The sequence below is a fragment of the Sorangium sp. So ce185 genome, assembly GCF_051526825.1.
Taxonomy (GTDB): domain Bacteria; phylum Myxococcota_A; class Polyangia; order Polyangiales; family Polyangiaceae; genus Sorangium; species Sorangium cellulosum_D.
In genome coordinates this window covers 2,305,264-2,420,606 of record NZ_CP150316.1, presented here as the reverse complement: position 1 = coordinate 2,420,606, position 115,343 = coordinate 2,305,264, and the positions used below count along the sequence as shown (strand labels likewise).

The following is a 115,343-nucleotide window of genomic DNA, read 5'->3' as shown; positions in this document are numbered from 1 at the left end:
GAGCAGGGCGTTGAGGTCCTCGGGGCCCCCGGCGTCGCAGGTGAAGGCGCCCTCGGCGTCGCGGGCGACGAAGCCGAGCGGGGCGAGCGCGGCCGGGTCGCAGCCGGGCGCGAAGCGGACGCGGAAGCGCGTGGCGCTGCCGCAGAGGGCCTCGAGGGCGCCTTCGCGGACGAGACGGCCGCCGGCGAGGATGCCGATGCGGTCGCAGACGCGCTCGGTCTCGGAGAGCAGGTGCGAGTTGAGGAAGAGGGTGGCGCCGCGGGCGCGCTCCTCGGTCAGGATGCGGCGGATCTCGGCGCGGCCGAGGGGGTCGATGCCGTCGGTGGGCTCGTCGAGGACGAGCAGGTCGGGCGCGCCGAGCAGGGCCGCGGCGAGGCCGAGGCGCTGCTTCATCCCCTTGGAGAAGCCGCCGATGCGGCGCTCTGCGCTGTCGCGGAGGCCGACGCGGGCGAGGTCGCGGAGCAGCGCGGCCTCGGTCATCGAGAGGCGCTTGAGCCGGGCGACGCTGGCGAGGAAGGCGACGGGCGTGAAGGCGTGCGGGAGGTGGAGGCGCTCGGGGAGGTAGCCGATGCGGGCGCGGACGGCGCGGTCCTCGGGGGCGCCGCCGAGGACGCGGACGACGCCGGAGGTGGGGCGGACGACGCCGAGGAGGGTCTTGATGAAGGTGGTCTTGCCGGCGCCGTTCGGGCCGAGGAGGCCGAACGCGGCGCCGCGGGGGATGGCGAGATCGAGGCCGGCCAGGGCCTGGTGGCCCTCCCGCCGGAAGAGGCCCGCGTAGGTCTTGCGGAGCGCGGCGGCTTCGATGGCGAGCACGGCGGGAGCATAGCCGACGCGGGCGAGAGCAGCAGGGGTCGGGCGCTCGCCGGCGCCGCCCGGGCCGCCGAGAGCGCGGCCGCGCCGATTGGCGCGGGAGAATCGCGCTGTCTGGCCGCGCCGCACGGCCTGCGGGGGTCGCTCGCTGCGATCGAGGAAGTCCATCCGCGGGTCATGGCCGCACGGCGCCTCCCTCGTACCGGCGACCGTGGCGCGTGGAGCTGGTGCCCTCGATACGACCCCGGAAGTCGATGCCTTGGGCAGCGCTGCGACGGGAGAGGGCCTCGACTCCGAGGGCGACCCGATGTCGCGCCGCACAGCCATCGAGAAGAAATGGTCCGTTTCATGGCATGGACGCGCGCATCGTGTGATTGCGGCTGGTGACGCCTCGGCCGAGAGAGCCGAGGGCAGCAGCGATTGCACCCTACTGGCAATCTTCCAACCAGCGTCCTCGATTCTCGCCTGTGTGGGACATGATCGACCCGGATAGACACGATTGTCGGACGCGGCCGCCCGGGATCGTGTAGGATGCGAATGTGGCGAATCTCGACGAGATCTCGGACCGGACTTACGTGGCTGCGGGCGCGGACTTCGCCTTCGTGATCACCCGGCGGGGGAGGCTCGTCACCCGGCGAGCGCCGCGCGACATGTCCGAGGAGGGCCGCGGCCGGATCGTGGAGGCGGCGCTGAGCCTCGGGAGCCAGGGCCGGCTCGGTCATGTGGAGCTGCCGCGCGAGGACCTGGTCCCGTACGGGGGCGCGGCGCCGATCGACGTGTACTTCGGCGTGGCCGGCGAGGTGATCCTCTGCGTGGTCATGCCCACGTGGGCGGACCGCCAGGGCGTGTGGCCCGCGCTCGAGCACGGCCTGCGCGCCATCGACGAGGCGGCCGCGGCGGCGTCGCGGCCGGTGGTCCACAAGGGGCACCGGCGCACCCGGTCGCGCCCGCGCGGGGAGGCGCCGCCCGCCTCCGCGCGCCGCCCGGTCGTCGAGGTCCGCGAGCCGCCGCCGTCCACCCGCGCGGTCGCGGCCGTCCGCGAGCCGTCGCCCGCGAAGCGCGCCGCGCCGCCGTCGCCGCCGGCCAGGCGCAGCGCCGTCGCGGGACTGGTCCTCCTGGCCAACGGCGGGCCGCCCCGCTCGCTGGCGCGCCCGGTGGTGCTCCGCGACGCGCCCCCGCCGCGCGCCTCATGTCCGCCCGCGCCCGCAGCGTCGTTGCCGGAGCTCCGCATCGGCGAGGCGGCGCTCGGCCGCGAGGGCCACGCCGCCGTCGCGCGGGCGCTCGGCGGGGCGCTGTCGTCGGCGCCCGAGATCCGGGTGGGCATGGCGTCGGTGGGCCACGAGACCCTGGCGGCGATCGAGGCCGAGCTGCAGCAGCCGCCGCGCCCCGGCTCGATGCCCGAGGCGTTGCGCGTCGAACTGGTGAGCATCAGCCGCGAGAGCCTGCTGGAGATCGCGGCCGAGGAGGCGCGCCAGGCGGCCGCGGGCCCGCGGCCGTCCGTGCCGCAGGTGCGCCCCCAGCGCCTCACCCACCCCTGGGTGGAGCCGCCCGACGACGCGGACGTCGAGCCGGAGGCCGAGATCGCCGGCGCGGCGCGCGCGAGGCGCGCTCGCTCGGGCTGAGCCTCGTTCTATCGATTCGTGGGGATCGTGGGAAGAGGACCGCAAGGGCGCAAGCGGCGCAGGGGGAGGAGAAGAAGGTGATTCGCTCTCTGTCCCCCTTGCGCCTCTTGCGCCGTTGCGGTTTCTCCTCTTGACCATGACGCACCTCGTGCTCGCGCCGGAGCAGCAGACCGCCCCGGGTTGCTGCTGAGGCAGCAGCGCACCAGCAGCGCTCCGGGCTCCTCTCAGTGCGGCACCGCCCGCCAGCGGGCGCGCGCGGGCCGGCGGTCACCGCCGCGCGGCGAGCGGACCTGCGGCACGGCGGTTGCCCGCGGTCGCCGGTCGCCGCCCGCCGCTCCTCAGGCATCGTCGGCCGCGGCCCCCCGCTCGACACCCGCGCTCCCCGAGCCTGACAAGGAGTCTCCCGTGACCGTGCCCCACCGCCCCGGCAAGCTGCACCTCAACGCGTTCCTGATGACGATAGGACACCACGAGTCGGCGTGGCGGTTCCCGGAGAGCCACCCGACCGGCACGTGGGACGTGGCGCACTACAAGCACCTCGCCCGCGTGGCCGAGCGCGGGACGTTCGACTCGATCTTCTTCGGCGACGGCCCGGCGCTGCAGGGCGACATCCGGTACCGGCCCGTGGGTCGGCTCGACCCGACGGCGCTCTTGCCGGCGCTGGCCGCGGTGACCGAGCGGATCGGGCTCGTGGCGACGGCCTCGACCACGTACAACGAGCCCTACAACCTGGCCCGCCGCTTCGCCACGATAGACCACATCAGCGGGGGCCGGGCCGGGTGGAACATCGTCACCACGGCGGGCAGCGACGCGGCCCAGAACTTCGGCCTCGACGAGGTGCCGGAGCACCGGCACCGGTACGAGCGCGCGGCCGAGTTCGTCGACGTGTGCCTCAAGCTGTGGGACAGCTGGGAAGACGACTTCCTGATCGGCGATAAGGCGACAGGGCGCTTCGCGGACGGCGACAAGATCCACCGCATCGACCACGAGGGCCGGTTCTTCCGCGTGCGCGGCCCGCTCAACGTGCCGCGCACGCCGCAGGGCCACCCGCTCCTCGTACAGGCAGGCTCCTCGGAGGACGGCAGGGAGTTCGCCGCCCAGTACGCCGAGGCGGTGTTCACGGCGCAGCAGACCCTGGCCGAGGGGCAAGCGTTCTATGCGGACCTCAAGCGGCGGGTCGCCGCGTTCGGACGGAACCCGGCCCTCGTGAAGATCCTCCCGGGGATCGTGCCGATCCTCGGCGGTACCGAGGAGGAGGCCCGGCGGCGCGAGGACGAGCTCGCGGAGCTCCAGGTGCCCGCCTACGGCCTGAAGCAGCTGTCCGGCCTGATCGGCGTCGAGCTGACCGAGGCGGACCTGGACAGGCCGCTGCCCCCCGTGAGCGACGTGAAGGCGGTGCGGGGGATGCAGAGCCGCTTCGCGCTCGTCACCGACCTCGCGCGGCGGGAAAGCCTCACCGTGCGGCAGCTGCTCTCGCGCCTCGGGGGCGGCCGCGGACACCGCACGTTCACCGGCACGCCGGAGCAGGTCGCGGACACGATCGAGGAGTGGTTCACGCACGGAGCGGCGGACGGCTTCAACGTGATGCCGCCGCTGCTCCCCTCCGGCCTGGAGGCGTTCGTCGACCACGTGGTGCCCCTCCTGCGCCGGCGCGGCCTGTTCCGCGCCGAGTACGAGGGCACGACGCTGCGCGACCACTACGGGCTCCCCCGGCCGGAGAACCGGTTTGCGGCGCGCCGGGCGGCCGGCGGCCAGGCCGCCGCCGCCGCGGCGCGCTGAGCGCGCGCCCGGCGGAGGACCGGCGAGCGCGCTTCAGCTCAGCTCAGCTCAGCCCGCAGCAGCGCGAGCGCGCTGCCAGCCGCTCCTGCCGCGGAGCGACCTTGGCGCAGCTCATCGGCGCCCTCCCGCGGAGGCGGTGACGCCGGCGTTCTTCCTGTTCCGGAGCTTCTTGACGACGAACGCGGTCACGGCGCCGGCCGATGCCGCCTTGGCGAGGACCACTCCGATGGACGCGAGGCACGCAGGGCACATGGGGCTCTTCTCCTCCTGTCGGCGGTGCGCGCGGCGCTCCGCCGCCGACGCAGAGAGATGACACACGGCCCGCCGCCGCGAGAGCAACATCGATGTCGCGATCGACGAATCCGTCTCAGGCCTAGTCGTCCAGGGACCTCCAGCCCCGCCACGAGCTCTGGATGGCGACGCTGATCTGATGGACGACGCCGGGCTGCTCGCCGTTCCAGCGGATGACGCCCCGTTGTACCACGTCACGCGTGGGGCCCCCGGGGACGGCGTACGCTATCCTGCCGATGCCGTAGCCCGCGGTCGGCTTGAGCGCATAGGTGCCGACGAGCTGGTTGTTCAGCGAATAAAGATCGAGGCGCAGGCGAGGCGCGGCGCCTACCGCCTTGAAGAACACATAGAGCGCCTGCTCCTCCAAGACGTACGCGGCGCACGCGCCGCACTGGGGATCTCCAGGCTGCGGGTCCCCACCGGCGAGCTCGATGACCGACGCCCGCGCCGGCTGCGCCACGCTGGCCATCGCCGGCAGGGTCGCCGCGAAGCCCACGCCGACCGAGGGATCGAGCGCGGTGAGGAGGAGAGAACCAAGCCCTGACACGAATCGATGAACCATCAGCGCCTCCGTCGTTCTGCGGGGTCACGCTCTTCTTCGCCGGCACCCCGGCGTCGTTGACGCTGGTTTCGTGCTCCCAGGGGGCCGGTGCCCTGACGCTGCCCCGGCCGCACGGCGGCGCCGCGCGCGCCGCCAGCGCCGCTCCCCGGAGCCGCGGGAGACGCTCGGCGAGGGCGCGACGCGCCTCGGAAGAGGGCTGGAGTCCATGACGGAGGAGGACGAGGGCGATCGGGGCGCGCCGACCGAGGCGGAGAGTGCGCCCGCTGACACTCGCGCCGGCGACGCGCCCTATCCGGAGGCCCTCTGGACAGAGCACCGTGCGGGTCCGTGCGTGCGTGCACGTGCGCTCCGTGCGCTCGCACCCCCCGGATTCCCCAGCAAACCCCGACATTTTCGACGACAGTTCGGTGGCCCACGCCGTGCTTGGGGCGAAGCAGACGACGCAGCGTGGCGCGCCCGTGGCGCCACGCCCCCTGCTGGCCGAGGCGTGCCGCCCGGCGCGGTCCCCGCAGGACCGAAGCCGCGCTCGCCTCGCGCTGCCAAGGAGAGCACCGCGATGCCCACCGACGACGATCGCATGATTCCGAGCAGCATGTCCCCCCTGACCCTCCGGCAATACGAACAGGTGTCCCGCACGCTGATCGACAGCTCCCCCCCGCAGCCGGGAGAGGTCGACGTCGCGCCCCGCGGCGCCGGCAAATACGGCGCCTGGATCCGGCAGCTCGTCACGGGCGCCGCGGGCTGGCTGAGCACGAGCCGCGCCGCCTTCTGCATCCCGCTCGTCACCTTCCTCGTGCTGCTCACCGTCCTTGTCTTTCGGCCAGGGCAGCTCGACGCGACGGTCGCGGTCGACCTCCGCCTCCCTTCGGAAGAAGCCATTCCGAAGGAGCAGCTCGCGCACGGCGTGGAGGAGATCGACCCGGAGGACATCGTGTGGCGCTTCCGTTACGGCGCCACGGGCACCGAGTTCGGCGGCGGCGTCCCCTACTGGATCTTCCGCGTCATGCCGAAGATCTTCGACGACGAGTTCAAGGGGCGCGGCTACGATCGCTTCGGCTTCGGCGCCGACGACGGCGCCTATTACGCGTCGCGACCGGTGGGCCGCGGGCTCTTCCTCGCCGACTCCACCCTGAACATCCCGCTCTTGCGCACCCGCTTCGCGCTGAAGCGCGTCGCCATCAACTGCTCGGGCTGTCACCGCGGCGAGTACCTGAACGAGCGCGGCGAGCCGGTCTACGTCGACGGGATGCCGAACCACACCGCCGACCTGCAGGGATTCAAGCGCTTCTTCGCGCGCGCCTTCCAGGACGAGCGCATGACCGGCGATCGGCTCATCCTGGAGATCAACGCCGCGCTCGCCGAGGAAGGGGCCGCCCCGCTCACCGCCCGCGAGCAGGCGCTCTACCGGATCCTCCTCGTCGAGCTGAAGAAGCGGGGGAGCTCCGGGGCGTTCGACTGGATGGACCTCCGCGCCGACAACGGCCCGGGGCGCATCGACCCCTTCAACGCGGTCAAGTTCGAGGTCCTCAAGGCGCCCGACGACGGCACCGCGGCCCAGATCGACTTCCCCTCGCTGTGGAACCAGCGCGCCGAGATCCGCGAGTGGCACCACGTCGACGGCAACTCGATGAGCTCCAAGGCGCGCAATCGCGGTTCGGCCATCGGCGTCGGCGCCGTCCCGATGTCGCTCAACAAGGCCACCATCGACGCGATCGGGCGCTGGCTCGACCGCGACCTCCCGGCGCCGAAATACCCCTTCACGGCGCCCGCGACCGAGCGGGTGGAGCGCGGCCTCGCGGTCTTCACCGAGCATTGCGCCTCGTGCCACGGGCTCTACGACCCGGAGAGGCGCACGATCGAAGAGGTCGAGGGCAGCCTCTACATGGAGCGCCTCGACACGGGGACCGACGCGGAGCGCTCCAAGGCGTTCATGAAGCCGGCCGCGGACGCGCTCAACGCGTACGGCGAGCGGCGCCTGCTCTGGGAGAAGGACGCGTTCCGCCCGGTCAGGGCGGCGGGCGAGTACCTCGCCGGCCCGCTCGACGGGATCTGGGCGCGCGCCCCCTACCTCCACAACGGCTCCGTGCCCACGCTGGCCGACCTGCTGAAGCCGCCGGCGCCCCGCGGCAAGCTCGCTCCGGAGAAGGCGCGGGAGTTCCGGCCGAAGCAGTTTTACCGCGGCGACCGGCGCTTCGACGAGCGGAACGTCGGGTGGGTGTCGACCGAGCCGATGGAGGGCGAGCGCGCGCTCTTCCTCTACCGCACCGTCGACGACAACGGCGAGCCGATCCCGGGCAACGGCAACGAGGGGCACACGTACGGCGCCGACCTCCCGCCGGAGGACCGCGAGGCCCTCATCGACTATCTCAAGACCCTTTGATCGAACCGGACAAGAAGGAGCAGAGTCATGATCCCCCTCTTGGAAACCGCGCTGGCCTTCGCCATGATCATGCTCACTGCGAGCCTGTTCGTGAGCGCGGTCGTGCAGGTGATCGTCAACGTCGGGCGCTACCGTTCCTGCGTCCTCATCCACATGCTGCGGTCGCTCATGCACGGCTTCCGCGCGTTCCACAAGGACCCCGACGTCGTCGATCCGGCGACCGGGCTCCCGGCGCGAGGCGCGCTCGCCAGGAACGAGGCCTGCGAGATGCGCTTCGTGCACGAGGTGCTCTCCGATCCGGTCCTGCACGCGCGCAGCGCGAAGCTCGCGTACGGCTCGGCCCCCGAGCGGCTCGCGGGCCTCGTCGAGTACATCGACGTCGAGGACCTGATCAGCATCGCCACCGGCGCCTCGGCGCCGGCCGACGGGGACGGGCGCGAGCTCCTCTTGCCCAGCCGCTGGGTGAGCTGCGGCCAGGGCGGCTCCAGCGCGCCGAAGCGCTACGCGACGCTGGAGCAGTTCTCCACGTACGTGCGCCGCTGGTTCCCCACCCTCGAGGGCACGGCGTCGCAGACGTTCAAGCTGCGCGTGCGGCGGCTGACGCTCCTCGTCTCGATGATGGTGGTCATCCTCTTCAACTTCGACGGCTTCCAGGTGCTCGCGCGGCTCCACCAGAGCGGCGCCGCGCGCGCGCAGGTGGCCGCCCACGCGGACACCGTGACGACCACCGCGGCGCGCCTGGGCGAGCGCCCGGCCGGCGCGCCGGACGAGCTCCCCGACGCCACGCTCGAGGAGCTCGGGATCGAGATCCAGAAGACGGCGACCCTCCTCGACGAGGCGAACCTCGGCTTCGGCTGGCAACAGAGCTGGATCGTCCAGCGGTTCCGCGCGTACCGCCACGATATCCTCGCGCCCCCGCCGACCTCGCTGGAGCTCCTCCAGGACTCGCTGTTCTGGCTGGCCGGGCTCGCCTTCTCGTGCGGGTTGCTCTCGCTGGGAGCGCCCTTCTGGGTCACCACGTTCGCTCGGCTCATCCAGATGCGCAACGAGGTGCAGCACCGGAAGCGCCAGGAGATCGCGTCCGGCGTGAAGGTCGCGACCGCCGCCCTGCCGCTCCACGCGCGCGAGCGCGCCGTCGCCAAGCTTTCCTGAGGCCCCCAACGACATCGAGGATCTTGGTCATGAACACGACGCTCAAGCTCCACGAGGAGTACCCGCCGCCCGGCGAGGAAGACAGCATCCGCCAGATCACCGAGATCATGAGGCGCAATTACGAGCAAGCGTACCCCAAGGGCGCCTCGCCCGCGCTCCGCGGGGTGCACCCGAAATCGCACGGCTGCGTGAGGGCCCACTTCATCGTCGACGAGGGCTTGCCCCGCGAGCTCCGGCACGGCGTCTTCCGGGAGCCGCGCGTCTACCCGGCGTGGGTCCGGTTCTCGTCGACGTCCTCGCGCGTCCAGTCGGACATGAAGCGCGACTCCCGCTGCATGGCGATCAAGCTGCTCGGCGTCGAGGGGGAGAAGATCCTCGACGGCGAGAAGGACGCGACGACGCAGGATTTCCTGATGGGGAACACGGACGTGTTCTTCTCGCGGAGCGTCGCGGACTACCTCGAGCTCATGTCCGCCATGAGCGCGGGCAAGCCCCTCTCGTATTTCTGCTCGCTCCGCCCGCCCCGCCTCCGGCTGCGCGAGCTCATGAACTATCTCTCCGTCGTGCTCAAGCCGGTGAAGAACCCCCTGCACGCCCGGTACTTCAGCCAGACGCCGTTCCGGCTCGGCGAGCGGGCGATGAAGTTCTGCGTGGTCCCCCGGCCCTGCGGCGCGCCCGGCGTCGAGGTCGAGCCGGGCGACGACGCGCTCAAGCAGGCGGTGGCGCGGCAGCTCGATCAGGGAGACTGGATGTTCGACTTCCTCGTGCAGCTCCAGGCCCACCCGACGAAGACGCCGATCGAGGATCCGACGGTCCGCTGGAGCGAGGCGCTGTCGCCGTTCATCAAGGTCGCGACGATGATCATCCCGGCGCAGCGCCTCGACCTCCCGGGACACGCGGAGTTCGAGGAGAACCTCTCGTTCACGCCCTGGCACGCGCTGCCGGCGCACCGGCCGCTCGGCGGGCTGAACCGCGCCCGGCGCGCGGTCTACGAGGCGATCTCGCGGCTCCGCCACGAGAGGAACGGGGCTCGCCGCGAGGAGCCGGCGGCGCCGCGCGCCGGGCGCGCGCGCGCGCCGTCGCTCGCAGAGCCGGCGCGGCTCGGAGTCGGGTGAGGTCATCGCCATGCTGCCCAGGAACGACATCACCCATGCTCACGCCGACGTGAACGGCGTCCGCCTCCATTACGCGTCCAGGGGCGCGGGCAAGCTCATCCTGTTCATCCACGGCTTCCCCGAGCTCTGGTACGCCTGGAAACGGCAGCTCTTCGATTTCGGCCGCCACCACCGCGCGGTGGCCCTGGACCAGCGCGGCTACAACCTGTCGTCGAAGCCGTCGGCCGTGGACGCCTACGGCATCGACCTCCTCGCCGCGGACATCGCGGCGCTGATCGAGCACCTCGGCGAGGAGAAGGCCGTGCTGGTCGGCCACGACGTGGGCGCGGTCGTGGCCTGGGCCGTGGCGCTCCGCCACCCGGAGCGCGTCGAGAAGCTCGTCGCCATCAACATGTCTCACCCGGCGTGCTTCGACCGGGCGCTGCGCGAGGACCCAGCGCAGCAGGCCGCGAGCCAGTACATGCACCTCTTCCGGAGCCGGTCCGCGGAGGAGCGCCTCTCCCAACACGACTACGGCTTTCTGAGGGAGATCTTCCTCGATCCAGGGCTGTCGCAGGGGTATTTCAGCGAAGCGGACGTCCGTGTCTACCTGGAGGCGTTCGCGCAGCCGGGCGCGATGACGGGCGGGCTCAACCTCTACCGCGCGGCGCAGATCGGGCCTCCAGGGCCGGGCAAGCCCGTCGGGGGGAGCAACCTCACCCGAGGGCTCCGCTCGCTCACCGTCTCCGTGCCTGTCCTCGTGATCTGGGGCGAGCGCGATCCGTACCTCTTGCCGGCGAGCAACCTCGCCGGGATCGAGCTCTACGTCCCCGATCTGAGGGTGATGCGCGTGCCCGAGGCGACCCACTGGATCGTCCACGAGGAGCCCGAGATCGTCAACGCGGCGATCCGCGGCTTCCTCGCGCGCGAGCGACCTGGCGGCCATCCACGGGCGAAGCCCGCCTGATTCATCGCCTTCTCGGGCCGCGTCCTTCGGCCGTCAGGAGCATACGTCGGCGCCGTGGAAACGGGAGCTCTACTGCCCGCCTCCCGTCGAATCTCTCCAGGGCAGATCCGGCCCCCCCGGCGCGGCACCGCCAGCCGCGGCCTCCACGGCCGCGGCTGCCCGCGCAGTACGGCTCGGCCTGGTGCGGTCGCGGAATGTTGCGGAACGTTACCGATGTCCGCGTCGGCCTCCCGTGTTAAAATCACGCTCCGGAATCTCCTCCGTGACGTCCACGACGACCCTGACCGATCGAAGCCTCCTGTGGGGCCGGAACGACCTGGAGCCGGCCCCGGAGTTCTTCCACCTGGTCATCGCCTGGTCGCGCGAGGAGCCGCACCGCGTCGGAGAGGCGGCGCTCGTCGACGCGCGCTGCGTGCTCGGCCGCGGCGGGCCGCAGTCCCAGGACAGCGCGCCGCGCCTCGCCTTCCACCGTCAGCGGCCGGTGGGCTGGGCCATGATGCCTCCGCTCGAGGGGCCGCGGATCTCGCGCCTCCAGCTCGAGCTCACGCCCACCGAGGACGGGCTGCTCGCCGTGCGCTCGATCGGGCGCTGCCCCCTGCTCATCAACGGCGCGCCCGCGACGCAGGGCCTCGTGAGGGCCGGCGACACGCTCACCCTGCACAACGCCCTCGTGCTGTTCGTGGTGCGGCGGCGGTGGAGCCTCGAGGTGATCCAGGCGCTCAAGGAGACGCCGCGGTTCTCGTTCGGCGACGCCGACCCCCACGGGATCGTCGGGGAGAGCCCGGCCGTGTGGGCGCTGCGCGGCGCCCTCGCGTTCGCGGCGCAGTCCGGCAACCACGTGCTCGTGCGCGGCGAGAGCGGCGCCGGAAAAGAGCTCGCCGCGCGCGCCATCCACGCGCTCTCCCGCCGCCGCGCGGGCGTGTTCGTCGCGCGCAACGCCGCGACCTTCCCCGAGGGGCTCGTCGACGCCGAGCTGTTCGGGACGGCCAAGGGCTACCCCAACGTCGGCAGCCCCGAGCGCCCCGGGCTCATCGGCGAGGCGGACGGCGGCACCCTCTTCCTCGACGAGATCGGCGAGCTCCCGCCGCACCTGCAGGCCCACCTGCTGCGGGTGCTCGACCGCGACGGCGAGTACCAGCGGCTCGGCGAGTCGCGCGTGCGCCGCTCGGATCTCCGCGTCATCGCGGCGACGAACCGCCCCCTCGAGTCGCTGAAGCACGACTTCCTCGCGCGGTTCCTCATCACGGTGAGCGTCCCCGGCCTGCCCGATCGCCGCGAGGACATCCCGCTGCTCCTGCGGCACCTGCTCGCCACGGCCGTGCGGGAGAGCCCGGAGCTGACCGAGCGCTTCTTCGAGCGCCGCGGCGAGCGGCTCGCCGAGCCGCGGATCGCGCCGGCGCTCATCGAGGCGCTGCTCCGCCACCCCTACACGCACCACCTGCGCGAGCTGGAGCGGCTCATGTGGATCGCCCTCGGCTCGAGCCACGACAACTTCCTCGCCCTCACGCCCGATCTCTGCGCGGTGCTCCGCCCGGACACGGGCGACCCCAAGACCGATCCGCGGGCCGGCCCCAAGACGGATCCAGGCAAGTCGATCCCGCCCCAGCCGTCCGACTCCGGCTCGCTCGGGCGCGTCGAGATCGAGGCCGCGCTCGCGGAGGCGCAGGGCAGCGTGACCACCGCGGCGCGCCTCCTCGGGCTGAAGAACCGCTTCGCCCTCTACCGGCTCATGAAGCGCCACGGCATCGCCGGGCCGGACGAAGAGGCGAGCGAGGGCTGAGCCGGCGCGGGCGGCGGCGCCCGCCTCACGCGCCCGCCGCGACCTGGGCGGGCGCGCGCTCGCCAGCGCGCATCCGCGAGACGATGGCGCGGTAGGCGCGGGTCCACGCGTCCCGGTGCGCCTCGGTCCAGTCCGCGGCGCTCACCTCGGACAGCGCCGCGACGAGCGCCTCGCCGAACCCCTCGTACATCTCCGGGGTCACGCCGTAGGCCGCGTGCTGGGCGCCGAGCCGCGCGAGCTTCTCGCAGAGCCAGACGTCGTCCTCGAGGTGGTCGAGCACCGCCATGAGCGCCCGCTCGAACATCGTGCCCTGCGCCCCGGGGCTGTTGCGGGTGAAGAGCCGCCTCGCCTGCGGGTACCGCTCGAACAGGGCCCGGTACACGAGGCGAGGGAACTCGTGATCACGCTGCACGACGAGCTCGAAGCTGTCGCGCAGCAACTCGGCATCATGGGGTGACATGAAGGAACGCCCTTCCGTCGGGGTGTGCATCGACCCCGCGATCAGCATCGTTCGTGCCGCGAAGCACCCGCCGACGCGCGCAGCACGCCGGTCCGGCCGCGGCCCTCACCCCGTGCGCGCACGCCCTAGGGCGTGTGCGCGCACGCCTCCACGTGCACACCTGAACGTAAACACGTCCACCGACACGCCGCTCGCTGTAGTGCAATGCCGGCCCCAGCAACAAGGCAAAGACCGATCCGCCGGGCTGTCCAGTTGGGTATCCTCGCATGCGCACCGGGCGGTCACTCCGCGCGCTCGGCGCGGCCGTGGTGGTGGAGGGCTCGATCCGTGTCGTTCCTCGAAGGTTCTCTGGTTGCGGGTCGGTTCCTCATCGAAACGCTGGCCAGGCGGGGCGGCATGGGGGAGGTATTTCGCGCCCGGGACGTGACGACGGGCGCGCCGGTGGCCCTCAAGCTGCTGCACGCCGACGCCGCGCGCTCGGAGGAGACCGAGCGTTTCCTGCGGGAGGCGCGGTTCCTGGCCGATCTCGAGCACCCGGCCATCGTCGCGTACCTGGCGCACGGCAAGGCCCAGGACGGTCGGCCTTATCTCGCCATGGAGTGGCTGTCGGGGAAGGACCTCGGCGAGCGCCTCGACCGCGGGCCGCTGCGCATCTCCGAGTGCGTGACGCTGCTCACGCGGGTCGCCGACGCGCTCGCCGTCGCCCACGGCCGGGGCGTGGTCCACCGCGACATCAAGCCGAGCAACCTGTTCCTGCGCGACGAGCGCGTCGACGGCGTCACGGTGCTCGATTTCGGCATCGCGCGCTGGGCGGCGGCCGGCATGACGCTCACGGGGACCGGGCGCTTCGTCGGCACCCCCGGCTACATGGCGCCGGAGCAAGCGCGGGGCGACCGCGAGCTCGGGCCGACCGTCGACATCTTCGCCCTCGGGTGCGTCCTCTTCGAGTGCCTGACCGGCAAGCACCTGTTCGCCGGCCGGGATCTCGTGGGCGTGCTCGCGAAGATCCTGTTCGACGACGTGCCCCCGGTCGTCTCGCTGCGCCCCGACACGCCGCCCGCGCTGGCGGAGCTGCTCGCGCGGATGCTCGACAAGGATCCGCGCCGGCGCCCCCGCGACGCGGCGGCGCTCCGCGAGCAGCTCGCCGCCCTGACGCTGCCGGAGGAGAGCGACGAGGCGCCGGCGCCGGTGCTCGCGGCGCCGCCGACGCCCCGGGCGCTCACCGGCGAGGCGATGCAGCTGCTCAGCGTCGTCCTCGCCGTGCCGGCCTCCGGCCATCCCAGCGAGACGCTGCCGCCCGCGACGGCCCAGACCTGGGCCCGCCCGACGCGCGACGCCCTGCGCTTCCGGCTCGCGCGCCTCGGCGGCCGCGCCGAGTGGCTCGCGGACGGCTCGCTGATCGTGATCGTGTCGCCGGCGAGCAGCGCGGTGGATCAGGTCTCGACCGCCGCCCGCTGCGCCCTCGAGGTGCAGCAGCACTGGCCCGAGGCCCGCATCGCGCTGACCACCGGCCGCGGGCTGCTCCAGGGCGGGGTGCCCGCCGGAGAGGCGATCGACCGGGCGGTGGCGCTCTTGCGCGCCGGCGCGGAGCCGACCGTCACCGCCGAGCCCGACCCGGAGGGCGCGGCGCTCGAGCCGGGGATCTGGCTGGACGAGCTGAGCTCGAGGCTGCTCGAGCCGCGCTTCCTGATCACGACGATGGGCGGGCAGCTGGCCTTGACCGGCGAGCGCGCGAGCGTCGACGAGTCGCGCCCGCTGCTCGGCCGCCCGACGCCCTGCGTCGGCCGCGAGCAGGAGCTCTCGATGCTGCTCGGCGCGATCGACGGGTGCATCGAGGAGGCGTCGCCGTCCGGAGCGCTCGTGATCGGGGCGCCCGGCATGGGCAAATCGCGCCTGCGGCACGAGCTGCTCCGGCGCCTCCGCGCCCGGTCGCCCGGCCTCGAGGTGCTGTTCGCGAGCGGCGCGCCGATGAGCGCCGGCTCGCCCTACGCCCTGCTCGGCGAGGCGCTCCGCCGCCTCTGCGACGTGCAGGTCGGGGATCCGCCCGCGGCGCAGGAGGCCAAGATCCGCCAGCGCGTCGGCCAGCGCGTCCCGCCGGCCGACGCCGAGCGGGTGAGCGAGTTCATCGCGGCCCTGTGCGGCATCGCGGTGGAGCGGCCGAGCGCCTCGCTGAGCGCCGCGCGCAGCGATCCGAAGATCATGAGCGAGCAGATCCGCCGCGCCTTCCTGGATCTGCTGAGCGCCGAGGCCGCGGCGCGCCCGTGCCTCCTCGTGCTGGAGGATCTGCACTGGGGCGACGCGGCCACGGTCAAGCTCGTCGACGCCGCCCTGCTCGAGCTGCGCGAGCGCGCCTTCTTCGTGCTGGCCTTCGCGCGCCGCGAGGTGCACGACGTGTTCCCGAAGCTGTGGCAGGGGCGGGTCGTGCACCGGGTCCCGCTCGCCGGCCTGACCAGGAAGGCGGCCGAGCGGCTGGTGGTCGCGGTGCTCGGCGCCGAGGTCCCGCCCAGCCTGGTGGCGCGCATCGTCGAGCAGGCCGCGGGCAACGCGCTGTTCCTGGAGGAGCTGATCCGCGCGGTGGTCGAGGGCAAGACCGAGGGGCAGCCCGCCACGGTGCTGGCGATGCTCCAGGCCAGGCTGTCGTGCCTCGAGCCGGAGGCGCGCAAGGTGCTCTGCAGCGCGAGCGTGTTCGGGCAGACGTTCTGGCGCGGCGGCGTGCTCGCCATGCTCGGGCAAGAGCGCCCGGCGGCCGACGGCGACGGGGCGGATCGATGGCTGGAGAGCCTGGTGCGCTCCGAGATGGTGGAGATGCAGTGGAGCAGCCGGTTCCCCGGCGACACGGAGTACCGGTTTCGCCACGTCCTCGTGCGCGACGCCGCGTACGGCCTCCTCGCGGCGGAGGATCGGCGGCTCGGCCACCAGCTCGCCGGGGCGCACCTGGAGCAGGCGGGCGAGGCGGACCCCATGGTGCTGGCCGAGCACGCGCACCTCGGCGGGGATCTCGAGCGCGCCGCGCTGTATTACCTGCGCGCGGCCGAGCAGTCGTACCGGAGCAACGATTACGACGGCATGCTCTCGCGCGTCGAGCGCGGCATCGCCTGCGGGCCGCGCGGCGACATCCTGGGCCGGCTCCTCGGGATGAAGCTCGACGTGTGCTTCCTGCGCGAGGACTGGCACGTGGGCCTGGAGATCGGCAAAGAGGCCCTGTCGCGCTTGCCGCGCGGGAGCGTCGCCTGGAACCGGGCGGTGGGCCGGCTGGTGGTGATGACGGGCCACCTCGGCCTGGCGGGCGACCTGGAGCCCCTCGTGAACGCGATCATGAGCAGCGAGCCCGAGCCCGGGGCCGAGGCGGCGTGCTGCATGCCCGTGGCGACGGCGATCACGGCCCTGAGCCACTGGGGCATGCGCGATCTGTCGCGGAGCCTCCTGGCGCGCCTGGAGCAGCTCGCGACCCGCGTGCCCGAGAGCGAGAAGCTCGCGCACGCGCAGCTGCACTACAGCCGCTCGACGTTCCTGCGGCTCCTCGGGGACGATCCCTGGCAGGCGTACGAGGACGCGCGGCGCGCGGAGGAGGTCTTCTTCGAGGTGAGCCCCTGGCGCTGGCGCGAGTTCGCGGCGAGCTCGACCGCGCTCTCGATGGCGGAGCTCGGCGAGCACGCCGAGGCGGAGCGCAAGCTGCGGGAGTCGCTGGAGCGCACGCTGCGCATCAACGACGCCTTCACGGTCTCCAGCGTCCGTGTGTGGCTGTTGATCCTCCTCTCGGAGTGCTGCGCGCCGGAGCAGCTGGACGAGATCACGGACCTGGCGAACCAGCTCATCAAGATCGGCGCCATGGAGGCGACCGTGGGGCCGGCGCACGGCGCGCTGGCGCGGGTCCTCGTGGCGCGGGGCCGCTTCCCGGAGGCGCGCCAGGAGGCGGAGAGGGCGCTCGCGGTCCTGCAGCGCGACCGGTTTTACCGGCCGCTGGTCTACCGGACGCTCATCCAGGCGCTGCTCCGCGAGGGGCGCGCGGAGGCCGCCCGGCAGGCCTCGGAGGAGGGGCTGAGCTGCCTCGCGGCGCTCGGCGGCTCGCTGGGGTACAGCGAGATCCCGCTGCGCCTCGCGGTCAGCGAGGCGCACCTCGCCGGCGGGGACGCGGCGCGCGCGCGGGCCGCGATCGAGCAGGCGCTGCGCGCGGTCGAGGAGCGCGCCCGGAAGATCCCCGACGCGGCCGCGCGGCTCCGCTACGTGGAGCAGGTGCCGGCGAACGCGCGGGTGAGGGAGCTCGCGCGCGCGTGGCTCGGGCGCGACGTCGAGCGGCCGGCCGAGCCCCACGCGCGCGAGCGGACGGCGTGAGCCGCCGCCGCGGAGTCGCGCCGCGGCGACGGCGCGGGCGCGCGGCGATCAGCGACCGAGCCGGTGGTGATCGACCGCCAGGACGGCGCGGGAGACTTCGGGGGGAGCTCCAGGAGGCGCGCCTTGCGCTGCTCCGCGACGCGCGAGCTCGCGGTCGCGGAACTGGGTGGGGGTGAGCCCCGTGTGCTTCTTGAAGTTGGCGTTGAGCGTCGACTTGGAGCTGAAGCCGCAGGCGAGCCCCAGCGCGAGGATCTTCTCCGCCGGCAGGTCGCGATCGAGCAGCCGCCGCTTGAGCTCCTCGACGCGGGCGAGGTTCACGACGTCGTGGAAGCTCTTCCCGAACCGGTCGTTCAGGACCTGGGACAGGTGGTAGGGCGGCACGCCGAGGCGCTGCGCGAGCGCCGAGAGCGTGAGATCGGGATCCCGGTACGGCGTCTCGCGCTCGAATAGGGCGACCAGCTGCGACGCGATCTGCGCCACCTGGCTCTCCTTGAGCCGCGTCTTCTGGTACTTGATCGCCGGCCGCGCCTCGGCGCTCGTCGCGGCGGCCGGCGCGGGCTCCGCCCCGTCCGGCGCGCCCGGAACGGCGATCGCCGGCCCCTCGCCCCGCGAGGCCTCGTGCGCCTCCGCCGCGCTCGCCGCGGCGGCCGAGGCCCTCGTCTCGGGGCCGTCGCCCGGCGGGGCGACCTGCGGCTCGGACGCGCCCCTGTAGGCGATGACGTAGACGAGGACCATCAGCGCGGTGTGCAGATAGCCCAGCACGGGAACGGGGCTGATCCGCGCGAACATCGACCCGAGCCAGAGGACGAGCAACGATCCCAGGAGCCGCTGCAACCAGCGGAGGTTGATCCGGTCTTCGTTCGAGAACTCGCCCGCCACCGCGGCGCGGTAGCGGCGCACGGCCCAGAGCGCCGCCACGAGGTAGCCGAGGCCCTGGAGCTCCACCCCCCACTGCCAGAGCGCCTGATCCCACGCGAGCTCCCCGCGGGCCTCGCGCGCCATCAGCGCGAGCTTCTCCTCGCCCGGCAGGAGAAAGCGAGGGATGTCGTAGAGTGTATACAAAGCAAACGGGACGAGGTGGAGGAGCCGAGGTCCCCAGCGCCTCGGCCGCGACGTGAGCGCGAGCGCATAGAGGTAGAAGAGCGGGCCGTAGAGGGCGGGCAGCGTGTCGATGGCGAGCAGCCATCGGGGATCGCTCCGGAAGGCGCCCGACCGCAGGTAGAGCACATAGGCGCACGAGGCCGAGATGGCGGCGATCGGAAAGGCGAGGATCCGGTTGGCCGTCCGGTTTTGCCGGCGCGCCCACAGCAGGGCGAACGTGAGCAGCCCCTGCGCCGTGCCGAGCAGGTACACCACGTCGAACCAGCTCGAGAGCCTCATCGGGCGGGGTCCTAGCACCTCGGCCGGCCGGCCTCATGCCGCGTCCGGAGCGCCCGCGGCCCCGGCGGGGCGAGGCGCGCGGCGCGACCCGCGTCTGACCTCATGAGGCGGGACGCTGCGCCCCGGGAAATTCGGGTCCGGTCTCATCGGACCGGGCGCTCCCCGCCCCGCCGGGGCGCAGAGCCAGGGAGCGCCCACCAGGCGCGACGCGCTGCCCGGCCGACCCGCATCGGCGCTGCCGCCCGTCGCCCTGGAGCGGCGCGGAGAACGCACACGGAAGGAGACCCGCCTCATGCACCCCATCAGACCCTTTGCTGCTCTCCTCGGCGCGCTCGCGCTGGCCGGATGCTCTTCGGCCCCCGAGGAGCCCACGGGCGACCCGCTCGCGCCGCCCGCCGAAGGCACGGCCTGGGCGATCCGCGAGGCCAGGCCGATCGAGACGACGGATCCGGTGGAGGACGACGCCGACATGGAGGCCTTCGGCGACCTCCTCGGCTCGGCGAAAGTCGTGGGCCTCGGGGAGAGCGCCCATGCCCTCCACGAGTTCAACCAGATGCGGATCCGGCTCCTCAAGTACCTGGTCGAGAACAAGGGCTTCCGCGCGATCGTCCTGGAGTCCGGGATCATCGAAGGGCGGCTGGCCGAGCGGTACGTCCAGGGAGACCCGGACGTCGCCGTCGAGAGCGCCATGGCCGCGGGGTTCACCCACGGCTCCGGGCTGTACGAGGAGGTCCGCGGCCTGCTCGAGTGGATGAGGGCGTACAACGCGCGCCAGCGAGACCCTGCCGCGACCGTTCATTATTACGGGATGGACCTCACCGCGGACGGTGACGCCCCGGTGATCGCGTTGAGGCTCCTCGAGCCTTACCTCGCGAGCGTGGACCCCGCCTACGCCGGGGCGGAGTTCAGCGAGCTCCTGGCGCTCGCCGAGAGGGCGAACGAGGTCACCGAGCGGGTGCGCCAGCACTATGCGAGCCTCGGCGAGGATCGCATCCCGGGCAACTACCTCGACGGCTTCACCTCGGTCAGCTTCGAGCAGCTCGGCGAGGGCGAGCAGGCCGCGCTCGAGGAGGGCATCGCGCGGCTGAGCGAGCGCCTCGCGGCGAACGAGGCGGCGTACACGAGCGCGAGCTCGGCCGAGGAGCACGCGTGGGCCGCTCACGCCGCCCGGCTGGCCGGGCAGATGGTCCGGGACCTCAGGTCGAGGCAGGTCTATCCGGCGATCGTCGACTTCGACGAGAACATCCGGGTCCTCGAGGCGATCTACCAGGACCGCGAGCCGGAGCTCGAGATCGACCCGCGCCACCTCATGGAGGCGGACGACGTCGAGGCCTACAAGGTGTACTTCAAGGGGAGAGAGACGCGCGAGCGCGCGCTCGCCGAGAACCTCGCCTGGGTGCAGTCGCGTCACGGCAAGACGATGGTCTACGCCCACAACTACCACCTGCTGAAGACCCAGGTCGACGCCCGCGTGGGGGACGTCGTGATCGGCAAGGTGGGCGCCAGAGGCGCGGGCGAGCTCATCGCGGAGCGCTTCGGGGAGGAGTACGTCCTCATCGCGGGGACGATGGATACGATCCTCGATCCGACGGGAGCGCCGGTCCCGCCGGAGCAGTGGCCGTCCGACTTCATCCCCACGAGCCGGTGCGATCGGTGCCTGGAAAAGGCCCTCTCGGACGCCGCGGCGGCGCGCTCCGCCAGCGCGCTGCTGATCGACCTGCGCGGCGCCTCGGGCGAGGCGCGCGCGTGGCTGGAGGGCGACATCGACAACCGCTGGCAGGGGGCCTTCCAGAAATTCAGCCCGCTCGCCGCCTTCGACGGCGTCTTCTTCGTCGGCGGGGTCAGCCCATCGCGGCCGTACGACCCCGGAAGATGACGTTTCGGGCCGCGCAGCGGCGGCTCGGACGGCGCCCTAGACGTTGACCTTGTAGTTCAGCTTGACCTCGTCCCCGTGCATGCCGCGGAACCCCCAGTCGTGGGGCGGCGACTCCGAGATGCAGATCTCGATGTCCTGGTGATCGATGCCGACCTCGTCCCGGATCCTGTCGAACAGGAGCCGCACGAGCTTCTTCTTCGTCTCCACGGTGCGCCCGGTCATCATCGAGATCTCGATGATCGTATAGGCGTCGGTGCGCCCGCCCGGCGCCAGCATGTCCTCGCGCTCCATCGGGAAGAAGCGGTGGGCCCGCTTGTCCTGCGGCATCCCCAGCGCCTCCATGACGCAGGCGTGGATCACCCGCGACAGCTTCTCCTTCACCGGGTTGAGCCGGTCCTTGATCCCGTAGATCTTCACCTGAGACATTGAATCACTCCTGGATCGGCGCGATCGCCGCAGTCCGCCACGGATCTATCTACGCCGGTTACGCCGGTTACGCCGGTTACGCCGATTGCCCGAACAGGACCACGGCGATCGACAGGTTCGCGTGCTGGTTCTTGCCGCGGACGAAGCACCCCTGCTCCCCGAACGTGAAGCTGCCGAGGAACGGCGTCGGCCCCAGCGCGGCGCTCATCCCCTGGACGACGCGGTCGATGTCGTCGCGCACCGCCAGCATGCACCCGGCGCAGAAGATCACGAGCGCGCCCTGCGGCTGGAACGAAGGCCGCGCGACCTCCAGCGCGGCGCCCGCCACGGCCGTGATGCGATCGAGCAGGCCCTCTCTCGACCCCTTCATGAGCACGAGCTCGTCGCCCTCGCTGATGTGCACGCCGAACGTCAGCGCGTTGTCCTGGTCCACCGCGTTCGGGTGGATGAGCAGGAACTGAGGGGCCTTGCCGGCCCAGCCGGAAGGCCGGCCGAGCGGGCTGAGCGCGCTCTCCGCCGCGATCGAACCGCCGCCGAGCTGCGCGGCGAACCTGCCGCCGGTCCACCGGTTGTAGACCTCCGCCGCCGGCTGCCCGTCGATCTCGGGCACCCGCCGCCCCTCCGAGCGCGTGACCCACCCCCGGTGCTCGGTCGGCGTGTAGCCGGAGCCGAACGCATAGGCGATCTCGCCCGACGGGTACAACGCCGACAGCAGCACCGCGTCGCGGTGCGCCTGCCCGCGCCCGAGCTGCGACAGCGCCCCGTCGAGCGAGTTCGCCGCGGAAGTGCCGCCGAACACCGGCACGTCGGCCCCGACCGCGTCCTCGATCCCGCAGAGGACCTGCTCCTCCACCCCGAGCGGCGCGGTCAGCCAGAACAGCGCCGGCGGCTTGCCCGCCCGGTCGGCGTCCTCCATCGCGCGGCGCGCCGCGCGGGCGGCGGCGGCGCGCGGCGACTCCCCGATCGGCTCGGCGGCCGCGCCGTACGCGCCCCGCGCGTCCGCGATGCCGAACAGCGCCAGGCCGGCGCCAGGCGCGCCGTGGACCCCGGCGGCGGTCATCACCGAGAGGCAGGAGCTCGACCCGTGGACCCGCACCGACGGCGGAAGCGCCGCCGTGGCGCGCGCGAGCTCGCCGAGATCGTGACCCTCGGTGTAGCTCAGGAAGAGATGCTCCGGCTCGCCGCCGACGCCCGCGCGGAGCGCGGCCAGGGCCTCGGCGAACGCGACGCCCGTCGAGCCCGCCGTCGAGGACGCGGAGGCCATCTTCATCGTCCCCGCCGCCCCCGCCGCCTCTTCCGCGCCCGCGCGTCCCGCCCGCAGAGCGTCATTTGCGCCGGAGAGCGCGCCGGTCCCACTGTCCACGTCGTTGTTGCTCATCGGATCTGGACCTCCTGCGGCGCCCCCGGTCGGGTCGATCTCGCAAGATCCCTATACACCACCGCGCGCCGGGCTCGCCCGGTTTCGACCGCTGGCATGGAGCGCCCCGCGGCTCGCCCACCGGGTCTCCTGCGCTGAGCCCGGTGAAGCGCCGCGGGGTCGCGGCGCGCGGTCCAGCGCGCCGCCGGTCTGCCGGCGCGCGCGCTCATTCCTCGGGATCGTCGCCCTTGGGCCCGGACTGCCCCGCTGCGGCCTCGTCGCTCTCCTCGCCGTCATCCTCGGCGACCCCGGCGTCCGCCGCGCCTGCGCTCGTCGCCTCCGCGGCGAGCGCCATCCGCTCGGCGAGGGGCCGCTCGGGGAGCGTGAGCAGCGGCCCGTCGCCGAGCTCGCCGAACATGTTGAGGTACGCGTTCATCGCGTGACACACCGAGTCGGTGCGCACGTAGCGGTCCCGCACGCTCCAGAACACCCCGCCGGCGGCGGCCTTCGGGTTCTTCACCATGAAGGAGTTCTCGGGCCCATAGGTGTATTGCAAGATCTGCCGGATCGCAGCGACCACCGCGTCCTTGTACCGGTCGCAGCCCGGCATGGCCTTCGTTCGGCAGTGGTGATGGACCTCCGACATCACCTCGGCGAGCCACCCGCTCCCGCTGCTCGAGAGCGACCGCTGCCAGCGGCCGTAGCGGTAGGCGTCCTCGGGCCTGCGCCACTGCCGCTTCACGAGGTCGTCGGCGCAGCGGAACACGGTCTGCTCGGCGCGCTGGTCGCCGCTCGCCTTGACGAAGTCGAGCAGCGACTGCACCGCCCACGAGCTCGAGATCGGGTTGGGCTTCCTGTACTCGTCGCCGAGGAAGCAGCCCTTCTTGGCGATCCTGGCGAGCAGGAGGTCCGCGGTCTGGGCCGCGGCGTCGAGGTATTTCTTGTTGTTCGTGGCCCGGTAGGTGCGCGACAGCGCGGAGAGGACCTGTCCCGTGTAGAGCGTCGACTCCTTCCCCTGGACCTTCCACGCGCCGCCCTCTTGCCCGACCAGGGCCGAGCGCACGCTGCCGTCGGGCCGCTGCATCGAGATCAGCCAGTCGGCCGCCATGACGGCGGACTCCAGGTACTTCTTCTCCTTCGTGATGTTGTAGAGCTCGATCAGCGTGAAGATCGACTTCGACGCCGTGCCGACGACCAGCCGGCGCTCGGGGCGCTTGCGCTCCAGATCGAACGCGTAGAAGAACGCGCCGGCCGTCCGATCGCCCGTCTCGAGGCTCTGCATGCCCATCATGAAGCCGGCGGCCTCGGTCGCCGTGCGGAGCAGGCGCGGGTCGGGCTTGTAGGCGTGCAGCTTCAGCAAGGTCAGCGCCGTGGACGCGGTGTAGATCGTGTGGAGCTCGTCCTCGAACCGGTCGGCGGGCGCGTGGTAGTACTTGTGAACCCCCTTGTGCGCCGGATCGATGACGCGCAAGAGATAGCCTTTGCCGTCCTCGATGCGCTTCGCGAGGAGGGCCTTGTCGAGGGCGCGGACCGGCACGAGCCCCTGGGTGAGCTCGAGGCCCTTCCCCTTGCGCTCGACGCTCTCGATCATCGACTCGTGATGATCCGGCAGCTCCACGACGAGCCGCGCGCCGGCGAGCGCCTCGCGCGCGCCCCCCGCCGCGGCCACGGCCCGCCGCGCGGCCTCCTTCAGCGCGACGCAGAGCCCCGCGTCCGACGCCTCCCCGCGGGCGATCTGCTTCCCTTCCTGGAACCCGATCACGACGGCGCGGAAAGGCCGTTTGGACGACAGGGACAGATCGCACGTCACCTTGTCGCCGCCCGCGGTCACCTGGCGGACGAAGGCGACGGTGCGATCGCGGAAGGTGTCATTGTCGAGCTCGGCGCCCGCGCCGCCGCCCTCCGGGACCTGGATCGCCGGGTCGGGCACCCGGGGCAGATTCGCCGCGATCTGGGCCGCGAAGCGGTCGTCGCCCTGGGTCGCGGCGGCCTTCCGGACCGCCGGGGCGCCGGTCGCCACGGCCGGCGCGGCGGCGTCGGGCTTCCCCGCCGCGGCCTCCTCGGCGGGCTTGCGGCTATCGCAACCGATCGCGAGCGCGGAGGACACGGCGGCCACGGCCAAGACGGTTGCGGCGGAGAGAACGCGTAAAGACGGCATGGACAAGGTCCCCGGAAGCAGCGATATCGACGCGTACCAAGAACCCCGGGGCCCCGCAAGGCCGAACGGGGACCGCCGCACCCCGGACTCGGGCGCTCGCCCCCTGTCGCCTCGACTCGATGCTCACATCGGCGCCGCGTGTACGCGCCGCCGCGCGTGCCGTGCGCGCGGCGAGCCCACTGCCGCCTGTGACGGCCGCACGACAGCAAGACTCCTAGATGTTCCCGGGTGATTCATCGCTTGCGCCGAGTGCGCGGAGGCGGCGAACTACATGGGTTTCGTGCCCTCATCGGGTCTGAGACGAAAGGAGCCGGGTGGCGGGATGCACTTTTTGACACAACGCAATACAGCGTTGACATCGTGGCTCGGGGCGGCCCTCCTCGCGATCGGTCCGGGATGCGCGGCCGGAGCGGCGGCGGAGGAGACGACCGCAGCCGTCGAGCGCCTCGGCGGGAGCACGTCGTTCGTGTCGGCGGACGATCTGCCCACGATGTTTTACGGGGAAGAGGAAGAGGAAGAGGAAGAGGAAGAGGAAGAGGAAGAGGAAGAGGAAGAAGAGGAAGAAGAGCAGACCGAGCTCGAGGAGGGCGACATCTACCGGGTCCTCGGGGACGGGCATCTCCTGAACCTCAACAGCTACCGGGGCCTGCAGGTCATCGACATCCACGATCCGGAGAGCCCGGCGATGGTCGGCCAGATGCCGGTCGCCGGGACGCCCGTCGAGATGTACGTCGATGGCGACCGCGCGATCGTGCTGCTGAACGACTGGGTCGGGCTCCGCGCCACCCCGGGCAGCCTCATCATGGATCGCCGCGCGGGCGGGGCGGTCCTGCTCATCGATCTCACCAACCGGAACGCGCCCGAGCTCCTGTCACAATTCGATGTACCTGGAACCATTCAGACAAGCCGTTACGCGAACGGCGCGACCCTGGACGCCCTTTACGTGGCCAGCACCAACTGGGGGTGGACGGATCTCGGGAACGATCAGTACGAGTGGCACAACGAGGCTGTGGTCAAGAGCTTCGAGGTGACGCACGGCGGGCTCGTGGAGCGCAGCCAGCTCGATCTCGGCGGGTGCGTGACGGACATCCATGGCGAGGGGGACGTCCTGCTCGTGGCGCGGGGGCCCGTGGGCTGGGACGACGAGAACAGCCAGGTGTCGCTCGTCGACATCTCGAGCGTCGACGGTTCGATGACGCTCCGCGATACCGTCACCGTGGACGGCTATGTGCGCTCGCGGTTTCACATGGACTTCCGCGACGACATGCTGCGCGTCTTCTCCGGCCCGCAGCGAGGCGGCGGGTCGAGCCACCTGCAGACGTGGGACGCATCGGATCCGGACGAGCTCGCGCCGATCGACAAGGCGGACTTCGGCGACGGACAGTCGCTCTTCGGCGCGGTCTTCCTCGACGACCGGGCGTTCGCCGTCACCTACCTCCGCGTGGACCCTTTCCACGCGTTCTCGATCGATCCCGACGGGAACATCGAGGAGAAGAGCGAGCTCATCGTCTCCGGCTGGAACGACTTCTTCCGCCCGGTGCTCGGCGCGACCCGCCTCATCGGGATCGGCGTGAACGACGAGGGCGGGACGCGCAGGCTCGCGGCCAGCCTGTACGACATCACCGACCTGGAGAACCCGAGCCCGATGCTCGCGCGCGCCGAGGTGAGCGGGGACGAGGGCGGCTGGAGCTGGTCGGAGGCCAGCTGGGATCGCCGCGCGTTCACCGTGCTCGACGACGCGGTGAGCGTGGAGGCGCCGACCGGCGAGACCGAGACGGGCCTCGTGCTGCTGCCGTTCACCGGTGACAACACGTCGAGCGGCGTGTCGAAGCACGCGTCCGGCGTGCAGATCTTCACGTTCTCGGGCGCGACCCTGACCCGCCGCGGGGTGATGAGGCACGCCTCCCCCGTGCGGCGCTCGTTCCGCGTCGACCCGAGCACCGCGGCGAACGTGTCGGAGACGCAGCTCAGCCTCTACGATCAGCGCGACGTCGACGCCCCGGAGCGGCTCGGCGCGCTCGATCTCGCGCCGTCCTACGACACGATCTTCGCGTACGGCGATCACCGCGTGCGCATCCGCAACCCCGAGCAGGACGCCGGGCAGCGCGAGCCCGACGCGATGGCCCTGGCGGAGGTCATCTCCGCGGACGACGACGCCGGCATGGCGACGCCGCTCGCGACCATCCCGGTCCCGCCCGACGCGAGCTACTACAAGGTCGGCGACGACCTGCTCGCCGTCGTGACCTCCCGGTACGTGAGCTGGCCGGACTACGAGACAACGATCAGCGTCGTCGATTTTTCGGACCCGCGGAGGCCGCGGGCGGCGGGCCAGCTCGTCACGACGGCCCTGCCCCCGACCCACGGCGCTGCTCACGATGACGACCATGACCAGCCGACGCGGGTCCACGTCACGAACAGGTCGCTCACGTTCACGCGCAAGACCGACGTCTGGTCCAATCTCGGGCCGGGCGATCAGTGCGATTCGCACGTCACGTACGCTCACGGCGACCACGCCTGCACCGGGCTCGACGGCTGCACCTACTACACGGGGCAGCGCACCTGCCAGTCGATCGACGGGGGGCCGGAGTACTGCGCGGGCGGGTTCGCCGCGTGCACGACGCGGCTCGGCGCCAGGGACGCCTGCGCGCCGGTCCTCGACGAGGCCGCGCTCGACGGGCTGCTCGAGTCGTACTGCTACGCCGGCGACGTGGGCCGCCAGATCCGGCAGATGAGCGTCCACGTGGTCGACCTCTCGGACCCGGATCATCCGGCCCTGGCGCCGCCCCTCGCGCTGCCGGCCGACGAGGACGCCGTGAGCTCGCTGTCGCACGAGGGCGACGTCTACGTCTCCATCAAGCTGCCGGCCGCCGTGCCCCACGACCCGCGCCCCCACGCGCGCTATTTCCTCCGGCGCGTCGACCTGTCCCACCCGGGGGCGCCCGCCCTCGGCCCGGCGATCAACATCCCCGGCGAGGCCCTCGCGATCCGCGGCACGAAGGTGTTCACCCGCGACCGGGTGTGGGGCCCCTCCTTCATCGAGCCGGCGCTCGCGAAATCGACGCTGTACGGCGGGCGCGCGCACCTCAACAAGTACCACGAGCTCACCGGCAAGGCGCTCGGCGACACCGTCCTCATCGATCAGCACCAGAGGGCGCTCTTGACGTACGGCGAGCGGAGCTGGCCGACGTACTGGCGATGGAGCCACGGAGACGAGCCCCGCAGCTTCGCGATCCTGAGGGCCAGCGACACGAGATCGTCGACCGGGTTCGACGTCCTCTCGGAGACGCCCGTCGACAGGTGGATGACGCTCATGCCGTACGCCGCCGAGCGCCGCGCGTTCTTCAACGTGTACGGCGGCACGCTGATGGTCGACTACGACGACCCGCGGAGCCCCGTGGCGCAGGCGTTCTTCCACGGCGCGTCGTCCCCCCGGGTGCTGCTCGATCGGGCGCGCGACGAGGTCGTGGTCGCCGCCGATCGGTACGGCATCCACGAGCTCGATCTCGACGCCTCGAACCTCCTGCCGTGACCCGCGAGGGAGGCGGCGCGCGCCTCCCCTGCCCGCCCTCCCTCCCTTCGCCGCCCGGCGCGCCGCGCGCTACGCTTCCCGGATGGGACCGGCGCAGATCAAGGGCAAGAACGTGGACATAAAGCTGTGGACCCGGCCGGAGGAGGTCGAGCCGGTCGCGCTGGAGCAGCTGCGCAACATCAGCGCCCTGCCCTGGGTGTTCCACCACGTCGCCGCGATGCCCGACGTCCACTTCGGCAAGGGCGCGACCGTCGGCTCGGTCATCGCGATGCGGGACGCCGTCGCGCCCGCCGCCGTCGGCGTCGACATCGGCTGCGGCATGGGCGCGCTCCGCACGAACCTCACCGCGGCCGACCTGCCCGACGACCTCAAGCGGATCCGGAGCGACCTCGAGCGGGCGATCCCCGTCGGGTTCGCCGCCCACGACACGCCGCTCAAGGGGTTCGCGGGCCTGCCGCTCTGGGACGAGTTCGCGAGCCTGACCCCGAAGGTGAAGGGGCTGTTCACGAGGGCGCGCTGTCAGCTCGGCACGCTCGGCGGCGGCAACCACTTCATCGAGCTCTGCCTCGACACGGACGGCGGCGTGTGGCTGATGCTCCACTCCGGCTCGCGCAACATCGGCAAGGAGCTCGCCGAGATCCACATCGCCACGGCGAAGAAGCTCGCCCACAACCGCGACCTGCCCGACCGCGAGCTCGCGGTGTTCCTCGCCGGCACCCCGGAGATGAAGGCCTATCGGCACGACCTCTTCTGGGCGCAGCGCTACGCCCGCGCGAACCGCGAGGCCATGTTCCACCTCGCCGAGGGCGTCCTCCGGCGGCACTTCCCGCAGCTCGAGATCCAGGAAGCCATCTATTGCCATCACAATTACGTGTCAGAAGAGATCCATTTCGGCGAGGAGGTGCTCGTGACGCGCAAGGGCGCGATCCGCGCCGGCAAGGGCGAGCTCGGCATCATCCCCGGCTCGATGGGCACGCGCTCCTACATCGTCCGCGGCCTCGGCAACCCCGAGGCGTTCGAGAGCGCGTCGCACGGCGCGGGCCGCAAGATGAGCCGCGGCGAGGCGAAGCGGCGCTTCACCACGAAGGACCTGGCCGCGCAGACGGCCGGCGTCGAGTGCCGCAAGGACGGCGGCGTCCTCGACGAGATCCCCTCCGCCTACAAGCCGATCGAGCGCGTCATGGAGGACCAGCGCGATCTCGTGGAGATCGTCGCCGAGCTCCGGCAGGTCCTGTGCGTGAAGGGGTGATCGACCGGCGCGGGCCTCGCCGCGTCTCCGCGAGGCGCGCCCGGGGTTCGCGGTCCCTTCCCGCCCCGCTCTCGGCTAGCATGCGCGTCGCTGCCGCGACGCACGCCGCGATCGGACGTGCCGCGCGCCGCAGCGCAGGGAAGCCATGAAGTCGGACTGGATCGATCTGGGCCCCCTCTCCGAATTTCCGGCGGAGGAGCCCGTGCTCCGCAAGGACGACGCGGGGCGGCGCTTCGCCTGCGTCCTCCGGGGCGGCGAGGTCCACGCGCTCGACGATCGTTGCCCTCACCAGGGCTACCCGCTCTCCGAGGGCGCGCTGCGCGGCGGCGTGCTGACGTGCGCGTGGCACAACTGGAAGTTCGACGTCGCCTCGGGCGCCTGCACGTTCGGCGGCGAGCCGGTGCGGCGCTACGCCACCCGCGTCGACGGCGGCCGCGTGCTGCTCAACCGGGCCGTCGACACCGCGGCCGAGGTGCGGCGCCTCGTCGCCAGCCTTCGCGAGGCGATCCTCCGCGACGACCCGGCCCGCGCCCTGCGCGACGGCCTCCGGCTGGGCGCGCTCGGGCTCCACCGCATGGAGACCGGCCTCGGCAGCCTCCACCTCGCGTTCGAGGTGCTCGCCAAGGACGGGGCCGAGCGCGCCGAGTACGGCTTCGATCACGGCCTCGCGCTGCTCTCGGATCTCTGCGCCTGGGTCGAGCGCGGCTGGGTCCCCGCCGAGGAGGCGTTCGTGGTCGCCGCCCACGCGATCGGCGAGGCGTCGGCCCGGCTCGGCCCGCGCGGCAAGGGCGCCGGCAGGGCGACGGCGCGCTCGCCGCTCGCGCGCATCGTCGAGTTCGAGCTCGACGAGCCGGCGAAGGTGAGCGAGGCGCTCGCGGCGGAGCGGCGCGACGAGGCCGAGGCGCGGATGCGCGAGCTGGTCGAGGTCCGCGGCGCCGCCGGCGCGCGCCGGGCGCTCCTGCCCTTCGTCGCGCAGCACCTCTACGACTACGGGCACGGCGCGATCTTCCTCGCGAAGGCGCTGGAGCTGGCCGAGCGGTTCTCGTCGGCGGCCGACGAGGTCCTCGCCGCCTCGACGGTGCAGCTCGCCTGGGCCACCGCCGACACGAGCCTGCCCCCCTTCGCCGCCACGCGCGCCGCGCTCGCGCGCCTCGCCGAGCTGCCTTTGCCCGGCGCCGAGGCCGCCGCGGAGCCCGCGGGCTCGAGCGGCGCCGGCCCGGCCGCCGCCGGCGCCGCGCCGCTCGACCCGGCGGAGCGCGCCGCCTTCGAGGCGGAGGTGCTCGCCGGGGAGCGGCCGGCCGTGGAGGCGACCGTGCGCTGGCTCGCGCGCGGCGCCGGCCCGCTCGCGCTGCTCGTCGCGATCGGCCACGCCGCGGCCGTCCGCCTTGCGCGCTTCGATCCGGCCTGGGAGCAGCGCCTCGACGCCGAGGTCGGGGTGCTCGACGTCACCCACGCCGTCACCTTCGCGGAGGCGGCGGCCGCGCTCGGGCGCGAGGCCTCCCCGCGCGAGGCCGCGCAGCTCGCCGTGCTCGCCGCCGGCTTCGTCGGCAAGCTCCGCAACGCGGACGCCGCCGCGCCGCCCGCGTCGGCCGCGCTGACGGCGCGCGCGCCCGGCGGCACGCTGCTCCAGGCGGCGGAGGCGCGCGACGTCGGCGGGGCGCTCGCGATCGCGCGCGAGCTCGACGCCGGCGGGCGCCTCCGCGCCTTCGCGGAGCTCGCGCCGTTCGCCGCGCTCGACGCCGCCGTGAGGCCGATCTTCACGGCGCACGCCGTGAAGACGCTCGAGGCGCTCAGGCGCCTCGAGTCGTCCGATCCGCAGCCCGACGGCGCGTACCTCGCGGCGCTGCTCGCCTACGTGGTCCCCGTCCGGCGGGAGCTCCACGCGCGCCGGCTCGCGGCCGTGGCGAAGAAGTTCATGTCCGATGGTCGGCCACCCGAGGGGCTGTATTGAGCCGCGCGCGGATCCGCGGCTCCGTCAGTGGCCAGACTAGGGACCATCATGCATACTGATTGTCTATGCGGCTTGAGCCTGGGTCCCACGTAGCGCCGCACCTTACGCTCGTCAGCCTCCTCAGGATGGGGGGGATCGGCAGCATCTGGACGGCATACCACCTCGGGCTCGGCAAGGACGTCGCCGTCAAGTTCATCTCTGCGTCGCTCGCGACCGATCCGATCGCGGTCGCCCGGTTCCACCGCGAGGGCGCGCTCATGGCGAGGATCAAGAGCCCTCACGTGGCCGAGGTCTACGAGCACGGCGTCGCCGCCGGCGGCCTCCCGTACATCGTCATGGAGCTGCTGCGCGGTGAGGAGCTGTCCGACCGGCTCGCGCGCTCCGGGCGCCTGTCCCTGCAGGAGACGGTCTCCCTGGTCTCGCAGCTCTGCGGGGCGCTCACCGCGGCGCACAGGCTCGGGATCATTCACCGGGACATCACGCCGGAGCACGTCTTCCTCGCCGACGACGGCGGGAGCATCTGCGTCAAGCTGCTCGATTTCGGCGTGGCCAGGGGGGATGTCGACCCCGACGGGACGACGCTGACGGCCACGGGCGCGGTCGTCGGCAACCTCGTCTACATGAGCCCGGAACAGTTCTTCAACCCGAAGAGGGTCGATGGCCGCTCGGACCTCTGGTCCGTGGCCGTCATGGCGTACCAGGCGCTCACCGGCGCGCCGCCGTTCGAGCAGAAGGGGCTCGAGGCGCTGCTGGGCGCCATCCGTATCGGCATCTTCCCGCTCCCGAGCGAGCGCTCCGCCGACGTCACGCCTGCCCTCGACGCGTGGTTCGTCAGGGCGCTGTCCCGCGAGCCGACCGGCCGCTTCGGCTCGGCCGAGGAGATGGCGGACGCGCTGCACCGGGCCATGGCCGCCGGGCCGCCGAGCCCTGTGGGCGCGCCTCCCGAAGCGGGCTAGCCTAGCCGCCATGGCGCGCGCCCGCATCCCGAGCCGTCCCAACCACGAGCTCGTGTTTCGCAGCGCCCGCAAGGGCGAGGAGGGCACGCTCGCCTCGGTCGCCTACCGCGCGTTCCAGGCGGGCGATCCGGAGGCGTGGCTGCGGTATTTCACCGAGCACGCGCACCTCGCCCTCGACAACGTGATCGTCGCGGAGACCGACGGCCAGCTCGTCGGGCACGTCTCCTCGCTCGACCTGACGATGAGCTTCGCGGGCGCGGACGTCCCCTTCCAGGGCCTCGCGTCCGTGGCGGTGCTCCCGGAGTTCCGCCGCCGGGGCATCGCGGATCGGCTCGTCCGCGAGAGCCTCCGCCGCATGCGCCGCCGCGGCGAGGCGCTCGCGCTGCTCCACCCCTTCCGGCTCTCGTTCTACCGCAGGTTCGGCTTCGGCGTGTGCGAGCTCCGGGACGTCGTGCGCACCTCGCCCGACCGGCTCCCGGACTCGGTGCTGCGCCGCCACGTGCGGGCCTTCTCCCGCCCGCGGGACGAGCCGCTCATCAAGCAGGCCTACGACCTCGCGCGAGCCGACACCACGGGGCAGCTCTCGCGGAGCGACTACTGGTGGGACGTGCGCGTGTTCAAGCGCTCCCCGAGCGGCGCGGTCTACGTCGATCCGGGCTCCAAGGCGATCGCCGGCTACTTGTTCTTCGACGTCCCGGAGGGCGGCTCTTACGGCGTCCAGCAGCTGCTCGTCCGCGAGCTCCGCGCGCCGACGTCGGGCGCGTACCGCGGGCTCATCGGCTTCCTCGGCGCGCTCGGCGATCAGTACGAGGTCGTGGAGCTGGTGCTGCCGCGCGGCTACGGCGCGCCGCTGCTCGACGAGCCGGGCATCCGCGACGAGCCGATGGTGTACGAGACGGCGGCCCGGCACCCCGGCCTGTGCCCGCCCGTGCACACGGCGCACCGCCGCAACGTCCTCGGCCTGACGGCGGCCGGCGCGATGGGGCGCATCGTCGACGTCGCCGCCGCGCTCGCGCTGCACCCGTCGCCGCGGAAGCACGGCGTCCGCGGGGCCATCGGCCTCGACGTCGAGGACCCCGTGTTCACCGACGCGCCGCGCGCCTTCGACGTCACCTTCGCGGCCCGCGGCGTCCAGACGGCGCCCGGCAGCACGGCGGGCGACCGCCTCTCGTTATCCATCGAGCGGCTCACGCAGATCTATTTCGGCGCCACGTCGGCGCGCGATCTCCTGAGCCAGGGCTTCGTGGTGGGCAGCGCCAAGGCGGCCGCGCTCCTCGACGCGGCGTTCGCCGGCCCCCCCCTGTTCCTCGGCGCCTACAACGGATTCTGAAGCGCGGCGCCGCTCAGGCGCCGCGCCGGCTCCGGAGGAAGAGCTTGAGCGAGCGCGCGATCAGCGACGTCTCTTCCCCGCCCTTGCGCGTCTCGGTGGCCGCGTCGTCCTGCGTGTCGACGAGGAGCTGCCACGGCCTGGGATCGTCGGCGAAGGGGAGCAGGAACGGCAGGTCGCACTCCGAGGCGTTGAGCAGCAGGACGAAGTCGTCGTCGACCAGCCGGTCGCCGGACTCGTCCACGTCGTCCAGCCCCTCGCCGGACAGGAACACCCCGAGGCACTTCGTGCACGGGTTCGACCAGTCCTCGTCGGTCATCAGCTCGCCGTCCAGGCGATACCACTGGATATCGTACGCCTTGCCTCCACGGATCGCGCGCCCCTTGAAGAAGGTCGAGCGCCGGAGCGCGGGGTGCTCGTGCCGGATGCGGAGGCACTTGCGCGTGAACTCCAGGAGCGCGCGCGACGGCTCGTCCCAGGTCCACGGCTGCCAGGTGAGCGGGCCGTCCTGGCAGTACCCGTTGTTGTTCCCCTCCTGCGTGCGCCCCCGCTCGTCGCCGTGGAGGATCATCGGCGTGCCCTGCGAGAAGAGGAGCGAGGCCATGATGTTCCGCATCTGGCGCGCGCGCAGCCGGAGGATCTCGGGATCGTCGGTCGGCCCCTCGGCGCCGCAGTTCCACGAGCGGTTGTCGTCCGCGCCGTCGCAGTTGCCCTCCCCGTTCGCCTCGTTGTGCTTGTGGTTGTACGAGACGAGGTCGGCCAGGGTGAAGCCGTCGTGGGCCGTGACGAAATTGATGCTCGTGTACGGCTTGCGCCCGCTGTTCTCGTAGAGGTCGCTGCTCCCCGTGATCCGGAACCCGAGATCGGAGGCGACGCCGCCGGCGCCGCGCCAGAAGTCGCGCAGCGTGTCCCGGTAGCGGCCGTTCCACTCCGCCCAGCGCACCGGGAAATTGCCCACCTGGTAGCCGCCGGGGCCCACGTCCCACGGCTCGGCGATGAGCTTCACCTGGCTGAGCACCGGGTCCTGGTGGATGATCGTGAAGAAGCTCGAGAGCTGCTCGACGTCGTGGAGGCCGCGCGCCAGCGCCGCCGCCAGGTCGAACCGGAACCCGTCCACGTGCATGTCGAGGACCCAGTACCGCAGCGAGTCCATGATCAGCTGGAGCGTCTGCGGGTGGCGCACGTTGAGGGTGTTGCCCGTGCCCGTGTAGTCGAAATAGTAGCGCTCGTTGCCGGGGACGAGCCGGTAATAGGTCGGGTTGTCGATGCCGCGCAGGCTCAGCGTCGGGCCGAGGTGGTTGCCCTCGGCCGTGTGGTTGTAGACGACGTCGAGGATGACCTCGATGCCGGCGGCGTGGAGCGCCTTCACCATCTCCTTGAACTGCCGGACCTCGGACGCCACCTCGGCGCCCGCGCGGTAGTCGACGTCCGGAGCGAAGAAGCCTATCGAGTGGTAGCCCCAGTAGTTCCGGAGCCCCTTGTCGAGCAGGAACTTCTCGTGCACGAAGGCGTGCACCGGCAGGAGCTCGATGGCGGTGATGCCGAGGTACCGCAGGTACCCGATGATGGCCGGGTGGGCGATGCCCAGGTAGGTCCCGCGCAGCTCTTCCGGGACCTCCGGGTGCAGCATCGTCAGGCCGCGGACGTGCGCCTCATAGATGACGCTGCGGTGGAACGGGACGTACGGGCGCCGATCTCCGCTCCAGTCGAACGAGGGGTCGATGACGACGCCGAGCGGGGCGCCGAGCGCCTCGCCGTCGGCCATCACGAGATCGCCGTCCGGCTCGCCGCTGCGGTGGGCGAACGCGTTGGCGTCCCACCGGACCCGCGACGCGAGCGCCTTCGCGTAGGGATCGAGCAGGCGCGCCCTGGGATTGAAGCGCAACCCCCGCTCCGGCGCCCACGGGCCGTGCACGCGATAGCCGTACTTCTGCCCTGGCCCCACGTCGGGCACGTAGATGTGCCACACCAGCGAGGTGCGGTGGCGCATCGGCAGCCGCTGCTCGTTCCCCTCGTCGTCGACGAGGCACAGCTCGACCGCTTCGGCGTTCTCCGAGAACAGCGCGAACTGCGTTCCAACGCCGTCCCATGTCGCGCCGAGCGGGTAAGGATCCCCCGGTCGCAATCCCTTGCGCTTCTGGTTCATGCTGTTCTCCAGGCCGGGAGTGGGCCCCCCCGTCTCGGCCTTGTTGCGATGGGCGTGTGTTCGCTGGCTAGGCCACGTGGCTGCGGCGGCTGTGCAGGACGTCGGTCACGGCGTCCGCCACGCTCCGCGCCATCCCCTCGGCGATGCGGAGGGTCTGGGCCTGGTCGCCCTCCGGGGTGCAGAACCTGAGGCGTTCGATCATGTCAGCGAGCCGCCGGGCTAGCTCGCACGCCTCAGCGATGGAAGCTGATGACTCGAGGGAGGCCCTCCGCTGCGGGAGGGGGACCAGTTCTTCGGTCGGCGTCATCGGGGTTGAAATCATGCCTGGCTCCTTCGATATCGGTGATGCCTACAGTCAGCTACCACGGAGAGCAGGCATCATGCCAGCAACACTTCCGTGTGTACGCTCACCGCGGACACAACAGCCGGCGCTCCACGGTGGAGCTTGGGGCAACAAAATCGCCACACGTGGGGCGATTTGTCTCCCACAGCGTCGGTCATCGGTGCCCTGGACAGCCAGATGCAAAAATTGCAAGCACATTGCGCGCCCGTGAGGGTAATATCATGACAAAAGATGTCCTGGACGGCCACGTGGGCTCTGCCGGGGCTGGATTCGGCCTCCTGTCGCCTGCGCGCACCCCGGCGGCGAGGCCGTGTGGGACGAGCGGGCGGGCGCGCCGGGAGCGCTCGTCCCCGCCCCGGCGGCGGATGGTGCTCGGGGCCGGCGCGGGTTCGCGGCCGGGCACCGCGACAGGCGCGGCTGCGCGACGGCGGCCGCCGCTGGCCGCTGCGCAGGGGTCGCCGACGATGGGGGTCGCGGCGCGCCTCGTCCGCTCCGTTCCGGCCACACGTTCGTCGTTTCAGTGCTCTTCGCCCTGATTCATCTTGACTCGAGCGCCTGGAGCGCGGCGCGAGATCCTGTGGGAAGCGCTCGCGCGCCGCGGGGCGCGGGCGGGGCCGATCGCGCACATCGGGAGAGGCCGTCTCGGCCGCGGCGTGGACGAACGAGGCGGCTGTAGCAGCGCCCGGGGGGCCCAGGTTAGACTCCGGTCCGCCGCGGCGGCCGCCGGTCCAACGCGCCGCGGTCGAGAAAGCTCATGATCGGAACACTCCAGGCGAAGCTCCAGTATCTCAAGAACAAGAACCTCCACAACTGGCTCGGCGGCTACGCCCGCCAGAGGATCGAGAACGCCCGCAGTCCGCGTCCGATCGGCCCGCGACACCTCCTCTTCGCGGTCTGCGACCACTGGGAGCCGGGGTGGGAGAACGCGACGCCGGAGGTCGGCGACGCGCGGGTGAGGGCGTGGTCGGAGCGATATCCCGAGATGGCCGGCGCCTACCGCGACGCGGACGGCCGGCACCCGCGCCACAGCTTCTTCTTCCCGGGGGAGCAGTACACGCCCGGGTGGCTCGACGCGCTGGCGGATCTCACGCGCCGCGGCTTCGGCGAGGTGGAGCTGCACCTGCACCACCACAACGACACGGAGGAGAACCTGCGCGCGGACATCCGCAGGTACCTGGAGATCCTCGGGAAGCACGGGCACTTCTCGCGCGACGCGGACGGGCGCATGCGATACGGGTTCATCCACGGCAACTGGTGTCTGGCGAACTCCGGGCGGGACTCGCGGAACTGCGGAGTCGACGCGGAGCTCCCGCTCCTGTTCGAGACCGGCTGCTATGCCGACTACACGTTCCCGTCGGCCCCTGACGAGTCGCAGCACAGCATCGTGAACCAGATCTACTGGCCGACCGGCAACCTGGCGCGCCGGAGGGCCCACGCCGTCGGCGCCCGGGCCAAGGTCGGCGAGGTGCTGGAGGACCGGATCCTGATGATCGAGGGTCCGCTCGCGCTCGCGCTGACGCGCCGGGGGAACCGGGTGCGGGTGCGGATGGAGTACGGCGCGCTCCAGGCGGTCGATCCGCCGACGCCGGACCGGGTGAAGACGTGGGTGGATCAGAACATCCACATCGAGGGGCGGCCCGAGTGGGTGTTCGTCAAGGTCTACACGCACGGGGCGCCCGAGGATCAGGCGGAGTCGCTGCTCGGCGCGGGGAGCCACACGCTGCACCGGGAGCTCACGACCCGGTACAACGATGGTAAGGAGTGGGTGCTCCACTACGTGACCGCGCGCGAGATGTACAACATCGCGATCGCGGCGCTCGACGGCAAGACGGGCAACCCCGGGGACTACCGGGATTACCGGCTGAAGCCGCCGCCCTGCGCGAGCTGACGCGCCCGGAGACCCGGCCTCCGGGGCCCCCCGCGCGACAAGCCCCCTCCCACGGGGCCGGGCAGCTCTCGACAGAGCCTCAGCCCGCCCCGCGCCGCTCCCGGAGCACCTCTTCGAGGAGCGCGTAATAACGATCCCCCACGACATCCCACGAGAGCGCGCCCACGCTGCCGCGCAGCGCCTCCGGATCCCACGCCATGTCCAGCGCGCGGACCAGCGCGTGCCCGAGCGCTTGCGGATCGCCCGCGGGGACGAGCAGGCCGTTGCCCCCCGGCCCCTCGCACACGAGCTCCGGCACGCCGCCCACCCGGGTCGCGACGACGGGGCGGCCCGAGGCGAGCGCCTCCAGGACGACGTTCGGGCAACCCTCGCGGCGGCTCGGCAGGCAGAACACGTCGCACGCCGCCATGTACTCCGGGATCTCCGCGGGCAGCGCCCAGCCGTACAGCCGCGCCCGGTCCGCGAGGCCGAGCGCGCGCACCCGCGCGCGCAGCGGCTCGAGCAGCTCGCCGCCGCCGACCATCATGAGGTGCACGTCGCGGCGGCCCGCCTCGGCGAGGCGCGCCATCGCCTCGACGAGGACGTCGACGCCCTTCTCGGGCACGTGGTAGCCCGCGTAGAGCACCACCTTCGCGTCCACCGGCAGACCGAGGCGCTGCCGCGGCGGGGCCCGGTCCCGGATCGAGAACCGCGCGCCGTCGACCGCGTTGAGCTGCACCACGACGCGCTCCCGCGGCACCCCGAGCTCCACGAGGCGCTCGCCGAGCGCCCCGCTCACCGCCACCACCCGGGCGCAGCGCTGGAGCGCCGGCGCGATCTGCGCCCGCAGCACGGCGTCCCTCGGCTGCTCGTTGATGTCGCTGCCGAGCACCGTCGTGACGAGCGGCACCCCCGCTTCCCGCGCGAACACGTCCGCGGCGACCGTGTCGGGATAGGCCCAGGCGGCCAGGATCACGTCGTAGGGGAACTCGCGCCGGAGCCCGGCCATCGTCCGCCCGAGCGACGCGCGGATCGCCCGCGCGTGCAGGCGCGGCTGCCCCGGGATCGACCAGTAGGTGGGGAACAGCGCGTCGATGCCGGTGTGCGACTCGCGCGTGCCGCCGATGAGCTCCTGCGACGCCCCGCGCACGCGCGTCCACCAGGGCGTCGGGGCCACGAGCCTGAGCTCGCAGCGGCGCGCGAGCGCCCGGTACGTGTGATAGCTGTACGGCGCCATCGTCGGCAGCCGCATGGAAGGGTAATGGTGGGTGAAGACGAGGACCTTCATCGCGCGCTCGCCCGTCACCCGAGGCCGAGATAGAGCTGCTCGTACTTGCGCGTCATCTTCTCGAACGAGAAGTCGTCGCGGACCCGCGCGTGCCCCGCCTCGCCGAGCCGCCGCCGCAGCGCGGGATCGCGCGCGAGCCGCTCGATCGCGGCCGCGAGCGCGTCGGGGTCGTCCACCGGGACGAGCAGGCCGTGCTCCTCGCTCCGCACCACCTCGGGGACGCCGCCGACCGGCGTCACCACGACAGGCAGGCTGCGCGCCATGGCCTCGAGCACCGCGAGCGGCAACCCCTCGTCGCGCGAGGGCAGCACGAAGAAGTCGGCGGCGAGGAGCAGATCGGGCACGTCCTTGCGGAACCCGAGGAAGCGCGCCTCCTTGCCGTGGATCCCGAGCTCCCTCGCGAGCCCGTGGATGCGGTCGCGCTCGTCCCCGTCGCCCACGATGAGGACGGTGACCGCGACGCCGCGGTCCCGCAGCCGCGCGAGCGCCCGGAGCAGCACGTCATGCGCCTTCACCGGATGAAACGCGGCCGGCATGATCCCGACGAACGCGCCGCCGGACGGGCCCGCGGGCTCGGGCGATTGCGCGGGCGGCGGGTCGGCGCCGACGCCGAACTCGGCGCGCACCTCCTCGCGCGTCCGCCGCGCCGGGGTGATGTCGATCCCGTTGTGAATGACAGAGATGTTGCCGGCGACGCCCACGGCGCCGCTCTTGTCGGCCGTGTCCTGCGAACATCCGACGACGGCGTCCGTCGCCCGCCACTCGAAGCGCGAAGGAACGCGGATGATCCCGCGCGTCTGGGCGTGATCGGTGAAGACGAGCCGCGCCCGCGTGAGGAGCTTGCCGACCGTGGCGTAGTGGAGCGCAGTGGGGTTGTGCGCGTGAATGACGTGCGGACGCGCGCGCGCGAAGGCCAGCGCGGCGTGCGCCGCGCGCGCGGGCAGGCGCCCGCCGAGCACGGTGGCCGGCAGCGCGCGCTGCCGCGCCAGATCCGCGAGCGGCCCGCCGCGCAGCGCGAGGATGGAGGCGTCGTGGCCGTGGCGCCGCTGCGCCTCGGCGAGGCGCAGCACGAAATGCTCCATGCCGCCGCCGTTCAGGCTGCTCACGACATGGACGATCCGCAGCGTCGAAGTCCCCATGGAGGGTTGCTACCCGAATCGGGTCTCCTGTTGAAGCGCAAACCGCACCGCGCGCCGTCACCCACGCTGCCAACACGCCTCGCCGGGGCGCCTGCGTTCGTGACGTTTGGCGCGCGGTCACGCCGAGTCGCGCCGAGTCGCGCCGAGTCGCGCCGAGTCACGCGCGGTCGCGCCGAGTCGCGCTCGCCGCTGATCGTTCGCGCTCGTTCGCGCTCGTTCGCGCTCGCCCTTGCCCAGAGGACGCCCCGGGTCGCTGGGTCATCCTACCACCTCGCCTCGCCGTCACCGCACTTTTGATTTGGCGAGCGGAAGCGGCTACTAGACGGGCATGAACCCTGAACTTCGGCGCGCCCTGGACCAGGGCATGCGCCGCGTGCCAGGCATGAGCGCCGCGGCGAGGCTGCTCGCCGTGCGGCTCGAGACCGTCAAGGCGCTCCTCGCGCGCCGGCTCGACGAGAACCCGCTCCCGGTGCCCGACGCCGTCACCCCGAGCGACATCCCGTCGGTCGCCGAGCTCGGCCCCGGGGACAGGGTGCTCGCCGAGCTCGATCAGGACGGCTTCGCCTTCGCGCTCCACCCGGCCGACGTCCCCTTCTTCAACCGCAGGAGCGAGAAGATGCCGCGCCTGCGGTACCGGCTGCACGTCGTCCTGCGCCGCGGCTACGTCTGCGTTCGCAAGCGCTTTATCGGCCAGCCGCGGAACGCGCCCGCGAGCGCGCACCTCGCCTCCCTGCTCGGGCTCTTCTTCTATAACGAAGCGGCCGCGCTCCTCCGCCTGCGCGATCTCCCCAGCGTCCCGAGGATTCGCGATCTCCACCTCACCACGCGCACCCTGTTCATCGACTACGTGCGCGGCCAGACGCTGCAACATCAGGTCGCCGAGCGCGGGCAGAAGGTCCTCGACATCGACCTCGCGCCGCTCGGGCAGCTGTTCGATCCGGAGCGCGATCGGCGCGAGATCGAGGCGTTCGCGAGCGGCGGCGGCGAGGCCCACCGCGGCCGCATCGAGGAGATCGTCCGGGCGATGAACGCGCGCGGCGTCGCGCCGCTCGACGTCAAGCTCGGCAACGTGCTCATCGGCGAGAAGACGGGCGCCCTCTACTGGGTCGATTTCGAGCGGGCCGCGATCGAAGGCGCGCCCCGCTACCGCGAGCAGCTCGCGGAGCACCATGACCTCGTGAATCGGTGGTTCGGGCTCTCCCTCCCGGGCGACGGCGGGGCGTGAGGCGCGGCGGGCGCGATCGAGGGTGCGATCGATGACACGAGAGGAAGGCAGGGCGCCGCGGGGCGCCATCGAGCGGATCGGCGAGAAGGCGGGGCGGTCGTGGCCGAGCATCGAGGCGGCCGCGCGGCTCTCGGCGGAGACCCGGGCGCGCCTCGCGGCGCTGCTCCGCGAGCAGATCCCGTGCGACACGAGCGCGGTGGTCTTCGGCTCGCTCGCCCGGGGCGAGTACACGACCGGCAGCGATCTCGACTGGACGCTGCTCATCGACGGTCAGGCCGACGAGGGGCACTTCAGCCAGGTCCAGGCCATCACGAAGCTCCTGAAGGAGGCGAAGTTCCACGAGCCGGGCCCGACGGGCGTGTTCGGCAACGTGGCCTTCAGCCACCCGATCCTCCACCAGATCGGCGGGCAGGAGGACACGAACAAGAACACGACCCAGCGCATCCTGCTGCTCCTGGAGTCGCTCGCGATCGGCAAGCCGGACGCCCACGAGCGCGTGCTCAGGCTCGTGCTCTCGCGCTACGTGGAGGACGACCGCGGGCTGCACTACGGCAGCAAGCGCGAGATCATCCCGATGTTCCTGCTGAACGACATCGTCCGGTACTGGCGCACCGTCGCCGTCGACTTCGTCTACAAGCAGCGGGAGCGCAGCTCGGGCTGGGCGCTCCGCAACGCGAAGCTCCGGATGTCGCGCAAGCTCATCTTCGTGAGCGGGCTCATCACCTGCTTCGGCTTCGAGCTGTTCGGCAAGGACCGGGCGACGTGGGCCGACGACGGCGACCGGATCTCGACGCCCGCGCTCGTGCGCTTCCTCCGCGAGCGCATCCGGGTGACGCCGCTGGAGAGCCTCGCCGAGGTGCTGCTCCGGCCCGCGATCTCGGCGGAGACGGCGCGGACGCTGTTCGACAGCTACGACGCGTTCCTCGAGCTCCTCTCGAACGAGGAGGAGCGGGGCCGGCTGAAGCAGCTGCCGCTCGACGAGCAGCTCGGCCACGACCCGACGTTCAAGCGGGTGCGCGACATCGGGCGCGAGTTCCAGCGCGGGCTCGACCGGCTCTTCTTCGAGGAGGACCCGGAGCTCCGCAAGCTCATCCAGACGTACGGGGTGTTCTGATGCGACCCATGGGCTACTCGACAGGGGCGCTCGCGCTCAGCGACGTCGAGCGGGCGCTCTCGATGCTGGAAGGGAGCTCCGCGACCGCGGTGGAGCTCTCCGCGCTGCGCATCTCGGAGCTCAAGCCGCTGCTCCGGCAGCTCGGCTCCCTGGACCTGTCGCGCTATCGCTACGTGTCGTTCCACGCCCCGAGCCGCTTCGACGCGGCGGAGGAGCGCGTCGTCGCCGACGCCATGGCGGAGGTGGCCGCGCTGGGCTGGCTCGTCGTCCTCCACCCCGACACCGTCCACGACCTCGGCGCCTTCCGACAGCTCGGCGGCCTGCTCGCGCTCGAGAACATGGACAAGCGAAAGCGGACGGGCCGCACGGTGGACGAGCTCCGGCCGTTCTTCGACGCGCTGCCGGACGCGTCGTTCTGCTTCGATATCGGCCACGCGCACCAGGTCGATCGCACGATGACGGAGGCGCACTTCCTGGTGAAGGCGCACAGGACGCGGCTGAAGCAGCTCCACGTGAGCGAGGTGAACTCGGGCAGCCGGCACGACGCCCTGAGCCAGAGCGCGGCGCACGCGTTCCAGCGGGTCGCCGCCCACGTCCCGGGCGACGCGGCGCTGATCCTGGAGACGCCGGCGTCGCCAGAGGAGCTGGAGCGGCAGATGGCCATCGCGAGGGCGGCGCTGACGATCCCGGACGGCTTGGAAAAGACGCCCGGCTGACCCGGGAAGCGCCGGCGGCGAGGGCGCGGGCGCGCCGGTTTCGCCGGTCGCCGGCATCGATCCTGGCGAGCCCTGGCCTCGCAGCCTCGACGAGCGGCTTCGGGGGCAGCGCGGCGCCCAACGGACGGTCTGGGGGCGCCCGAGGCGCTACGCTGCGCCCGTTCTCGGCGCGCCCAGGGCCGGATCGGGGGGACCACGATGAAGCTGAAGACGCTCGCGGCCGCGAGCACCGCATGGCTCGCCGCCCTCGCGCTGCTGACGGCGAGCGGGCTCACGCTCAGCACCGCGTACATGGACCGCGAGGTCGCGTGCCTCTTCAACCTGGTCCGAGAGGTGCGATCCATCATGGAGCTGGAGGTCCACCTCCTCTCCTACGAGCGCGAGAGCGCCCGGGTCGCGCTGACCCAGCTCCCCGAGCACGCGCGCGCGCGCGACGCCGCCGGGCGCGAGGTGCAGCGGTGGATCGACGACATCCGCGAAAACCCCGTCACCGTGGACAACGCGGACGTCGTCAAGGCGACCGAGCGGGCGCTCGAGCACTACCTCGCCGCGCGCGCGCTGGCGGACGCGGCGGCGCCGCCAGCCGCCCCCGCGGAGCGCGGGCTCCCCGAGGAGGTCGATCGCGCCTTCGTCGCGCTCGAGCGGCTGCTCGCCGCGAAGCTCGAGGAGGCGCGGATCGCCCGGGGGCGTGTCGACGCGGTGAACCGGCTCTCGGAGACCGTGAGCCTCGGGGCCGCCGCGATGCTGCTCACCGGGGTCCTGCTCGCGCTGTGGCAGATGAGCGGGCGAGTCTATCGCCCGCTGCTCGCGATCCGCGCCGCGATCGACCGCTACGGGGCCGGCGCGCTCGACGCCCGCGCGCCGCAGGGCGGGCTCGAAGAGCTGCGCGAGATCGCCGTCGCGTTCAACGAGATGGCCGAGGCGCTGGCCGAGCAGCGCCGGAGGCAGCTCGGGCTCCTCGCGAGCGTGGCGCACGATCTGCGCAACCCGCTCGCCGCGCTGAAGCTCACCGTCGACCGCCTCCGGCCGGATCGGCCCCTGCCGCCCGAGGAGCGGCTCAGGCCGATGCTCGCCCGCATCGGGAAGGAGGCCGCGCGCTGCGATCACATGCTCACGGACCTCATGGACATCGCGCGGATCGAGGGCGGCGAGATCGAGCTGCGCCACGAGATCCGGGACGCCTGCGAGATCGCCCGCGAGGTCGTCGAGCTCTACCGGCCGACGGCGACCGCGCACGAGATCAGGCTGTCGCTGCCCGGCGAGGCGGTCCCGCTGCGCTGCGATCCGGTCAGGATCGAGCAGGTGCTCAACAACCTGGTCGCGAACGCCATCAAGTACTCGCCGGAGGGCGGCGCCGTGCAGGTCGCCGTCGCGCGCGAGGGCGCCGAGGTCACGATCGCGGTCGCCGACCAGGGCGTCGGCATCGCGGCCGAGGACCAGCGGCGGCTGTTCGAGCGCTACTGGCGCGCGCCGTCGTCGCGCTGCGTGGCCCCGGGCGTCGGCCTCGGCCTGTGGGCCGCGCGCCGCATCGCCGAGGCGCACGGCGGGCGCATCGAGGTGACGAGCGCCGCCGGCGAGGGCTCGACGTTCACCCTGCGCCTGCCGTCCTAGTCCCTAGGGCTCGTCCGGATCGAGCTCCCAGCCGAAGACGCCGGGGGTGCGCGCGCGGTGCCTGCCGAGCGCCTCGCCGGGGAGCCAGGGGCCGTCGGCGGCCCAGCGGGTGGAGAAGGCGTCGCGCAGCACGAGCTCCGCCAGCTTGCCCCTCGGCGAGAACCCCCACTCGGCCTCCTGCGAGACGTCGTCCGGGTCGGCGTAGAGCCGCCAGACGAAGAAGCCGGCGCAGGTGCGCGCATCCAGGAACGGCGCCATCACGGCGGCGTAGGCCTCGGCCTGCGAGCGCTGATCGACGACCACGTCCTTCATGCGGTCGGGCCACTCCCACGGGCGCACGGCGGGATCGCGCCGCGTGGTGTAGCCGATCTCGGTGAGCAGGACCGGCTTGCCCCACGCGCGCGCCACCGCGTCCACCCCGGCCGCGACCTTGCGCCCGCCGCGCAGGAGCTCCTCGAACGACGCGCCCTCGCGCTCGGCGAGCGGATAGAACGCGTTGATGCCGATGAGGTCCAGCGCGTCGAAGATCAGCGTGTGCTCGACGTCGTCCCAGTTCGCCGAGTAGGTGAGCAGCCCCGGGTACACGCGGCGCACCGCCTCGATGATCGGCAGGAAGCTCGCCGCCCGCGCCGTCGTCACCCAGCTCCGCAGCTCGACGCCCACGCTGAGCATCTCGGCGCCGCCCTCGCGCGCGACCTCCGCCCAGGTGAGCAGGAACCGGCGGTACGACTCGGCCCAGCGCGCCCAGCCCGCGTCGTCGCCCGGGTCGATCAGCGCCCGCCACTCGCCGCTCTCGACCCAGAGGTGCGGGACGAGCAGCACCTTGAGCCCACGCGCGTGCGCCTGCGCGATCGCCGCGAGCACGTTGCGCCGGTTCTCCTCGAACGGCGCCTCGAAGACGAGATCGACGCCGGTGCCCTTGCCGTCCCACACGCGGCCGAACGGCGTCAGGCTGACCCAGGTCGCGCCCATCGCCACCGCTTCATCCATCGCTCGCCCGCTCGCCGCGGTCCCGTAGCCGCGGCCCGGATGCCGGAGGTTCTCGATCGGCCCGATCGTCACGCCGCGCACGCCGCCCCAGCCCGACTCGGCCCACCCCGTCGCGCCGTACGGAAGGCGCTCCGGCGAGATCCGCGGCGCCTCCGGCGCGACGCGCGGCGCCCCCGGCCCGACGCGCGGCGCCCCCGGCCCGACGCGCGGCGCCTCCGCCGCGCTCCGCGGTGCCTCCTGCGCGATCCGGGGCGCGGCGCTCGCGGGCCGCGCAGCGCCGCAGACGGCCGCCGCCGACACGGCGAGGGCGGCGCCCGCGGCGCCGGCGAGCGCGCGTACTTCTCGACTCATCGCTGGCACGGGGACGCCTTATACCAGGCGGGCGGCTCGCGGTACCGCGGACGTCAGCCGCCGTCGGTCTCCTGGGGCCGCGGCCCGCCGTGACCCTGCTCGGACGGCTGCGGCGCGGCCGTCGCCGGCCCCTGCGGCTGCGGCGCGGCCGCCGTCTCCCCCGGCCGCGGCGCGGTCGCCGCCTCCGACGGCTGCCGCGCGCGCAGCAGCGCGTCGCGCTCCTGCCGCGCGCGCTCGGTCCCCTCGCGCCACCGCTGCTCGCGCTCCATCTTCTCGCGCCGCCGCCGCTCGCGCTCGACCTCGTCGTAGATCACGTCGGGCCGCTGCGGCTGGTACCGGAGCCCGCCCGGCGGCACGGCTTGCAGCGCTCCGCCGTCCGGGCCCGGAGCGCTCTCGGCATCCGGCCCCGGCGCCGCGGGCTCACCCGACGCCACGGCCGCGGCAGGCACGGCCGCGCCCGGCCGCCTCGCCGCAGCAAGGGAGCGCGCCTCCTGGACCGCGCGCTTCGCCACGCCCTTCGATGCCAGCACCGCGCTCTCATCGACGCCGAGCGCGCCCGTCTGCACGAGCCACACGCCGCCGACCCCCGCGGTCATCCCGAGCACCGCGAGCGCGATCGCGAGCCGGCGCGGCCACGGCGACGGCCCGCCGCGCACGACCGTGAGCCGCTCCGTCTCGGCCGGCGCGCGCGCCTCGGCCGGCGTGACGCGCGGCGCCGGGTCGACGGTGACGCGATGCGCGATCTCGCGGTCGAGCGGAACGGGCGTTCCGCCTGCCGGACGCTGCCCAGCCCGGCCCCGCAGGTCGGTGGGGAGCTCCGGCGGGCTCACCGTCAGGACCGGGGGCGGCGTGCGGCTCGGCCGCAGCTGCTCGCCGCCGTCCCAGGACGCGCCCGCGTGCGACACCAGCGTGATCTCGCCGTGGCGGACGCCTCCTGGCGCATCCCACTTGGCCGTCGTCTCGAGGTCGCCCATGAGATCGTCGGGCGACATCATTGGCAAATCGGCCAGCGTGTCGGCCTCCCACTCGTCCTCGACGGGCGCGGGGGCCGGGGTCGCCATGCGGAGCGTCTCGTCCTCCGCCCGGAGCGCCTCCCACACGCGCTCGGCCGCGTCCTCCGCGCCCTCGCCCCCGAAGCGCGCGAGCGCGAACGCGAGCTTCGCGACGTCCGAGGGGCGCGCCTCCGGGTCCTTGTCGAGGCAGCGCAGCACGAGGCCCCCGAGCTCGGCCGGCTCGAACCGCGGCGGGAACGGCGCGGGCGGATCGTTCAGGACCTTGTTGCAGATCTCGAGCTCGGTCCGCGCCTCGAACGGGCTCGCTCCGCAGAGGAGCGCGTAGGCCACCGCGCCGATCGACCAGATGTCGGCGCGCTCGTCGATGCCGCCCGCCGACCGCATCTGCTCCGGTGCCATGTAGAGCAGCGAGGTCCGCATGGCGCCGGAGGCGGCGTTCGGGCCCTCGCTCTCGACGCCGCACGCCACGGCCGACACGCCGAAGTCGAGCACCTTCACGCTCGGCGCGCCGTCGCCGAAGCTGAGGAACACGTTCTCGGGCTTGAGGTCGCGGTGGAGGAGCCCGACGCCGTGCGCCTCGGCGACGGCCTCGCAGATCTGGAGGAGGTACTTCACCGCCTCCCTGGGCCGCAGCGGCCCGCGGCGCTGCAGGTAGCTCGCGAGATCGGAGCCCTCCAGGTACTCGCTGACCACGAACGGCACGCCGCCCTCGACCCCGACGTCGAGGACCCGCGCGACGTACCTGCCCGAGAGAGCGCGCGCGGCGCGAGCGCCGCGGAGCAGCCGGTCGACGGCGTGCCGGTTCTCGGCGATCCTGGGGTCCACGCGCTTGAGCGCGACGCGCTGGCCCGACGCGCGATCGATCGCGAGGTGGACGGCGCCGACCCCGCCGAGGCCGAGCCGGGTCTCCACCGCGTACCTGCCGGCGACGACCTCCTGGCCCCCCGCCGGAGCCTCGGCCGCCCGAGGCGCACGCTCGGCGTCGGTCCACTCTCGCGCGGCCGCGCGATCCTCTCCTCCGGCCTTCAGCGACGTCAACGCACTGCCTCGGTGGGGTCCGCGCGCTCCGCGAACCGGGTCAAAACCTGTCCTCTGAATAGCAGATCCAGAGTGCAGCAACGCGTCCATGACGTGTCGTCTACCGACCACGACGACAGGGGGATGTCCGTTCTGTGCGCAGCCGGCTGGCCGGCCAGCTGGCCGGCCGGCCGGCCCGCCTCCATCCATCGCTGCCGCGAATGCAGCCGATCCATCGCCCTTCGCCATCCAGACATTCCCAGCCATGCAGCCCAGCGATGCGCCGTCCGTGCCACGCAGTCCGGCGCTGCGCCGCGCGGGGCGCGCGGGCCTGCGCTCCGGCCGTCCACGCGGCTCACGGCGGGAGCCCGAGCGCGAGCGCTACCAGGGTGTCGATGCCGGCCAGGACGAGGACGAGCGCCGCGGCGGACCCCGCGCCGAGCCCGAGCGCCTTCACCGCGCGAAGGCCCCGCCCCCCGCGGGCGTCCGGCCGCCCGTGCTGAACGCCGCGCGTGACCCAGCACCACCCGAGCATGGACAGCGGCCCGAACGCGTAGAGCGCTGCGCCCCAGGTCGCTCCGTTCCAGCAAGCGGCGCGCTGCTCGGGCGTAAGCCGCCGACGATCCCACCGCTGCAGCGCGAGCGGCAGCGCAATGCCGAGCAGCATCTGGATTGCGAGGCGGAGAGCGCTCATGTCGCGCGAGGGGATCCCGGGCGCGCGATCCGCTCAGGCAGCGCCGGACAACCGCTGTTCGATCGAGCACGCCGCAGCGCGTCGCGGCAGAGCTCGGGTGAGCGACTCGATGCCCGTCTTCGCTGTCCTGCTGCGCCGCGGAAAGCACCCCAAAAATCGCGTGCCGGCCTTCTCGATCTCCACGGGGATTGATACGAACGAGGAATGACAACGACTGAGGCAGGGGACATCAGGAACGTTGCAATCATCGGACACAAGGGGGCTGGGAAGACATCGCTCGCCGAGGCCATGCTGTACGTCGGCAAGGCGACGGCCAAGCTCGGCAAGGTGGACGACAAGTCGAGTGTCCTCGACGATACCGCCGAGGAAAAAGAGCACGTTTGCTCGTTCGAGGCGAGCGTCGCGCACCTCTCCTGGGGCGGGAAGAAGATCAACCTCGTCGACACGCCCGGAGAGGGGAGCTTCCTCGCCGAGACGCGGCTCGCGCTCGCCGCGGTCGACGCGGCCATCCTCGTCGTGAGCGGCAAGGACGGCGTGCAGCCGATCACCGAGCGTGTCTTCGGGTGGGTGAGGGAGGCGAAGCTGCCGTGCATGGTCGTCGTCACCAAGGTCGACGCAGAGAACGCGCGACCCGACGAGGTGATCGCCGAGGTCCGCGCGCGCCTCAAGGCGCCGCTCGCGATCATGGAGGAGCGCGTCGGCGAGGGGCTCCAGTTCCGGGGGGTCGTGGCGATCCGGACGAAGAAGGCCTGGCTCGACAAGCCCGAGGCGCCCGCCGCGGCCGCCGGCGCTCCCGTGCCGGCCGACGTCGCGGGGGCGGTCGAGAAGGCCCGGGGGAAGCTCGTCGACGACGTCGCCGGCAGCGACGACGAGCTCACCGAGCGGTACCTGACCGAGGGCGACCTCACGCAGCAGGAGCTCGATCAGGGGCTCCGCGACGCGGTCCGCCGGGGGGCGCTGGTCCCGGTCTACTTCGCCTCCGGGGTCCGCCCGAGCGGCGCCGCCGCGCTGCTCGACGGCATCGTCGAGCTCGTGCCCCCGCCGACCGAGCACCCGGCGTGGGCCGGCGTCGTCCCGAGCGGCAAGCCCGGCGCCGCGCCGCAGGCCGCCGAGCGGCCGCCGTCCGCGGAGGCGCCGGCGGCGGCGTTCGTCTTCAAGACGTCGATCGATCCGCACGCCGGCCGCACCTCGTTCGCGCGCGTGCTCTCCGGCGCGCTCCGGCCCGACGCCACGCTGCTCAACGCGAGCACGGGCAACGCCGAGCGCCTCGGCAAGATCCACGCCGTGGTCGGCAAGGACCACAAGCAGGTGGAGGAGGCGCGCGCCGGCGACATCGTCGCGCTGCACAAGCTGAAGGCCACGCTGAGCGGGCACACGCTCTGCGACGAGAAGCACGCGTTCCTCTTCAGCGCGCCGGAGCTGCCGCCGGCCCTCTTCTCGCGCGGCGTGAGGTTCGACGCGAAGGGCGGCGAGGACAAGGTCGGCAACGCCCTCTACCGGCTGACCGAGGAGGACCCGGGGCTCAGCGTGCACCAGGACCCGTCGACCCGCGAGCTCGTCGTCTCGGGCCTCGGCGCCCTGCACCTGGAGATCACGGTGGAGCGCATCCGCCGGCGCGTCGGGATCGACTGCCGGCTCGGCCCGCCGCACATCGCCTACAAGGAGACGATCTCGCGGAAGGCCACGAACGTCGAGGGCAAGCACAAGAAGCAGACCGGCGGTCATGGCCAGTTCGGCGTCTGTTACATCGACATGGAGCCGCTGCCGCGCGGCGGCGGCTTCGTCTTCGAGGACGCGGTCGTGGGCGGCGCCGTGCCGCGGCAGTTCATCCCCTCGGTCGAGAAGGGCATCGTCAAGGCGATGTCGAAGGGCGTCCTGGCCGGCTACCCGATGGTCGACGTCAAGGTGCGGCTCTTCGACGGCAAGTACCACGACGTCGACTCGTCGGACGCGGCGTTCCAGATGGCGGGCAGCAAGGCGTTCAAGGCCGCCGCCGCGCAGTGCGCGCCGGTGCTGCTCGAGCCCATCGTGCGGCTCTCGGTGACGGTGCCGAGCGCGACCATGGGCGACATCATCGGCGACATCAACAGCCGCCGCGGGAGGATCATCGGCACGGACTCGGTCGAGGATCAGACGATCGTGAACGCGTTCGTCCCGCTGGCCGAGGTGCTCGAGTACGAGTCGAAGCTGAAGAGCATGACCCAGGGCAAGGGCACGTTCACGATGAGCGTCGAGCACCTGGAGGTCTGCCCGCCGGCGGTGCAGGAGAAGGTGATCAAGGAGAGCGGCTTCAAGGCCGAGGCCGACGAGGACTGACGGCGGCGACGCCCGGGCTACGGGTGGATGTGGACGATGGTCCCCTCCCCCGTGGCCTTCCCCGCGCTGACCCCGTGCCACCCGTCGGGCACCGGCGGATCGGTCCAGAGGAACACCCTTCGCGCGTCGATCGGCGACAGGTTGATGCACCCGTGGCTGCGCGGCTTGCCGTAGTCGTCGTGCCACGGCGCGGCGTGAATCGCGTAGCCCGCCTCGAAGTACTGCACCCACGGCACGTCGCGGAGCTCGAACTTGTTGTCGACCTCGTGCGCGTCCATCGTCGTCGTGACGTGCTTGTCGCGGATCCGGAACGTCCCGCGCACGGTCGAGAAGGTCTTCTTGGGGTCGCCGAGCCCGTCGCGCCCCGTCGCCGCCGCGGTCGCGTAGACCGGCCGCTTGCCCTCGTAGAGGATGAGCGTCTGGCTGAGGATCGAGATGTCGATCCACTTCACGTCCCCCTGCGCGAACGACGGCAGCTCCGAGGGCTTCACCGCGATGGCGACGTCGGAGTCGCGCACCCACGTCCCGTCCTTCGCCTCGACGAGGCGCGCGCCGCCCACCTTCTTCGATCGCCCCGTGAGCTGCACGGCGGTGTGCCAGGGCAGCTCGCCCGCCTTTTCCATCTCGCCGCCCGAGATGTCGTAGCGCTTCGCGTCCTGCCGGTGCACGAACGCGAGGGGCAGCTCCCACCCCTTGGTCATGTCGACGCCGCGGAACGTGGAGCCGCGGGCGGGCTTGAGCTTCGACGTGGGCACGAGCCGCGCGTCGGTGGTCATCGCGAAGCGCCGCCCGCCGTCGCCCATGAAGGTGTCGATGAGGGCGAGCCCCGCCTTGCGCGCGATCCGGTTCGTGATGATCGCGTAGCCCGGGACCTTGAACGACGAGATGTTCGGGATCTGCCGCCCGCCCTTGAAGAACCAGGGGATCTCGTCGCTGCCGTTGCCGCCGTAGAGCTCGCTGTCGCCGAGCTCGGGCGGCTCGGCGGGCGGATCGCCGGTCGCGTTGCCCTGCGCGTCGAGCGGCACGTCGTTGGCGCCGACCTTGATCTCGTCCCACTTCTTCTTGAGCTTCTTGTAGCTGCGGAGGTGCCGCTCCAGGCTCATCTCGTACTGGAGCTGCTCCTTCATCGACGGCATCCGGTAGTAGTTCGGCGCGATGGCCCTGACGAAGGCGTACGGGTACGGCATCGGCTTGGACAGGTCGGGCCGCCGCGTGAGCGCCCGGAGGATCGGGTGCTTCATGTCGATCGTGGCGTCGCTGTCCGCGCACATGTACCCGGCGGGCAGCACGCGGTAGTAGCCGCCCTGGCAGTCGTCGAACGAGACGGGCTTCTCCCCGCGGGGCGCCGTCCCGCCCGCGCGGAGGTAGCCGAGCTTGGCGGAGCGGCGGTCCGCCTTCTCGTAGATGGGCGCGACCATCTGCACGGCGCCGATGCGGGGCCCGTCGACGCGCGGGAGGGTGGCGGGGTCGTTCTCGGCGGACGTCTGGGCCGCGCCCGCGGAGAGGCTGATGATGCCCTCGGGCGTGGCGTTCTCCCCGCCGCTGCAGGCCGAGAGGACCGGCAGGGCGAGGGCGGCGAGCGCCAGGGCGGGCGGCGAGAAGCCGCGCGCGAGGGCCGGGATCGCAGAGCTTCGCTGTCGGGCGTCCATGCCCCGGGGATGCCGGACAGACGGGCAGGTGGCCAAGTTTTGGCGCTCCCCGATCGGCCCGAAGCGCGGGCAACCGGGCCCCAGGGGCGCTCCTGCGGCGGCGCCCACCGCGGGCGATGCTCGGAGGCGACGGCGGGCAGTGCGCGATGATGCTGGAATGGGGTTGCGCTGGAGCCCGGCGTTGGGTAGGTTCCGGGCCCTCGCGAACCCCGCGAGCATGCGCCACTAGCTCAGCTGGATAGAGCGTCGGCCTCCGGAGCCGAAGGCCAGTGGTTCGAATCCACTGTGGCGCGCTGGGTTGTCAATGGTCCCGTGACCTCGGGTCTCGGGATCGTGCCCGGATTGCGGCGAGGCGTCGCTGCGTGAGGCGCTCACGCGAACCACGCGTTGAGCTCGGCGTACGTCAGCGGCGCATCGTGGAACGACGGCGGCGTCCACCGGCCGGCGAGCAGCTGCTCCGCGTCCTGCTTCGCGGCCGAGAGCGCCGTCAGGGCGAGGCGCGGCCCGACGCTCACCCGGCGCACGCCGAGGGCTCGGAGCTGCTCGACGGGCGGTAGCGCCGGCGAGGCCCACACGTTGAGCGGGGCCTGCACCTCCGCGGCGACGCGCGTGAGCCCCTCGGCCGCCGCGAGGCCCGGCACGAAGACGCCGTCGCAGCCCGCGTCGACGTAGCGCCTGGCGCGGCGCACCACCTCGTCGAGGGCCGCGGCGGACGAGGGCGCGCCGCGCAGGAGCACGTCGGTGCGCGCGTTCAGGAACAGGTCCAGCCCGGCGCGCTGGAGCGCCCCCCGCGCCGCGAGCAGCTTCGCAGCCAGCGCCTCGGGCGGCTCGGCCCCGTCCTCGAGGTTCACGCCCGCGACGCCGGCCTCCGCGAGGCGGCACACCGCGTTGCCGACCCCCTCGGCGCTCGTGGCGTAGCCTCGCTCGAGATCGACGCTCACCGGGACGCGCACGGCGCGGAGGATGTCGCGGGTCGAGGCGAGCAGCCGGTCGAACGGCAGGCGCTCGCCGTCGGCCGCGCCGTGCGCCCAGGCCACCGCCGCGCTGCTCGTCGCGACGGCGGCGCCGCCGGCGGCCTCGGCCATGCGGGCGCTCACGGCGTCCCACGCGTTGAGCAGGACGAGGAGCTGTCCTGGCGCGTGCAGCGCCCGGAAGCGCGCCGCGCTGGAGTGCGGCTGGCTCATTCGCCGCCCTCCGCGTCGGGCGCCGCCGGGAACCGGTAGGCCACGGCGATGCGGTTCCAGGCGTTGATCGTCGCCACGACCGACGTCAGCGCCGCGAGGTCGGCGTCGGAGAACGCGCTCGACACCTCGCGGTACACCTCGTCGGGCACGCCGCCGTCCGCGAGCTGCGTCAGCGCGTCGGTCCACGCGAGCGCCGCCCGCTCCGGCGGCGTGAAGCAAGGGCTCTCGCGCCAGCGGGCGAGCGCCTCGAGCCGCTCGCCCGAGATCCCGAGCCGCCGCGCCTCGCGCCGGTGCATCGCGAGGCAGAAGGAGCAGCGGTTCACCAGCGAGGCGCGCACCTTGACCAGCTGGATGAGCTCCGCGCCGAGGGCGCTCTGCTTCGTGGCGGCCGAGATCGCGAGCAGCGCGCGATCGGCCTCGGGGGCGAGGCGCCGGAACCCCGCGTAGTCGAGCCGGGAAGTTTTGGTTGCCATGGCCCGGCAGGATAGGTTCATGATGGCCCAGCGACAGTGCCAAGAACCTCGAAAACGAGTGGGCCATCGTGATCCGCCGCGGAGCCCGGCTCTCCCCGGTGCGCCGGCGGCAGCGGAGCGCCGGTACGCTGCAAGCGCAGCTCTACGACCGGATCCGCCAGGCGATCCTCTCCGGCGCGCTCGCGTCGGGCGCGCGGCTCCCCTCGGCGCGCGCCATGGCGCTCGAGGCGGGCGTTTCGCGGGGGACCGTGGACGCCGCGTACGCGCGCCTCTCGGTCGAAGGGTTCCTCGTGGCGCGCGGCGCGGCCGGCACGTTCGTCACGACCCCGCTCCCCATCGCCGCCGCCTTCGCCCCCGCGGCCCCTCCGGAGCCGCCGCGCAAGGAGCCCCGCGCCCGCGCGGCGCTCCGCCCCTTCCAGATCGGCGTCCCCGCGGTCGACGCGTTCCCCGTCGCGACCTGGTCGCGGCTGCTCGGCCGGCACGCGCGGCGCGCCCGCGCCGGCGATCTCGCGGGCTCCGACCCGTGCGGCGACCGCGCCCTGCGCGAGGCCATCGCCGCGCACCTCGCGGTCTCCCGCGGCGTCGTCGCGCGCGCGGAGCAGGTGATGATCACCGGGGGCTACCACGGCGCGCTCGGCCTGCTCGCCCGCGCGCTCGCGCGGCCGGGGGACGGGGCGTGGTTCGAGGAGCCCGGCTACCACCGGGCGCGGGCCGCGCTGGAGCTCGCCGGGCTGCGGCTCGCGGCCGTACCGGTGGACGCCGAGGGCCTCGACGTCGCCTGCGGCGCCGCGCTCGCCCCGCGCGCCCGGTTCGCGTTCGTGACGCCGAGCCACCAGATGCCGCTCGGCATGGCGCTCTCGCTGCCGCGCAGGCTCGCCCTCCTCGCCTGGGCGCGCGGCGCCGACGCGTGGATCATCGAGGACGACTACGACGGCGAGTTCCAGCGCGCCTCGGCGCCGCTGCCCGCCCTCAAGAGCCTCGATGACCAGGGCCGGGTGATCTACGCAGGGACCTTCAGCAAATCGATGTTCCCCGCGCTGCGCCTCGGCTTCCTCGTCGTTCCGGACGGCGCGCGCGACGCGCTCGCCCGCGTGGCCAGCCTGCTGCACCCGGCCCCGCTGCTCGCCGTGCAGCGCGCCGCCGCCGACTTCCTCGGCGAGGGGCACTTCGCGCGTCACGTGCGGCGCATGCGCGCGCTCTATGCAGAGCGGCACGGCGCGCTCTCTCGCGCGCTCGAAGAGCTCTCCTCGCCGCAGCTCCAGGTCGAGGAGGGGACGGGCGGGCTGCACCTGATCGCGCGCCTGACCGGCGCCCGAGACGGCGAGGTGGTCGAGCGCGCGAGCCAGCTGGGCCTCGCGCCCGGCGCTCTGTCGAGCTTTTATCGATCCGACCCGGCCGACGGGCGGCTCGACGGGCTGCTGCTCGGGTTCGCCGCGCTGCCCGCCTCGCGCGCGCAGAGGGCCGTGCACCGCCTCGCGCAGGCCATCGCGCCCTCGCCGCCGCCCCGGCCTCACCCCCTGGCGAGGACCATCTCCGTCGACGTGAACGGCAGCGGCGGCAGGTCCGCGCGGTTACGGAACCCGAACCGCGCGTAGAACGTGTGCGCGTCCTGCGTGCCGAGGTGGACGTGGCGCGCGCCGCGGACCGCCGGGTGCGCGAGCAGCAGGCGCACCACCGCCTCGCCCACGCCGAGGCCCCGCAGCGAAGGGGCGACCATCACGTCGAACATCCACGCGCGCTTGCTCCCGTCGCTCACCGCGCGCGCCGTCGCCACGAGCCGGCCCGCGGCGTCGCGCGCGCCCACCCACGCCGACGAGCCGAGCAGCGCCCGCGCGATCACCTCGCGCGGCACGCCCTGGCTCCAGTAGGCCCCCTCGAGCAGGTCGACGGCCGCGCCCACGTCGCGCGGCCCGAGCGCGCACGCGAGCGCGCAGCCCGCCGGCGCCCGCAGGAACTCGGGCACCGGCGTGTCCGGGCACGCGCCGCGCACGAGCTCGATCGCCTCCGGGTCGCCCGGCGAGCCCCGCTCCCAGAGCTTCGTGAGGAGGCGCGCCCGCTCCTCCGGCGCGCGGCTCTGCGCGAGCTCCGCCTTGCCGTCGAGCCGCTCGAGCGGGATCGCGAGCACGAGGATCCCGTCGATCGCCTCGCGGTCGAGCGGGCTCCGGGCGTCGAGCGGCGCGTCCCCGCCCTCGGGCTGGTACTTCCGCGTCAGCGCCTCCAGCACCTCGGCCTTGCGGTCCGGATCGTCCACGCGCTCGATCACCCCGTGCGCCCGCGCGCGCCGGTGGAGCGTCGTCGCCGGACAGGCGCGCGCTGGCTCGGCGAAGCAGCTCGGGATCGAGGCGACGATCTGCGCGCACGACACCACCGCCGCCCGGCCGACGGCCTCGATCTCCTCGCCCGCGGGCGCGCCGTGGAACGCGATCGACCCCCGGACCACGACGCCCTGCACCGCCCGCAAGAGCGGCTCGCCCTCCGCCGTCGTCGAGGCCACGTGCACCACCTCCGCGCGCCCGAGGAGCTCCTCGGCCTCCGCGCGATCCATGCGAACGTCCTTCCTGCGCATGGCCGGAGCGTGCCGCGCGGCTGGTACGTCCAAAAGATCCGGTCCATGGATTTCTGCTAGACCAGTCGGCGTGCCCTGGGAGCTCTCGCTCGCCGTCGATCCCGCCGCGTCGCAGCCGATCTTCCTGCAGATCGCGCGCGCCCTCGCCGACGACATCCGCCGCGGCCGGCTCCGCGCCGGCGACGAGCTCCCGGGCAGCCGCGCGCTCGCGCGGTCCCTGTCGGTCCACCGCAACACCGTCCTCGCCGCGTACCGCGAGCTCGCCGCCGAGGGGTGGATCGAGGCCAGCGCCGCGCGCGGCACCTTCGTCTCGGCCGAGCTGCCGGCGCCCGCGCCCCGGCGCTTCGCCCGGCGCGCCGCGGTCCGGGCCGAGGTGCCGGCGAAGCTCGGCTTCGACCTCGGCGCGACCTCGCTCCGGCCCCTGCCCCTCGCCCCCGAGGGCGCGCTCCGGATGAGCGGCGGCCTCCCCGACATGCGCCTCGTCCCGACCGCGGCGCTCGCGCGCGCCTACCGCCGCGCGCTCCGGGCCGAGCCGAGGCGGCTGCTCGACTACGCCGATCCCCGCGGCCACGCCGGCCTCCGCGCCGCCCTCGCCGCGATGCTCTCGGCGGTGCGCGGCCTCGCCGCCAGCCCCGAGTCGGTGCTCGTCACGCGCGGCAGCCAGATGGCGCTCGACCTCGTCGCGCGCGCGCTGCTCGCGCCGGGCGACGCGGTGGCCGTCGAGTCGTACGGCTACCGCCCCGCGTGGGAGGCGCTCCGCCTCGCCGGCGCGCGGCTCGTCCCGCTGCCGGTCGACGCCGCGGGCCTCTCGGTCGACGCGCTCGCGGAGCTCGCCGATCGCGAGCGCCTCCGCGCCGTCTACGTCACCCCGCACCACCAGTACCCCACGACCGCGGTGCTCGCGCCCGGCAGGCGGATCGCGCTCCTCGAGCTCTGCCGCAGCCGCCGGATCGCGATCCTCGAGGACGACTACGATCACGAGTTCCACTACGACGGCCGCCCGGTGCTGCCGCTCGCCAGCGCGGACACGGCCGGCATCGTCGTCTACATCGGCACCCTGTCGAAGATCCTCGCCCCCGGGCTCCGGCTCGGCTTCGTGGTCGCGCCCGAGCCCCTGATCGAGCGGCTCTCCCTGCACCGCACCTTCGTCGACCGGCAGGGCGACCACGCGGTGGAGCGCGCCGTCGCCGAGCTGCTCGAGGACGGCGAGGTGCAGCGCCACGCGCAGCGCGCGCGGCGCATTTACCGGGCGCGGCGCGATCTCCTCGTCGCGTCGCTGCGCGCCCGGCTGGGCGGCGCGCTCGACTTCCGCGTGCCGGCCGGCGGGATGGCCCTGTGGGCCAAGGTGGACGCCGCGATCGACGCGGACGCCTGGGCCGAGCGCTCGCTCGCGCGGAAGGTCGCGTTCTCGGCGGGGCGGCGGTTCGCGTTCGACGGCAAGAGACGCCCCTTCCTGCGGCTCGGGTTCGCGGCGCTGGACGAGCGAGAGATCCGCGAGGCGGTGGAGAGGATGGTCCAGGCGCTCTGATCGGCGAGGCGGACAGCCGGCCAGAGCGCCCCGGCGCCCGACAACGCGGCGAACGCGGCAGCGTCTGGAGAGCGCGGGTGTCCGCGGTCCGGGGGGCGGCCCCCACCTCCGGTCGATGGCGGCACGTCCACAAAATCGCTGTCTCTCCCTGTCTCTCCGGGGAAAGCTACTCTATGCAGCGGGGGCGAACCGAAGGAACAGACACCACCCGATGAATCCAGAAGTCGTGACCGCGCTCGGGCTCGTCGCGGCGACCCTCACCACGGTCTCCTTTCTCCCTCAGGTGCTCCGCACGCTGCGCACGCGGGACACGCGCTCGATCTCGGTCGGCATGTACGCGGCCTTCGTGACCGGCGTCGGCCTGTGGCTCGTTTACGGCCTGCTCACCGGGGACGTGCCGATCATCGTCGCCAACGCGATCACGTTCGTCCTCTCGGGCACCGTGTTCGTCCTCAAGCTCCGGTACGGCTGAGCTGCCCCCCTCCCGCGCGGCGCCCCCCTCGCCGCCTCGCCCAGACAAACCCACTCCGCCCCGGCGGCGCGCGCTGGGCCTCTCCGGTCCTCTCGCCGAAGCCGGCCTTTCCGAGCCTCGCTTGACACGGCATTTCCCGCGTTCTACTGCATTGCCAGTCCCAGCGGCGGGACGAGGGCGCAGATCCCCAGCGGACCATGTCGTGCTCGGCGCGCTGGGGCGAGAGATCGGCTCTCGCGCCTCGATCGCCGTGCCGTGGGCTGCCTTGGTCCTGAGAGGGTGATTCATGAGACGATTTCACGGGCTGGGTCTGCTGCTGGCGCTCGCGGCGCTGGGCTGCGGGGATTCCAATGAGGCGCCGATCGCCGAGGCGGGGGAGAGCTGCGGCGGCTTCACCAACGGCCCCGCGCCCGTCTGCGCCACGGGGCTCTATTGCAGCTATGCGCTCGAGGACAGGTGCGGCTGGGCGGATGCGGCAGGCGTCTGCGAGGAGCGACCGGCGTCCTGCACGGAGGAGCTCAATCCCGTCTGCGGCTGCGACGACCGGACTTACGCGAATACCTGTCTGGCCGCGATGGCCGGCGTCGCCGTCCAGGCGATGGGCGAGTGCGACGCCGCCCCGACCGATGGATGAGCCGAGCTCGCCTCCACCCGCGACGCATACGTCCCCGGCTCGCCGCCGCGAGGCGCGCTGCGCCCGCGGTGAATCGATGACGGTTCGGATACGGCACCAGGCCGCGCCGGCTTGACCGCGCCCGCGCCCCCTCTCACCATCCAACGTAAGGGGGAACACAATGAATGGCGCGGTGCTCTACGACCTCGCGATGCGGCTGCCGCTCGCCGTCCTGATGCTCTATAACGCCCTGTTCGTCGGGCGGGATATCTACGTTCACCTGTTTCTCGGGCGTGGGCCCGCGGGGCTCACGTACGGGACGACGCTGGCCGCGCTCCTCGCCACCGAGGCGTATCTCTTGCTCGTCGCGGCGCTCACGCTGGTTCGCCTCCGCCCGGTGCGCAAGCTGAGCGGCGTCGTGCCTCGCATCACCGCGCTCGCCGCCGGCCTGCTGCCGGCGAGCCTGGCGTGGCTGCCCAAGGTTGCGCCGACGCCCGGCCGCCAGATCGCGGGGACGCTGCTCCTCGTCGCGGGGCTCTCGCTCGCCGTGGTCAGCCTCGGCTGGCTGGGCAAGTCGTTCAGCGTCATGCCCGAGGCGCGCCGGCTCGTCACGGGCGGCCCGTACCGGCTGGTGCGACATCCAGTCTACCTCGCGACGGTGATCCAGGGCGCCGGCGTGATCGTGCTCTATCCGTCGATCGCCGCGATCGTGCTCTACACGGTCGAGCTCGTCTTGCAGGTCATCCGCATGGGGTACGAGGAGCGCGTGCTGCGCGACACCTTCCCCGAATACGACGAGTACGCGCGCCAGACCTCCGCGCGGCTCATCCCCCGCCTCTACTGACGAGCGACGACGCGCCCGCGCGCCGCTTCGCCCCCGGCGGCGTTGCGCGACAAAATGCCACGCGCGTCGCACGCGCGTCGCACGCGCGCCGCATCGAGGGCGCCGCGTCGGGATCTGCGCGATACGCCGCCTCGATGACGCAGCACGGCGGGCGCAGCGCGCGTTCCTTGGCGTCGGCCCTCCGTCGTTGGAGAGGAGAAATGCCCCGACGAGCTCAGCGTGGCAATCGCCGCGACCGGAGGAGCGGCGGCCGCGGCGGGCTCGGCGGCTCAACCGGACGGATTCGCCACCCGGCCGACGAACAGGATCGCGCCGGTCGCGTGGTCCCGGATGAAGAAGAGGAACGGACGGTCGAAATGGATGGTCGCGGGCTCGGGCGCCGACGTCTCGCCGATGACCACCCCCGTCGCCGCCGCCGCCTCGGTGCCCGCCTCGTTCACGGAGACGAACGCCTTGTGGAGCACGTCGCTGATGAAGAGGCCGCCTTGCCCGTTCATCCCCGAGAAATCCGCGAGGCCGGAGAAGGCGATGGGCATCCCCAGCTCCGTGAGCGGCTGGACGAGATCGAGGGTCGACGCGAACTTGAACCTCGGCAGCGTCATCGTGACGCTCCGCGACCCGAGCGAGGCGAGGACTCCATCGAGCCGCTCCCGGTCGAGCCCCGCCTCGAAGCCCCCGAGCTCCGACGGGAGCACGAGCACCATCGACAGCTCGCCGCCGTCATAGGGCATCTCCAGCGCCTCGTAGCCGTCGCCGTCGCCATAGCGGACCTGCGCGTTGCCGGTCATCATCGGCACCGAGACGGTGGAGCCGTCCGCCAGCGTGAAGTCGCCGGGGGCGGTCGCCTCTTCCTCGAACGGAAACTGCCACGCTGCGTTGAAGTAGATGGCGTTCGTCAGCACGAGCCGCGTCGCGGGCTGGATGGCGCCCTCGGGCAGGATGTCCTTGATCCGGTCCTCGGTGCGCTCTGCCACCCAGCCGTTGATGATCCCCCGCGCCTCCTCGGGCGCCTGGGCGAAGTCGACGACGCGCAGCCCGGCCCCGTAGCTCTCCGCGAGCACGTCGAGGAACGACGGCGCGAACGAGGAGCCGACCTGTCCCCAGAGCGCGTTGGCCACCTTGAGCCGGAACCCCGCGCCGTCCTGCCCCTCGGCGCCCTCGCCGCGGCGCGCGAGCGCCAGGTCGAGCGCGTTGAACGCCGGATGAAGCCGCTCCTCGGGCAGGGTGAAGCGCAGCGCGCGCGCCATCTGCTCCGCCGTTTCGCCGCGGGCGCCGGCGTACGTCATCGCCAGCGCGCTCGACACGCTGTACGGCGAGCAGAAGAGGTTGCCAGGCTCGGCGCCGACCTGACGGTAGAGCTCGAGCGCGAACGCCGTGTTGCCGGCGACGAGCTCCTTGGCGTCGGCCTGGGGCACGTCGGGCGCGCGGATCCGCGGCTTCTCCGAGGCGATGACGCAGCCCGCCGTGTCCGGATCCCGGCAGCCGGAGGCCGAGGGCTGCGGTGAGGGCTTCGCCGCCGCGGCGCCGTCGGAGGTGCAACCGGCGGACATCAGGGAAAAAGGCAACAGGACCGCGGAGATCGGAGGCCTACGCATGCGCCCGGCGGAGCAGGGGGCGTGCCGGCCTGCCGTGGTCCGAGCGCCGGCGGGCGTGCAGCAGGCGTGCAGGGCACGGCGACGCGCATGATAGGATGCGACCCACCATGCGGAGAGCCCGAGAGAGAGGCGCCAGAGGGGCGCGGCGCCCGTGATCGTGGTCGTGATGGGCGTGAGCGGCGCCGGAAAGACCACGGTCGGGGTGCGCCTCGCGCGCGACCTCGGGTGGGAGTTCCTCGACGCCGACGACCTCCACCCCGCCGCCAACATCGAGAAGATGCGCTCCGGCAAGCCGCTCGACGACCGGGATCGCGCGCCGTGGCTCGCCGCGCTCGCGGCGCGGATCCGCCAGCTCCTCGACGCGGGGCGCGACGCCGTGATCGCCTGCTCGGCGCTCAAGGCGGCTTACCGCGCGCAGCTGCTCGTCGACCCCGCGCGCATGCGCCTCGTGCACCTGACCGGCGATCCCGCGCTGATCGCCGCGCGCCTCGCGTCGCGGACGGAGCACTTCATGCCGCCCGGCCTCCTGGCGACGCAGCTCGCCGCGCTGGAGCCGCCGGAGGACGCGATCCGCGTCGACATCGGCGGCACCCCCGAGGAGATCGCCGCCGCCGTCCGCCGCGCGCTCGGCCTGTGAGCCGGGCCCGCCCCGCGCAGCGCCTGCGCGACGCCGCAGCACCTGCGCGACGCCGCAGCAGCGCCTGCGGGAGGTAGCAGCTGCCTGCGGGAGGCAGCAGCCGCCTGCGGGAGGCAGCAGCGCCTGCACGGGGTCATGGCGCGCGGAGCCGGGCCACGAAGAGCGCGCCCTGCTCGCTGGAGAGCTCGTCGCCCCCCAGCGCGATCGTGCCCTGGAACCCCCCGGCGAGCACCGGCTTCTCCCACGGGTCCAGCTCCAGCCCGACGACGCGGACGTCGGCGCCGATGCGCTGGGTCCACGCCTCTTCCCCCCCGCTCGGGCTCAGCCCGGCCGCCCACGCGCTGCACGACGCCGGCTCCTCCGCCGCGCACAGCGCATCGCCGGCCAGCACCACGCTCTCCTCGCTCGCCGTGACCAGGCGGGGGCTCCGCGCGTCGAAGCGCTTCACCCAGAGCACGTCGCCGTCGTCGTCGAGCTTGGCCACGAACGGCCGCGGGCCGCCCGGCAGCTCGGGCTCGCCGAAGACGCCGCTGCCGGAGAGCAGCGCGGCGCCGTCCGGATCCACGGCGAGATCGAACGCCATCTCCAGCTGATCCGACGAGCCGCGGAACCGCTTGTGCCACTCGATCTGCCCGTCGTCGTCGAGCTTGGTCACGAACGTCGCCGTGCCGCGCCCGTCCTGGCTCGCGATGAGCGCGTTGCCGTGGTCGTCGACCTCGATGCCGATCTCCTCGCTGTCCGCGCCGCTCGGCGGCAGGCTGACCCACGCGACGCGACCCGAAGCGTCGAGCCGGACGACGAAGGCGCCGATCGCCCGCCGCTCGATCCGCACGCCGGCGACCTTCGCCGCCCCCTCGAGCCTGCCGAGCACGAGCGCGCCACCGTCGTCGACGTCAGCCGCGAGCGCCGTGCCGCTCAGGATGGAGTCCTCCTCGGCGCTGATCTGCACGGCCCAGCGGGTCGCGCCGTTCGAGCCGAGCTTCGCGAGGAACAGATCGGCGCCCCAGGGCGACGCCGCCGTGAGGTGGTGCGCCCCGAGATCGAGCGCGCCGGTGAACTCGCCGAGCACGAATGCGTGCCCCCCCTTGCCCGCGGCCACGTCGATGGCCCCCTGCGCCGCGGCGTCGCCGAACCGCTTGGCCCAGATCGGATTGCCGCACGCGTCGAGCTTCGCCACGAAGACGTCCGCCGCGCCCGCGCTCTCGAGCCGGGTGTCGCCGAAGGTCGCGTCGCCCTCGAGGGCGCCGGCGAGCAGCGCGTTGCCCGCCGTGTCGATGGCGAAGCCGCGCAACGTCGCGCCCGTGGCGGGGAACTGCCGGCGGAACGGCCGCCGCCGGCAGCCCGGCTCGGCCCGAGCGGCCGCGCTCGGCCCACCCGCGCCGGACACGCTGCCGCCGCGCGGGGCCGCGGCGCCCTGACACACACCGCCGGGATCCGCTGCCCCCGTCCCGCACATTCCCGCGGGCGATCTGTGCTCCGCGTTCGCCCCGATCGGATCCACGCCGTCGCGCCCCGGCTCTCCCTCCGCCGCGCCGCCCCCAGCCCCCGAGACACACCCAGCTCCCCAGCAGATAACGCCGCAGAGCGCGCCCAGCGCCCCCAAGACAGACCGCATACCGCATTCTCCTCGCCCGCCTCGACGCGGGCAGATTGGAGACACTGCAGGATGTGGACCATGACCATTCCATTTCAAACTTCTTGGAAGTACGAAAATCTCGTCCTTTATCGGGGCGCGCGAACTCATCTGGGACGGGAGGGCGCGATCGGATAGAACCGCTCCATGCCCTCTTCACGCCGCCACTTCCTCTCGCTCACCGCCGCGGCGGGCTCGATGGCTGCGTTCGGCTGCTCCTCCGCGCCGAGGCCCAGCCCGGCCGCGGCGGCCGGCGCCGGGCCCGTTCCGGGCGGCGGCCAGGCGCCCGCGCCTGCCCCGCCGGCATCGCCGCAGCCGACCGCGTCCTCCGGGAGCTCCGGGAAGAAGACGCTCCTCGTCCTCGGTGGAACAGGCTTCCTCGGGCCCGCCGTGGTCGAGGCGGCGAAGGCGCGCGGCTATACCGTCACCCTCTTCAACCGCGGCAAGACGCGGCCGCACCTCTTCCCCGATATCGAGAAGCTGCACGGCGACCGGGATCCGAACAAGGGCGATGGGCTCAAGGCCCTCGCCGGCCGCGCGTGGGACGCCGTCATCGACAACTCGGGGTACGTGCCGCGGATCGTCAAGGCGTCCGCGGAGCTGCTCGCCCCGAACGTGCAGCAATACGTGTTCATCTCGAGCCTCTCCGCCTACGCGAGCCACACGACCCCGGGGGCCGACGAGACGGCCCCGGTCGCGACGATGGCGGACCCCACCGTCGAGACGATGGGCAAGGACTTCGAGAACTACGGCCCTCTCAAGGCGCTCTGCGAGCAGGCCGCCGAGGCGGCGATGCCCGGCCGGGTCACGAGGGTCCGCCCCGGGTTCATCGTGGGGCCCGAAGACCCGACCGACCGGTTCACGTACTGGCCCGTTCGCGTCGAGCGGGGCGGAGAGGTCCTCGCCCCGGGCACGCCGCTCGACCCGATCCAGATCATCGATGTCCGCGATCTCGCCGCGTGGCTCGTCGCCGTCGTCGAGGCCCGGACGACTGGCATCTTCAACGCGACCGGGCCCGGCGAGCCGCTCACGATGGGCGGGCTGCTCGACACGTGCAAGGCCGCGCTCGGCGGCGGCGCGAACGCGCGCTTCACCTGGGTGAGCGCGAAGTTCCTCGAGAAGCCGGGCGGCGAGCCGGTCGACCTGCCGATCTGGGCCCCCGCAGAGGGCGAGACCCAGGCCTTTCACCTGCGCAGCACCGAGCGCGCGCGCAAAGCAGGGCTCACGTTCCGCGCCGTCCAGGAAACGGTCAAGGACACTTTGTCGTGGTGGAAGACTCTTCCGCCGGAGCGGCAAGCCAAGCCGCGGGCAGGGCTCTCGCCGGAGCGCGAGGCCGAGCTCCTGCGCGCGTGGCGAGCGCAGCCCAGAGGCGCCGGCAAACTGCCACAGTAGCGCACCCCTGCCCACTTGGGGTAGAATGCTGCCGCACGACTCCGGCGGACGTCGCGCCGCTGGAGGAGCCCGCTGTCGCGGGCGACGATGGCCCCCTCCATGACCCCCCATCCATCTACGATCACGACGGAGCTCCCAGCGAGCGAAGGGGCCACCGCGCGGACACCCACGCCGGCACCTCCGACCCCGCTGCCGGCGCCCCTCCGCGATCGCCTCGGAGATGGCGATGAAGCTCCTCTGCAAATCGGCTGATGAGCGCTATCCGGGCGCGCAGGTAACGAAGGTCGATGTCGAGGCGTACCTGAGGCGCCGGGACGCGCGCCCCGACGCCGCTCCGTGGGATCTCGGCGCCCTCGCGCCGCCGCTCGTCGATCCGCACGAGCGCGCGGAGCTCGCCGCGATGAGCCTGGCGGCGGGCCGCAAGGCGAAGGAGCAGGGCGCGCCCTCCGAGGCGGCCGGCTTCTTCGAGGCGGGGCTGTCGGCGCTGCCGGACGGGAGCTTCAAGGAGGACCCCGAGCTCGCGTTCTCGCTGCACGCGGAGGCGGCCGAGTGCGCGTACCTCGGCGGCCAGATCGAGCGCGCGGCGTCGCTGCTCGACGTGCTCGCGGCGGAGGCGCGCTCGGACCTGGAGCGCGCCCGGGCGTACGAGCTGCGCATCGCCGTGTGCGCCGCGCAAGGCCGGCTGGAGGAGGCGCTCGCGCTCGGGAAGACGGCGCTCGCGATGCTCGGCGTCCCCCTCCCCGAGGACGGGCCGGCGCGGAAGGCGGCCGCGGACGCCGAGCTCGCGGCGGCGCGCGCCGCGCTCGGCACGCGCAGGCTCAGCGACCTGCTCGACGAGCCCGAGACGTCGGACGCCCGGGTCCGCGCGGCGCTCCGGCTCCTCATGGCGCTGACGATGCCCGCCGCGCGGATCTGCCCGCCGCTCTGCACCTTCATCGCGGCCAAGCAGGTCAACCTCTCGCTGGAGCACGGCCACGGCGGCGCTTCCCCGTACGGCTACATGGCCTATGCGTGGATGGCCGCGCGGGTGCTCCGCCGCTACGACGAGGCCTACGAGGTCGGCGAGCTCGCGCTCGAGATGAACGAGAGGGCCGGACAGGACGAGCTCTCGTGCCGGCTGCGCCTCGTGCTCGGGGCGCACATCAGCGTCTTCACCAAGCACCTGCTCTCGAGCCTCGACCTCTTCAAGGAAGCCCACGAGGCCGGGCTCCGGGCGGGCGATCCCTCGTACGTGGCACAGACGTGCGTGCACACCGCCCTGGTTCGCCTCGGGCTCGGCGACGAGTGCGCGGCGGTGCGGGCCGAGGTCGACGAGTCCCTCGCGCTGGTGCAGCGCGGCCGCGATGAGCTCGCGCTGGCGGCGCTCACGGGGGTGCGCCGCGCGCTCGACGACCTGATGAGCACGACGGCGCCGGTCGGCGCGTCGCGCGCGCCAGAGCCCGTCATCGACGAGGCGACCGCGGCCTACGAGGAGAAGATCTCGGCGCCGGCCTACAGCGCCGTCGCGCTCATCCATTACGCGCTGCGGCAGCAGGTCTGCTTCTTGGTCGAGGACTACGAGGGGGCGCTGCGCATGGGATCGCTCGCCGAGGCGAAGATGCAGGGCCGCGTCGACGATCACCTCGCGACCGAGGTGTTCTTCTACACCTGCCTCACGCTGCTCTCGCCCGCGGTGTCGCGCGGCCGGCAGCTGACCCCCGTCTCCGTGCCGAGCTACCGGGATCGGCTCGCGGCGTGGGCAGAGCGGTGCCCGGACAACTACCGGCACAAGCACCTCCTCGTCCGCGCGGAGTCCGCGCGCGCGGCCGGCGAGGAGCTCGCGGCGATGAAGCTCTACGATCAGGCGATCGAGGCGGCGAAGGTGAACGGGTTCGTCCGCGACGAGGCGCTCGCCAGCGAGCTCTGCGCGAAGTTCCACCTGGCGAGCGGGAGGGAGCGCATCGCCCACGTCTACATGACCGACGCCCACGAGGCCTACCTGCGGTGGGGTGCGACGGCCAAAGTGCGACAGCTGTCTCGGAAGTACCCACACCTCGTGGCGCGCACGACGCTCTTCGGGCAAGCGAGCCGGCCGCCGGAGGCCGCTCCGCCGGCGAGCACGCAGCGTCCTACGCTCGATGCGCTCGCCCTCCTCCGCGCCTCGCGCGCCCTGCACGGGGAGCTCGTCCTCGAGCGGCTCTTCGAGCGGCTCCTCCGGGTGCTGCGCGACATCACCGGAGCGCGACGCGCCGTGCTGCTCCTCGCGCGCGACGGCGCGCTGAGCGTCGAGGCCGAGCTCGCCGCCGACGCCGAGGGGGTGCGGATCGACGCTGCGATGCCGCTCGAGTGCGCGTCGGATCTCGCCGCGGGCGTCATCCAGCACGTCGCGCAGACGCAGCAGCCGGTCGTGGTGGCGAGCGCGGCGGCGGACGAGCGGTTCGCGCAGGATCCCTACCTGCTCGAGGCCGGTCCGCGGTCGATCCTGTGCCTCGCCATGACGCACCAGGGCCGCCTCACGGGGGTGCTCTACGCGGAGAGCGACGCGGGCGCCGGGGCGTTCCGCGCGGGGCAGCTCGAGCCCTGCGGGTTGCTCGCGTCGCAGGCGGCGGTGGCCGTGAACAACGCGCTGCGCCACCGCGAGGTGCAGAGCGCCGCGAGCGATCTCCGGCGATGCAACGAGGCGCTCGCTGCAGAGGTCGCTCGCCTCACGGAGGAGCTCCGCGCCTCCAACCGCGACGCCGAGAGCCCCTGGAGCGAGCTGAGGCGCTGCAGCGACGCACGGTAGCCCCACAACGCGGCGCCGGTGCGCCGCTCCAAACCGGGGATGCGCCAACGCATCGCCGGCGCTCGACGCGATGGAGATCTCGGCACGAACCCATGACGCTGGATTCAGGCGGCCGCAAATGATGCATAGCTGGAAGCTGCCCGCCGGGGCTCCGTCCGAGATGCGTGGGAGCGCGGGGGCGAGCGGCAATGCGAAAGCGGCGCGCGGCAGCGCGAAAGACGCGTGCCAGCGCACGCAAAGCTGCGCAGCAACCAGCGCGGCAGAGCTGCGCAGCCACCAGCGCAGCGTGCGCCAGACGCAGAGACCCTCCAGACCGGATAAACCGGCACCGGAAGGCCCATGACCTGAGATGAGGGTGCTCCGGATATCACGGGAAGGAGGGAGGACGCAAAGCGTCTTCCGTCTCCCTGCCTTCCCGTGATCCCCTTCGAGCTACGATGGGATCGCTCCCGCTCCCTCCGCATTGCGGGTCGGGAGCGGGAAACGCATCAAGGACGCGCTCGGCTCAGGCGCCTTCGCCGCCAGCGCCGCCCTCACCAGCGCCGCCCTCACCAGCGCCGCCCTCGCCGCCGGTGCCGCCACCCTCACCGCCGGTGCCGCCACCCTCGCCGCCCTCGCCGCCGGTGCCGCCACCCTCGCCACCCTCGCCGCCGGTGCCGCCACCCTCGCCGCCGGCGCCGCCGGTGCCGGTCGTCGCCGCGCTGGTCGTGGTGGTGGTGGTGGTCGTCGTGCTGTTGCCGGTGTCCTCGTCATCGCCGCATCCGGCGCCAATCATCATCGTCGCGCCAAGCAGCAGCGCGCTCGCAAAGATGCTCATCGAAGCTTTCATGTATGTTCTCTCCCTTGGGTTGTTCCCCCCCAAAGAATCGCGCGGCACAGCCACGCGCCGATCACCGCTCCACACCGCCACGGCGACTCGATTCACGCCGAAAATCGCGCGAATGCGCGCTCGCAAGACGCGCGAGCGCCCTCACCTGCAATGGTTCGGTGTCGGCTACATGGTGATTCCGTTATCGTGGATGATAGGCCACCATACTGGATTACGCAAGCTTTTTGTCTCACTGCATCATCGTTGCATGTGCGCGGCCCACCGCGAGCCCCCGCCGGTCAAGCACATTCGCCGATGCGCGCTCGAGCGCATGTGAAGTATCGAGAGCGACTGCGCTTGACGCGGCATCTGCTATAACGGATAAACCTCCAGAGGTGAAGCCCCATGAGCCCATGCGTGCTCGCGTGCGCGTGCTCGACGTGGAGGAGCACCGCCGGCGCGCAGCGCGCGACCGCGGCCCGGCCGCGGTGCGGGTGCGCTTCGTCCGGCTCCCCGCGTCGGGGCTGGCTCGCGTCTGGCCCAGGGGGACATGTTGCGCGGAGTGAGCTGCAAGTCCCAGGCCTACCGCTCGTCACGCCTCGGGGCTCCATGTCGGTGGTCGCCGTCGATGGACGAGCCCGCGGACGCTCAGGCCGCCAGGCGCCGGCCCCGGCAGCTGTCGTGTCGTTCTGCCCGCCTCCTGGATGGCCGCGTGATGGGGCCGCTCAGGTCGAGCGGTCCGGGAAATCACGGATGGGAGTCTGCGGGACCGGCCTGACGAGGGCCCTTGTCCGGCTCATGAGCGCGGGCGCACCGGACGAGACTCGATATCGATCCCGCTCCCCGCTCGAGCTCGCTCGGGCGCGGCCGTCGAATCAGGTGTCGTGTGCGAGCGCAAGGGGCGCGACGGCGCTCCTGACCAACGACGCTCGCTCACCGCACGGCGCGTCCCCGGCCGGCCGAACGACAGTGCGGGAGTCGCCCGGCCGCCCTCCGCTCCCCTCGCCCGTCACGGGTTGATCTCGTCGCTAGAGCCTCGCTCCCAGGGGCAGGTGAGCTCGCCGGCGCGGGCTCTGGCCGCGAGGCTCGCCACGGCGGCCACCAGGGCCGCCGGCTCGATCGGCTTCGTGGCGTGCATGTGGAAGCCGGCGTCGAGCGCGCGCTTCTGATCCTCCTTGCGAGCATACGCCGTCAGCGCCAGCGCGGGCAAATCTCCGCCGGCGTGCGGCGGGCGCTGACGGATGGTGCGGATGAGCTCGTAGCCATCCTCGCCCGCCATGGCGATGTCGCTCACGAGCACATGCGGGCGAGCCACGCAGAACGCGGCGAGCGCCTCGCTGGCCGAGGCCACGGCCGTCACCTCGGCGCGGTGCTGCGAGAGCACCTCCTGGAGGAGCTCCCTGGCGTCCGCGTCGTCCTCGACGAGCAAGACGTGGAGCCCGCCGAGATCGGAGGCGGCCTCCGGCGGCGAGAACGAGCGCGCGCGACCCTCCTTCGCAGGCGCCGCCAGCGAGCTGCGCTCGATCCCGAGGAGCGGGAGCCGGACCACGAACGTCGACCCCTTCTGCAGCCCAGGGCTCTCGGCCACGACCGAGCCGCTGTGGGCCTCGACGATGTGCCGCACGAGCGATAGCCCGATGCCGAGCCCCGCGTGCGTCCTGCGGCTCGTGCTGTCGGCCTGGCGGAACCGCTCGAAGACGAAGGGCAGGAAATCCGGCGCGATCCCCTCGCCGGTGTCGCGCACCGTGAGCTCCGCGTAGGCGCCGGCCCGCCGGAGCGAGACGAGGATATGGTCCCCGGGGCGCGTGAACTTGAGGGCGTTGGACGTGAGGTTCGAGACGACCTGCTGCAGCCGATCCGCGTCGCCGTTCACCTCGACGAGGGGGTCGAGCGAGACGTCGATCGTGAGCCCCTTCGCCTCGGCAGCCGGCCGGATCGCGTCGATGGCGATCTCCACGACGGGCGCGAGCGCCATGGGCGCCGCGCTGATGCGCAGCTTGCCCGTCGCGACCCGGGAGACGTCGAGGAGATCCTCGATGAGCTTCGTCTGCGCGGCCACGTTGCGCTCGATCACCTCGAGGCCGTGCGACACCCGCTGCTCGTCGAACGGCTCGCTGCGCAGGAGGTGCGTCCAGCCGAGGATCGCGTTGAGCGGGCTGCGCAGCTCGTGGGAGAGCGTGGCGAGGAACTCGTCCTTCAGGCGGTTCGCCTCGCGCGCCTCGGCGTGCACGCAGTTCTGGATGGCGATGGACGCGAGCTGGGCGAGCTGCACGAGGACCGTCTCGTCGTCGTCGGAGAACTCGCCGTCGCGCCGGTCCGAGAGCTGGATGATCCCGATGTTCTGGCCGTCGGCCGCGGTGAGCGGCACGGCGAGGTACCCCCGCGGCGGCGGCCTCTGCCCGCCGTCGTCCAGCCACTCCGGGTGCTGCGAGAGCTCCAGCTGCGTCATCCGGAGGGGCCGGTTCCTGCCGCACACGTACGCGCACAGCTTGCCGGCGATGGAGGGCGGCGCCTCCTGCTGGAACGTGGCGTACCGCTCCGAGAGCGACACCGCGGTCCGCGCCCGCTCGCCGGGCCTCTCCAGCTTCACGAGCGTCATGGCGTGATGGGCGCCGCCGACGTCGCGCGCCGCCTCCGTGATCGCCGCCACCATGGCGTCGAGCGACAGGGCCGAGTTGATCGTGAGCGCGGCGCGGTTGAGCCGCTGGAGCTGCTCCGCGTGGGCGCGCAGCGACTCCGCCTGGAGCTTGATCTTCTGTGTCTTCTTGAAGAGATCGACGAAGACAGACACCTTGGTGCGGAGGACCTCGGGGGCGAACGGGGTCATGATGTAATCGACGGCCCCGAGCGAATAGCTGCGCTCGACATAGACGCGATCGTTGTGCGCCGTCAGGAAGATGATCGGGGTGTGCAGCGTGCTCCGACGCTTGCGGATGAGCGTCGCGGTCTCGAAACCGTCTATCTCCGGCATGTTGATGTCGAGGAGGACGACCGCGAACTCCTCCTGCAGGAGGCAGCGGAGCGCCTCCCTGCCGGACGACGCCTTGATGACGTTCTCGCCGAGCGGAGCGAGGACAGCCTCCAGGGAGAGCAGCTGCTCAGGCCTGTCGTCAACGACGAGGATGTTGACCCTGCCTACTTCTGCCCTCATCCCGCGTCTCCTTGCCCTCCTGCCCGGCGTCAGCGCCGCGGCCAGCCTCGCAGCATCCTCAGGAACTCTTCTGTGTCCACCGCTTTCGGGCGGCGCCCGCCGCGCCTGCTCCAGGGTTCCGATCGAGGAGGCCCATGGAGACGATGTGGGCCGAGCGGCGCAGCGCGACCGCGCGGCCGAGGACGGAGCCGCGCTGCGTCGCCACCGGGCGGCTGCCGGCGCCGCCGCCCACGCGCCGGGAGGCACCCCCGGCGGCGGTCGAGCGCGCGCCGACCGCGCTCCCGGCGCGACCGGCCACGGAACGCTCGGCCTCCTGCGCATGGCCGCTCCGTTGATCCATTCCAGCCCTCCCTGAACTGCACTGACGAGCCCGTATCGTAGTCGAGGCGCGCTCTTACCCGCGACCCAGGGCTGGCCTGCAGTGACAATAAGGGGGCTCCCGATGCTGCTGCATGATCCCCGCACACCGACCCTACACCGAAGTGCGGCGGCGTGGAAAGAGGATTTCGCGGCGACCTGGAAGGAGCGCTCCGTTCGGAGTTTCCGCCCGCGAGGTCCCGAGAGGCCCCGAAAGGCCGTGAGGGAGATCGCGAATCGGGAGAGACCACGAAGGAAACCCGCGCGAAACACGCCTGAACCGCGAGAGACGAAATCGATGCGCAGACTGGCTAAGTGGAAGAGCGCCGCTCCTGCAAGGAACGCGAGTGCCGGAGGATCACCTCGAACACCTCGGCGACCCCGTCGGCGTCGAGGCCGAGCTCGGCGGCGCGGCGGCGGCGCGACTCCATGAGGCGCGCTTCGCGCAGGGGATCCCGGACCGCGGCGCCGATCGTGGCCTTGGCCCGGGCGGCGCGCTGGACGAGCTCGGAGCGGCGCGCGAGCAGCTCGACGAGCTCCAGATCCAGCTCGTCGATGAGCTCCCGCGTCTCGCGGAGCTCGGGAGAGAGCGAGCCGAGATCCGGGATCGAGAGCGCGGCGAGGTCCTCGGGCGCGGCGTCCTCGGTCGGGATGTCGAGGCTGCGATCGACGGCGAGGAGCGCGTTGATGAGCCGGCGGCGCGCCTCGCCCGCGAAGGGGTTCTCGCGGTGCAGCGCCGCGAACAGGTGCCCGGCGTCGACGCGCACCGTCTCGATCGTGTGCGCGATGCCCTGGAACGAGGGCGGCGCGTACGGCGCGCCGGCCGGCACGCCGGCGTCGAGCATGCCCTTCGCGATGAAGAACGCGAGCGCGTGCGTGAAGGCCATCACCCGGTCGTGCTCCTCCGGGGCCTGCTCCAGCACCTGACACCCGATCCGCTCGAACAGCGCGGCGACCTGGCGCACCGCGTCCGGGTGGGCCGGGTTCGGGCAGACGACGACGCGCAGCGGGCGCTCGCCGCGGGCGAGGCTCGCCGGGCCGAAGAGGGGGTGCGTCGCCACCCAGGGCTGGCCTTCGCCGAGCACCTCGGCCATGGCGCGCGCCGGCACGGTCTTCACGCTGCCCACGTCGGCCACGACCTGCCCCGGCGCGAGGTGCGGCCGCAGCGAGGCGAACGCCTCGCGCATCGCCGGCACCGGGACGGCGACGAGGACCAGGTCCGCGCCATCCACGAGCTCCGGGAGCGAGCCGGCCCGCGCGGCGCCGTGGATCTCGGCGCCGGGGTCGAGCGCGCGCACCGCGATCCCCGCGTCGCCCAGCAGCGACCCGAGCGCCGCGCCGAAGCGGCCATACCCGAGGAATGCGACCTTGCCGATGCGCCGGGGCGGAGCGGAACCGCCCCCGGACTGTGGGAGAGAATGCGGCATGCGACGGATACTACGACAGCCGGTGTAGTCCGACGTCACGTTTTCTCGGCGCGGCCGCGAGGTGCAGCGCGCGCGAAGGCGCGGGCGCCCGGCGTCGACGGGGCGGCCCGCCCGGCTCCTCGCTGCCGCCCCGCGCTGGCGCCACGGGCGAGCTCCGGCGGCGATCCTCGACGGGGTCGCGGCGGCGCGATCAGCGCAGGCTCATTTGAGCTGCGCCGCGGCCACGCCGAGGATCGCGAGCAGCGACGCGAGGGCCGCGAGGATCGCGAGGCGCGTCGTGGGTCTCCCCAGGAGCGACGTCGCCTGCGGGAAGGTCCGCGAGAGCGCCGGCGCGCCCGGCTCGGCGCCCTGCAGCAGGCGCGGCGCGGGGCGCTGCTTCGCGTTGAGCCCGAGCCCGATCGTCGGGAGCGAGGCGCGTGGGCGCGGCGGCAGCGTCGCGCCGAGGATGCGGGCGGCGCGCTGCGCGTAATCCTGGCTGCCCACCGGCGCGTGAGGGGCGAGCGCGATCGCCAGCTCGGCCACGTTCGCGGGCCGCCGCGCCGGCTCCTTCGCGAGGCAGCCGAGGAGCACGCGCTCGACGGCGGGGGGAATGTCGGGCCGGAGCGCGCTCGGGAGCGCCGGCTCGGCGCTCGCGACGCGCAGCGCGAGATCGGCGGGCGAGCTCGCCGCGAAGGGCGGCTGCCCCGTCAGGAGCCGGTAGAGGATCGCGCCGAGCGACCAGATGTCGGCGCGCGCATCGACAGGGCGCGACGGCTTCAGCTGCTCCGGGGCCAGGTAGAGGGAAACGCCGAGCCCCTCCTGCGCCGCCGCGCCGCCGTCGCCCGCGGAGGACGGCTCCGACGAGATGCCGACCTCGAGCACCTTGAGGAGCGTCGCCCCGCCGGCGGTCGTCGTGAGGAACAGGTTCGCCGGATCGAGGTTGCCGTGCACGATGCCCGCGGCGTGCGCCTCGGCCATCGCCACGCAGGCCTGCAGCACGTAATCGATGGCCTCCGAGATCTCGAGCTGGCCGCGGTCGCGGAGCAGCTCGGCGAGGTCGCGGCCGTCGAGGTGCTCCATGACCAGGTACGGGACGCCCGAGTCGAGCTGGCCGACGTCGAGCACCCGCGCGACGTGCTCGCCCCTGAGCCGCACCGCCGCGCGCGCCTCCCGGAGGAACCGCTCCACGAGCGCAGGGCTGGAGTCGCCGATCAGGAGCTTGATCGCGACCCGCTCGGGCTGCTCGGGCTGGACGAGGTGGCTGGCGTCGACCACCACCCCTTTCCCGCCCCTGCCCAGGACCCGGTCCACCCGGTACTTCTCGGCGATCACGTCCCCTGCGACCACAGGTGCGTTCATCGAAGCTCCCCGCTGCGCGCACCGGCGCGGGGCAGCGGCCCACCCCGGACATGCGCAGCTTCATTCTATCACCTTCGCTCGCTGGAATGATCGAGGTCGAGCAGCCTGCGCGCTCGCCCGGAAGCGCGGAGCAGCGCGCTGCGCGGAGCCGCGCGAGCAAGCGTGCGCCGCGAGGGACCGGACGGGATACATCGAGCGCCCGTTCCACGGAGTTCGATCCAAAGGGCGCCAAGGTGCCCAAAGGCGCCCAGGGTGCGCCGGCGCCTCGCGCGCTGCGCGTCCGCAGAGCCCAGCTCGACGAGCGACCGCTCGCCGCTCGAATGAGCGTTGAGCCCGGCGGTCGGCCGATCGAGCGTCATCGAGCGTCGATGCGCCGAGAGGGCCGCGTGGCTGCCCGCCCGGCCCGAAGGGCCGAAGAGGGTTGAAGCCGAAGTGGAAGCGTGGACCGGTGTTCCCGCGGCGTCGTGAGGCCGAGGCCTCTCGACTAGCGCACACACGCACCCGGCTTTATGATCCGTGAAGTGCGCGAGGGGGACGCGTATGACTCGGGCGGAGACGACCGAGATTCACCGCTGCGGCCGCTTTCGGCTCCGCAGGCTCACGCTCGCCGGCAGGACGGTCGTGCAGAAGACCGTCCGCGGGACCCCTCCGGCCCCGGGTGCCGCGGCTTTGCTGCTGCGCGAGCACGCCTTCCTGCGCCGGCTCGACGTGCCGGGGATCGCTCGGCCCCTCGCCCTGGAGGGCCCGGAGAGCGCGCCCGCGCTCCTCCTCGAGGACGCGGGCCCCGAGGATCTCGAGCGGCGGATCGGCCGAGGGCCGCTCGCGCTCGACGCGTTCTTCCACGTCGCCGTCGCGCTCGCCGACGTGTGCGCGCGCATCCACGCGGGCGGCGTCGTCCACCGCGCGATCGCCCCGAGCCGCGTCGTCCTCGGCGCGGATGGGCAGGTCACCCTCGTCCATTTCGCCGACGCGGCCGAGCTCACGAGCGCGCCCGGCGCCGTGGAGCTCGAGAAGCTGAAGGCGCTCCCCTTCCTGTCCCCCGAGCAGCTCGGGCGCACGGGCCGGTTCGTCGACACGCGCTCGGACCTGTACGCGCTGGGCGCGACCTTCTACGCCATGCTCATCGGCGCGCCGCCGTTCCAGGAGCTCGATCCGCTCGCGCTCGTGCACGCCCACATGGCGAGGAGCCCCGTGCCCGCGCACGCGGTGAGCCCCTACGTGCCAGCGGCGCTCTCCGAGATCGTGCAGCGGCTCCTCGCCAAGATGCCGGAGCTGCGGTACCAGAGCGCCGAGAGCCTCGCCCAGGACCTGCGCGAGGCGCGGCGGCGATGGCTCGCCGCGGGCGACGTCGCGCCGTTCGAGCTCGGCCGCCTCGACCTCGCGCGGCGGCTCCCGCTGCCCGAGCGCCTGTTCGGGCGCGCGCGAGAGCTCGCCGCGCTGCACTACGCGCTCGCCCGCGCCGCGGAGGGCCGGACGGAGCTCGCGCTGGTGACCGGAGATGCGGGCATCGGGAAGACCGCCCTCGTCAGGGCGCTCGGAAGCGCGGTCGCCGAGCGGGGCGGGCGGTTCATCGAGGGCAAGTTCGATCTGCGCGCCGCCAACGTGCCCTACGCCTCGCTGGCGGAGGCGCTCCGCGGCCTCGCGGCCGCGCTCCGCGCCGAGCCGGAGGACAGCCGCGCAGCGCTCAGGGAAGCGGCGAGCGCGCCCTGCCGCGCGCTCGCCGAGCTCTGCCCGGAGCTCGCCGACCTGCTCGCCGCTCCGCCCGAGCTGCCCGCGGCGGATCCGAGGCGCGCGGAGAGCCGCTTCCTGCTCGCGATCCAGGGCTTCGTGCGCGCGGTGGCCGCCCAGCGGCCGCCGCTCGCGATCTTCCTCGACGATCTCCAGTGGACCGACGCCGCGTCGCTGCGCGTCCTGCGCGCGCTGGCCGCGGATCCAGGCAGCCGCCACGTGCTGCTGATCGCGGCGTACCGGCCGAAGGAAGTCGGCCTCACGCACCCGCTCCAGGGCGCGCTGGAGGAGCTCCGGCAAGCCGAGATCCCGACCACCCGCGTGCCGCTCGGCCCCCTCGACGCCGAGGCGATCGTCGCGCTGCTCGCCGGCGCGCTCCGCTGCGAGCCGGAGCGGGCGCGGCCGCTCGCGGAGCTCATCCTCGTCAAGACCGCGGGCAACCCGTTCTTCATCCGCCAGCTCCTCCGATCGCTCCAGGAGAAGCGGCTGCTCCTCTTCGACGCAGGCCGCTCGACATGGACGTGGGACCTCGGCCGGATCGAGCGGGTCGGGGCCACCGACAACGTGGTCCAGCTCATGGCGGAGTCCGTCCGCAAGCTGCCCGAGGAGGCGCAGGAGCTCCTGCAGATCACGGCGTGCATCGGCAAGCGCGCGGCCCTCGAGATCGTCGCGGCGGTGTCGGGACGGTCCGTCGACGAGGCGCTCGCGTCGCTCGGCAAGCCGCTCTGCGAGGGCCTCCTCCTGCCGGACAGCGCGCGCGAGCGCGGCGCGGAGCTCGCGATCCGGTTCGCCCACGATCGCGTCCAGCAGGCCGCCTACGAGCTCGCGCCGGCGGAGCGGCGGGGGCAGCTGCACCTCGAGATCGGCCGCTTCCTCCTCGAGGCCTCCCCGGGCGGCGGCGCGGAGGGCGCGCTGTTCGACGCCGTGGACCAGCTGAACCTCGGCCCGGCGCCGCTCGATCCGGAGCAGCGCGGCCGCCTCGCGGAGCTGAACCACCGCGCCGGCCTCAAGGCGCGACGCGCCGCGGCCTACGGCCCGGCGCTCGCGTACTTCCGCAGCGGCCTCCGCCTGCTGCCCGAGGGCGCCCCTCGCTCGTGCTACGCGCTCTGGTTCTCCCTCCACCGCGACGCGGCGGAGTGCGCCGCGCTGACCGATCAGCACGCCAGGGCCCGCGCGCTCGTGGAGGAGGGGCTCCGCCACGCGGCGTCGATCCCCGAGCGGGTCGACCTGGAAGCGCTCCGGATCATGAGCGCGACGATCACCGGCGAGCACGATCTGGCGCTCGGCTGGGGGCGCGACGCGCTGCGCGCGCACTTCGGGGTCGAGCTGTCCGCGGCGGATCTCGACGAGGAGATCGCGGCGCAGCGGCGGGCCATCCGCGCGCACCTCGGGGCGCGCTCGCCCGAGTCGCTCGTCGACCTCCCGCGCGCGACCAGGCCGGAGGAGCGGGCCCACATGAAGCTCCTCGCCGAGATGGTCGCCCCCGCCTGGTTCGCGGACCGGAAGCAGCTCTTGCTCCTCACCTCCCTCGGCGTCCGCCTCGCGCTGGAGCACGGCAACGCGAGCGCGTCGATCCTCCCCTACGCAGGGCACGCGATGCTCCTGGCGGCCGAGGGCGAGCTCTGGTGCGCCCAGGGCTTCGGCCGGCTCGCCGTGGAGCTCGCGCAGATGTTCGAGGATCGCGCCCAGGAGACGATCGCCCGGTACATGGTCAACGAGTTCGTTCGCCCGTGGGTCGCCCCGCTCGCCTCGAGCGCGGGGTCGTTCCGCGAGATCGTCGCGCTGGGCCTGTCGTCCGGCGAGCTCCGCTTCGCCTCCTACGCGCGCACCGGGCTCGTGGAGCACTCGTTCGCCGCAGGGGTGGAGCTCGATCGCGTGCTGGTCGATCTGAACGACGCGATCGCGTTCAGCCGGCAGACCGGCAACAGGTCGACGCTCTTCTACCAGCTCGCCTACCGGCAGACGATCCGGTGCCTCAAGGGGCTGACGAGGCGCCGAGGCGCGGCCGACGACGCCGAGTTCGACGAGACGGCCTTCTTCGAGGCGGCGCAGAGGGAGCCGCCGGCGAGGTGCGTGTACCATATCCTGCGCCTCCAGGCCTCTTACGTGTACCGGGACCTGGCGCAGGCCACCGCCCACTCCGACGCGGCGGTCCCGTGCATCCACTTCATCAGCGGCTACATCCCCGAGTGCCAGCACGCGCTGTACACCGCGCTCACCCTGCTGCAGCGGTGCGATGAGGCCGACGAGCCGGAGCGGGCCGCGCTGCTCGCGCGCGCGGCCGACCTCCGGCGCGTCCTGCAACGGTGGGAGTCGGGCTGCGCGGAGAACTTCCTCCCGCGGCGGCTCCTCGTCGACGCGGAGATCGCCCGCGTCGAGCGCGAGCTCGAGCTCGCCGGCGCGCGGTACGACGAGGCCGTCGACGCGGCGACGCGCGGGGGGTTCCTTCAGCTGTCGGCCCTCGGCAACGAGCTGGCCGGGCGCTTCTACCACGGGCTCGGGCGGGCGCGGATCGCGGCGCTGTACCTGCGCGCCGCGCGGCAGGGGTTCGCCCGGTGGGGCGCCTCCGAGAAGGCGCGCGCGCTCGCGGACGAGTTCGGGCTCTCCGGGCCCTGCGAGGAGCCCGAGCTCGCCGAGGAGCGGCTGCCGGCGGTCGCCCTCGACGCGCTCAGCCTGCTCAAGGCCGCCGAGACGCTCTCCGGAGAGATCGTGCTCGATCGCCTGCTCGAGAAGCTCCTCGGCGTCTGCCTGGAGGCCGCCGGCGCGCAGCGCGGGGCGCTCGTGCTCGAGGAAGAGGGGGAGCTCTTCGTCCGGGCCCTCGGGTCCGTCGCCGCCCCGGTCTCCATCGAGCGCGCGCCGCTCTGCCGGTCGCGCGAGGTCCCGCGGCGGGTCGTCGAGCACGCGCACCGGGCGCAGGAGACCCTCGTGCTCGACGACGCGGCCAGCGAGCCGGAGCAGGGCCGCGATCCCCGCTTCGCCGACGGCGGATCGAGGTCGGTCCTGGTCCTGCCCATCCGGCGGAACGAGGCGCGGCTCGGGGTGGTCTACCTCGAGAACGACCTCACCACGCAGGCCTTCACGCGCGACCGCGTCCACGTGCTGGAGCTCCTGTCGGACCAGATCGCGATCGCCCTGGAGAACGCCCGCCTTTACCGCGAGGCGCAGCACGCGATCCGCGTGCGCGACGACTTCCTCAGCGTCGCGTCGCACGAGCTCCGCACGCCCGTCACCTCCCTGCGCCTCGGCATCCAGGCGCTGCTCCGGCGCAACGGCCACGCGCCCGACGATCGCGTCGGGCGCGCCCTGCACAGGCTGGATCGGCAGGTGCAGCGGCTCACCCGGCTGATCGACGATCTCCTGGACGTCTCGCAGCTCCACACCGGCCGGCTGGAGCTGCACGTCGAGCCGGTCGACCTCGCGGAGGTCGTGGACGAGGTCGTGGAGCGGCTCGGCGAGCGCGTGGCGCAGTCGGGCTCGCCCCTGAGCGTGCGCGCCGAGCCGTCGATCGTGGGGTCGTGGGACCGGAGCCGGCTGGAGCAGGTGGTGTCGAACCTGCTCGACAACGCCCTCAAGTTCGGCGCGGGCAAGCCGATCGAGATCACGGTCGCGCGGAAGGGCGGCGCGGCGGAGCTCGTGGTGCAGGATCAGGGCATCGGGATCCCGGCCGCGCGCCTCCCCTACGTGTTCGATCGGTTCGAGCGCGCGGTGTCGAGCCGCCACTTCGGGGGGCTCGGGCTCGGGCTCCACGTCGTGAAGACCATCGTGGAGGCGCTCGGCGGCGCGGTGCGCGTCGAGAGCCGCCAGGGCGAGGGCGCGCGCTTCACGGTGGAGCTGCCCTGCGAGCCGCCGGCCGCGAGCCGGACGGCGCCGGCGTCGCTCGGCGGCCCGGGCCCCTGACGCGCGCCGGCCCGGGGACCGCTACGGCCTGCGCGCCGGCGGCTGTGGGACCATGAGGATGTACGGCGTCTCCGGCTCCGCTCCCGGCGGCACCGCCTGCGGCGCGCGGGCGCCCTTCGCGCCGAGGCTCCGGATGAAGCGGTACATCGCCACGAGGTCGCGCTCGTGCATGGTGGCGTAGTTGAGCCAGGGCATCGGCGGGCGCCCGACGGCCGCGCGGAACATCCTCACCCACGCGTCCTCGCTGAGGTCCTGGACGGAGAGCCGGAGGTTCGCCGCGTAGCTCGTCCCCCACGGACCGCGGTAGCCGACGCCGTTGCCCGTCAGCCACTCCGAGGCCGGGAGCCTGCCGCTCGATCGATCCCAGCCCGGCGAGTGGCAGTCGTTGCACCCGCCCACGAGGATCAGGTACCGGCCCGCCTCCTCCGGGCTCGCCGCGGTCACGTGCGGCGTGGCGGGCGGCTGAGCACAGTCGGCACAGCCGATCACCGCCGCCAGCGCCGCGCCCGGCAGCCCGCGCACAGCCCGGCGCGCCGCGCGCAGCCGCGCGGCGGAGGACCTCGATCCAGCGCGCATTTCCCTCTCCATCCCGGCCATTTCATCCGCCGTGCAGCGCGCATACCCGGCCGCGGCGCCGCGCCGGACGGAGCGCGCCCGCCGCCGCCCGGGCGCGCCGCGCCGGCTCACCGGCGGCCCGCGCGGGCCGCCCTGCGCGGCGCCGCCATGAGCGGACGGAGGCCGTTCACGCAGGCGAGGACCGCGGAGCCGTTGTTCATGAGCGTCGCCGCGACCGGGTTGAGGAGGCCGGGGATCGACAGCGCGTACGCGACCGCGTTCACGGCGAGGATCATCGAGAAGTTCTGGTGGATGATGCGCATCGCGCCGCGCGAGATGTCGATCGCCTCGACGAGCTTCGACAGGTCGTCCTCCACGAGGACCACGCCCGCCGTCTCCCGGGCGATCTCCGCGCCCGCGGACACGCTGATGCCGATGTCGGCGTACGAGAGCGCCGGGGAGTCGTTGATGCCGTCCCCCACGACCGCGACCGTGCGGCCCTCCTGCGTCAGCCGCCGCGTGATCTCCGCCTTGTCCTCGGGCAGCATCTCCGCGAAGTACCGCGTGATGCCGAGCTCGAGCGAGACCTGCCGGGCCACCTCGCGGCTGTCGCCCGTCAGCATGACGATGTCGTCGATCCCGCGCTCGCGCAGGCTCCGGATGGTCGCGCGGCTCTCGGCCCGGATCGCGTCGCGGTAGGCGAGCGTGGCGACGTGCTGCCCGTCGACGGCGAGGAAGAGGAGCGACTTCGCCGACGCCTCGAGCGCCTGCCGCGCGCCGGCCTCGGCGCGGCACGGGACGCCGAGCTCCTCGATGAAGCGCGGGCTGCCGAGCTGGACGACCTTGCCGAGGACCCGGGCCTGCACGCCCCGGCCGACGAGGTAGCGGGACTCCTCCCGGTCCGGGACCGACAGCCGCCACGCCTCGGCGAGGCGGAGCACGGCCTGCGAGACGGGGTGCGTCTGCCGCGCGGACACCGCGGCGGCGAGCGTCGCCGCCTCGCGCTCGGACAGGGCGTCGTGGACGAGGAAGTCGGTCACCTCGGGCACGCCGGAGGTCAGCGTGCCGGTCTTGTCGAACACCACGGTCGACACCCGCGCGAGCTTCTCGATGTACGCGCCCCCCTTGATGAGGATGCCGCGCCGCGCCGCGGCGTTCATCGAGGCGAGCACCGTGGTCGGGGCCGAGACGCGCGGGCCGGTGCCGAAGTCGATGGTCAGGATGGCGGACACGCGGCCGAGGTCCCGCGTCGCCGCGAGCACGATCGCCGAGCACGCGAGCGCCGGCGGGACGAGCCGGTCCGCCACCACCTCCGCGTAGTTCTGCGCGCGCGTCTCCAGCGCGGGCGCGTTCTCGATGAGCCGCGCGGTGCTCGCGGCGGTCGTGTCGCCGCCGACGCGCTCGGCGCGCACGTACAGCTTGCCGTCCTTGATGACGGTCGCCGCGAAGCAGCGGTCGCCGGGGCCCTTGAGCACCGGCATCGACTCGCCGGTCAGCGTCTGCTGGTCGACGAGCCCCTCGCCGTCCGTGACCGTCCCGTCGACCGGGATCACCGAGCCGGTGTAGATGACGACGACGTCCCCCACGGCGAGCTCGGCCACCGGGACCTGCACCTTCGCGTCGCCGCGCACCACCCAGGCGAGGTCCTGCTGGTAGCCGAGCAGGCCGCGGATCGCGCGCCGGGCGCGGGCCTGGGTGAGATCGCGGATGTGATCGCCGAGCGTGACCAGCCAGATGATGCCGGCCGCGTTGATGGCGTCGCCGGTCGCGACGGCCGAGGCGATCGCCAGGCTGTCGAGCAGGTCGACGTTGAGCTTGCGCTGCCGGGCCACCGACTGCCACGCCCGCTTGAAGATGGGCGCGCACGTCGCGGCGATGAACGGGTACGCGAGGAGCGGCGAGACGAAGCCGAGCGAGAAGAGCATGCCGGCGCTCGACAGGTAGAGCGGGCGCCTCGCCAGGGCCGACGCGCGGCGCGCCTTCCTGGCGCCGCGCGCGGCGCGCAGCGCCCCCCGCGGGGCCGGCGCGGCGGAGGCCGCGTCCGCGGCGCGCACGATGGCGCCGACGTCGACGATCCGCGGGTCGTGCTCGACGACGGCGCTCGACGCGCCCTCGGCGATGCGCACGGACAGGACCCCCGGCACGGCGGCGAGCTCCGCCTCGAGCAGCGGGCCGAACGCCTCGTCCCGCCCGATCCGCGGCAGCCGCAGGCGGACCCTGCCGGGGATCGCGTGGACGACCGAGACCGCGCAGGTCCCGCTCGACAGGAGCGCCGCCATGGTCACCCCGCCTCGCCGCCGGCCGGCGCGCCCGAGCCCGCGAGGAAGCCCTGGATGCGGGCGTGGTTCAGCACCACGAAGGCGTCGACCCCGTACTTGATGAGCGTGATCCAGTGGGGCATGCCCGGGGAGCGCCGCAGCAGCACCTGGAGCATCCCGGAGCCGACGAGGAGCGCCGGGATCACGATCTTGAGGTCGACCTGCGGCGGCGGGACGGCCTGCGACGCCGCGTTCAGCCGGCCCGCGGCCTGGACCACGAGGCGCGCCGTCCGGCCGGGGCTCGGCGGCTCGGCGGGCGCCGCGCAGCGCGGCGGCGGGGGCGAGAGCGCGTCGATCGGGTGACAGCCGCAGTCCGCGAGTTCCGGGATGCTCGCGAGCTCGGAGAGGACGATCTCCAGCGGGACGTCGGGCTCGTGCTCGACCGTGAGGCTCCCGGCCCACGCGCTCGCCCGCGCGTCGACGACGCTCGGGCAGGCGCGCGCCGCCTCCGCGATCTCCTCCGCCCTCGACGGGTCCCCCCGCAGCGCGGGGACGCCGAGGCGCACGCGCCCGAGAACTCTGTGGATGATGACGACCCCTCGATCGCTCGGCATGGCTCACCTCCCGGCCGGCCGGGCCGGGTCACCGGAACACCCTCTCGTCAGGCCGCGGGCGGCTCGATCTCGGCGCGCGCGTGCGCCCGCGCGCCGCCCGCGCCGGCGCGCTGCTCTTGCCGGGCCATCTCCTCCCTCACCTCGGCGATGAGATCGCCGAGCCGCTCCCTGCCCTCGCCGAGCGCGCTTTTGAGCGCGTCGGCGGCGACGAAGCCGAACCGCAAGGCCCTCTTGACGGTCGGACGGGTGATCCTGGTCAAGCTGGCGAGTCCCACGCCGATGATGATGCCGAGCCCGAGGCGTTCCATCCCCCCTCCTCTTCTCGAAATCCACGACCGGCGGCGCCCGGCGGCGCCGCTGCAACACAAAGCATCGGAACCACAGAGGCACAGAGGCACAGAGGACACGGAGAGAGACAGAAGAAGCGCTCTGTCCCTCCGTGCTCCTGTGGCTGATCCCTGGGGTTCTTGGCTGTTCGGGACGCTAGCGACGCGCGATGTCGGCGCCGCGCGGCCACGGCCAGGACGGGCGACGTCGCGCGGGCGGCGGCGCCGGATCCGGAAACTTGGGAGGGCGCCTTCGAGCGAAGATCACTGCTTCCGCGACTTCCGTGAGAGCACCCACGCATGATTTGTAACACCGTAGTCTCTCGATCGCCATGTACATTTCATGTCCACTCGACACCTGACTTGCGCGCTGACGGAGCGCCCTGCGCTGTCACGCGCTGTTACCGCTGTTACCGCTGTTACCCGCTGTTACGCGCTGTTCTGCACGGTTCAATACGGCCGTGCGCGGGCGTCCGAGGCGCGCCGCCGCGCCGTCACGTCAGCGCGATCGGCGCGGGCAGATGGGGCGCGGCGTGCGCGGGACCGCGCCGCGCCGGCCGCGGACGCCCGCGTGTCCGTCGCTTCCAGCCGGCGAGCGACCGTGGTAAATTTGTGGACATGCAAGCGGGGCAGCAAGAAGAGCCGGCGACGGAGAGCGGCGGCTCTCTGCTCGAGGAGATCCTGGCGGAGGCGGGGATCCCCCCGGCCAACGAGGCCTACCAGGACGTGAAGCGCGGCGTGGAGGCCGCGCTCGACAGGGTGGCCGGCCGGCCGGACGCCGGCCCGGCGCTCGACAACGCCCTCATCGACCTGTGGATCGCCGAGATCGACCTGCGGCTGTCGCGCCAGATCGACGAGATCCTGCACCACCCGGCGTTCCAGCGGCTGGAGGCCGCGTGGCGCGGCCTCAAGTTCGCGGTCGATCGCATCGACTTCCGCGAGAACATCCGGATCGAGGTCCTCAACTGCTCGAAGGACGACCTGCTCGCGGATTTCGAGGACTCGTCCGAGATCGTGAGGAGCGGCCTTTACAAGATCGTCTATTCGTCGGAGTTCGGCTCCTTCGGCGGCAAGCCGTTCGCCGCCGTCATCTCGAACTACGAGTTCGGCCCCGGGCCCCAGGACATCGCGCTCCTCCAGAAGTGCGCGGCGGTCGCGACGATGGCGCACGCGCCCTTCCTGGCCGTCGCGGGCCCGCAGTTCTTCGGGCTCGCGGACTACCGGAAGGTGCCGCACCTCGGCGACGTCAAGGCGCTCTTCGAGGGGCCGCAGTACGTGAAATACACCTCGTTCCGCGAGTCCGAGGACGCCCGCTACGTGGGCCTGCTCCTCCCCCGCTTCCTCCTGCGCCTGCCCTACGGGGCGAGCACCGTCCCGGTCCGGGCGTTCTCCTACGAGGAGGACGTCGTCGGCAACCACGCGGCGTATCTGTGGGGCGCCCCCACCTACGCGATGGCGACCCGGCTCGCCGAGAGCTTCGCGCGCCACCGCTGGTGCCTGCACATCATCGGCCCGCAGTCAGGGGGCACGGTCGAGGGGCTCACGCTCCACGAGTACGATGCGCTGGGCGCCATCCAGACGAAGATCCCGACCGAGATCATGCTGACCGAGCGCCGCGAGTTCGAGCTCAGCGAGGAGGGCTTCATCGGCCTCACGTTCCGCAAGGACACGGACAACGCCTGCTTCTTCTCCGCGAACTCGGTGCAGAAGCCGAAGTTCTTCGGGCAGAGCGAGGAGGGGCGCGCCGCGGAGATCAACTACCGGCTCGGCACGCAGCTGCCCTACGTGCTCCTCGTCAGCCGGCTCGCCCACTACCTCAAGGTGATGCAGCGGGAACAGATCGGTACGTGGAAGGAGCGCGGCGATCTCGAGCGCGAGCTGAACAGCTGGCTGAACCAGTATGTCGCGGACATGGATGTCGTGTCGCCCGCCGTGCGCTCGCGCAGGCCGCTCCGCAAGGCGCGGACCACGGTGACCGAGGTGGAGGGGAGCGCGGGCTGGTACCGGGTGCACCTCGAGGTGCGCCCGCACCTCAAGTACATGGGGGCGTACTTCACCCTGAGCCTGATGGGGAAGCTCGACCGGGAGTGAGGCCGCCCGCGCCTCGGGCGACGGCGGCCGAGGGCCGAGGGGGCGATGGCTGGCCTGCGTCGCGGGCTCCGCGCGGCCGGCGGTCGCTGTCCGCGCAGCGCGCGGTTCGTGGTAGAGCGCCGCATGCGCACGCAACGACCGCTCGCAGCCCCCCTCGCGATCACCCTGGCCCTCTCTGCGCTGCCGGCCTGCGGCCCGGCCGCGGGCCCGCCGCCGCCGCCCCCCTCGGCCGTGAAGGCGGCGGCCCCTCCGCCTGCGCCGCAGGGCCTCCCGATCGTCGAGACGAAGCTCGAGAACGTCGGGCTCGACGAGGCCGCGCTCGACCGCTCGGCCAACCCCTGCGAGGACTTCTATCAGTTCGCCTGCGGCGGATGGCTGGCGAAGACGGAGATCCCGGGCGACGAGGCCATGTGGATGCGGAGCTTCAACGAGATCGAGCAGCGCAACGAGGCGGAGCTCCGGCGCATCCTCGAGGAGGCGGCGCAGGCCGGCGACCGGGATCCGGTGAGCAAGAAGATCGGGGCCTACTACGGCGCGTGCGTCGACGAGGCCGCGATCGAGGCCGCCGGCGCGAAGCCGATCGCGGATCTCCTCGCCAAGGCGCGGCGGGTGCGCGACCCGAAGAGCGTCGGGGCGCTCGTCACCGAGCTCCACAGCCGCCGCATCTGGGCGCTGTTCGACATCGCCTCTGCGCAGGACATGAAGGACGCGACGCGCGTCATCGCCCAGCTCGACCAGAACGGGCTCGGCCTGCCGGACCGCGACTACTACCTGAACGAGGACGACAAGTCGAAGGCGCTCCGCAAGACCTACGAGGAGCACGTCGCGCGGATGATGCGGCTCGCCGGGGCCCAGGAGGCCGCGGCGAAGGCGGCGGCGGTCGACGTGGTGCAGATCGAGACCGAGCTCGCGAAGATCTCGAAGACGCGGGTCGAGCGGCGGGACCCGAAGGGCCTGTACAACAAGATGGATCGGGCGGCGCTCGCGAAGGCGGCGCCGGATTTCCCCTGGGACGCGTACTTCCAGGGTCTCGGCCGCCCGGACATCAAGGAGGTGAACGTGACCTCCGTCCGGTTCTTCGAGGGGCTCTCACGGCTGCTCAAGTCGGAGAAGCCCGCCGCGTGGCAGAATTACCTGGCGTGGCACGTGGTGCGCTCCCTCGCGCCCGCGCTGTCCAAGGCGTTCGTCGACGAGACCTTCACGCTGCAATCGGCGTTCACCGGGCAAAAGGAGGTCCGGCCGCGCTGGAAGCGCTGCGTCGACGCGACCGACAACGCGCTCGGCGAGCTGCTCGCGCAGCCGTTCGTCAAGACGAGCTTCTCCGGCGAGAGCAAGCCCGCGGCCGAGGCGATGGTGCGCGCGATCAGCGAGGCGTTCGGCCGCGAGGTGCGGGCGCTCGACTGGATGGATGAGGGCACGCGGCAGCGCGCGCTCGCCAAGCTCGGCGCGATGGCGTACCTCATCGGGTATCCCGACAAGTGGCGGACGTACGATTTCGAGGTCGATCCCAAGTCGTACGCGAAGAACGCGCTGGCGGCGCGCGCCTTCCACACGCGGTGGGATCTCGGGAAGATCGACAAGCCGGTCGATCGCGACGAGTGGCAGATGAGCCCGCCCTCGGTGAACGCCTATTACGATCCGCAGCGCAACCACATGGTCTTCCCCGCCGGCATCCTCCAGCCGCCGTTTTACAGCGTGAAGTCCGGCGTCGCGGTGAACCTCGGCGGCATCGGCATGGTCGTCGGGCACGAGCTCACGCACGGGTTCGACGACGAGGGCTCGCAGTTCGACCAGAAGGGCAACCTGGAGGACTGGTGGTCGAAGGAGATCGCCGCGGCGTTCAAGGCGAAGACCGAGTGCGTCGAGGCGCAGTACTCGGGCTACGAGGCGCTGCCGGGGGTGAAGCTGAACGGCAAGCTGACGCTGGGCGAGAACATCGCGGACCTCGGGGGCCTGAAGCTCGCGTTCGCGGCGTACCGCACGATGCGCAAGGGCGCGGCGGAGCAGACGGTCGCGGGCGGGTTCACCGAAGATCAGCAGTTCTTCCTGGCGCACGGGCAGGCGTGGTGCGGCAAGATGCGCGACGAGGCGCTCCGGCTGATGGTGCAGGTGAACCCGCACTCGCCGCCGCGGTTCCGCGTGAACGGGCCGCTCGCGAACCTGCCGCAGTTCGCCGAGGCCTTCAAGTGCGCGCCCGGCACGCCGATGCGGCCGGCGAAGATGTGCTCGGTCTGGTAGCCGCGGCCGGCGTCCTTGGAGAGAGGAGGAACCATGATCCTGATTGGCCAGTACGACTCGCCGTTCGTGCGCCGCGTCGCCGTGGCGCTCCAGCATTACGGGCTCGCGTACGAGCACCGCCCGTGGTCGGTGTGGGCCGACGCGGAGTCCATCGCGAAGTACAACCCGCTCCGGCGCGTGCCCGTGCTCGTGACGGACAGCGGGGAGTCGCTCGTCGAGAGCGCGGCGATCCTCGACGCCCTCGACGACCTGGTGGGGCCCGATCGCGCGCTCCTTCCGCGCTCGGGCGAAGCGCGCCGCGCCGGGCTGCGGGTCTGCGCGCTCGCCACGGGGCTCGCCGACAAGGCGGTGAGCCTGCTCTACGAGCACGTGCTGCGCGCGGGCGACCGCCGCAGCCAGGTCTGGGTCGACCGCTGCGCCGCGCAGCTCGGCGAGACGCTCGATCTCCTGGAGCGCGAGCGCGCCGCCCGGGGCGGCGATTTCTGGTTCGGCGCCTTCACCCACGCCGACATCGCGGTCGCCTGCGCGCTGCGGTTCATCGGCGAGGCGCACCCGTCCGTCACCGACGCGGCGAGGCGGCCGGCGCTGGCCGCGCACGCGGCCCGCTGCGAGGCGCTCCCGGCGTTCGCGGCGGTGGTCCAGCCCCTCCACGTGGCCGTGAAGGCCTCCTGACGCGCGGCTGCTGCTGGAGCAACACCCCTACGGATCGTCTGTTGCTCCGCCAGCAGCCGGCCCTGGCGATGGCCCCGTCGCTCCGACCGCTCCTGCCAGCGCCACGGCGTCGGCCGCCGAGGCCGAGCGCGCAGCATCGCTGACGTTCTACCGAGCCTTCAGCGCGCCGCGCCTACCGCGGCTGCGCGACCATCGCGCTCCCGCCGTGACGTCGGACCGGCTCGGCGACCGCGGTCACGGTGCCATCGCCGTGGAAGCGGAGGGCGGTGGCCGCGCCGATCTCGCCGCCCAGCGTGGCCGCGTCGGAGAGGGCGTGGCCCAGCGACGCGAGCCCCTCGGCCTCGGGGGCGCTCAGGAACGCCGTCTCCGCGTCGGTCGATCCGTCGCCGGAGTTGCGCTGCGAGAGGCGCGGCGCCGAGAGCGCCTCGTCGATGGGGAGGCCGAGGTCGATGTGATTCACGAGGATCTGCAGCACCGTGGTGATGATCGTGGACCCGCCCGGAGAGCCCAGCGCGAGCGCGGGCTTTCCGTCCTTGAGGACGATCGTCGGGCTCATGCTGCTGCGCGGGCGCTTGCCCGGCTCGGCCACGTTGGGGTGCGGCGCGCTCGGGTCGGGCGGGATGGTGAAGTCGGTGAGCTCGTTGTTCAGCAAGAAGCCGTAGCCGGGGACCACGATTCCGTTGCCGCCCTCGTACTCGATGGTGCACGTATAGGACACGATGTTGCCGGCGGCGTCGCTGACGGTGATGTGGGTCGTCTCGTTGTCGTCCGCGTCCTTCGGGCCAGCGCTCCCGCCCTTCGCCGCCCGGGCGCGGCCCGGCGCGGGGCTCGGATCGCTCTGGAACGCGTAGGGGTCGCCCGGCGCCGCCGCGGCGGAGGGGGCCGCCGCGAGGTCGATCAGCGCGCGCCGTGAATCGGCGTAGTCCTTCGAGATCAGCCCCTTCACGGGGGCGTCCACGAACTCGGGATCGCCGAGGAGAGCGCCGCGATCGGCGAACGCGAGCCGCGAGGCGCCGAGGTAGCGGTGGAGCACCTCGACCGGCGTGAGGGTCGCCATGTCGTAGCCCTCGAGCAGGTTGAGCGCCTGCGCGACGGCGATCCCGCCGCTGCTCGGGAGGCCGACGCCGTAGATGGTGTAATCCCGGTACGTGGTCGAGAGCGCCGGGCGGACGCGGGTCTCGTAATCCCGGAGGTCGGAGAGCTCGAGCACCCCGGCGCGGACGTCGAGCGCGCTCCCGAGCTCGACCGGAGGCTCCTTCACCGCGGCGACGATGGCCGCGGCGAGCTGTCCTTCATAGAAGGCCTTCTCTCCGCCCTCGGCGATGAGGCGGTAGGTGGCGGCGAGGTCCGGGTTCTTGAAGAGGGTGCCGAGGGGCCACGGCTCCGCGTCGGGCCCCAAGAAGAGCGCCTTCGTGCTCGTGATCGCCTGAAAACGCGAGAGGTTCCGCTGGGTCTGATCGAAGAAGGTCTCGTCGACGTCGAACCCCGCTTCCGCGACCTGGATGGCCCGCTGGAGCACGTCCCCGAGCCCGAGGGTGCCATAGCGGCGGAGCGCGTCGCTCCAGCCCCGCACGGCGCCGGGGACGCCGACCGACAGGCCGCTGGTGACGAGCTCGTCGAACGGCACGGGGGCGCCGTCTTCGTAATAGAGCCGCGCCTCGAGCCGCGACGGCGCCGTCTCGCGGTGATCGAGGGCGATCACCTCGTCCCCGTCGGCGAGGTAGATGAGCATGAAGCCGCCGCCGCCGATGCCGCAGGAGAACGGATCGGTCACGCCCAGCACGCCCGCCGCGGCGACCGCGGCGTCGACGGCGTTGCCGCCTCGCTTCAGGACCTCGATGGCGGCCAGCGTGCCGCGGAGATCGACCGTCGCCGCCGCCCCGCGCTGCCCGGTCGCCGTCGGCGCGATCGTCGGGAGCTGGGCGAAGAGATCGCCCTCGGCGCCGCCCCCGGAGGCGTCCGGCGCCGCCCCCGCGTCGCTCCGATCGGCACCGCCGGCGCCGATCGGAGCGAGCTTTTCGTTCGGGCTGCACGCGGCGCAGAGGAGGAGGAGACCGACGAGGGGCGTGGTGTTCTTCATGGCTTCTCTCGCGAAGAGCGCCGGGCGCGGCCACGCTGGGGCGTCCTGCCTCACGGGGCGACAGCGGCCGTGAAGCTCTGTCCAGGAGCAGCGATGTGGCGCTCGCCGCCGCCCGGAAACTCACAATGCAATCGCCGTACCGGCGCCCGCGGCCGGCCCGCGAGCGCCCGCGGCCGGCCCGCGAGCGCCCGCGGCCGGCCCGCGAGCGCCCGCGGCCGGCCCGCGATCGAGCGGACCGGCGCGGTCGGGCCGGCGCGGATCGGCGAGGGATTGGCGACATCCCCCCGCCGGCCGGCGCCGGGCGCCTGCGCGGGCCTCAGCGCTCGGGGAGGCGCAGCGCGGCGAGCCGATCCATCGATGCCTGACTCACCTCTTCTGGCAAGCCGGGGAAGATCTCCGCGGCGCTCGCCGGGATCGCCGCGGGGTGCACGATGCCCACCTGGACGGTGCGCTTCGCCTCGTCGAGCAGGATGAAGAAGAACCGGTCGTCGAGGGGACGCCGCCACACCGGGCAGCCTCCGCCCGGGTCGTCGGCGTCGAGGACGGCGCCGGCGTCGAGCGCGGCCTGTCCGCACGCGTCCAGCAGATCTGCGGTGTCGGGGAACGACGCGACGTCGCAGCGCTGCTTGCCGCAGACGCTCCCGCCCAGGTGGCCGACCTGGTACGAGCGGAGCCCGGTGCTGAGGATATCCCGGTTGCCGTACTCGAGCCCTTCGGCCTCCGACACCGTCTCGAAGACGTTGATTTCCCCGCAGCCGTCCCCCACCCCGGGGTCGGTGTTCGCATAGCAATGGCAAGGGTGATACTTGCCCCAGCCGTCGCGCATCAGCTCCGACGCCGAGAACCCGACCCACGGCGCGTCGGTCCAGCCGTCGCTCGGGCCGTCGGCGCAGCTGAGCTGCGCGAGCGCCGGGTCGTCCGCGTAGGGCATCGACGCGAGCAGCACCACGAGCTTCGAGCCCTCCCAGCCGTGGTAGTTCACGTCGGGCCCGCCAGAGGGGCAGTACGGATCGCTGCCCGGCCCGCAGGGGAAAGGCGCGTCGCGCATCGCATACCAGTGGCATGCATTGCCCAGATCGCCGGTGAACGCGCCCGCGCCGTCCGGCCCGGTGAGCTTGAGGTCCGCGAGCGCCTGCGGCGCGCGGCGATCCCAGAATGAGCGACGCACCCAGCGATCGCCGGCGCCTCCGGGCTGGTAGACGGCGAGCTGCTTTACGCGGAGCGGCCCTCGCAAGATGAGGGTCATCTGCTCGTTGAAGGGCGAGAGCGACGCGCTCGTGACCTCGTGGCGCGTACGGCAGCAGAACTCGTCGCCCCAGGAGAAGTTGAGCGTCGTCGACTCGACGTCGCAGCGCGGGTCGCCCGGCTCCGCCTCGATGCGGCGACCCCAGTAGCCGGGCGCGCCGATGTTCTGGAACGTCATCGTTCCTCCGCGGGTCACCGGCCCGACATTCTCCGTCGGATAGGGATCTCCGCCCGGCGCTCCCCCGCTCCCGGCGCCGGCCCCGCCGGTCCCCGCGGCTCCGGTCCCCGCGCCGGCTCCGGTCCCCGCGGCGCCGCCGGTCCCCGCGGCGGCTCCAGTGCCGCCGTTCTCGCCGTGAGCGCCGCCGCTCCCGCCCGGCGTCCCGCCTCCGCCCCCGCAACCGGCCGCCGCCATGGCGAGCCCGAGCGCGGCCGCCGTCCCGAAGAGATCCCGTTCGACTCGCCTCTTCATGCGCTGCCTCCGTGCCCCCCAGGTCCTCGATCATCGCGAACAGCTGCTCCCGTCGAGAGCGCGCGCTGCGCGAGCGCGCGCAGGTCGGAGAGGCTCGCCCCCTCGAGCGGCGCGGTCCCGGCGTCCAGGGGCGCGGCGGCCTCGCCGCGGCCGAGCTCCTCCAGGAGCCAGCGCCCCGTGAGGACGTCGCCGCCGAGCCATGCGCGCGCCGGCGCCTCGCCGAGCGCCGCGGCCTCGATCCAGCCGATGGGCACGCGCGCGACCACGGCGGCGCCGGCGCCCGGCGGCGCCGGGTCGTCGGGCGCGGTGATGGGCTGGAAGGGCCCCTCGCCGAGCTCCGGCGCCTCGCCGCCGTCGACCCGCGGGAGCCCCGCGCCGAGCGCGACCGCGTCGACCACGGCCTGCGCGAGCGCCTCGAGCGAGCTCCGCGCCGGGAGGACCTCGGCCAGCGCCGCCGGCGCCTTGCCCAGCCAGCGGTCGACGGCGCGCTCGTCGGGCGCCGCGAGCTCCGCGGGGACCGCGAGCGGCGCGTCGTGGCCGGCGAAGACCTCGATGAGGACCGCGCCGTCGCGCGCGGCCTCGACGCCGAGCAGCGCGGCGGGGCGGCGCTGCAGCGCGATCCACTCGCGCCCGCCGTAGTGCGCGGGCGCGCCGGCGCGGGCGAAGCCCTTGAGGAAGCCGCGCACATTGCGGTTGAGGAGCGTCCGGGCCGTGGCGTCGGGCGCGAGCGCGGCCACGTGCGGCAACGCCAGGGTCCACACGACGCCGCGCCCGCCGAGGAAGGCGGCGGTGCCGGTCGTGGCGCGCCGCACGACCGGCACGCCGCGCGCCGCGCAGGCCGCGAGGTCGACCACGCGCGCGGCGCGCTGCAGCGCCCCGAGCACCACGGCGGGGCCGTCGACGAGGCTCGCGGCGAGCCACGGCGCCTCCGGCGCGGCGCGGGCGCGGGCGAGCAGCGCCGGGCCGAGCGCGAGCGCGACGGCGAGGGGGCGATGGGCAGGCGGGAGGGAGCGCATGGCCCCGCGGGGCGGCGCCGGTGTTACCATCGCTCCATGTTGACCGAAGAGGAGCTGGCAGAGCAGCGCGTCGGCACGCGGATCGGCCCGTGGGCGGTGGAGCGCGTCCTTGGGGTCGGCGGCATGGCGAGCGTCTTCTTCGGCCGCCGCGCCGACGGCTGCGTGGCGGCGGTCAAGGTCCTGCACGCCGAGCTCGCCAGCATCGACGAGGTGCGCAAGCGGTTCCTGCGCGAGGGGCCGATCGGGAACGCGCTGGCCGCCGTGGCGCCGCTCTGCGAGGGGCTCCCCCAGGTGCTGGAGTCCGGGGCCACCGACGACGGCGCGGTCTACATGGCCATGGAGATGCTCGAGGGAGAGACCGTGTTCGACCGCATGGTCCGGCACGGGACGCTCCCCGTCGGCCAGGTGATCGCGCTCGCCGAGCGGGTCCTCGACGTGCTGATCGTGGCGCACGAGCACGGCATCGTTCACCGCGATCTCAAGCCCGAGAACCTGCACATCGGCAACGACGGGCGCGTGCGGGTGCTCGATTTCGGCCTCGCGCGCGTGCTCGACCCGCTGCTCGAGGACGTCGCCGGCGTGCCCGAGATGACGAAGACGAGCACCGGCGTGTCGATCGGCACCGACGATTACATGGCGCCCGAGCAGGCGCTGGGCCTCATCCGCGAGATCGACGGCCGGACGGACCTGTTCGGCCTCGGCGCGACGATGTTCCGCCTGCTCGCGGGGCGCACGATCCACGGCAACCTGGACGAGGCGCGCCTGCTCATCGCCGTCGCCACCGAGAAGGCGCCGCCGCTGGCGCAGCACGCCCCCACGGCGCCGCCGGGCCTGTGCGCCGTGGTGGACCGCGCCCTCGCCTTCCTCAAGCAGGAGCGGTACCCCGACGCGCGGACGATGCGGGGCGACCTCGCCGCGGTGCGCGGCGGGCGCGAGCCGCCGTATGCGACGGCGGCGGCGGCGAGGGGGCGGGCGTAGCGCCCTAGCCTCCGCTGCCTGCAGTCGGCTTGCGCGCCACCACCCACAGGAACGGCACGGTCACGCCGTCTTCGTGCTCGTCGACGACCTCGGCGTCCAGGAGATCGAGCCCGGCCTGCCGGACGAGGGCGCGGTTCGTCTCCGCGTCGAAGTGGCTGAAGAACATGGGCGCGCCGAGCCAGTCCGCCTCGACCGTGTCGGGCGAGTCGCTCGCGCCCATCGTCGCCAGCAGCAGCCCGCCTGGGCGCAGCCATGCGGCGATGCGCGCGAGCAGCTCCGCGTGCTGGTCGCGCGGCACGTGGGTGATCGCGTAGAAGGCGGTCACCGCATCGAACGTCGCGGGCGCGACGTCGAGCGCGGTCATGTCGGCCTGGACGAAGGTCGCCGTCGGGACGTGCTGGCGCGCGAGGGCGATCTGCGCGGCCGAGATGTCCACGCCGGTGAGCCGGCACCGCGCGGCGAGCGCGCGGCTCACGGGCACCCCCGCGCCGCAGCCCAGCTCCAGCACGCTCGCGCCCGGCGGCACCAGATCGAGCAGCCGGCCGAGGTAGCGCATGCGCTGCGGCGACGGCTGGAGGCCGCTCCAGGCCAGGTAGCGCGGCGCGATGGTATCGTATCCATCCGCCACGATGCGCTTGGGATCGTCGCTCATCGGTGGGAGAAAGCAGACCAAAACGATCTGCAGAGATCAATCGTGAATCACCGCGCTCGTCTCGAGATCACCTTCGAGGCTCCGCGTCGCCTTCGGCGCCCTCGCCCCCTGGAACCAGCTGGCGCGCCAGAGCTCCAGCCTGGTGAGCCGCGCGGCGCGGTGTAGACTGACAGCATGCTGCGAAGATCCAACGCTCGACTCCGGCACGGGCCCAGGGGCCCGCAGGCCGCAGGGCTCCATCGCGCGGCGCCCGCCGGCGAACGCGCGGCGCTCATCGCCAGCCAAGCGGAGGCCGAGGGATGCACGGACGCGGCGTTTCCCGGCCTGAAATTCGTCCGTGTGTCGCGCCCGACGACCTGTCGGATCCTGCATGCCCTCGGTCCGGCGCTCACCGTGGTTGGTCAAGGCAGGACGACCGCGCGGTTCGACGAGGTCGAGCTCGAGTACGACGCCTCGCGCTATGCGGTCGTGGCGCGGGACGCGGCGTTCGAAGAAGCGATAACGGAGGTCGACAGCGCCTCTCCGTACCTCGCCATGAGCCTCGAGATCCCGCCGGACGTGATCGCCAGGATGCTGCTCGCGCTGGCCGACGCGAGCGCCGAGCCTAGGGCCGAGTCGGCTCCCGCCGTCGTCTCGGACCTCGACACGCCGATCGAGGACGCCGTCGTCCGGCTGCTCCGCGCGATCCGCGACCCGGTGGAGCGCCGGATCGTCGCCCCCCTGGCGTTCGAGGAGCTCGTCTTTCGCCTGCTCCGCTCGGAGGCCGCCGCGATGGTTCGAGGCGCCGTGGGGCGCGACCGCGACGCGGACAAGATCCACGCGGCGATGCGCTTCCTCCGCGCGAACGTCGAGCGGCCGCTGTCCGTGGAGGAGGTGGCGCGGCACGTCGCCATGAGCCCGTCGCATTTCGCGCATCGATTCCGCGCCGTCGCCCGCGTCTCTCCGATGCGCTACCTGAAGCAGCTGCGCCTCCAGCACGCGCGCGCCCTCCTGCTCTCTGGCCTGCGCGCGAGCGAAGCGGCGCAGCGCGCCGGGTACGAGAGCGCCTCGCACTTCACCCGCGACTTCAAGCGCCGCTTCGGCGCCGCGCCGGGCGACTACGCCGAGCGCCTCCGGAAGCCGTAGCGCGCCGGATCGCAGGATCGGGCAAGAGAAGCGCAGCTCTCGCCCTGCCCCACCCCCGGGCGCGACCATAGACTCCCGCCATGATCATCCTCACCGGCGCCACGGGGCACCTCGGCTCGTCCGTCCTCAAGCACATCCTCACGCTGGTCCCCCCCTCCGAGATCATCGTCTCGTTGCACAACCGCCTGGCTCGCGCAGAGCTCGAGAAGGCGGGAGTGCAGGTGAGGTCGGGAGACTATACCGACCCCAGATCCCTGGAAGGCGCGTTTCGAGGTGGAGACAAGCTGCTGATCGTCTCTCATCCGTCCTTCTCCGACGACCTGCGCGTCACGTCGCACAAGAACGCGATCGACGCAGCGGTGACGGCGGGGGTGAGGCATGTCTACTACACCTCTCTCGCCTTCGGGCGAGAGAGCAAGGCAGCCGTGATGAGGGCGCACCTCGACACGGAGGCGTACCTGAGATCGCGCGGGATCACCTACACGATCCTCCGAGAAGGCGTGTACATGGAGAGCTTCCCCGTCTTTCTCGGCTTCTTCGGCGCCGGACACGACGAGGTCGTCGTGCCGGGCGACGGTGGGGTCGCCTGGGCCGCGAGGGACGACCTCGGAGAGGCGACGGCGAGGATCGTCGCGGGCGGCGGATACGAGAATGAGACGATCGCCCTCGTCGGGCCAAAGGCGTACACGCTGGAGCAGACCACCGCGCTCATCTCGTCCATCCTCGGCCGCGAGATACGCTTCTCGCTGGTGAGCCAGGACGAGTTCGTGCGGCGGAACAGCGCGAACGGAGATGTCGCGAGGTTCTGGGCGTCGACGTATCCGGCGCTGGAGGCAGGCGAGGCGTCCAGCGTCAATCCGCTCCTGGGGGCGGTCCTCGGGCGGCCGCCCGTGCCCTTCGCGTCGAGGTTGAGGGAGCTGCTCGAGCTCGAAGCGGAGCCGCGGAAGGAGCTCTCCAGCTGGATCGACAACGGACGAGGGCCCGCGCGCTGAGCGCTGCCCCCCTCGGCCGCTCACCTCCGCGGCGCGCGGAGGCGTCGACGCCTCAAGCTTCCTCTCGCAGCCCTCGTGGCGCTCCCCGCTCGTGGGTGACCCGGGGATTGACGAGCTACGCCGCGCGGCGCTAAGCACGAAGGAGCACCGTCATGATCATCCACCACACCGGAATCGGCGTCTCCGATGTCGCCCGTTCGGCAGCGTTCTACGACGCCGCGCTCGGCGCGCTCGGCTACCGTCGGGTCATGCAGCTGCCGGAAGACACCGGCGCCGATGCCCTGGGTTACGGCGTCGACTATCCGGCCTTCTGGATCGACCGGTTTCACCCCCACAGCACGCGGAACCATACGGCTTTCGCGGCGCGCAGCCGCGCGGAGGTCGATGCCTTTCATGCGGCGGCGTTGAGGTCGGGCGGCACCGACAACGGCCCGCCTGGGCTGCGCGATACCGCGGAAGGGTATCCGCCCGGCTACCACGCGGCGTTCGTGCTCGACCCGGACGGCAACAACATGGAGGCGCTCTTCATGGAGCGCGGCTCAGCGGCGCCTTAGCTCGCGACGGGCTCGCCTGGCTCCTGCCATGTCCACCCGCGCCCGATCAGCGCTGCAAGCCTTCGTCGTCGCCGCCGTCCTGCTGACCCTCCTCGCGCTCGGCGAGGCGGCGCGCCCCGCCGCGCGGAGCCTCTCACCGCGCGACATCGCCCAGGGCGTCGCCGCCGGCGGCGGCATCTTGCTCGGCAGCATCGCCGTCATGCTCGCCGTGTTCCGGGAGCGCTGGACCACGCTCGGCTTCCGGCGCGAGGCGCCGGCCGCCGTCCTCGGCTGGGGCCTGCTCGGGCTGATCGCCAGCTACCTGCTCGCCGGCGCGGGGACGGTCGTCTATGGGCTGACAGCGGGCGTCTCCCCGGAGCAGCTCGCCGCTCAGAAGACCGCCGCGCTCAGCGGCTTCTCCGAGCTTCCGCCGGCGCTCATCCTCCCGCTCGCGCTGTTCACCGGCACGTACGAAGAGCTGGTCTTCCGCGGCTTCTTCATCTCGCGCCTGCGCGCCGCCCTGTCCCCAAACCCCCACGACCCCGCCGCCGCCGCCGGCGCCGTCGTGCTGACGTCCGCCCTGTTCGCGATCGGCCACTTCTATCAAGCCACGCTCGGCGTCGTGCAGACCTTCGCCATCGGCCTGGCGCTCGGGACGCTCGCGGTGCGACGGGACAACGTCTGGCCGTGCGTCGTGGCGCACGCGGGCATCAACCTGATCGGGATGCTCGCGCTGCGGCTCGCTTGAAGCGGCGCCCCGCGGCCCGTCCTCGTCGTGAAGGTAGCGGGGTTGTCACGCTGGCACGTGACATGTCGTGCGGCGCGCTCCGAGGACAGCGATCTTCCTGGGCGATCGCCGGTCGAGCCTCTCGCTGGATGACCCGCCGCGCTCGGCTCCCCTGGCCGCGTTGACGCAGCGCGGCCACGGGGATAATCGGCGGCCCCTCATGGAGCTCGCATGAGCCGTACTTCGCTCGCGCCCTCCGGCGCCGACGCGGGCGCCGAGCTGCGTACGCTGGCCCGACTCGCGCTGCCGATCACCCTCGCTCAGCTCGGCCTCGTGTCCATGGGCCTTGTCGACACGGCGATCATCGGCCGCGCTTCGGTCCAGGATCTCGCGGCCATCGGCGTCGCTCGCTCCATCATGTTCGCGGCGACCTCGTTCGGGATGGGCGTCGCGTTCGCCCTCGAGCCGCTCGCGTCCCAGGCGATCGGCGCCGGCCAGCCCGCGCAGGCGCGGGCGGCGCTGCGGTCGACGCTCCGCGCCTGCGCGCTCCTCTCGCTGCCGAGCGTCGCGCTCTCGTTCGCCGCGACGCTGCTGCTCGAGCCGATCGGCGTCGAGGCCGCGCTCATCCCGGGCGTGCGCGCGTACCTGCTCGGCCACGCTCCCGGGTTCTTCCCGTTCCTCGCGCACCTCGCGTACCGGACGTTCCTGCAGGCCCACGGCGAGACGCGGCCCGCGCTGGTCGCCTCCGTCGCCGCCAACGTCGTCAACGCGGCGCTCTGCGGGCTGCTCGTGCGCGGCGACGACATGCTCGCGTGGCTGCGCCTCCCGCCGGTCGGGCTGCCGCGCCTCGGCGCCCTGGGCGCCGGGCTCGCGACGAGCGCCGGTAGCCTCGTCCTCGCCGCCGTCGTCCTCCGCGCGGCGCGGGCCGGCGCCGCCGCGCCGCGCGGAGGGCGACGGCCCGCGCCTCCGCGCGAGCGCGTCGCGACCGGGGCGGTCTTCCGCCTCGGCGTGCCCATCGGGCTGCACCTGCTCGTCGGCAGCGGCGCCTTCGCGGTCCTCGGGATGATCGTGGGGCGCCTCGGCGCCCCCACCGTCTCGGCGCACCAGATCGCCCTCGGGCTCGCGAGCTTCACCTTCATGGGCGCGCTCGGCGTCGCGGGCGCAACGTCGGTGCGCGTCGGCCACGCCATCGGCGCCGGCGCCCCTCCGCGGCGATCCGCGCTGCTCGGGCTCGCCCTCGGCACGTCCGTCATGACGTGCGGCGCCCTCCTGTTCGCCCTGGCCCCGCGCCGGCTCATCGGCCTGTTCACGTCGGACGCCGAGGTGCTGAACATCGGCGTCCAGCTGCTCTATGTGGCCGCGCTGTTCCAGCTCTTCGACGGCGTCCAGGTGGTCGCGGCCGGGGCGCTGCGCGGCGCGGGGGACGTGCGGTTCCCGTTCCTCGCCAACATCGCCTCTCACTGGCTGGTCGGCTTCCCGCTCACGCTCCTGTTCGGCTTCGCGCTGCGCCTCGGCGCACAAGGGCTCTGGTGGGGGCTCACGGCAGGGCTCGTGACGAACTCGGTGCTCCTCGTCGTCCGGCTCCTGCGCCTCACGGGGGGCAAGATCGTCCGCGCCGGGGTCGGCGCCGCCGGCGCGGCGCGGGTCGCCTGAGGGGAGCCGCCTGCCGCTCACCCTCTGGAGCGGTATGCCCGCCACCTCGATCGATGCCATCGATCCGCGCGCTGGTCTCGTCCTGCATATCCCCAATCGCGCGCTCGGGCGGCGCCACGCGGACGTCAGCCGAGGCGCTTTCTCATGCTGAGGCTCGTGAGCCGGTAGCCGAGCGACTCGTAGAGCCCCCGCGCCGGAGCGTTCTGCGCGAAGACGTGCAGCTCGATGTCCCGCGCGCCCAGGCCGCGGGCGACCTCCTCGGCGAGGGCCATGACCCGGCGCCCGATCCCCCGGCCGCGGGCGTCCTCGCGCAGGTGGATGTCGTAGAGGAACGCGCTGCGAAACCCGTCCGCGCTGGTCATGCCGATCCAGAGGTGGCCGACCACGGCGCTGCCCTCCAGCACCGAATAGATGTGGTGGTCGGGGGTCGCGAGCCCCTGCGGCAGGAACGCCTCGATCTGGGAGCGCGCGTTGCGCTGCTCGTCCTCCGTCCGCGCGTCCACGGCGCTCGCGCGCTGCTCCGCGTACGAGGAGGCCACGAGCTCGACGAAGGCCTCGAGCTCCGCGATCTCGAGCGGCCGTAGAGAGATGGGCAGATCCGGCATGGCGCCAGGTTACCACCAGATGGCGCCGGAGGCCCACGTCGCCCCGGACGGAGGCGCCGATCGGCCCCGGCGCCGTCACTGGATGACGTGCAGCATCCCCATCATGCCGGCCTCGGCGTGGTCGAGGATATGGCAATGGAACATCCACATTCCCGGCCGGTTGTCGTAGCGGACCGCGAAGCGCGCCGCCCCGTCGACAGGCACGTTCACCGTGTCCTTCCACTCCATCGGCCGCACCGGCTTCCCGTCAGCGCCGAGCACCTGGAAGAAGAAGCCGTGCAGGTGGAACGGGTGGTCGAAATCCATCGTGTTCTCCACGGTCCACACCGAGGTCTCGCCCACCGCTGCCACGAGCGGCTCCGCCTTCCAGGAGGGCACGCCGTTGATGCCCATCTCCACGCCGCCCGGGCTCTCCTGCTGCGTGAGCTTCAGATCGACGCGCGTCGCCGCCGCCGTGTCGAGCGCCGGGATGTCCCTCCCCACTTCGGGGAGCGGCGCGTCCTCGGCCGCGGGCTCGTCCGCGAGGCGGAGGCGGAACGCCTCGACCTCGGGCCTCCCGAACGTGGCGCCATAGCCGCGGTCGTAAGGCACCCAGCGCACCGGGAGCGTCGAGCCCGGCGCGCCGCGCGGCACGATCAGGACGTCGGCGCGCTCGCCGGGGGTGAGCAGGATCCTGTCCGTCGTGACGGGGCGCTCGAGGAGCCCGCCGTCGCCGCCGATCCGGGTGAACCGGTGATCCGCGAGCATGAGCTGGTAATAACGGGACTTGGCCGCATTGACGATGCGCCACCGCTGCCTGAGCCCGGCGCGCGCCTCGATCACCGGGTTCACCCGCCCGTTCACGAGGAGCAGGTCGCCCTCGCGCCCGAACAGCGTGCCGAGGTTGCCGCCCACCTGCGGGTCCTCGAGCGTGCCGTCGTCGCGCAGGCTGATGTCGCTGAGCACGAGGACGAGCTCGTCGCCGAGCCCCGCAGGCTCGCTCGGGTCCTCGACGAGCAGCGGGCCGTAGAGGCCATTGCCCGCCTGGACGGCGGAGTCGACGTGCGGGTGGTACCAGTAGAGCCCCGCGTCGGGGACGACGAAGTCGTAGGTGAAGCCGCCGCCCGGCGGCGTCTCGGGCTGGCTGTGCCCGGGCGCGCCGTCCATCGCGGCCAGCAAGCGTATGCCGTGCCAGTGAATCGTCGTGGGCGCCGGGAGCTCGTTGCGGAAATTCACGATCACGCGATCACCCACCCTGGCGCGGATCAGCGGGCCTGGCAGTCCGCCGTCATACGTCCAGGTGGGCGTCCGCTTGCCGGGCACGATCTCGACCTCCTCGACGCGCGCGGTCAGATCGACCTCGACGACATCCGGCCTGGCGTCGCGATCGAGCGCCGGCCGCAGCGCCACCGCGCTGTCCCACCCCTCGGGCTGAGACGGCCGATCGGCCGCGCACCCGGCGGCGGCGAGCAAAGGGCTCAGGAAAAGGAAGAGACGGCGCTGGTACGGCATGTTGCGGAGGCCGACTTTACCACGCGAGCGGCGGAAGACCCGCGCGTTCTCGTGCGGCCGGCGGCGCCGCCCATGCAGCCCCGGAGACGCCGCGCTCCCGGGGACTGCGGCGCGCCTGTGCCGCTCGACCACGCTCGCGCTTTTCCCTGGACAGGCGCCAAGGCAGGGCGCGATATTACGCTGTCGGCCTCTCATTGGTTTCACGCGGCACGATAGAATGGAGCACCGAATGAAGAAGCGCGCCGTGCTCGTTGGCATCAACGACTACGCAGGCAATCCGCTCGCCGGTCCGGTGAACGACGTCGCGTTGATGGGCGAGTTCCTCAGAGACCGGTGTGGCTTCAGCGTCGACACGGAGATCGTCTCCGCCGTGCAGATGGCAGGTACCAAGTCGGACATTCTGGAGAGGCTCCAGTGGCTCGTGCGCGGCGCCGAGCCGCAGGATCAGCTCCTCTTCCACTTCAGCGGCCACGGCGACCAGCTCGACACGTCGGAAGACGCCGGAGAGCTCGATCGGCTCGACGAGGTGCTCTGCGCGCTCGGCTTCGACAGGACGAACGCCACGGCGATCCGCGACGACGAGCTCACCGCGCTGTTCTCCACCCTGCCCAGGGGCGCCCAGGTCGTGTGGACCTGCGACTCCTGCCACGCTGGCGGGATGCCCCCGGCGTCGGCGCGGGGAGGCCAGCCGGCGGCCGACAACAGGACCGCTCGCGGCTGGAGCGCCGGCGCGGCCCCCGAGCCCCGGAGCGCGCGGGGGAACGATCGGAGGCGCGCGGAGCGCCGGATGCGCAGGGCGATGAGCGAGCTCCCCGTCGTCTTCATCGGCGCCTGCACCGAGGGGCAGCGCGCGTACGAAGGCCCTCTGGGCGGCCGGGTCCACGGGGCGCTCACCTATCACCTCGTCCGGGAGCTCGAGCAACCCGGAGGGCTGACGGCCTCGCTCGCGCGGATCGTCGACAGCGCGACGCGCGCCATGAACCGCGCCGGGTACGCCCAGGATGCGGTCCTCGTGGCGCCGCGCGGGCGCGAGGAGGCTCCGCTCTTCGGGCGATGAGCGGAACAGGGCATTCTCGCGCTCTCACGCGAGCGAATCGCCAGGAGACGAACAATCATGACGAACCAACACAGGTGGCCGCTCGGGCTCATCATGATCGCCGCGCTCTCTTCGTCAGGGTGCCCCGAGGACCCGGAGGTGGAGAGGTATCTCATCGTCGCGCCGGCCGCGAAGCAGCCGGATTCGCCGGCGCTGGGGACCAGCGTGCTCGTCCAGCAGCGAGGGGGCGCCTACCTGCGCCTGAAGACGATCGCGGGGAAGCTCGATCTGTCGACGGGCGCGCCCGGCAGAGCCGCGCGACAGCCATCGTGCATCCCCGCGCCCCCGCCCGGGGAGCCGCTGTTCTTCCTCGTGCTACCGGACGATGTCGAGTGCGAGCTGTACGTCGATCTCCTCGGGCCCGGCCGCGGCGGCGGCGCCCCGGCCTGCTCGGGGCCGCTGCTCGCGAGCCGGCTCCTGCCGGTCACGATCGTACGGCAGAACCCCTCCGGCGACGGCGGGGGAGGCGCGGGGGGTACGGGCGGGGACGGCGGCACCGGCGGCACCGGCGGCGCAGGCGGCGCGGGCGGCGGCGGCGGCGGCGGCACGGGCGGCGGCGGCGGCGGCGCGGGCGGCGGCGGCGGCGCGGGCGGCGGCGGCGGCGAGGGCGGCGGCACGGGCGGCGGCACAGGAGGAGATGAATCGTGAATGAGAGGCGGGAGCGCACGCTCCTCACGTCAAATCATGATGCGCTGTGGGTGCGGATCGCGCGCATCGCGGCGGCCATCTGCGCGATCCTCCTCACGACAAGCGCCGTCCGTGCAAACGGCACATGCAGGGACGCCAAACAAATATGCAGCGGCGACGATGACAAGACGTGCGTTGGGAAGCTGAGCGGCCTGTTGTTCAACCTCGACGCGGAGGTCAAAAACGAAATAGACGCTCTCCAGAGACGCGTCCCCGCCGCCCCCAGCGCCAGCGTAGCAACCGCGGTGAATGACGCAAAGGCCAAGAGCGGCGCGTTCCTCGCGAGCCGCCAGACCGCGTCCAACGCTGCAGGCACGGACGCCGAGAAGAGGGCGGCGGCGGTCAAAGCCATCGACGATCACTGCGTTTACGTCAACGCGAGGAACCAGGCAGACCAGGAGCTCTCGAAGCCCCCGGCGCCGCCGGCTGCCCCCCCCGGCGGCCTCGCGGCTCCGATACAGGACTGCGGCGATCCTGCCAAGGCGAGCGCTTGCGTCAACCAGCTGTTCAGCGAGGCCACCAAGGCCGAGGACGACCTCAAGTCCGCCGTGGCGGCGGGCAAACGGCTCGCGGCGAAGTTGAGCGATGACATCTCGGCCGTCGCGGGCCGGGCCGAGGAGATTCACGATCGGCTCGACGAGATCGACGTCGCGGCGATCGTCGATTCGCTGAAGAAGCAAGCCAACGATCCGAACCTGACGGACGCGACGAAGGCATTGAAGGCCTATGAATCGCTGCGCGCCGTGAGCACGCTGGTCGCCGCCGCCGGCGCTTTGCAGGCGGAGCGCCAGGAGATCCAGCAGATCTGCGCGAGCTCGTGCAAGGCCCCCGGCGCCTTCTGCATCGACGCCAGATCGGGCGAGCCGCTCTGTGAGGGTCTGACGCCTGACGTCTACTCGCTCGTCGGCTCTCTGTCCCCTGGAGACAGGCTGATCGTGCGCGTGTTCGGCGAGGCGGCGCTCAAGGACGCGCTCAAGCTCTCGGTGAGCTTCATCCGCTCGTCGGACCGCCGCTTCGACGCCCCGGAGAAGGGCGCCCGGGCTCCCGCGACCCCCCCGAAGCTCGAGCTCCTCGCGGAGCAGACCGCGGAGGTCCCCGAGGACACGTCGTTGACGTCGCTGAAGATCCGCTACGAGCTCGCGGGCGACGGACCCGAGAGCGCGATCGACGAGTCGTACGCCGTGCCCATCGATCACGGGCAGTACTACCTCGAGTTCGGCGCCCTCTTCCCGCTCGTGATCGACGGGTCGCGGCGCGTCGTCCAGACCACGGTCCCCGGCGCCGGCGGCGAGCGCCGTCTCTCGGTCCAGGAGGACTGGAGCGTCAATCCCTCGATCGTGCTCAACGTCTTTCCCGGAGGCCGGCGCCGCGGCGTCATCTCATCGTTCCAGGACATGCGGCTGGCGGCGACGCTGGGCGACCTGCTCGGGGTGCAGGCCGGCGTGGACCTCGACCTCGGCGAGCCGTTCGATCGCATCTTCCTCGGCGGCGTGATCGAGCCCGTGGCGGGCCTCAGCTTCAACGCCGGCCTGGCCTTCGTCCAGCAGGAGTACCTCCCCGCGGGCCACGCGGAGGGCATGATCCTGCCGGCCTTCGAGTCCATCTCGCCCGTGCGCCGATACGCTCCTCGTTTTTACTTCGGTGTCACGCTGACCCTCGACATCGTGAACACCGCGACGACCGCCACCACCAGCTTCGCGAGCGCGCTCACGCGCTGAGCTCGCTGCGTCAGACGTAGCGCCTCACCGCGTCGAGCAGCGCGGCGAGGTTCACGGGCTTCTTCAGGATGTCGACGGGCCCGAGCTCGGCCGCGCGCGGCGCCGCCCCCGCCGTGAGCACGATCACCGGGACGTCGGCGATCGCCGGGATGCGCAGCTGCTCCGCGCGGAAGGCATACCCGTCCATCATCGGCATCATCAGGTCGAGGACGATGAGCGCCGGCGCCGGCGCCTCGCGGAGCCTGGCCAGCGCCTCGGCGCCGTTCCTGGCCGTCATCACCTGGTAGCCCTCGTCCGACAGGACACCCACGAGCGCGTCGCTGACGCCCTGGTCGTCCTCGATGACGAGGATCGCCCGCGATCGCGCGAAGCCGCCCTCCGCGGCGCCGCGCCCAGGAGCGCGCGGGGCGGCGGACGGATCGCCCGCGGCCGCGCCGTCGTCGCCCCGCTCCGGATCGCGCGGGGCATCGTCCTTATCGCCCGAGCGCGGTCCGTTCGCGACCATGGAGGCCCCATAAAGCTTTCCCCCACAGCGCGCAATTTGAATCGCGCCGCGGCGCACGGCGCGCGGAAGAATCGCCCGCGACGAACCGCTCAGGCCCCTGCGCGCAGCGAGCTCGTCAGGAGCGGCGCGGCGCGCGACGGCGCGAGACCGCGGTACGGGCGCTGCATCCTTGCGGCCCCATGAACGTGGCCGTGATCTTCTATTCCCTTTATGGCGATACGGCCGCGCTCGCCGCCGCGGTCGCCGACGGCGCCGAGCAGGCCGGAGCGACCGTGCGGCTCCGGCAGATCGCCGATCTCGCGGCGCCGCAGGAGCGCTGGAGGACGAGTGAGCGGATCCGTGCCCTGCGGGAACACCTCGCCTGCGTCCCGGTGGCCCGCCGCGACGACCTCCTCTGGGCCGACGGCATCGCCCTCGGCTCGCCTGCGCGCTACGGCACGATGAGCGCCGAGCTCCGCCGCTTCCTCGACGGAGCGAGGCAGCTCTCGGGCGATCTCGCCGGCAAGATGGCGTCCGTGTTCTGCTCGCCCTCGCCGATCGCGGGGGCGCAGCGCGCCGCCCTCCAGACGATGATCGTCTCCCTCCTCAGCCATGGAGTCCTTGTCCAGCCCCCCGCCCGCGCCGCGATGGATCCGCCGGACACCGCCGCCCGGCGCGGCGGCCCGCCCCGGGCGAGCTCTGGCGAGCTCGATCTCACGCTCGCGCGCGCGCTCGGCCGCCGCCTCGCGCTGACGGGACAACAGACGCGCAGGTGAGCGCGGCGCGACGGCCGCGCCGCCGGCCTGTGCCGTGAGCGCGCCGCCGCGGCGAGCCCTGGAGTCCCGGACAACCGCGCAGCAAATCAGCAGGAGCTCTGCTCCTCTCCTGCACATTGCAGTGAGCGCGGCCGCGAGGGGCTGTTACATCTGCGCCGATACCTCGCTACCGGTCGGAACCGATGGACCGTCAGGCCGGGCCCGACGCGCGGGCCGCCGGCGGCCACCTCAGCCGTAGACAGGAGAGAGCTCAGCGAACCATGAGCGCACAAGCTCACCGCAAGGACTATCACCCTTCGCCGCGGCGCGGAGGCAGGATCGGGCCGTCGAGGCGCTCGCCGGCGATGGCCGCCGAGCGGCGCGCCGCGCCGAGCCGCGCGGCGGCCGGCGGGGCTCGGCTCCGGTTCTTCCTCCGCGTGGGCGCCTATTTCACGGCGGAGTGGGCGCGCATCGGCGCGCTCTCCCTCCTGGTCTGCGTCTCCATCGCGATCAGCCTCCTCCAGGTGTGGCCCGTCGCCGTGATCGTGGATCTCATCTCGAGCGGGCCGCGCAACGAGGACCTCGTCCACCGCCTCCTGCTCGCGCCGCTCCCGGACAGCCTGCTCGGCCGCGTCCTCGGGCTCGCGGCGATGACGCTCGTCCTCCGCGTGGCGCAGGAGTTCGTGGGCATGGGCCGCGCCCTGCTCAACTTCCGCATCGGCTACGGCGGGCTCACGCGCGTGCGCTGCGACGTGTACAGGAAGCTCCAGGCGCTCCACATCGGCTATCACCGGGCGCAGCCGCAGGGGGACGCCCTCTACCGGCTCAACCAGGACGCCGCCGGGTTCCACGGGATCCTCAACGTGGCCGTCGCGGTGATGGGGAGCGCGCTGACGCTCGCGGTGATGATCTGCATCATGGCCTCGCGCAGCCTGCCGCTCACGCTGCTCGCGCTCGCGGTCGTGCCGCCGCTCCTGCTCACGAACCAGCGGTTCGGGCGCGCGCTGCACAAGCGGTGCACCGAGGCGAAGGAGGTCGAGAGCGAGCTCACGACGTCCGTGCAGCGCTCGATGGCCTCGATCGGCCTCGTCCAGGCGTTCGGCCGCGAGGCGGACGAGGAGGCGCGCTTCCACGCGACGCTGCGCAACAGCGTGAAGGCGTGGCTCAGGCTGCACCACGACGAGCTCGGCCACATGCTCACCGTGGGCTCGATCCTCGGGCTCGGCGGCGCGCTGGTGCTCGGCTACGGCGGCTACCTCGTCGTCGAGGCGCGCAGCGGCGCGGGCGACTCCGCCATGACGCTGGGCGCGCTCACGGCGTTCCTCGGCTACCTCGGCATGCTCTACGATCCGCTCTGCAAGCTGACCGGCGCCGGCGCCGCGGTGCAGGGCGGCGTCGCGGGCGCCCAGCGCGTCTTCGAGGTGCTGGACCGCGATCAGGCGGTGGTCGACGCGCACGACGCGGCGGCGCTGCCGACCGAGCCGCGCGTGCTCTCGCTCGACGGGGTCGGGTTCGAGTACCGCACGGGCCACCCGGTGCTGCGCGGGGTCGACGCGACGATCCGGCCGGGGCAGATGGTCGCGTTCGTGGGCTCGGTCGGCTCCGGCAAGACCACGCTGCTCAGCCTGCTGCCGCGCTTCCACAACCCGACGCGCGGCGCGCTGAGGCTCGACGGCATCGACACGCGCGCGATCCGCGTGGCCGACCTGCGCCGGCACATCGCGCTGGTCCTCCAGGACAGCATCCTCCTGCCGGCCACGATCGCGGAGAACATCGCCTACGGCCGCCCCTTCGCGACCGACGGCGACATCCGGAGGGCGGCCGAGATGGCGGGCGCGGCGGGCTTCATCGAGGCGCTGCCGGACGGCTACGGGACGCAGATCGCCGACGGCGGGCTCAACCTGTCGGCCGGCCAGCGGCAGCGCATCGCCATCGCGCGCGCGCTGCTGACGGACGCGCCCATCCTCGTGATCGACGAGCCGACCGACGGGCTCGACGCCGAGCACGAGCGGACCATCGGCGAGGCGCTCCGCGCGCTGAAGGGCCAGCGGACGATCATCCTGATGAGCCACCGCCTCAGCACGGTCGTCGACTGCGATCAGATCTTCGTGCTCGAGCGCGGCCGCATCGTCGAGCGCGGCGCGCACGCGGAGCTCCTGCGCCGGGACGGCGTCTACACCACGATGGCGCGGTGGCAGCACCTGCACACCGGCCACGCCGTCGGTCCGAAGAGCGGCCCGCGCCGCGCCCTCCCGGCGCCGTCGCCCGACGCGCTCCGCGGCGACGACGGCCTGTGGGCCGATGGGCTGATGGGCTGAGGCGGGGCGGAGCGGCGGCGCGGCGCGCGCCCACGCGGCGGCGCGGCGCGCGCCCACGCGGCGTCGCGCCGCGCGCGGCGCGCGCGCGTCACGCCGGCGGAGCGGCGCTTTTCGGCCCGCCCGCCGCCCCCGGAGCCACGGAGACGTGATAGAGCTCCGGTGGCGCGAGAGCCGCGCCTCACGCCGGGTCGCCATCGATGCTGCGGGCCACGAACATCGACAGCTTGAGCCGCGGGACCTTCGACGTCCTCGTCCTCGGCGCCGGGATCAACGGCGCCGTCGCCGCCGCGGCCCTCGCCGCGAAGGGGGCCAAGGTCGCGCTGATCGACCGCGGCGACTTCGCCGGATTCACGAGCCAGGAGTCGTCGAACCTCGCCTGGGGCGGCATCAAGTACATGGAGAGCTTCGAGTTTCCGCTCGTGCGGAAGCTCTGCAAGTCGAGGAACCTCCTGCTCAGGAGCTATCCGTCGTCGGTGCAGGAGATCCGGTTCTATACCGCGCACGAGCGGGGATTCCGCCACGGCCTCTTCAAGCTCTTCCTCGGCACCTGGCTCTACTGGATCATCGGCAGCTTCTTCACGAAGATCCCCCGCCTGCTCTCCCGCCGGGTCATGGCGCGGGAAGAGCCCATCATCAACCTGGACGGCTGCGACGGAGGATTCGAGTACTCCGACGCGTACCTCGTCGACAACGACGCGCGGTTCGTCTGGGGCTTCGTCCGCGCCGCGCTCGATCACGGCGCGCGGGCGGCCAACTACGTCGAGTCGCTCGGCGCGCGGCGCGAGGGGGACGCGTGGCTCACGCGCGCCCGCGACGTCGTGACGGGGCGGGAGCTCGCCATCCGCTCGCGCGTGCTCGTGAACGCCTGCGGGCCGTTCGTGGACGCGCACAACGCGCTCACCGGCCAGCGGACGAGCCACAGGCACATCTTCTCGAAGGGCATCCACCTCATCGTCGAGCGGCTCACCCCGAGCCGCCGGGTGCTGACGTTCTTCGCCGACGACGGCCGGCTGTTCTTCGTGATCCCGATGGGCCCGAGGACGTGCATCGGCACGACCGACACCCGCGTCGAGAGCCCTCACGCCGTGGTGACGCCCGAGGATCGGCGCTTCGTGCTGTCGAACATCAACAAGCGCCTCAACCTGCCGCGGCCGCTCACCGAGGCGGACGTCATCGCCGAGCGCTGCGGGGTGCGCCCGCTCGCGGTCGCGAACGGCGGCGGCGGCGAGGACTGGCTGCAGCTCTCGCGCAAGCACGCCATCGAGGTCGACCGCGCGCAGGCCCACGTGAGCATCTTCGGCGGCAAGCTCACCGACTGCATCAACGTGGGCGAGGAGATCTGCGCCGCCGTGGAGGAGCTCGGCGTCGCGCTGCCCCGCCCGGCGCTGCGCTGGTACGGCGAGCCGGCCGAGGAGGTTCGTCACGAGTTCTTCCAAACGGCGCGCCGCCTCGATCTCGACGCGCTGACGCCGCCGCGCGCCGCGGAGCAGCTCAGCGCGCGGCTGTGGCGCCGGTACGGCGCGGCGGCGCGCGAGCTGCTCGAGGAGATCCGGCGCGACCCGAGGATGGCCGAGGCGCCGATCGAGGGGGCAGAGGACGTGCGGTGCGAGATCGCGCACGCCGCGCGGCACGAGATGATCGTGAAGCTCGAGGACTTCCTGCGGCGGCGCACGAAGATCTCGCTCCTCATCCGCGCGGGCGAGCTCGCGAGGTCGCCCGGCCTCCGGGAGGCGTGCCGGATCCTCTTCGGGGACGACGCCGATCGGCGGCTCTCGGAGTACTTCCAGGAGCAGCACGGCGCCCGCGAGCGCGCGGAGGGGGAGGCGCCCCCCGCGGCGCAGCCGGTCAGGTAGCGCCGCGCCTCGGTCGGACCGCGCTCCACCGCGCGGCGATCGCTCCCTTGAACAAGGCCCCACCGGGCCGCGGGTGGTGGCCGGATTCGAACATGAAGGCGGGGAGGCGGGAAGAAAAGATCACTGATCTTCCCGCCTTCATGTGACTCACGCCGGGGCGAATCGGGCCACCGCCGGGCCCCGGCGACGGAGGGCGCGGGCGTACCCACCCTTTGCACGCCCGGTGCGTGGCAAGGTGAAGTCATCTGCCATTCCGTGCCTCATCGCTCCACATGTAGGTCGGCGAGGCACGATGTGCTGCGGCGATCCGGATCGCCAGCGCCAGAATCCACCCGCAGGAAGGGCCTGAGACGCGGTGCGGCGCGCCACAACTGCAAGCGAGGAGACGGCGGCGCGCGCGGGCGACAGGCGCGCGATATCCAGCCCTGAGACGGCAGCACGCGTCGCGCGCGCACCGGTGTGCCGCGCGTAAGCGGCGACGCCGGCCGGGATCACGGTGGCGCTAGTTTTGCGCGGCGCGGCCCGCTGGTGTGTTGTTCCCCTCTCCAGGGCCCGCCGTTCGCCAAGCTCGTTCGGATCATGCCTTCGCCGCTTCTCGGCGCTTGACACGATCGCCTCCTCTCGGGCGCTTGACAAGGAGGGTTAATCGTCGGTTACGCTGTCCTCTTACGATGACCAGGAGGGGATGAAGCGGGTGGAAAGGAGTCGCAGGCGTTCCACACGGGGATCGCGATCAGCGGTCGAGCGGGCCTTGGGGCAGCTCGCATCCCCAGCGCGGATCGCGCACCGTTGGAGTCCGCCTTGTGCGCGGCCAAACGACCCTCTGGCGGCGCCGGTCCGGCCGGGGACATTTCGCCGCATCGCCGAGCTGCTCGCCGCTCGGCTGGCCGGAGCATGGCGCCGACCGCGCCGGGCCGTCCAGCCCCCGCGGGCGCCGGCGGCGCTGCTCGCCGCGGCGCTGCTCCTCGGGAGCTGTCTCCTGCTGCTCAGTTCGCCGCTCACGGCCGGCCCCGAGGCCACGCTCTATGTCTATGCCGTCACGCCGCTTCGCGCTCGGGCGCTCGAGCAGAAGATCGAGGACGCGATGCCCGGCGTCGACGTGACGGTGTTCGGCAAGCTGAGCGATTTCAAGACGGCGCTCGAGGTCAGCCCGCCGAACGCGGCGCTGTCGCCCAGGCCGGTCCTGACGTCGCTCAACCGGGGCGTCGACCTCCAGGGTCTGAGGGCGGGGAGCGACGCAGAGCAATACCTCCTGGTCTCGACGAAATTGCTGGCCAGGGACATGCTCTCCTCCTTCCGGTACGGCATCGTCGACCTGGTCGAGCGCAAGTCGCTCCCGAGGTTCGTCGCCGGTCTGCTCGGCGTGAACGACGCGCCGGAGGTCCAGCGCGTCACCAAGATCGAAGATCTGCTGCAGCTGCTCCAGTTTCAAACGGCCGACGCGGTGCTCCTGCCGGAGCGGTTCCGCGCCGATTTCGAGTCCAAGAGCAAGATGAGCTTCACGATCCTGAGTCTCTCGACCGCCAAGGTCGGGCTTGTGGCGGTCACGTTCCTGAGCGAGCGTCAATCGATCGAGGGCGCGATCCGGAGGCTCCCGAAGCACGTGCTGGCGGATCTGGGGGTGGACGAATGGCGATGAGATCGACGCGTCCGCGCGGTCCGCGCTCGCTCTGGCGAGCCTCCACCCTGCTCGGGCTCCTCTTGCCCCTGAGCTGCTCGCCGGGCCCGTCCCCGCAGGCCGCCAGAGATCCGGCCCCGCTGTCCGAGGCGCCGCCTCCGGACGGCAAGCCGGTCATCTCCATCATCGCTCCCGCGGACTCGCAGCTCGAAGACATGCTGAAATCGCTCCGCGTCGAGCTCTCCGACGAATACCGTGTCACCATTTCCCCGCTGCGCGTCGAGGAGTCGGGCCCCGAGGCCGTGGGGCGGATCGTGTCGAGGGATCGCCCGCGCGCGGTGGTGCTGGTCAACAACTCGACCGTGCTCCTGTACCGCAGCTGGGTGCGCGCCGCCCCGACACCGCCGGTCGCGCTGATCCTGATGTCGTCCTTCGCCGAGGAGCTCCAGCGCACCGTCCCCAACTCGGTGGCGATCTCGTACGAGGTGCCGGCGGTCACGGCCATGGTGGGGCTGCGCACGCTGGGCCTCGACGTCCGCCAGGTCGGCGTCGTGTACCGCCAGGGCTTCGCCAGCCACATCGCCCGGCAAGAAGCCCTGATGCAGGTGGAGAAGCTGGCGTTCGTGAAGCAAGAGCTCTCGAACAAGCCGCGCGTCCAGGACCTCCGCGCCGCGCTGGTGAGGCTCCAGCGCGCCGAGGTTGACGCGATCTGGCTGCCGAACGACAATGGCCTGCTGAGCCCGACGTTCCTCACCGACGTCTGGCTGCCGTACGTGGATCGGCTCGGCGCGCCGGTGGTCGTGGCGGTGCGCTCCCTCGTGAACGAGCACGCGGAGTTCGGGACGTTCGCGGCCATCCCCGACACGCAGGCGCTCACGCTGCAGGCGGCGGATCTCCTCTACGAGCTCGGGGACTCTGACTGGAAGCTCCGGGCGTCGGACGTCCGCCTGCCCATCTCCGTGAAGCGCCTGGTCGACGTGCGGCTCGCGCGGCGCTTCGGCCTCGATTCCAGCCAGTTCGGAAAGGTTGACTTTCTCGTCGGTCGATAACCGCAGTTCGGAGGGGGACTGGAGACGCCATGCCGTTGCCTTTTCAAATGCATTCAGGTCCCCGAAGCTGCGGGTCGGCTCGCGCCCTCCAAGGTCGTCATCGCTGCGCCTTTCCGGCCTC

Annotated in this window: 82 protein-coding genes and 1 tRNA gene (1 of these 83 running past the window's edge); 47 read left to right on the top strand and 36 right to left on the bottom strand. The window is 72.8% G+C overall.

The features are described 5' to 3' along the window. On the bottom strand, positions 1–813 hold the 5' portion of the coding sequence (locus tag WMF26_RS08920) for an ABC transporter ATP-binding protein (RefSeq protein ID WP_437945690.1). The gene continues 123 nt to the left of window position 1, outside the view; 813 of the gene's 936 nt are visible here — the first part of the coding sequence; its start codon is at positions 811–813; its stop codon lies off the left edge, out of view. A 536-nt stretch (positions 814–1,349) separates the two neighbouring features. Between WMF26_RS08920 and WMF26_RS08915 the strand changes: the two genes are divergently transcribed. Together WMF26_RS08915 and WMF26_RS08910 are read left to right on the top strand one after the other, a co-directional pair. Beyond that, on the top strand, positions 1,350–2,432 hold the full coding sequence (locus WMF26_RS08915; protein WP_437999967.1) for a hypothetical protein: 1,083 nt from the start codon (positions 1,350–1,352) through the stop codon (positions 2,430–2,432). Positions 2,433–2,837: 405 nt separating this feature from the next. After that, the gene (locus WMF26_RS08910) at positions 2,838–4,211 is read left to right on the top strand and encodes an LLM class flavin-dependent oxidoreductase (protein ID WP_437999966.1); all 1,374 of its coding nucleotides are present in this window, start codon (positions 2,838–2,840) and stop codon (positions 4,209–4,211) included. Between the two features lie 111 nt (positions 4,212–4,322). Here the strand turns inward: WMF26_RS08910 and WMF26_RS08905 are convergent, their stop codons facing one another. Both WMF26_RS08905 and WMF26_RS08900 read right to left on the bottom strand, forming a co-directional pair. Continuing rightward, on the bottom strand, positions 4,323–4,463 hold the full coding sequence (locus WMF26_RS08905) for a hypothetical protein (RefSeq protein ID WP_437318861.1): 141 nt from the start codon (positions 4,461–4,463) through the stop codon (positions 4,323–4,325). A 121-nt stretch (positions 4,464–4,584) separates the two neighbouring features. After that, positions 4,585–5,064, bottom strand: coding sequence for a hypothetical protein (locus tag WMF26_RS08900; RefSeq protein WP_437999965.1), 480 nt, complete (start codon positions 5,062–5,064; stop codon positions 4,585–4,587). 556 nt (positions 5,065–5,620) lie between these two features. On the opposite strand from WMF26_RS08900, the gene WMF26_RS08895 reads away from it, so the two are divergent. From WMF26_RS08895 to WMF26_RS08875, 5 genes are all read left to right on the top strand, one after another. Then, complete coding sequence (locus WMF26_RS08895; protein WP_437999964.1) at positions 5,621–7,444, top strand: hypothetical protein; 1,824 nt, start codon at positions 5,621–5,623, stop codon at positions 7,442–7,444. 27 nt (positions 7,445–7,471) lie between these two features. Then, a complete protein-coding gene (locus WMF26_RS08890) occupies positions 7,472–8,596 on the top strand; it encodes a hypothetical protein (protein WP_437999963.1) in 1,125 nt (374 codons plus the stop codon). A 29-nt stretch (positions 8,597–8,625) separates the two neighbouring features. Then, positions 8,626–9,711 (top strand): catalase family protein, encoded by a 1,086-nt coding sequence (locus WMF26_RS08885; RefSeq protein WP_437999962.1) that lies wholly within the window; start codon positions 8,626–8,628, stop codon positions 9,709–9,711. Positions 9,712–9,721: 10 nt separating this feature from the next. Next, the gene (locus WMF26_RS08880) at positions 9,722–10,657 is read left to right on the top strand and encodes an alpha/beta fold hydrolase (protein WP_437999961.1); all 936 of its coding nucleotides are present in this window, start codon (positions 9,722–9,724) and stop codon (positions 10,655–10,657) included. A gap of 262 nt (positions 10,658–10,919) precedes the next feature. Then, positions 10,920–12,437 carry a sigma 54-interacting transcriptional regulator gene (locus tag WMF26_RS08875; protein ID WP_437999960.1) on the top strand — a complete coding sequence of 506 codons (1,518 nt, stop codon included), beginning with the start codon at positions 10,920–10,922 and terminating at the stop codon, positions 12,435–12,437. Between the two features lie 25 nt (positions 12,438–12,462). On the opposite strand, the gene WMF26_RS08870 is transcribed toward WMF26_RS08875, so the two are convergent. Continuing rightward, the gene (locus tag WMF26_RS08870) at positions 12,463–12,897 is read right to left on the bottom strand and encodes a globin domain-containing protein (RefSeq protein ID WP_063752127.1); all 435 of its coding nucleotides are present in this window, start codon (positions 12,895–12,897) and stop codon (positions 12,463–12,465) included. 396 nt (positions 12,898–13,293) lie between these two features. Here WMF26_RS08870 and WMF26_RS08865 point away from each other — a divergent pair, with 396 nt between their 5' ends. Further along, a complete protein-coding gene (locus WMF26_RS08865; protein ID WP_437999959.1) occupies positions 13,294–17,229 on the top strand; it encodes a serine/threonine-protein kinase in 3,936 nt (1,311 codons plus the stop codon). A 48-nt stretch (positions 17,230–17,277) separates the two neighbouring features. Here WMF26_RS08865 and WMF26_RS08860 read toward each other — a convergent pair whose 3' ends face one another. Continuing rightward, a complete protein-coding gene (locus WMF26_RS08860; RefSeq protein WP_437999958.1) occupies positions 17,278–18,609 on the bottom strand; it encodes a helix-turn-helix domain-containing protein in 1,332 nt (443 codons plus the stop codon). A gap of 292 nt (positions 18,610–18,901) precedes the next feature. Here WMF26_RS08860 and WMF26_RS08855 point away from each other — a divergent pair, with 292 nt between their 5' ends. Then, positions 18,902–20,485 (top strand): erythromycin esterase family protein, encoded by a 1,584-nt coding sequence (locus WMF26_RS08855; RefSeq protein WP_437999957.1) that lies wholly within the window; start codon positions 18,902–18,904, stop codon positions 20,483–20,485. Between the two features lie 36 nt (positions 20,486–20,521). On the opposite strand, the gene WMF26_RS08850 is transcribed toward WMF26_RS08855, so the two are convergent. The 3 genes from WMF26_RS08850 to WMF26_RS08840 form a co-directional block, all read right to left on the bottom strand. Next, on the bottom strand, positions 20,522–20,911 hold the full coding sequence (locus WMF26_RS08850) for a tautomerase family protein (protein ID WP_061624068.1): 390 nt from the start codon (positions 20,909–20,911) through the stop codon (positions 20,522–20,524). 76 nt (positions 20,912–20,987) lie between these two features. Further along, positions 20,988–22,289, bottom strand: coding sequence for an FIST signal transduction protein (locus WMF26_RS08845; protein WP_437999956.1), 1,302 nt, complete (start codon positions 22,287–22,289; stop codon positions 20,988–20,990). 205 nt (positions 22,290–22,494) lie between these two features. Continuing rightward, positions 22,495–24,375 carry a D-glucuronyl C5-epimerase family protein gene (locus WMF26_RS08840; protein WP_437999955.1) on the bottom strand — a complete coding sequence of 627 codons (1,881 nt, stop codon included), beginning with the start codon at positions 24,373–24,375 and terminating at the stop codon, positions 22,495–22,497. A 403-nt stretch (positions 24,376–24,778) separates the two neighbouring features. Here WMF26_RS08840 and WMF26_RS08835 point away from each other — a divergent pair, with 403 nt between their 5' ends. The 5 genes from WMF26_RS08835 to WMF26_RS08815 all read left to right on the top strand — a co-directional run bounded on the left by WMF26_RS08835 (position 24,779) and on the right by WMF26_RS08815 (position 33,441). Further along, positions 24,779–27,955, top strand: a complete 3,177-nt coding sequence (locus WMF26_RS08835) for a beta-propeller domain-containing protein (protein WP_437999954.1) — start codon at positions 24,779–24,781, stop codon at positions 27,953–27,955. A gap of 82 nt (positions 27,956–28,037) precedes the next feature. Further along, positions 28,038–29,204 carry an RtcB family protein gene (locus WMF26_RS08830; protein ID WP_437939605.1) on the top strand — a complete coding sequence of 389 codons (1,167 nt, stop codon included), beginning with the start codon at positions 28,038–28,040 and terminating at the stop codon, positions 29,202–29,204. Positions 29,205–29,349: 145 nt separating this feature from the next. Beyond that, complete coding sequence (locus tag WMF26_RS08825) at positions 29,350–31,155, top strand: Rieske 2Fe-2S domain-containing protein (RefSeq protein WP_437999953.1); 1,806 nt, start codon at positions 29,350–29,352, stop codon at positions 31,153–31,155. 125 nt (positions 31,156–31,280) lie between these two features. Further along, positions 31,281–32,111, top strand: coding sequence for a serine/threonine-protein kinase (locus tag WMF26_RS08820; protein WP_437999952.1), 831 nt, complete (start codon positions 31,281–31,283; stop codon positions 32,109–32,111). A 10-nt stretch (positions 32,112–32,121) separates the two neighbouring features. Then, entirely contained in the window at positions 32,122–33,441 is a 1,320-nt protein-coding gene (locus tag WMF26_RS08815; protein ID WP_437945676.1) for a GNAT family N-acetyltransferase, read from the top strand. A gap of 13 nt (positions 33,442–33,454) precedes the next feature. Here the strand turns inward: WMF26_RS08815 and glgX are convergent, their stop codons facing one another. Together glgX and WMF26_RS08805 are read right to left on the bottom strand one after the other, a co-directional pair. Beyond that, positions 33,455–35,584, bottom strand: a complete 2,130-nt coding sequence (gene glgX, locus WMF26_RS08810; RefSeq protein WP_437999951.1) for a glycogen debranching protein GlgX — start codon at positions 35,582–35,584, stop codon at positions 33,455–33,457. 67 nt (positions 35,585–35,651) lie between these two features. Then, positions 35,652–35,786: a hypothetical protein gene (locus WMF26_RS08805; RefSeq protein ID WP_437336732.1), complete on the bottom strand. Its 135-nt coding sequence runs from the start codon at positions 35,784–35,786 to the stop codon at positions 35,652–35,654. Positions 35,787–36,681: 895 nt separating this feature from the next. Between WMF26_RS08805 and WMF26_RS08800 the strand changes: the two genes are divergently transcribed. Further along, positions 36,682–37,815 carry a hypothetical protein gene (locus WMF26_RS08800; protein ID WP_437336731.1) on the top strand — a complete coding sequence of 378 codons (1,134 nt, stop codon included), beginning with the start codon at positions 36,682–36,684 and terminating at the stop codon, positions 37,813–37,815. Between the two features lie 79 nt (positions 37,816–37,894). On the opposite strand, the gene WMF26_RS08795 is transcribed toward WMF26_RS08800, so the two are convergent. Together WMF26_RS08795 and WMF26_RS08790 are read right to left on the bottom strand one after the other, a co-directional pair. Continuing rightward, complete coding sequence (locus tag WMF26_RS08795) at positions 37,895–39,082, bottom strand: glycosyltransferase family 4 protein (protein ID WP_437999950.1); 1,188 nt, start codon at positions 39,080–39,082, stop codon at positions 37,895–37,897. Between the two features lie 14 nt (positions 39,083–39,096). Continuing rightward, positions 39,097–40,221, bottom strand: coding sequence for a glycosyltransferase family 4 protein (locus tag WMF26_RS08790; protein WP_437999949.1), 1,125 nt, complete (start codon positions 40,219–40,221; stop codon positions 39,097–39,099). 328 nt (positions 40,222–40,549) lie between these two features. Between WMF26_RS08790 and WMF26_RS08785 the strand changes: the two genes are divergently transcribed. From WMF26_RS08785 to WMF26_RS08770, 4 genes are all read left to right on the top strand, one after another. Beyond that, positions 40,550–41,446: a hypothetical protein gene (locus WMF26_RS08785; RefSeq protein WP_437999948.1), complete on the top strand. Its 897-nt coding sequence runs from the start codon at positions 40,550–40,552 to the stop codon at positions 41,444–41,446. A gap of 31 nt (positions 41,447–41,477) precedes the next feature. Further along, on the top strand, positions 41,478–42,560 hold the full coding sequence (locus tag WMF26_RS08780) for a nucleotidyltransferase domain-containing protein (protein WP_437999947.1): 1,083 nt from the start codon (positions 41,478–41,480) through the stop codon (positions 42,558–42,560). Positions 42,561–42,568: 8 nt separating this feature from the next. After that, a complete protein-coding gene (locus tag WMF26_RS08775; RefSeq protein ID WP_437999946.1) occupies positions 42,569–43,276 on the top strand; it encodes a TIM barrel protein in 708 nt (235 codons plus the stop codon). A gap of 198 nt (positions 43,277–43,474) precedes the next feature. Beyond that, entirely contained in the window at positions 43,475–44,887 is a 1,413-nt protein-coding gene (locus WMF26_RS08770; protein WP_437999945.1) for an ATP-binding protein, read from the top strand. Between the two features lie 3 nt (positions 44,888–44,890). Here the strand turns inward: WMF26_RS08770 and WMF26_RS08765 are convergent, their stop codons facing one another. The 3 genes from WMF26_RS08765 to WMF26_RS08755 all read right to left on the bottom strand — a co-directional run bounded on the left by WMF26_RS08765 (position 44,891) and on the right by WMF26_RS08755 (position 48,952). After that, a complete protein-coding gene (locus WMF26_RS08765; RefSeq protein WP_437999944.1) occupies positions 44,891–46,228 on the bottom strand; it encodes a glycoside hydrolase family 113 in 1,338 nt (445 codons plus the stop codon). A gap of 53 nt (positions 46,229–46,281) precedes the next feature. Then, positions 46,282–48,279, bottom strand: coding sequence for a protein kinase domain-containing protein (locus WMF26_RS08760; RefSeq protein ID WP_437999943.1), 1,998 nt, complete (start codon positions 48,277–48,279; stop codon positions 46,282–46,284). 334 nt (positions 48,280–48,613) lie between these two features. Next, the gene (locus tag WMF26_RS08755) at positions 48,614–48,952 is read right to left on the bottom strand and encodes a transcriptional regulator (RefSeq protein WP_437336722.1); all 339 of its coding nucleotides are present in this window, start codon (positions 48,950–48,952) and stop codon (positions 48,614–48,616) included. A 204-nt stretch (positions 48,953–49,156) separates the two neighbouring features. Between WMF26_RS08755 and fusA the strand changes: the two genes are divergently transcribed. Continuing rightward, on the top strand, positions 49,157–51,268 hold the full coding sequence (gene fusA / locus WMF26_RS08750; RefSeq protein WP_437999942.1) for an elongation factor G: 2,112 nt from the start codon (positions 49,157–49,159) through the stop codon (positions 51,266–51,268). A 17-nt stretch (positions 51,269–51,285) separates the two neighbouring features. Here the strand turns inward: fusA and WMF26_RS08745 are convergent, their stop codons facing one another. Further along, positions 51,286–52,917, bottom strand: coding sequence for a L,D-transpeptidase (locus WMF26_RS08745; RefSeq protein WP_437999941.1), 1,632 nt, complete (start codon positions 52,915–52,917; stop codon positions 51,286–51,288). Between the two features lie 219 nt (positions 52,918–53,136). Between WMF26_RS08745 and WMF26_RS08740 the strand changes: the two genes are divergently transcribed. Next, positions 53,137–53,210, top strand: a tRNA-Arg gene (locus WMF26_RS08740). 78 nt (positions 53,211–53,288) lie between these two features. Here the strand turns inward: WMF26_RS08740 and WMF26_RS08735 are convergent. After that, on the bottom strand, positions 53,289–54,101 hold the full coding sequence (locus WMF26_RS08735; RefSeq protein WP_437999940.1) for an isocitrate lyase/PEP mutase family protein: 813 nt from the start codon (positions 54,099–54,101) through the stop codon (positions 53,289–53,291). Then, a complete protein-coding gene (locus tag WMF26_RS08730; RefSeq protein ID WP_437999939.1) occupies positions 54,098–54,574 on the bottom strand; it encodes a carboxymuconolactone decarboxylase family protein in 477 nt (158 codons plus the stop codon). Before WMF26_RS08730 ends, WMF26_RS08735 begins: the two co-directional genes overlap by 4 nt. A 68-nt stretch (positions 54,575–54,642) precedes the next feature. Here WMF26_RS08730 and WMF26_RS08725 point away from each other — a divergent pair, with 68 nt between their 5' ends. Further along, positions 54,643–56,169: a PLP-dependent aminotransferase family protein gene (locus tag WMF26_RS08725; protein ID WP_437999938.1), complete on the top strand. Its 1,527-nt coding sequence runs from the start codon at positions 54,643–54,645 to the stop codon at positions 56,167–56,169. On the opposite strand, the gene WMF26_RS08720 is transcribed toward WMF26_RS08725, so the two are convergent. Next, a complete protein-coding gene (locus tag WMF26_RS08720; RefSeq protein WP_437999937.1) occupies positions 56,085–57,119 on the bottom strand; it encodes a GNAT family N-acetyltransferase in 1,035 nt (344 codons plus the stop codon). The two genes, WMF26_RS08725 and WMF26_RS08720, sit on opposite strands and share 85 nt — an antisense overlap. Positions 57,120–57,210: 91 nt before the next feature. Between WMF26_RS08720 and WMF26_RS08715 the strand changes: the two genes are divergently transcribed. From WMF26_RS08715 to WMF26_RS08700, 4 genes are all read left to right on the top strand, one after another. Then, positions 57,211–58,668 carry a PLP-dependent aminotransferase family protein gene (locus WMF26_RS08715; RefSeq protein ID WP_437999936.1) on the top strand — a complete coding sequence of 486 codons (1,458 nt, stop codon included), beginning with the start codon at positions 57,211–57,213 and terminating at the stop codon, positions 58,666–58,668. A gap of 211 nt (positions 58,669–58,879) precedes the next feature. Then, a complete protein-coding gene (locus WMF26_RS08710; protein ID WP_061622741.1) occupies positions 58,880–59,140 on the top strand; it encodes a SemiSWEET transporter in 261 nt (86 codons plus the stop codon). A 286-nt stretch (positions 59,141–59,426) separates the two neighbouring features. Then, on the top strand, positions 59,427–59,774 hold the full coding sequence (locus WMF26_RS08705) for a hypothetical protein (RefSeq protein ID WP_437999935.1): 348 nt from the start codon (positions 59,427–59,429) through the stop codon (positions 59,772–59,774). A 160-nt stretch (positions 59,775–59,934) separates the two neighbouring features. After that, a complete protein-coding gene (locus WMF26_RS08700) occupies positions 59,935–60,597 on the top strand; it encodes a methyltransferase family protein (protein ID WP_437999934.1) in 663 nt (220 codons plus the stop codon). Between the two features lie 269 nt (positions 60,598–60,866). Here the strand turns inward: WMF26_RS08700 and WMF26_RS08695 are convergent, their stop codons facing one another. After that, positions 60,867–62,147: a serpin family protein gene (locus WMF26_RS08695; protein WP_437999933.1), complete on the bottom strand. Its 1,281-nt coding sequence runs from the start codon at positions 62,145–62,147 to the stop codon at positions 60,867–60,869. 196 nt (positions 62,148–62,343) lie between these two features. Between WMF26_RS08695 and WMF26_RS08690 the strand changes: the two genes are divergently transcribed. Further along, positions 62,344–62,829: a gluconokinase gene (locus WMF26_RS08690; protein WP_020733718.1), complete on the top strand. Its 486-nt coding sequence runs from the start codon at positions 62,344–62,346 to the stop codon at positions 62,827–62,829. Positions 62,830–62,962: 133 nt separating this feature from the next. Here WMF26_RS08690 and WMF26_RS08685 read toward each other — a convergent pair whose 3' ends face one another. After that, positions 62,963–64,444, bottom strand: coding sequence for a hypothetical protein (locus WMF26_RS08685; RefSeq protein ID WP_437999932.1), 1,482 nt, complete (start codon positions 64,442–64,444; stop codon positions 62,963–62,965). A gap of 165 nt (positions 64,445–64,609) precedes the next feature. On the opposite strand from WMF26_RS08685, the gene WMF26_RS08680 reads away from it, so the two are divergent. Continuing rightward, on the top strand, positions 64,610–65,854 hold the full coding sequence (locus WMF26_RS08680) for an SDR family oxidoreductase (RefSeq protein WP_437945652.1): 1,245 nt from the start codon (positions 64,610–64,612) through the stop codon (positions 65,852–65,854). A 226-nt stretch (positions 65,855–66,080) separates the two neighbouring features. Next, the gene (locus WMF26_RS08675; protein WP_437999931.1) at positions 66,081–68,618 is read left to right on the top strand and encodes a GAF domain-containing protein; all 2,538 of its coding nucleotides are present in this window, start codon (positions 66,081–66,083) and stop codon (positions 68,616–68,618) included. A 505-nt stretch (positions 68,619–69,123) separates the two neighbouring features. On the opposite strand, the gene WMF26_RS08670 is transcribed toward WMF26_RS08675, so the two are convergent. From WMF26_RS08670 to WMF26_RS08655, 4 genes are all read right to left on the bottom strand, one after another. Further along, a complete protein-coding gene (locus WMF26_RS08670; RefSeq protein WP_437999930.1) occupies positions 69,124–69,435 on the bottom strand; it encodes a hypothetical protein in 312 nt (103 codons plus the stop codon). Between the two features lie 1,000 nt (positions 69,436–70,435). Next, complete coding sequence (locus tag WMF26_RS08665; protein ID WP_437999929.1) at positions 70,436–72,577, bottom strand: response regulator; 2,142 nt, start codon at positions 72,575–72,577, stop codon at positions 70,436–70,438. 668 nt (positions 72,578–73,245) lie between these two features. Next, positions 73,246–74,361, bottom strand: coding sequence for a prephenate dehydrogenase/arogenate dehydrogenase family protein (locus WMF26_RS08660; protein WP_437336707.1), 1,116 nt, complete (start codon positions 74,359–74,361; stop codon positions 73,246–73,248). Positions 74,362–74,562: 201 nt separating this feature from the next. Further along, positions 74,563–75,699 carry a serine/threonine-protein kinase gene (locus WMF26_RS08655; protein WP_437999928.1) on the bottom strand — a complete coding sequence of 379 codons (1,137 nt, stop codon included), beginning with the start codon at positions 75,697–75,699 and terminating at the stop codon, positions 74,563–74,565. Between the two features lie 540 nt (positions 75,700–76,239). On the opposite strand from WMF26_RS08655, the gene WMF26_RS08650 reads away from it, so the two are divergent. Beyond that, positions 76,240–81,324, top strand: coding sequence for a sensor histidine kinase (locus tag WMF26_RS08650; protein WP_437999927.1), 5,085 nt, complete (start codon positions 76,240–76,242; stop codon positions 81,322–81,324). A gap of 21 nt (positions 81,325–81,345) precedes the next feature. Here the strand turns inward: WMF26_RS08650 and WMF26_RS08645 are convergent, their stop codons facing one another. From WMF26_RS08645 to WMF26_RS08630, 4 genes are all read right to left on the bottom strand, one after another. Next, positions 81,346–81,900, bottom strand: coding sequence for a cytochrome C (locus WMF26_RS08645; RefSeq protein WP_437999926.1), 555 nt, complete (start codon positions 81,898–81,900; stop codon positions 81,346–81,348). 107 nt (positions 81,901–82,007) lie between these two features. Continuing rightward, complete coding sequence (locus WMF26_RS08640; protein WP_437999925.1) at positions 82,008–84,158, bottom strand: heavy metal translocating P-type ATPase; 2,151 nt, start codon at positions 84,156–84,158, stop codon at positions 82,008–82,010. Positions 84,159–84,160: 2 nt separating this feature from the next. Then, positions 84,161–84,751: a hypothetical protein gene (locus WMF26_RS08635; RefSeq protein ID WP_437999924.1), complete on the bottom strand. Its 591-nt coding sequence runs from the start codon at positions 84,749–84,751 to the stop codon at positions 84,161–84,163. Between the two features lie 47 nt (positions 84,752–84,798). Further along, positions 84,799–85,059, bottom strand: a complete 261-nt coding sequence (locus WMF26_RS08630; RefSeq protein ID WP_437999923.1) for a hypothetical protein — start codon at positions 85,057–85,059, stop codon at positions 84,799–84,801. Positions 85,060–85,695: 636 nt separating this feature from the next. Here WMF26_RS08630 and tssC point away from each other — a divergent pair. The 3 genes from tssC (at position 85,696) to WMF26_RS08615 (ending at position 90,078) form a co-directional block, all read left to right on the top strand. Further along, complete coding sequence (tssC, locus tag WMF26_RS08625; protein ID WP_437999922.1) at positions 85,696–87,168, top strand: type VI secretion system contractile sheath large subunit; 1,473 nt, start codon at positions 85,696–85,698, stop codon at positions 87,166–87,168. A 123-nt stretch (positions 87,169–87,291) separates the two neighbouring features. Then, positions 87,292–89,406 carry a M13 family metallopeptidase gene (locus WMF26_RS08620; protein WP_437999921.1) on the top strand — a complete coding sequence of 705 codons (2,115 nt, stop codon included), beginning with the start codon at positions 87,292–87,294 and terminating at the stop codon, positions 89,404–89,406. A 33-nt stretch (positions 89,407–89,439) separates the two neighbouring features. Further along, positions 89,440–90,078: a glutathione S-transferase family protein gene (locus tag WMF26_RS08615; protein WP_061629692.1), complete on the top strand. Its 639-nt coding sequence runs from the start codon at positions 89,440–89,442 to the stop codon at positions 90,076–90,078. Positions 90,079–90,250: 172 nt separating this feature from the next. On the opposite strand, the gene ggt is transcribed toward WMF26_RS08615, so the two are convergent. From ggt to WMF26_RS08600, 3 genes are all read right to left on the bottom strand, one after another. Beyond that, positions 90,251–92,158, bottom strand: a complete 1,908-nt coding sequence (gene ggt / locus WMF26_RS08610) for a gamma-glutamyltransferase (protein ID WP_437999920.1) — start codon at positions 92,156–92,158, stop codon at positions 90,251–90,253. A 316-nt stretch (positions 92,159–92,474) separates the two neighbouring features. Beyond that, on the bottom strand, positions 92,475–93,872 hold the full coding sequence (locus WMF26_RS08605; RefSeq protein WP_437999919.1) for a DUF2403 domain-containing lipoprotein: 1,398 nt from the start codon (positions 93,870–93,872) through the stop codon (positions 92,475–92,477). Further along, on the bottom strand, positions 93,869–94,888 hold the full coding sequence (locus WMF26_RS08600) for a lipoyl protein ligase domain-containing protein (protein WP_437999918.1): 1,020 nt from the start codon (positions 94,886–94,888) through the stop codon (positions 93,869–93,871). Before WMF26_RS08600 ends, WMF26_RS08605 begins: the two co-directional genes overlap by 4 nt. Positions 94,889–94,924: 36 nt before the next feature. Here WMF26_RS08600 and WMF26_RS08595 point away from each other — a divergent pair, with 36 nt between their 5' ends. Further along, the gene (locus WMF26_RS08595; RefSeq protein WP_061623696.1) at positions 94,925–95,866 is read left to right on the top strand and encodes a serine/threonine-protein kinase; all 942 of its coding nucleotides are present in this window, start codon (positions 94,925–94,927) and stop codon (positions 95,864–95,866) included. A gap of 4 nt (positions 95,867–95,870) precedes the next feature. Here the strand turns inward: WMF26_RS08595 and WMF26_RS08590 are convergent, their stop codons facing one another. After that, positions 95,871–96,518, bottom strand: coding sequence for a class I SAM-dependent methyltransferase (locus tag WMF26_RS08590; RefSeq protein ID WP_437999917.1), 648 nt, complete (start codon positions 96,516–96,518; stop codon positions 95,871–95,873). A gap of 174 nt (positions 96,519–96,692) precedes the next feature. On the opposite strand from WMF26_RS08590, the gene WMF26_RS08585 reads away from it, so the two are divergent. From WMF26_RS08585 to WMF26_RS08565, 5 genes are all read left to right on the top strand, one after another. Next, on the top strand, positions 96,693–97,643 hold the full coding sequence (locus WMF26_RS08585) for an AraC family transcriptional regulator (RefSeq protein ID WP_437999916.1): 951 nt from the start codon (positions 96,693–96,695) through the stop codon (positions 97,641–97,643). An 80-nt stretch (positions 97,644–97,723) separates the two neighbouring features. Continuing rightward, entirely contained in the window at positions 97,724–98,635 is a 912-nt protein-coding gene (locus WMF26_RS08580; protein ID WP_437999915.1) for an SDR family oxidoreductase, read from the top strand. Between the two features lie 155 nt (positions 98,636–98,790). Then, positions 98,791–99,189, top strand: a complete 399-nt coding sequence (locus tag WMF26_RS08575; RefSeq protein ID WP_438002389.1) for a VOC family protein — start codon at positions 98,791–98,793, stop codon at positions 99,187–99,189. 28 nt (positions 99,190–99,217) lie between these two features. Further along, complete coding sequence (locus WMF26_RS08570) at positions 99,218–99,916, top strand: CPBP family intramembrane glutamic endopeptidase (protein ID WP_437999914.1); 699 nt, start codon at positions 99,218–99,220, stop codon at positions 99,914–99,916. 210 nt (positions 99,917–100,126) lie between these two features. Next, the gene (locus WMF26_RS08565) at positions 100,127–101,548 is read left to right on the top strand and encodes an MATE family efflux transporter (RefSeq protein ID WP_437999913.1); all 1,422 of its coding nucleotides are present in this window, start codon (positions 100,127–100,129) and stop codon (positions 101,546–101,548) included. Positions 101,549–101,673: 125 nt separating this feature from the next. Here the strand turns inward: WMF26_RS08565 and WMF26_RS08560 are convergent, their stop codons facing one another. Together WMF26_RS08560 and WMF26_RS08555 are read right to left on the bottom strand one after the other, a co-directional pair. Beyond that, entirely contained in the window at positions 101,674–102,153 is a 480-nt protein-coding gene (locus WMF26_RS08560; protein WP_061621801.1) for a GNAT family N-acetyltransferase, read from the bottom strand. 75 nt (positions 102,154–102,228) lie between these two features. Further along, positions 102,229–103,644, bottom strand: a complete 1,416-nt coding sequence (locus WMF26_RS08555; protein WP_437999912.1) for a multicopper oxidase family protein — start codon at positions 103,642–103,644, stop codon at positions 102,229–102,231. A 229-nt stretch (positions 103,645–103,873) separates the two neighbouring features. Between WMF26_RS08555 and WMF26_RS08550 the strand changes: the two genes are divergently transcribed. The 3 genes from WMF26_RS08550 to WMF26_RS08540 are packed head-to-tail and all read left to right on the top strand — an operon-like array spanning position 103,874 to position 107,145. Continuing rightward, entirely contained in the window at positions 103,874–104,701 is an 828-nt protein-coding gene (locus WMF26_RS08550) for a caspase family protein (protein WP_437999911.1), read from the top strand. Between the two features lie 57 nt (positions 104,702–104,758). Continuing rightward, positions 104,759–105,388, top strand: a complete 630-nt coding sequence (locus WMF26_RS08545; RefSeq protein ID WP_437999910.1) for a hypothetical protein — start codon at positions 104,759–104,761, stop codon at positions 105,386–105,388. After that, a complete protein-coding gene (locus WMF26_RS08540) occupies positions 105,385–107,145 on the top strand; it encodes a hypothetical protein (RefSeq protein WP_437999909.1) in 1,761 nt (586 codons plus the stop codon). Before WMF26_RS08545 ends, WMF26_RS08540 begins: the two co-directional genes overlap by 4 nt. A 10-nt stretch (positions 107,146–107,155) precedes the next feature. Here the strand turns inward: WMF26_RS08540 and WMF26_RS08535 are convergent, their stop codons facing one another. Beyond that, positions 107,156–107,650, bottom strand: coding sequence for a response regulator (locus tag WMF26_RS08535; protein WP_437999908.1), 495 nt, complete (start codon positions 107,648–107,650; stop codon positions 107,156–107,158). A gap of 179 nt (positions 107,651–107,829) precedes the next feature. On the opposite strand from WMF26_RS08535, the gene WMF26_RS08530 reads away from it, so the two are divergent. From WMF26_RS08530 to WMF26_RS08510, 5 genes are all read left to right on the top strand, one after another. Beyond that, entirely contained in the window at positions 107,830–108,405 is a 576-nt protein-coding gene (locus WMF26_RS08530) for an NAD(P)H-dependent oxidoreductase (protein ID WP_437999907.1), read from the top strand. Positions 108,406–108,665: 260 nt separating this feature from the next. Further along, positions 108,666–110,702 (top strand): ABC transporter ATP-binding protein, encoded by a 2,037-nt coding sequence (locus WMF26_RS08525; protein WP_437999906.1) that lies wholly within the window; start codon positions 108,666–108,668, stop codon positions 110,700–110,702. 197 nt (positions 110,703–110,899) lie between these two features. Next, a complete protein-coding gene (locus WMF26_RS08520) occupies positions 110,900–112,555 on the top strand; it encodes a glycerol-3-phosphate dehydrogenase/oxidase (protein ID WP_437999905.1) in 1,656 nt (551 codons plus the stop codon). A 751-nt stretch (positions 112,556–113,306) separates the two neighbouring features. After that, the gene (locus WMF26_RS08515) at positions 113,307–114,194 is read left to right on the top strand and encodes a hypothetical protein (protein ID WP_437999904.1); all 888 of its coding nucleotides are present in this window, start codon (positions 113,307–113,309) and stop codon (positions 114,192–114,194) included. Beyond that, complete coding sequence (locus tag WMF26_RS08510) at positions 114,191–115,222, top strand: hypothetical protein (protein WP_437999903.1); 1,032 nt, start codon at positions 114,191–114,193, stop codon at positions 115,220–115,222. Before WMF26_RS08515 ends, WMF26_RS08510 begins: the two co-directional genes overlap by 4 nt. The last annotated feature ends 121 nt before the right edge of the window (positions 115,223–115,343 follow it).

Bases quoted from the DNA above. Each gene is read 5' to 3' on its own strand.
- WMF26_RS08905 (WP_437318861.1), bottom strand. From the start codon at position 4,463: ATGTGCCCTGCGTGCCTCGCGTCCATCGGAGTGGTCCTCGCCAAGGCG.
- WMF26_RS08900 (WP_437999965.1), bottom strand. From the start codon at position 5,064: ATGGTTCATCGATTCGTGTCAGGGCTTGGTTCTCTCCTCCTCACCGCG.
- WMF26_RS08895 (WP_437999964.1), top strand. From the start codon at position 5,621: ATGCCCACCGACGACGATCGCATGATTCCGAGCAGCATGTCCCCCCTG.
- WMF26_RS08890 (WP_437999963.1), top strand. From the start codon at position 7,472: ATGATCCCCCTCTTGGAAACCGCGCTGGCCTTCGCCATGATCATGCTC.
- WMF26_RS08885 (WP_437999962.1), top strand. From the start codon at position 8,626: ATGAACACGACGCTCAAGCTCCACGAGGAGTACCCGCCGCCCGGCGAG.
- WMF26_RS08880 (WP_437999961.1), top strand. From the start codon at position 9,722: ATGCTGCCCAGGAACGACATCACCCATGCTCACGCCGACGTGAACGGC.
- WMF26_RS08870 (WP_063752127.1), bottom strand. From the start codon at position 12,897: ATGTCACCCCATGATGCCGAGTTGCTGCGCGACAGCTTCGAGCTCGTC.
- WMF26_RS08865 (WP_437999959.1), top strand. From the start codon at position 13,294: ATGGGGGAGGTATTTCGCGCCCGGGACGTGACGACGGGCGCGCCGGTG.
- WMF26_RS08860 (WP_437999958.1), bottom strand. From the start codon at position 18,609: ATGAGGCTCTCGAGCTGGTTCGACGTGGTGTACCTGCTCGGCACGGCG.
- WMF26_RS08855 (WP_437999957.1), top strand. From the start codon at position 18,902: ATGCACCCCATCAGACCCTTTGCTGCTCTCCTCGGCGCGCTCGCGCTG.
- WMF26_RS08850 (WP_061624068.1), bottom strand. From the start codon at position 20,911: ATGTCTCAGGTGAAGATCTACGGGATCAAGGACCGGCTCAACCCGGTG.
- WMF26_RS08845 (WP_437999956.1), bottom strand. From the start codon at position 22,289: ATGAGCAACAACGACGTGGACAGTGGGACCGGCGCGCTCTCCGGCGCA.
- WMF26_RS08830 (WP_437939605.1), top strand. From the start codon at position 28,038: ATGGGACCGGCGCAGATCAAGGGCAAGAACGTGGACATAAAGCTGTGG.
- WMF26_RS08825 (WP_437999953.1), top strand. From the start codon at position 29,350: ATGAAGTCGGACTGGATCGATCTGGGCCCCCTCTCCGAATTTCCGGCG.
- WMF26_RS08820 (WP_437999952.1), top strand. From the start codon at position 31,281: ATGGGGGGGATCGGCAGCATCTGGACGGCATACCACCTCGGGCTCGGC.
- WMF26_RS08815 (WP_437945676.1), top strand. From the start codon at position 32,122: ATGGCGCGCGCCCGCATCCCGAGCCGTCCCAACCACGAGCTCGTGTTT.
- glgX (WP_437999951.1), bottom strand. From the start codon at position 35,584: ATGAACCAGAAGCGCAAGGGATTGCGACCGGGGGATCCTTACCCGCTC.
- WMF26_RS08805 (WP_437336732.1), bottom strand. From the start codon at position 35,786: ATGATCGAACGCCTCAGGTTCTGCACCCCGGAGGGCGACCAGGCCCAG.
- WMF26_RS08800 (WP_437336731.1), top strand. From the start codon at position 36,682: ATGATCGGAACACTCCAGGCGAAGCTCCAGTATCTCAAGAACAAGAAC.
- WMF26_RS08795 (WP_437999950.1), bottom strand. From the start codon at position 39,082: ATGAAGGTCCTCGTCTTCACCCACCATTACCCTTCCATGCGGCTGCCG.
- WMF26_RS08790 (WP_437999949.1), bottom strand. From the start codon at position 40,221: ATGGGGACTTCGACGCTGCGGATCGTCCATGTCGTGAGCAGCCTGAAC.
- WMF26_RS08785 (WP_437999948.1), top strand. From the start codon at position 40,550: ATGAACCCTGAACTTCGGCGCGCCCTGGACCAGGGCATGCGCCGCGTG.
- WMF26_RS08780 (WP_437999947.1), top strand. From the start codon at position 41,478: ATGACACGAGAGGAAGGCAGGGCGCCGCGGGGCGCCATCGAGCGGATC.
- WMF26_RS08775 (WP_437999946.1), top strand. From the start codon at position 42,569: ATGGGCTACTCGACAGGGGCGCTCGCGCTCAGCGACGTCGAGCGGGCG.
- WMF26_RS08770 (WP_437999945.1), top strand. From the start codon at position 43,475: ATGAAGCTGAAGACGCTCGCGGCCGCGAGCACCGCATGGCTCGCCGCC.
- WMF26_RS08765 (WP_437999944.1), bottom strand. From the start codon at position 46,228: ATGAGTCGAGAAGTACGCGCGCTCGCCGGCGCCGCGGGCGCCGCCCTC.
- WMF26_RS08755 (WP_437336722.1), bottom strand. From the start codon at position 48,952: ATGAGCGCTCTCCGCCTCGCAATCCAGATGCTGCTCGGCATTGCGCTG.
- fusA (WP_437999942.1), top strand. From the start codon at position 49,157: ATGACAACGACTGAGGCAGGGGACATCAGGAACGTTGCAATCATCGGA.
- WMF26_RS08745 (WP_437999941.1), bottom strand. From the start codon at position 52,917: ATGGACGCCCGACAGCGAAGCTCTGCGATCCCGGCCCTCGCGCGCGGC.
- WMF26_RS08735 (WP_437999940.1), bottom strand. From the start codon at position 54,101: ATGAGCCAGCCGCACTCCAGCGCGGCGCGCTTCCGGGCGCTGCACGCG.
- WMF26_RS08730 (WP_437999939.1), bottom strand. From the start codon at position 54,574: ATGGCAACCAAAACTTCCCGGCTCGACTACGCGGGGTTCCGGCGCCTC.
- WMF26_RS08720 (WP_437999937.1), bottom strand. From the start codon at position 57,119: ATGGATCGCGCGGAGGCCGAGGAGCTCCTCGGGCGCGCGGAGGTGGTG.
- WMF26_RS08710 (WP_061622741.1), top strand. From the start codon at position 58,880: ATGAATCCAGAAGTCGTGACCGCGCTCGGGCTCGTCGCGGCGACCCTC.
- WMF26_RS08705 (WP_437999935.1), top strand. From the start codon at position 59,427: ATGAGACGATTTCACGGGCTGGGTCTGCTGCTGGCGCTCGCGGCGCTG.
- WMF26_RS08700 (WP_437999934.1), top strand. From the start codon at position 59,935: ATGAATGGCGCGGTGCTCTACGACCTCGCGATGCGGCTGCCGCTCGCC.
- WMF26_RS08695 (WP_437999933.1), bottom strand. From the start codon at position 62,147: ATGTCCGCCGGTTGCACCTCCGACGGCGCCGCGGCGGCGAAGCCCTCA.
- WMF26_RS08685 (WP_437999932.1), bottom strand. From the start codon at position 64,444: ATGCGGTCTGTCTTGGGGGCGCTGGGCGCGCTCTGCGGCGTTATCTGC.
- WMF26_RS08680 (WP_437945652.1), top strand. From the start codon at position 64,610: ATGCCCTCTTCACGCCGCCACTTCCTCTCGCTCACCGCCGCGGCGGGC.
- WMF26_RS08675 (WP_437999931.1), top strand. From the start codon at position 66,081: ATGAAGCTCCTCTGCAAATCGGCTGATGAGCGCTATCCGGGCGCGCAG.
- WMF26_RS08670 (WP_437999930.1), bottom strand. From the start codon at position 69,435: ATGAGCATCTTTGCGAGCGCGCTGCTGCTTGGCGCGACGATGATGATT.
- WMF26_RS08665 (WP_437999929.1), bottom strand. From the start codon at position 72,577: ATGAGGGCAGAAGTAGGCAGGGTCAACATCCTCGTCGTTGACGACAGG.
- WMF26_RS08660 (WP_437336707.1), bottom strand. From the start codon at position 74,361: ATGCCGCATTCTCTCCCACAGTCCGGGGGCGGTTCCGCTCCGCCCCGG.
- WMF26_RS08655 (WP_437999928.1), bottom strand. From the start codon at position 75,699: ATGAACGCACCTGTGGTCGCAGGGGACGTGATCGCCGAGAAGTACCGG.
- WMF26_RS08650 (WP_437999927.1), top strand. From the start codon at position 76,240: ATGACTCGGGCGGAGACGACCGAGATTCACCGCTGCGGCCGCTTTCGG.
- WMF26_RS08645 (WP_437999926.1), bottom strand. From the start codon at position 81,900: ATGCGCGCTGGATCGAGGTCCTCCGCCGCGCGGCTGCGCGCGGCGCGC.
- WMF26_RS08640 (WP_437999925.1), bottom strand. From the start codon at position 84,158: ATGGCGGCGCTCCTGTCGAGCGGGACCTGCGCGGTCTCGGTCGTCCAC.
- WMF26_RS08635 (WP_437999924.1), bottom strand. From the start codon at position 84,751: ATGCCGAGCGATCGAGGGGTCGTCATCATCCACAGAGTTCTCGGGCGC.
- WMF26_RS08630 (WP_437999923.1), bottom strand. From the start codon at position 85,059: ATGGAACGCCTCGGGCTCGGCATCATCATCGGCGTGGGACTCGCCAGC.
- tssC (WP_437999922.1), top strand. From the start codon at position 85,696: ATGCAAGCGGGGCAGCAAGAAGAGCCGGCGACGGAGAGCGGCGGCTCT.
- WMF26_RS08620 (WP_437999921.1), top strand. From the start codon at position 87,292: ATGCGCACGCAACGACCGCTCGCAGCCCCCCTCGCGATCACCCTGGCC.
- WMF26_RS08615 (WP_061629692.1), top strand. From the start codon at position 89,440: ATGATCCTGATTGGCCAGTACGACTCGCCGTTCGTGCGCCGCGTCGCC.
- ggt (WP_437999920.1), bottom strand. From the start codon at position 92,158: ATGAAGAACACCACGCCCCTCGTCGGTCTCCTCCTCCTCTGCGCCGCG.
- WMF26_RS08605 (WP_437999919.1), bottom strand. From the start codon at position 93,872: ATGAAGAGGCGAGTCGAACGGGATCTCTTCGGGACGGCGGCCGCGCTC.
- WMF26_RS08600 (WP_437999918.1), bottom strand. From the start codon at position 94,888: ATGCGCTCCCTCCCGCCTGCCCATCGCCCCCTCGCCGTCGCGCTCGCG.
- WMF26_RS08595 (WP_061623696.1), top strand. From the start codon at position 94,925: ATGTTGACCGAAGAGGAGCTGGCAGAGCAGCGCGTCGGCACGCGGATC.
- WMF26_RS08590 (WP_437999917.1), bottom strand. From the start codon at position 96,518: ATGAGCGACGATCCCAAGCGCATCGTGGCGGATGGATACGATACCATC.
- WMF26_RS08585 (WP_437999916.1), top strand. From the start codon at position 96,693: ATGCTGCGAAGATCCAACGCTCGACTCCGGCACGGGCCCAGGGGCCCG.
- WMF26_RS08580 (WP_437999915.1), top strand. From the start codon at position 97,724: ATGATCATCCTCACCGGCGCCACGGGGCACCTCGGCTCGTCCGTCCTC.
- WMF26_RS08570 (WP_437999914.1), top strand. From the start codon at position 99,218: ATGTCCACCCGCGCCCGATCAGCGCTGCAAGCCTTCGTCGTCGCCGCC.
- WMF26_RS08565 (WP_437999913.1), top strand. From the start codon at position 100,127: ATGAGCCGTACTTCGCTCGCGCCCTCCGGCGCCGACGCGGGCGCCGAG.
- WMF26_RS08560 (WP_061621801.1), bottom strand. From the start codon at position 102,153: ATGCCGGATCTGCCCATCTCTCTACGGCCGCTCGAGATCGCGGAGCTC.
- WMF26_RS08555 (WP_437999912.1), bottom strand. From the start codon at position 103,644: ATGCCGTACCAGCGCCGTCTCTTCCTTTTCCTGAGCCCTTTGCTCGCC.
- WMF26_RS08550 (WP_437999911.1), top strand. From the start codon at position 103,874: ATGAAGAAGCGCGCCGTGCTCGTTGGCATCAACGACTACGCAGGCAAT.
- WMF26_RS08545 (WP_437999910.1), top strand. From the start codon at position 104,759: ATGACGAACCAACACAGGTGGCCGCTCGGGCTCATCATGATCGCCGCG.
- WMF26_RS08535 (WP_437999908.1), bottom strand. From the start codon at position 107,650: ATGGTCGCGAACGGACCGCGCTCGGGCGATAAGGACGATGCCCCGCGC.
- WMF26_RS08530 (WP_437999907.1), top strand. From the start codon at position 107,830: ATGAACGTGGCCGTGATCTTCTATTCCCTTTATGGCGATACGGCCGCG.
- WMF26_RS08525 (WP_437999906.1), top strand. From the start codon at position 108,666: ATGAGCGCACAAGCTCACCGCAAGGACTATCACCCTTCGCCGCGGCGC.
- WMF26_RS08520 (WP_437999905.1), top strand. From the start codon at position 110,900: ATGCTGCGGGCCACGAACATCGACAGCTTGAGCCGCGGGACCTTCGAC.
- WMF26_RS08510 (WP_437999903.1), top strand. From the start codon at position 114,191: ATGAGATCGACGCGTCCGCGCGGTCCGCGCTCGCTCTGGCGAGCCTCC.